The 115,343-nt window shown below is 44.6% G+C and carries 93 protein-coding genes and 1 riboswitch (2 of these 94 cut by a window edge); of the genes, 24 read left to right on the top strand and 69 right to left on the bottom strand.

Annotated features, from left to right (window positions below; translation table 11 throughout):
• The 21 genes from MKX60_RS24105 to MKX60_RS24005 all read right to left on the bottom strand — a co-directional run.
• A protein-coding gene (locus tag MKX60_RS24105) for a discoidin domain-containing protein (protein WP_341061229.1) crosses the window boundary here: on the bottom strand, window positions 1–160 show its 5' portion. Its footprint begins 2,546 nt before the window's first position; only the first 160 of its 2,706 coding nucleotides appear in the window; its start codon is at window positions 158–160; its stop codon lies off the left edge, out of view.
• Between the two features lie 51 nt (window positions 161–211).
• On the bottom strand, window positions 212–1,732 hold the full coding sequence (locus tag MKX60_RS24100) for a glycosyl hydrolase (protein ID WP_341061228.1): 1,521 nt from the start codon (window positions 1,730–1,732) through the stop codon (window positions 212–214).
• 153 nt (window positions 1,733–1,885) lie between these two features.
• Window positions 1,886–3,436: a glycosyl hydrolase gene (locus MKX60_RS24095; protein WP_341061226.1), complete on the bottom strand. Its 1,551-nt coding sequence runs from the start codon at window positions 3,434–3,436 to the stop codon at window positions 1,886–1,888.
• A 12-nt stretch (window positions 3,437–3,448) separates the two neighbouring features.
• Window positions 3,449–3,528, bottom strand: a riboswitch (cyclic di-GMP riboswitch).
• 136 nt (window positions 3,529–3,664) lie between these two features.
• Window positions 3,665–5,038 carry a sugar phosphate nucleotidyltransferase gene (locus MKX60_RS24090; RefSeq protein WP_036676586.1) on the bottom strand — a complete coding sequence of 458 codons (1,374 nt, stop codon included), beginning with the start codon at window positions 5,036–5,038 and terminating at the stop codon, window positions 3,665–3,667.
• A 703-nt stretch (window positions 5,039–5,741) separates the two neighbouring features.
• The gene (locus tag MKX60_RS24085) at window positions 5,742–7,082 is read right to left on the bottom strand and encodes a UDP-glucose dehydrogenase family protein (RefSeq protein WP_341061224.1); all 1,341 of its coding nucleotides are present in this window, start codon (window positions 7,080–7,082) and stop codon (window positions 5,742–5,744) included.
• A gap of 4 nt (window positions 7,083–7,086) precedes the next feature.
• Window positions 7,087–8,187 carry a glycosyltransferase gene (locus MKX60_RS24080; RefSeq protein WP_036676592.1) on the bottom strand — a complete coding sequence of 367 codons (1,101 nt, stop codon included), beginning with the start codon at window positions 8,185–8,187 and terminating at the stop codon, window positions 7,087–7,089.
• Window positions 8,188–8,248: 61 nt separating this feature from the next.
• A complete protein-coding gene (locus MKX60_RS24075; RefSeq protein ID WP_076283901.1) occupies window positions 8,249–9,388 on the bottom strand; it encodes a glycosyltransferase family 4 protein in 1,140 nt (379 codons plus the stop codon).
• Entirely contained in the window at window positions 9,388–10,575 is a 1,188-nt protein-coding gene (locus tag MKX60_RS24070; protein WP_042185181.1) for a glycosyltransferase family 4 protein, read from the bottom strand. The genes MKX60_RS24075 and MKX60_RS24070 overlap by 1 nt, the downstream gene beginning before the upstream one ends.
• Entirely contained in the window at window positions 10,562–11,419 is an 858-nt protein-coding gene (locus MKX60_RS24065; protein WP_076283899.1) for a glycosyltransferase family 2 protein, read from the bottom strand. Before MKX60_RS24065 ends, MKX60_RS24070 begins: the two co-directional genes overlap by 14 nt.
• 26 nt (window positions 11,420–11,445) lie before the next feature.
• Entirely contained in the window at window positions 11,446–12,831 is a 1,386-nt protein-coding gene (locus tag MKX60_RS24060; RefSeq protein WP_076129264.1) for an oligosaccharide flippase family protein, read from the bottom strand.
• Window positions 12,797–14,275 carry an O-antigen ligase family protein gene (locus tag MKX60_RS24055; RefSeq protein WP_076283898.1) on the bottom strand — a complete coding sequence of 493 codons (1,479 nt, stop codon included), beginning with the start codon at window positions 14,273–14,275 and terminating at the stop codon, window positions 12,797–12,799. Before MKX60_RS24055 ends, MKX60_RS24060 begins: the two co-directional genes overlap by 35 nt.
• Window positions 14,272–15,045 (bottom strand): WecB/TagA/CpsF family glycosyltransferase, encoded by a 774-nt coding sequence (locus MKX60_RS24050; RefSeq protein WP_042124436.1) that lies wholly within the window; start codon window positions 15,043–15,045, stop codon window positions 14,272–14,274. The genes MKX60_RS24055 and MKX60_RS24050 overlap by 4 nt, the downstream gene beginning before the upstream one ends.
• Window positions 15,042–16,388 (bottom strand): O-antigen ligase family protein, encoded by a 1,347-nt coding sequence (locus tag MKX60_RS24045; protein ID WP_076283897.1) that lies wholly within the window; start codon window positions 16,386–16,388, stop codon window positions 15,042–15,044. The genes MKX60_RS24050 and MKX60_RS24045 overlap by 4 nt, the downstream gene beginning before the upstream one ends.
• A gap of 9 nt (window positions 16,389–16,397) precedes the next feature.
• Window positions 16,398–17,333, bottom strand: coding sequence for a glycosyltransferase (locus MKX60_RS24040; protein ID WP_076283896.1), 936 nt, complete (start codon window positions 17,331–17,333; stop codon window positions 16,398–16,400).
• A 25-nt stretch (window positions 17,334–17,358) separates the two neighbouring features.
• Window positions 17,359–18,051, bottom strand: coding sequence for a sugar transferase (locus MKX60_RS24035; RefSeq protein WP_042124430.1), 693 nt, complete (start codon window positions 18,049–18,051; stop codon window positions 17,359–17,361).
• Between the two features lie 30 nt (window positions 18,052–18,081).
• On the bottom strand, window positions 18,082–18,972 hold the full coding sequence (gene galU / locus MKX60_RS24030; protein WP_042185171.1) for a UTP--glucose-1-phosphate uridylyltransferase GalU: 891 nt from the start codon (window positions 18,970–18,972) through the stop codon (window positions 18,082–18,084).
• Between the two features lie 149 nt (window positions 18,973–19,121).
• Window positions 19,122–19,763 carry a CpsD/CapB family tyrosine-protein kinase gene (locus MKX60_RS24025; protein ID WP_042185169.1) on the bottom strand — a complete coding sequence of 214 codons (642 nt, stop codon included), beginning with the start codon at window positions 19,761–19,763 and terminating at the stop codon, window positions 19,122–19,124.
• On the bottom strand, window positions 19,747–20,487 hold the full coding sequence (locus MKX60_RS24020; RefSeq protein WP_076283895.1) for a YveK family protein: 741 nt from the start codon (window positions 20,485–20,487) through the stop codon (window positions 19,747–19,749). The genes MKX60_RS24025 and MKX60_RS24020 overlap by 17 nt, the downstream gene beginning before the upstream one ends.
• 265 nt (window positions 20,488–20,752) lie before the next feature.
• Window positions 20,753–21,388, bottom strand: coding sequence for a response regulator (locus tag MKX60_RS24015; RefSeq protein ID WP_042185164.1), 636 nt, complete (start codon window positions 21,386–21,388; stop codon window positions 20,753–20,755).
• A 25-nt stretch (window positions 21,389–21,413) separates the two neighbouring features.
• The gene (locus MKX60_RS24010) at window positions 21,414–23,060 is read right to left on the bottom strand and encodes a sensor histidine kinase (RefSeq protein ID WP_042185158.1); all 1,647 of its coding nucleotides are present in this window, start codon (window positions 23,058–23,060) and stop codon (window positions 21,414–21,416) included.
• 316 nt (window positions 23,061–23,376) lie between these two features.
• Window positions 23,377–24,231 (bottom strand): AraC family transcriptional regulator, encoded by an 855-nt coding sequence (locus tag MKX60_RS24005; protein ID WP_076283894.1) that lies wholly within the window; start codon window positions 24,229–24,231, stop codon window positions 23,377–23,379.
• Between the two features lie 84 nt (window positions 24,232–24,315).
• On the opposite strand from MKX60_RS24005, the gene MKX60_RS24000 reads away from it, so the two are divergent.
• On the top strand, window positions 24,316–26,226 hold the full coding sequence (locus MKX60_RS24000; protein ID WP_341061221.1) for a family 20 glycosylhydrolase: 1,911 nt from the start codon (window positions 24,316–24,318) through the stop codon (window positions 26,224–26,226).
• Between the two features lie 41 nt (window positions 26,227–26,267).
• Here the strand turns inward: MKX60_RS24000 and MKX60_RS23995 are convergent, their stop codons facing one another.
• Entirely contained in the window at window positions 26,268–26,561 is a 294-nt protein-coding gene (locus MKX60_RS23995; RefSeq protein WP_341061220.1) for a hypothetical protein, read from the bottom strand.
• A gap of 104 nt (window positions 26,562–26,665) precedes the next feature.
• Here MKX60_RS23995 and MKX60_RS23990 point away from each other — a divergent pair, with 104 nt between their 5' ends.
• Window positions 26,666–27,601: a hypothetical protein gene (locus MKX60_RS23990; RefSeq protein WP_076299134.1), complete on the top strand. Its 936-nt coding sequence runs from the start codon at window positions 26,666–26,668 to the stop codon at window positions 27,599–27,601.
• Between the two features lie 94 nt (window positions 27,602–27,695).
• Window positions 27,696–27,935, top strand: a complete 240-nt coding sequence (locus MKX60_RS23985; RefSeq protein ID WP_170880314.1) for an NHLP leader peptide family RiPP precursor — start codon at window positions 27,696–27,698, stop codon at window positions 27,933–27,935.
• A gap of 16 nt (window positions 27,936–27,951) precedes the next feature.
• Here MKX60_RS23985 and MKX60_RS23980 read toward each other — a convergent pair whose 3' ends face one another.
• Both MKX60_RS23980 and MKX60_RS23975 read right to left on the bottom strand, forming a co-directional pair.
• Window positions 27,952–29,862, bottom strand: a complete 1,911-nt coding sequence (locus tag MKX60_RS23980; protein ID WP_256716275.1) for a sensor histidine kinase — start codon at window positions 29,860–29,862, stop codon at window positions 27,952–27,954.
• A 114-nt stretch (window positions 29,863–29,976) separates the two neighbouring features.
• Window positions 29,977–31,875 carry an ATP-binding protein gene (locus MKX60_RS23975; RefSeq protein WP_341061219.1) on the bottom strand — a complete coding sequence of 633 codons (1,899 nt, stop codon included), beginning with the start codon at window positions 31,873–31,875 and terminating at the stop codon, window positions 29,977–29,979.
• Between the two features lie 224 nt (window positions 31,876–32,099).
• Here MKX60_RS23975 and MKX60_RS23970 point away from each other — a divergent pair, with 224 nt between their 5' ends.
• Entirely contained in the window at window positions 32,100–32,498 is a 399-nt protein-coding gene (locus tag MKX60_RS23970) for a hypothetical protein (protein ID WP_076283888.1), read from the top strand.
• A gap of 92 nt (window positions 32,499–32,590) precedes the next feature.
• Here the strand turns inward: MKX60_RS23970 and MKX60_RS23965 are convergent, their stop codons facing one another.
• On the bottom strand, window positions 32,591–33,796 hold the full coding sequence (locus MKX60_RS23965) for an MFS transporter (protein WP_341061218.1): 1,206 nt from the start codon (window positions 33,794–33,796) through the stop codon (window positions 32,591–32,593).
• A 204-nt stretch (window positions 33,797–34,000) separates the two neighbouring features.
• Between MKX60_RS23965 and MKX60_RS23960 the strand changes: the two genes are divergently transcribed.
• Entirely contained in the window at window positions 34,001–34,684 is a 684-nt protein-coding gene (locus tag MKX60_RS23960) for a peptidylprolyl isomerase (protein ID WP_076299216.1), read from the top strand.
• 82 nt (window positions 34,685–34,766) lie between these two features.
• On the opposite strand, the gene MKX60_RS23955 is transcribed toward MKX60_RS23960, so the two are convergent.
• The 3 genes from MKX60_RS23955 to MKX60_RS23945 form a co-directional block, all read right to left on the bottom strand.
• Window positions 34,767–35,873, bottom strand: coding sequence for a Glu/Leu/Phe/Val family dehydrogenase (locus MKX60_RS23955; protein ID WP_042185141.1), 1,107 nt, complete (start codon window positions 35,871–35,873; stop codon window positions 34,767–34,769).
• A 183-nt stretch (window positions 35,874–36,056) separates the two neighbouring features.
• Window positions 36,057–36,989: a manganese-dependent inorganic pyrophosphatase gene (locus MKX60_RS23950; protein ID WP_076283885.1), complete on the bottom strand. Its 933-nt coding sequence runs from the start codon at window positions 36,987–36,989 to the stop codon at window positions 36,057–36,059.
• A 118-nt stretch (window positions 36,990–37,107) separates the two neighbouring features.
• A complete protein-coding gene (locus MKX60_RS23945; RefSeq protein WP_341061217.1) occupies window positions 37,108–37,905 on the bottom strand; it encodes an AAC(3) family N-acetyltransferase in 798 nt (265 codons plus the stop codon).
• A 167-nt stretch (window positions 37,906–38,072) separates the two neighbouring features.
• Here MKX60_RS23945 and MKX60_RS23940 point away from each other — a divergent pair, with 167 nt between their 5' ends.
• On the top strand, window positions 38,073–39,050 hold the full coding sequence (locus MKX60_RS23940; protein ID WP_341061215.1) for a ring-cleaving dioxygenase: 978 nt from the start codon (window positions 38,073–38,075) through the stop codon (window positions 39,048–39,050).
• 58 nt (window positions 39,051–39,108) lie between these two features.
• Here MKX60_RS23940 and MKX60_RS23935 read toward each other — a convergent pair whose 3' ends face one another.
• Complete coding sequence (locus MKX60_RS23935) at window positions 39,109–39,810, bottom strand: YjjG family noncanonical pyrimidine nucleotidase (protein WP_341061214.1); 702 nt, start codon at window positions 39,808–39,810, stop codon at window positions 39,109–39,111.
• A 168-nt stretch (window positions 39,811–39,978) separates the two neighbouring features.
• Between MKX60_RS23935 and MKX60_RS23930 the strand changes: the two genes are divergently transcribed.
• Window positions 39,979–40,914 carry an MraY family glycosyltransferase gene (locus tag MKX60_RS23930; protein WP_042124401.1) on the top strand — a complete coding sequence of 312 codons (936 nt, stop codon included), beginning with the start codon at window positions 39,979–39,981 and terminating at the stop codon, window positions 40,912–40,914.
• A gap of 164 nt (window positions 40,915–41,078) precedes the next feature.
• Here MKX60_RS23930 and MKX60_RS23925 read toward each other — a convergent pair whose 3' ends face one another.
• From MKX60_RS23925 to MKX60_RS23870, 12 genes are all read right to left on the bottom strand, one after another.
• Window positions 41,079–41,600 carry a mismatch-specific DNA-glycosylase gene (locus MKX60_RS23925; protein ID WP_341061213.1) on the bottom strand — a complete coding sequence of 174 codons (522 nt, stop codon included), beginning with the start codon at window positions 41,598–41,600 and terminating at the stop codon, window positions 41,079–41,081.
• Window positions 41,601–41,635: 35 nt separating this feature from the next.
• Window positions 41,636–42,193: an RNA 2'-phosphotransferase gene (locus tag MKX60_RS23920; RefSeq protein WP_341061212.1), complete on the bottom strand. Its 558-nt coding sequence runs from the start codon at window positions 42,191–42,193 to the stop codon at window positions 41,636–41,638.
• Between the two features lie 42 nt (window positions 42,194–42,235).
• The gene (locus tag MKX60_RS23915; RefSeq protein ID WP_341061211.1) at window positions 42,236–44,857 is read right to left on the bottom strand and encodes a polynucleotide kinase-phosphatase; all 2,622 of its coding nucleotides are present in this window, start codon (window positions 44,855–44,857) and stop codon (window positions 42,236–42,238) included.
• Entirely contained in the window at window positions 44,857–46,239 is a 1,383-nt protein-coding gene (locus MKX60_RS23910) for a 3' terminal RNA ribose 2'-O-methyltransferase Hen1 (protein ID WP_341061209.1), read from the bottom strand. The genes MKX60_RS23915 and MKX60_RS23910 overlap by 1 nt, the downstream gene beginning before the upstream one ends.
• Window positions 46,240–46,281: 42 nt before the next feature.
• Entirely contained in the window at window positions 46,282–47,085 is an 804-nt protein-coding gene (locus MKX60_RS23905; RefSeq protein WP_341061208.1) for a nucleotidyltransferase domain-containing protein, read from the bottom strand.
• Between the two features lie 367 nt (window positions 47,086–47,452).
• Window positions 47,453–49,477 (bottom strand): hypothetical protein, encoded by a 2,025-nt coding sequence (locus tag MKX60_RS23900; protein ID WP_341061206.1) that lies wholly within the window; start codon window positions 49,475–49,477, stop codon window positions 47,453–47,455.
• Entirely contained in the window at window positions 49,452–50,354 is a 903-nt protein-coding gene (locus MKX60_RS23895; RefSeq protein ID WP_076299122.1) for an ABC transporter ATP-binding protein, read from the bottom strand. The genes MKX60_RS23900 and MKX60_RS23895 overlap by 26 nt, the downstream gene beginning before the upstream one ends.
• Window positions 50,347–50,736 (bottom strand): GntR family transcriptional regulator, encoded by a 390-nt coding sequence (locus tag MKX60_RS23890; RefSeq protein WP_076283874.1) that lies wholly within the window; start codon window positions 50,734–50,736, stop codon window positions 50,347–50,349. Before MKX60_RS23890 ends, MKX60_RS23895 begins: the two co-directional genes overlap by 8 nt.
• Before the next feature lie 169 nt (window positions 50,737–50,905).
• Window positions 50,906–51,658, bottom strand: coding sequence for an amino acid ABC transporter ATP-binding protein (locus tag MKX60_RS23885; protein ID WP_371916547.1), 753 nt, complete (start codon window positions 51,656–51,658; stop codon window positions 50,906–50,908).
• A 15-nt stretch (window positions 51,659–51,673) separates the two neighbouring features.
• Window positions 51,674–52,333, bottom strand: coding sequence for an amino acid ABC transporter permease (locus MKX60_RS23880; protein ID WP_042185116.1), 660 nt, complete (start codon window positions 52,331–52,333; stop codon window positions 51,674–51,676).
• Between the two features lie 29 nt (window positions 52,334–52,362).
• Window positions 52,363–53,133 (bottom strand): amino acid ABC transporter substrate-binding protein, encoded by a 771-nt coding sequence (locus MKX60_RS23875; protein ID WP_076283872.1) that lies wholly within the window; start codon window positions 53,131–53,133, stop codon window positions 52,363–52,365.
• 211 nt (window positions 53,134–53,344) lie between these two features.
• Entirely contained in the window at window positions 53,345–54,466 is a 1,122-nt protein-coding gene (locus tag MKX60_RS23870) for a polysaccharide deacetylase (RefSeq protein ID WP_076283871.1), read from the bottom strand.
• A 484-nt stretch (window positions 54,467–54,950) separates the two neighbouring features.
• On the opposite strand from MKX60_RS23870, the gene qoxA reads away from it, so the two are divergent.
• The 4 genes from qoxA to qoxD are packed head-to-tail and all read left to right on the top strand — an operon-like array spanning window position 54,951 to window position 58,816.
• Entirely contained in the window at window positions 54,951–55,946 is a 996-nt protein-coding gene (qoxA, locus tag MKX60_RS23865) for a cytochrome aa3 quinol oxidase subunit II (protein ID WP_076283870.1), read from the top strand.
• 38 nt (window positions 55,947–55,984) lie between these two features.
• Window positions 55,985–57,928, top strand: a complete 1,944-nt coding sequence (qoxB, locus tag MKX60_RS23860) for a cytochrome aa3 quinol oxidase subunit I (protein ID WP_042185110.1) — start codon at window positions 55,985–55,987, stop codon at window positions 57,926–57,928.
• Complete coding sequence (gene qoxC, locus MKX60_RS23855) at window positions 57,925–58,521, top strand: cytochrome aa3 quinol oxidase subunit III (RefSeq protein WP_076283869.1); 597 nt, start codon at window positions 57,925–57,927, stop codon at window positions 58,519–58,521. The genes qoxB and qoxC overlap by 4 nt, the downstream gene beginning before the upstream one ends.
• 1 nt (window position 58,522) lies before the next feature.
• On the top strand, window positions 58,523–58,816 hold the full coding sequence (gene qoxD, locus MKX60_RS23850; RefSeq protein WP_179085737.1) for a cytochrome aa3 quinol oxidase subunit IV: 294 nt from the start codon (window positions 58,523–58,525) through the stop codon (window positions 58,814–58,816).
• Between the two features lie 74 nt (window positions 58,817–58,890).
• Here the strand turns inward: qoxD and MKX60_RS23845 are convergent, their stop codons facing one another.
• From MKX60_RS23845 to MKX60_RS23805, 9 genes are all read right to left on the bottom strand, one after another.
• Window positions 58,891–60,597 (bottom strand): methyl-accepting chemotaxis protein, encoded by a 1,707-nt coding sequence (locus MKX60_RS23845; RefSeq protein ID WP_341061205.1) that lies wholly within the window; start codon window positions 60,595–60,597, stop codon window positions 58,891–58,893.
• Between the two features lie 211 nt (window positions 60,598–60,808).
• A complete protein-coding gene (locus MKX60_RS23840; protein WP_341061203.1) occupies window positions 60,809–63,388 on the bottom strand; it encodes a DUF4430 domain-containing protein in 2,580 nt (859 codons plus the stop codon).
• 208 nt (window positions 63,389–63,596) lie between these two features.
• The gene (locus MKX60_RS23835; RefSeq protein ID WP_341061201.1) at window positions 63,597–66,557 is read right to left on the bottom strand and encodes a GAP1-N2 domain-containing protein; all 2,961 of its coding nucleotides are present in this window, start codon (window positions 66,555–66,557) and stop codon (window positions 63,597–63,599) included.
• A complete protein-coding gene (locus tag MKX60_RS23830) occupies window positions 66,554–67,816 on the bottom strand; it encodes a TRAFAC clade GTPase domain-containing protein (protein WP_042124368.1) in 1,263 nt (420 codons plus the stop codon). Before MKX60_RS23830 ends, MKX60_RS23835 begins: the two co-directional genes overlap by 4 nt.
• An 84-nt stretch (window positions 67,817–67,900) precedes the next feature.
• Window positions 67,901–68,542: a hypothetical protein gene (locus MKX60_RS23825; RefSeq protein WP_042185104.1), complete on the bottom strand. Its 642-nt coding sequence runs from the start codon at window positions 68,540–68,542 to the stop codon at window positions 67,901–67,903.
• A gap of 22 nt (window positions 68,543–68,564) precedes the next feature.
• Complete coding sequence (locus MKX60_RS23820; RefSeq protein ID WP_042185102.1) at window positions 68,565–69,836, bottom strand: vWA domain-containing protein; 1,272 nt, start codon at window positions 69,834–69,836, stop codon at window positions 68,565–68,567.
• A gap of 331 nt (window positions 69,837–70,167) precedes the next feature.
• A complete protein-coding gene (locus MKX60_RS23815) occupies window positions 70,168–72,570 on the bottom strand; it encodes a transcription initiation factor TFIID (RefSeq protein ID WP_341061199.1) in 2,403 nt (800 codons plus the stop codon).
• A 4-nt stretch (window positions 72,571–72,574) separates the two neighbouring features.
• Window positions 72,575–75,964: a tubulin-like doman-containing protein gene (locus MKX60_RS23810; protein WP_341061197.1), complete on the bottom strand. Its 3,390-nt coding sequence runs from the start codon at window positions 75,962–75,964 to the stop codon at window positions 72,575–72,577.
• A 61-nt stretch (window positions 75,965–76,025) separates the two neighbouring features.
• Complete coding sequence (locus MKX60_RS23805; RefSeq protein ID WP_341061195.1) at window positions 76,026–77,843, bottom strand: vWA domain-containing protein; 1,818 nt, start codon at window positions 77,841–77,843, stop codon at window positions 76,026–76,028.
• Between the two features lie 187 nt (window positions 77,844–78,030).
• Between MKX60_RS23805 and MKX60_RS23800 the strand changes: the two genes are divergently transcribed.
• From MKX60_RS23800 to MKX60_RS23790, 3 genes are all read left to right on the top strand, one after another.
• A complete protein-coding gene (locus MKX60_RS23800; protein WP_156113055.1) occupies window positions 78,031–78,201 on the top strand; it encodes a hypothetical protein in 171 nt (56 codons plus the stop codon).
• On the top strand, window positions 78,194–79,120 hold the full coding sequence (locus MKX60_RS23795; RefSeq protein WP_341061194.1) for a hypothetical protein: 927 nt from the start codon (window positions 78,194–78,196) through the stop codon (window positions 79,118–79,120). Before MKX60_RS23800 ends, MKX60_RS23795 begins: the two co-directional genes overlap by 8 nt.
• Before the next feature lie 112 nt (window positions 79,121–79,232).
• Complete coding sequence (locus tag MKX60_RS23790; RefSeq protein WP_341061193.1) at window positions 79,233–81,011, top strand: hypothetical protein; 1,779 nt, start codon at window positions 79,233–79,235, stop codon at window positions 81,009–81,011.
• A gap of 83 nt (window positions 81,012–81,094) precedes the next feature.
• Here MKX60_RS23790 and MKX60_RS23785 read toward each other — a convergent pair whose 3' ends face one another.
• Together MKX60_RS23785 and MKX60_RS23780 are read right to left on the bottom strand one after the other, a co-directional pair.
• Complete coding sequence (locus MKX60_RS23785; RefSeq protein ID WP_341061192.1) at window positions 81,095–81,661, bottom strand: pyridoxamine 5'-phosphate oxidase family protein; 567 nt, start codon at window positions 81,659–81,661, stop codon at window positions 81,095–81,097.
• 940 nt (window positions 81,662–82,601) lie between these two features.
• The gene (locus tag MKX60_RS23780) at window positions 82,602–83,084 is read right to left on the bottom strand and encodes a GyrI-like domain-containing protein (RefSeq protein WP_076299113.1); all 483 of its coding nucleotides are present in this window, start codon (window positions 83,082–83,084) and stop codon (window positions 82,602–82,604) included.
• Between the two features lie 153 nt (window positions 83,085–83,237).
• Between MKX60_RS23780 and wrbA the strand changes: the two genes are divergently transcribed.
• Window positions 83,238–83,879 carry an NAD(P)H:quinone oxidoreductase type IV gene (gene wrbA, locus MKX60_RS23775; protein WP_341061191.1) on the top strand — a complete coding sequence of 214 codons (642 nt, stop codon included), beginning with the start codon at window positions 83,238–83,240 and terminating at the stop codon, window positions 83,877–83,879.
• 84 nt (window positions 83,880–83,963) lie between these two features.
• On the opposite strand, the gene MKX60_RS23770 is transcribed toward wrbA, so the two are convergent.
• From MKX60_RS23770 to MKX60_RS23750, 5 genes are all read right to left on the bottom strand, one after another.
• Window positions 83,964–84,962 carry a Gfo/Idh/MocA family protein gene (locus MKX60_RS23770; protein WP_371916545.1) on the bottom strand — a complete coding sequence of 333 codons (999 nt, stop codon included), beginning with the start codon at window positions 84,960–84,962 and terminating at the stop codon, window positions 83,964–83,966.
• Window positions 84,963–85,007: 45 nt separating this feature from the next.
• On the bottom strand, window positions 85,008–85,361 hold the full coding sequence (locus tag MKX60_RS23765) for a DUF1648 domain-containing protein (RefSeq protein WP_076283856.1): 354 nt from the start codon (window positions 85,359–85,361) through the stop codon (window positions 85,008–85,010).
• Between the two features lie 34 nt (window positions 85,362–85,395).
• A complete protein-coding gene (locus MKX60_RS23760) occupies window positions 85,396–85,722 on the bottom strand; it encodes a nucleoside triphosphate pyrophosphohydrolase (RefSeq protein ID WP_076299111.1) in 327 nt (108 codons plus the stop codon).
• 37 nt (window positions 85,723–85,759) lie between these two features.
• Window positions 85,760–86,155 carry an 8-oxo-dGTP diphosphatase MutT gene (gene mutT, locus MKX60_RS23755; RefSeq protein WP_076283854.1) on the bottom strand — a complete coding sequence of 132 codons (396 nt, stop codon included), beginning with the start codon at window positions 86,153–86,155 and terminating at the stop codon, window positions 85,760–85,762.
• Window positions 86,156–86,320: 165 nt separating this feature from the next.
• The gene (locus MKX60_RS23750) at window positions 86,321–87,034 is read right to left on the bottom strand and encodes a YceI family protein (RefSeq protein WP_341061190.1); all 714 of its coding nucleotides are present in this window, start codon (window positions 87,032–87,034) and stop codon (window positions 86,321–86,323) included.
• Between the two features lie 149 nt (window positions 87,035–87,183).
• Between MKX60_RS23750 and MKX60_RS23745 the strand changes: the two genes are divergently transcribed.
• The 4 genes from MKX60_RS23745 to MKX60_RS23730 all read left to right on the top strand — a co-directional run bounded on the left by MKX60_RS23745 (window position 87,184) and on the right by MKX60_RS23730 (window position 91,553).
• The gene (locus MKX60_RS23745; protein ID WP_042193322.1) at window positions 87,184–87,864 is read left to right on the top strand and encodes a response regulator transcription factor; all 681 of its coding nucleotides are present in this window, start codon (window positions 87,184–87,186) and stop codon (window positions 87,862–87,864) included.
• Complete coding sequence (locus tag MKX60_RS23740; protein WP_341061189.1) at window positions 87,852–89,267, top strand: ATP-binding protein; 1,416 nt, start codon at window positions 87,852–87,854, stop codon at window positions 89,265–89,267. Before MKX60_RS23745 ends, MKX60_RS23740 begins: the two co-directional genes overlap by 13 nt.
• Before the next feature lie 69 nt (window positions 89,268–89,336).
• Window positions 89,337–89,828, top strand: coding sequence for a hypothetical protein (locus MKX60_RS23735; protein ID WP_076283851.1), 492 nt, complete (start codon window positions 89,337–89,339; stop codon window positions 89,826–89,828).
• 267 nt (window positions 89,829–90,095) lie between these two features.
• The gene (locus MKX60_RS23730; protein ID WP_341061188.1) at window positions 90,096–91,553 is read left to right on the top strand and encodes an amidase family protein; all 1,458 of its coding nucleotides are present in this window, start codon (window positions 90,096–90,098) and stop codon (window positions 91,551–91,553) included.
• An 85-nt stretch (window positions 91,554–91,638) separates the two neighbouring features.
• Here the strand turns inward: MKX60_RS23730 and MKX60_RS23725 are convergent, their stop codons facing one another.
• Complete coding sequence (locus MKX60_RS23725) at window positions 91,639–92,196, bottom strand: DUF1273 domain-containing protein (protein ID WP_341061187.1); 558 nt, start codon at window positions 92,194–92,196, stop codon at window positions 91,639–91,641.
• 176 nt (window positions 92,197–92,372) lie between these two features.
• Between MKX60_RS23725 and MKX60_RS23720 the strand changes: the two genes are divergently transcribed.
• On the top strand, window positions 92,373–93,041 hold the full coding sequence (locus tag MKX60_RS23720) for a hypothetical protein (protein WP_341061186.1): 669 nt from the start codon (window positions 92,373–92,375) through the stop codon (window positions 93,039–93,041).
• 75 nt (window positions 93,042–93,116) lie between these two features.
• Here the strand turns inward: MKX60_RS23720 and MKX60_RS23715 are convergent, their stop codons facing one another.
• The gene (locus MKX60_RS23715) at window positions 93,117–95,147 is read right to left on the bottom strand and encodes a beta-galactosidase (RefSeq protein ID WP_076283847.1); all 2,031 of its coding nucleotides are present in this window, start codon (window positions 95,145–95,147) and stop codon (window positions 93,117–93,119) included.
• 119 nt (window positions 95,148–95,266) lie between these two features.
• Here MKX60_RS23715 and MKX60_RS23710 point away from each other — a divergent pair, with 119 nt between their 5' ends.
• Complete coding sequence (locus MKX60_RS23710) at window positions 95,267–96,100, top strand: AraC family transcriptional regulator (protein ID WP_341061185.1); 834 nt, start codon at window positions 95,267–95,269, stop codon at window positions 96,098–96,100.
• A gap of 508 nt (window positions 96,101–96,608) precedes the next feature.
• Here MKX60_RS23710 and MKX60_RS23705 read toward each other — a convergent pair.
• The 4 genes from MKX60_RS23705 to MKX60_RS23690 form a co-directional block, all read right to left on the bottom strand.
• The gene (locus MKX60_RS23705; protein WP_341061184.1) at window positions 96,609–98,600 is read right to left on the bottom strand and encodes a beta-galactosidase; all 1,992 of its coding nucleotides are present in this window, start codon (window positions 98,598–98,600) and stop codon (window positions 96,609–96,611) included.
• 129 nt (window positions 98,601–98,729) lie between these two features.
• Window positions 98,730–100,031, bottom strand: coding sequence for an ABC transporter substrate-binding protein (locus tag MKX60_RS23700; RefSeq protein ID WP_042185065.1), 1,302 nt, complete (start codon window positions 100,029–100,031; stop codon window positions 98,730–98,732).
• Between the two features lie 61 nt (window positions 100,032–100,092).
• Window positions 100,093–100,926, bottom strand: coding sequence for a carbohydrate ABC transporter permease (locus tag MKX60_RS23695; protein ID WP_042185063.1), 834 nt, complete (start codon window positions 100,924–100,926; stop codon window positions 100,093–100,095).
• The gene (locus MKX60_RS23690) at window positions 100,926–101,807 is read right to left on the bottom strand and encodes a carbohydrate ABC transporter permease (protein WP_076283845.1); all 882 of its coding nucleotides are present in this window, start codon (window positions 101,805–101,807) and stop codon (window positions 100,926–100,928) included. Before MKX60_RS23690 ends, MKX60_RS23695 begins: the two co-directional genes overlap by 1 nt.
• Window positions 101,808–101,943: 136 nt before the next feature.
• Between MKX60_RS23690 and MKX60_RS23685 the strand changes: the two genes are divergently transcribed.
• Window positions 101,944–103,764 carry a cache domain-containing sensor histidine kinase gene (locus tag MKX60_RS23685; protein ID WP_341061183.1) on the top strand — a complete coding sequence of 607 codons (1,821 nt, stop codon included), beginning with the start codon at window positions 101,944–101,946 and terminating at the stop codon, window positions 103,762–103,764.
• The gene (locus MKX60_RS23680) at window positions 103,761–105,422 is read left to right on the top strand and encodes a helix-turn-helix domain-containing protein (RefSeq protein WP_341061182.1); all 1,662 of its coding nucleotides are present in this window, start codon (window positions 103,761–103,763) and stop codon (window positions 105,420–105,422) included. The genes MKX60_RS23685 and MKX60_RS23680 overlap by 4 nt, the downstream gene beginning before the upstream one ends.
• A 100-nt stretch (window positions 105,423–105,522) precedes the next feature.
• Here MKX60_RS23680 and MKX60_RS23675 read toward each other — a convergent pair whose 3' ends face one another.
• Window positions 105,523–106,689: an SGNH/GDSL hydrolase family protein gene (locus tag MKX60_RS23675; protein ID WP_076299103.1), complete on the bottom strand. Its 1,167-nt coding sequence runs from the start codon at window positions 106,687–106,689 to the stop codon at window positions 105,523–105,525.
• Window positions 106,690–106,813: 124 nt separating this feature from the next.
• Window positions 106,814–109,135, bottom strand: a complete 2,322-nt coding sequence (gene yicI, locus MKX60_RS23670; RefSeq protein WP_341061181.1) for an alpha-xylosidase — start codon at window positions 109,133–109,135, stop codon at window positions 106,814–106,816.
• Window positions 109,136–109,262: 127 nt separating this feature from the next.
• On the opposite strand from yicI, the gene MKX60_RS23665 reads away from it, so the two are divergent.
• Window positions 109,263–110,153, top strand: coding sequence for an AraC family transcriptional regulator (locus MKX60_RS23665; protein WP_076299101.1), 891 nt, complete (start codon window positions 109,263–109,265; stop codon window positions 110,151–110,153).
• Between the two features lie 18 nt (window positions 110,154–110,171).
• Here the strand turns inward: MKX60_RS23665 and MKX60_RS23660 are convergent, their stop codons facing one another.
• From MKX60_RS23660 to MKX60_RS23645, 4 genes are all read right to left on the bottom strand, one after another.
• Window positions 110,172–112,136: a glycoside hydrolase family 127 protein gene (locus tag MKX60_RS23660; protein ID WP_341061180.1), complete on the bottom strand. Its 1,965-nt coding sequence runs from the start codon at window positions 112,134–112,136 to the stop codon at window positions 110,172–110,174.
• 51 nt (window positions 112,137–112,187) lie between these two features.
• Complete coding sequence (locus tag MKX60_RS23655; protein ID WP_149646412.1) at window positions 112,188–113,048, bottom strand: carbohydrate ABC transporter permease; 861 nt, start codon at window positions 113,046–113,048, stop codon at window positions 112,188–112,190.
• 1 nt (window position 113,049) lies between these two features.
• Window positions 113,050–113,973 carry a carbohydrate ABC transporter permease gene (locus tag MKX60_RS23650; RefSeq protein ID WP_081382818.1) on the bottom strand — a complete coding sequence of 308 codons (924 nt, stop codon included), beginning with the start codon at window positions 113,971–113,973 and terminating at the stop codon, window positions 113,050–113,052.
• A 158-nt stretch (window positions 113,974–114,131) separates the two neighbouring features.
• Window positions 114,132–115,343, bottom strand: the 3' portion of a protein-coding gene (locus MKX60_RS23645) for an ABC transporter substrate-binding protein (protein WP_341061179.1). Its footprint extends 132 nt past the window's final position; the window shows 1,212 of its 1,344 coding nt (coding positions 133–1,344); its start codon lies off the right edge, out of view — the gene reads right to left on this strand; its stop codon occupies window positions 114,132–114,134.

Raw genomic sequence — 115,343 nt, 5'->3', positions numbered from 1 at the left:
TATTGGCACCTGCCTTATAATCGTTCGTCTTATTCGTTCCGAAAACAGAGACAGACAACAGAAACAAGACGGTTAATGCGGTGAATTTCAGTAATAACAGTAATGGTTTGTTTGCAGTTATCCTATTTTTTCTATTAGATATTCTCCTCGTTATTCCCATCCATAGGTCCTCTCTTTCTTCCGGAATGTCTAACCCTATCATTTCATTAGATTAAGGAAGGAACAATGCCCCTTGTGGAATCACCTGCTGCTTCTGGCTGGAACTCTCCCACAGCAAGCGAAGATTAGCATCTCCTTCATTCTCATAATATTCAATTTGGATATCATAAAGTGTTCCGGCTGTGAGCGGGATACTTCCTTTATGAAGGGTTGCACTTTGATTTTTCCAATTATCGATGATCAGCTTTCCGTCAATCCAGACACGGACTCCATCATCAGAGGATGCCGAAATCGTATATTTTTCACTGAATTTGGGTTTGAGCTTCCCTTTCCAGCGAACAGAAAAATGATCTTCATCTATCTCCTGTGCAGGTGACCCGCCATGCCAATTAAAATCAATCTTACGATCATCGCGGATAAGTACCGCTTCTCCCTCTAAATCAGTATTGTTATAGTATTCTCCAGTCAAACCCATTGGAGTTACCGAGATTACCGGTGCTATCGAAGGTCCTCCTGTTGTGAGAACGTAATCCTCTCTCGATACTATAAACGAGTCATTCATAAAGCTTTTAATTGACTGTAGCGTATTATTTTCTGTCAGTAATTTTCCCCAGGTCATCATATAGACCCATTTATTTTGTTTCTCGGTTAATACTTCCGGGTTCGGCAGCTGTCCACTCTCCCCGATTCCGATAGGTTTACCATCAGCAAGTGCGAGCAGATCCTCATAGTAGGACTGCTTATAATCGTTATTGTAGATATCCACAGCCAGAACATCGAGTTTATCCGCACCGGGATAATATGCAGCATAAGGATCTGCCCATTCATTCGGCGCATTCGGATTCCACACCCACAGTAGATTATTCAGTTGATGTGTATTTACAAAACGATCATAGACAATATTCCAAAGCGCTGAAAAATTGTCCTTTTTCCCCCACCAAAACCAACCGCCGTTCATTTCATGGTAAGGTCGCCATAAAACTGGAACTCCGGCATCACGCAGCTGTCCCAAATAGCCAGCGATCTCGTCTAGATCAGAGATTAGACTCTTATACTGAGCCGTCCCAGGCGTAACATAAGTATTAAACTTCTCTTGACTGAGACTTCTGTTTACATTGGACCACTCCGGAGAAGTCCCCGGCAAACTCTGATGGAATGTCATGGCTACAATGCCACCCTCTTGATGCCACTCCATTGCACTGTCTATAACAGCTTGTCGCTGTTCTGCGATCGTCCCTTCGGGTTGATTATTAATTGCCCCCAATTCATAACCATGTAGAACGGCATTTTGTCCCGATGTATTCTTCAGCTTATGAACCAGTTCATCTGGACTTTCTAGATAATCATGCTGGCCAGACAGGATTCCTTTGCCACGTAGATTCACCAAATTACTCAGCAGTTGCTTGGCTTCTTCAGAAGCTGATGGATTGCTTGGTATAGCCGGAGGAAGAGCGGAAGAAACACTCATAGCCTTCGGAAGACCCTTAACCTCTCCCCAAGGCAGCAAGGAAAAAATAATAAACACCGGTAATATAGTAAACAACAATCTGTTTTGCTTATAATATTTACGCAAATAAATCCTCCTTTCGGTAGCTGTACTGCCTCCACAGGTGCTAAATAAACATACCTGTTATCGGACAATCGTCTTCTGACCTAATGAGGACTATAGCTTAGTAGCTCTGCAATAACGCAGAGCCACTAAGGATCGACCTGTAATTTTCATCAATCAGGAGACATCCGGAAGATAAAGTGCACTTGCTGGAACTGTCTCTTTAGCTTGACTAGCACTTTCCCACATCAAGCGGACTCTCGCATCGCCTTCATTTTCGTAATACTCCACCTTGACATCATATAGCTGGCCAGCCTTCAGCGTTATATTACCCTTACGTTCAGTACCACTTTGCTTAGTCCAACTATCAATCACGGATTGCCCATTCACCCACACACGGATGCCATCATCTGAGGTAGTGTAAAATGTATATTGCTCATCATATAATGGCTTAATTTTACCACTCCAACGTATGGAGAAACGATCAATCCCAAGGGCGGCATCCGGCGATCCTTGCCGCCAATTGAAGTCGATAATTGCATCAGTTCTAGTAAGAGCTGCTGTTCCCGATAGCTGTATGTTGTTGTAATATTCTCCTGCAAGCCCCTTCGCAAGAGGAATGGCTGCCTCACCATCTTCTTCGGGAGGTGCCGGCGCTGGTGCAGCACTAGGTGTCGGTGCCAGACCAGTATTTAATTTATCTCTGGTCAGGGTATAGTTGCTATTCATAAATGTTCTAATTGTATCTGCACTGTTATTCTCGTAAAGCATTTTTCCCCAGCTCATCATATACGTCCATTTACTTTGTGATTGCTGAAGCTTCTCCAGATTAGGCATTTCACCATTCTCCCCGATCGCAATCGGTTTGCCTGCGGCTAGACTCAACAAGCTGTCATAGTATTTTTGCTGGTAATCATTTTCGTATATATCTGCTGCCAGAATATCTACTTTATCAGCACCTGGATAAGTTAGCGCATAAGGATCTGACCAAACATTGGGAGCATTCGGACTCCATACCCATAACAAATTATTTAATTTATGAACGTTAACAAAACGGTCATACATAATATTCCAAAGTTTAGAAAAGTTATTTTTCTTCCCCCACCAGAACCAGTTCCCGTTCATTTCATGATAGGGTCTCCAAAGCACCGGAACATTGGCATCGCGCAAGCTTTTTAGGGAGACTGCCACCTTATCAAGTTCAGCGATCAGACTGTTATATTGCTTGGTACCTGGTGTAACGTAACTATCGAACTCATTCTGACTAAGTGTTTTTTTCACATTATCCCAGTCATAAGAGGTGCCCGGCAGGTTAGCATGAAAAGTCATAGCTACGATCCCGCCCGCTTTATTCCAGTTGATCGCGCTGTTCACCACATTTTGACGCTGCCAGGCCATCGTTCCTTCTGACTGACCGCTGATCGCGCCCAGTTCATAACCGTGAAGAGCGGCATATTGTCCGCTGGTTCCCTTCAGCATATTGTTAATTTCATCTGGACTTTCTAAATAGTCATGTTGACCAGCAATAATACCTTTTCCTGAGATCGAGTAAAAATAGTTAAGCAGCTTTACGGCTTCAGGTGAGGCTCCTGGGGTAACTGGCGTTCCAGAATTTGAAGCAGCTATGACAACAGACGGCGAAATTCCAACAGTAAGCGGAAGTGCAGTCAGAAACAAGACGAGTGACAGAAATGCGCCAAATAATCGATACGTACGGTAAGCTTTCAAAATAATCTCCCTTTCGGTAGCCAGGCTGCCACTCTTTCGAAGGCCCTATAGCTTTGCGTCCCTACCTTTCGATAGGTTTGCCTTTTCAATTTAAGAGAAATAATCTCTCTTACCGTAAGTATCGACGACAATTAATGATATATTTAGTGTTTTTATGACTTTTTTTGATAATTGAGTCAATTTACCTGTTTCAAGAAATTTTGGATTGGTTAAATAGATAGGTTAGACCTATGAAATGAATTGTTGTAGTTCTATATCATTCCAGTCTAAAGTAATACGAATGTTATCTTCTTCTACTAATTCAGAACCCGTCTGTACCTCTATAAACTCGACATCCGTCAAAGCAAGGATCGCGTGCTTCGTTCCTTCCGGTATACGTACCACGTCCCCAGCCTTCACATTATGTTTTTTCTCATTCAGCACAATACTTGCTTCGCCGCTGACGATTGTCCAAATTTCACTACGCTTGCGATGTAATTGATAGCTGATATTATTCCCCTCGGATATAAAAATCCGTTTGGTCAGCACTTCATTGCCTTCATCATATTTCACATAATCAATAACTTTGTAATGGCCCCAGCGGCGTTCCTCGTACATCGGTCTTTGTTCAAAGGTCTTCAGCACTTCTTTAATCCGTGGGCTCTCAGCTTTATGGGTAACTAGAATCCCATCCGGGCTAGCCGCAATGATCAGATCCTTCGCACCAATTACCGTAATCGGAATATCCAGCTCATTAATCAAGCAAGTCCCCTCAGAATCCGCCGTTACAAAACCTTTTCCTACATGCTTGCTGCTCATTTCCTCTGTCAGCGTATTCCACGTTCCAAGATCCTTCCAGAATCCATCATACGGCTGTACTACAATATGTTCTTCTTTCTCTACCACTTCATAATCAAAGCTGATGGAAGACAATAGCTTATATTGCTTCTGCAATTCTTCATATCCTAAAGGCAACCCTTTACGCTGCAAAATATCTAACAAGTACCCTAAGCGGAAGGCAAACACTCCACAATTCCACAATGCATTTTGCTCGATGAGCTGTTCTGCTTGTATACGGTCTGGTTTCTCTTGAAAGTGACTCACCTTCATAAAACCATTTCCCCCCGCCTCTTCGGTGGTAGGAATAATATATCCGTATTTCTCTGAGGCATGTTCAGGAACAACACCCATTAGTGCCAGATTTGCTCCACTTTCCAGCATGGTCCCCTCAAGCATAGCTATGGTATCGAAAAAGGATGCTTCTACATAAGGGTCAACAGGCAATATTGCTACCGTCTCTGCTGGAGAAACACCTGCCACTGAATAAAGATAGGTAGCTGTTAAGGCGATAGCCGGAAAAGTATCCCGACGCTCCGGTTCAACGATAATCGGCACATGACTTCCCAGTTGGCTTTGTATCATTTCTACTTGGCCGCGGCCGGTGGCCAGATAAGATGATTCTGCCATCCCTGCTTCCTCCAGCTGTCTCCAGACACGTTGTACCATGGATTCTGGTTCACCTTGAGGGCTTTCAAGTACCTTTAGAAATTGCTTTGAACGTGAGTCGTTGGACAACGGCCATAACCGTTTACCTGAACCGCCTGATAGAAGTACCATTTTCATAGAATGAACCCTCCTTAATATATGGAAATGAGCATAATTGAATTGTTATCAAAACGTATAGCTTCCGCTTAGCCTTAGTTCGAGCGGATGCATTTTTTAAAAAATTTATTAGGTATGAACCACTCCAAGGGATTTTGGACTTCCGATCGCTGTTATCCTCAGATTTCCTGATTTGAACCGCCGCCAGCGGTAGAAATCCGAGGATAGCATATGCTTTCGAAGCTAGCTTTCCTACGGAAATCTTTCGGGCGAACACTCCGTTTCTACAGTTCCAAATTCCCTTTCCGTTCTTTACCTAACCAACTTCCTCTAAATGCTTGAACCGTACTGCACCGGGCTGTACCAGCCGGAAGGCAGCACGTTTTTCTAAAGATTTGCTTCTGCTCCTATGGAGGCAGCAGCCAACGCAAGTACTACTACAACAACAAGGTTATCTGCTACTGCGATAAACAATCAGAGTACTCTAACTTTATAAATTGCTTAAAACTTATGATAAGGGAACGGAGTGACGGGGGGGGAATTTTGGAACTGTAAGAGCGATAGCGTCCGCCTAAAAGCTTTCCGTAGGAAAGCTCACTTCGTAAGCATAAGCTTTTCCGGATTTCATCCGCTATTAAGCGGTATAAATCAAGAAATCTGGAAACAACAGCGGCTGGAAGTCCAAACATTCACCGCAGTTGCGACTGACACTTAACACAAATGATTAAACCGCTCCAGCCACACTAGCAGAATAACCGCTCAATCCACCCATCTGCGGGCGGCCGACAGAATGATAAACGAGGCCGGTACCCTCGATTTGCTCCTTGGAATACACGTTGCGTCCATCGATCAGCACCCCATTGCGCATGCTTTTCGCCAGCTGATGCAGATCAATGTCCTTCAGTAGGCTCCAATCGGTCAAGAGGCATACGGCATCGCTGCCCTCAGCCGCCTCCTCTGGCAGATTGCACCAGCGAAGCTGCGGATGATCGTATTGCTGTCTGAAATTTGTAGCTGCGATTGGATCATATAGCTTGACTGTTGCCCCTTCAGCCACCAGTGCCTCAACAATCTCTCTGGCTGGAGCTTCGCGGACATCATCAGTATTAGGCTTAAAAGCAAGCCCCCAAATCCCAATCGTCGAACCGCGCAGGCTGCCAAGTGATTCATGCAGCTTGGAGATGATCATAAACCGTTGTCCCTTGTTCACTTCGACTACAGATTTCAATAATTTGAATTCGTAATCGACGTTGCCCGCAATTTGAATGAGCGCATTAGTGTCTTTCGGGAAACAGGAGCCTCCATAACCGATACCAGCCTGCAGAAAGGATGACCCGATTCTTTGGTCCATACCCATTCCTTGTGCTACCTCGGTTACATCAGCTCCCACTTTTTCACAAATATTGGCGATCTCGTTAATAAAGGAAATCTTCGTGGCCAAAAATGCATTTGAAGCATATTTGATCATTTCAGCACTGCGTATATCTGTTACAAATACATTTTCAGTGAAACCCTTATGAAGCTCGCGCATGGTTGGTTCCAGCTCTGGATTATCAAGACCAATGACAATTCTGTCGGGATGGAGGGTATCGCGAATCGCTGACCCTTCACGTAAAAACTCGGGAGCAGACACGATATCAAAAGAATGATGGGTAAACTTAGAGAGCATTTTGGAGATTTTCTCATTTGTCCCTACGGGAACTGTAGATTTAGTCATTATAATTTTGTGCCCTTCCATCGCTTTGGCGATTTCAGCGGCTGCACCCTCAATGTAGGTTAAGTCTGCTTCACCGTTAGGCAATGATGGCGTACCTACAGCAAGAATGATAATATCTGAACGGCGCACCGACTCTTGAAGATCTGCAGAAAAAGATAACCGTTCCTCACGAAGATTCAGTTCAATCAGTTCCTCGATTCCCGGCTCATAGATAGGCGATTCCATCTGTTTCAGCTTCTTAATCTTTTCCTCGTCCTTATCCACACAGATGACATGATGTCCGCCCAGTGCAAAGCACACGCCAGATACAAGACCCACATACCCAGTACCGATTACTGTCAGCTTCATACAATCATCCTCCTTTTAGAAAATTGACGTAGGCCTGCTCAACATACTGCTTGAACTTAACCATAAACGCCTGCTCATCGAATTTACGTGCATGCTCCATGATTTGATCGATATCCCAAGCGTAGGACTCTACCTCATAAATAGCCTTAAGTAGATCCTCCACTTCTTGATGCTGAAAGAACACACCATTTACATAAGGAATAATAGTATCTAGTGCCCCACCTGCTTGATAAGCAATTACCGGTCTTCCTGCAGCGTTCGCTTCCAGCGGTGTAATTCCAAAGTCCTCTTCTCCTGGAAAAATGAACGCTCTACACTGTGCCATCATTCCAGTCACTTGCTCATCTTCTAGCCGGCCCAGAAACGATACATTATCCTTAGCCATGCCTTCGAGACGCTTGCGATCTGGTCCATCCCCTACGATATAAAGCTTAAGTCCGTTACGGTTAAAAGCCTCTACTGCCAGATCAATCCGCTTGTAGGAAACAAGCCGGGAGACAATTAAATAATAGTCACCAATGGTTGAAGAGCTTGTAAACCGGGCTGTATTAATCGGTGGAAATATGACATCTGCATCCCGGTGATAATAATTCTGAATCCTCGTCTTCACTACTGATGAATTGGCTACGAACTGATTCACATTTTTGGAAGTTCGCTGGTCCCACGTTTTGAGCTGCTGCATGTATACCTTAAGCATTTTCTTGAACAACCCGGAATTCGACTGACGTTCCATGTAGGTGTCATAATCCCATGCGAAACGCATAGGCGTATGGCAGTAACAAAGATGAAACGTATGTTTAGGAACTTGAATACTTTTCATAAAAGCACTGCTGGAACTCAGGACGATATCGAAACCGCGAAAGTCCAAATCACGGATGGCCATTGGATAAAGTGGCAGCACCCCTTTAAAATTGGTCTTTACCCCCGGAATCTTTTGCAGCCAGGAGGCACGGATATCCGCATCTTTGAGATTGTCAGTAAGGCGGCTTCCGTTAAAAACAGTTGTGTAGATTGGAGCCTCGGGATACATGTGATGAAAGACTTCCACCACTCTTTCCGCGCCGCCCATTTGGATTAAGTAATCGTGCGCTATCGCAATTTTCATGTGAATCATCCTCAAAGTTTTATGGAGCATCATCTTCAGAATTACCGCGTCATATCATCTGTCAGGTGCCCGCCAACAAACCTTTATAGTAGTCAACGATGTCCTTGACCGTATTCTCGATAACAAAATGCTCTTTCACTCGTTTCATCCCATTGTCCGCCATCCGCCGTCTTTCCTCTGGGTGATCCAGCATCCATTTAATGGAGTCTGCCAGTATCGCCGCGTCACCAGGCTCTATCAGTAGTCCTGTCTCACCTTGAACTACAATTTCTACCGGCCCGCCTTCATTGGAGGCGATCACCGGTAATCCCGCTGCCATTCCTTCAACGATAACTTGGCCAAAAGGCTCAGGAGTTACCGAAGTGTGAATCAGTAAATCAGCAGTATTCATAAGGCCTTGAATATCATCCACATGCCCTAGCATGCTTACATTAGTAAGCTCGTCGTTTGTTATCTTTTGAAGCAATTCCTGCTTATAAGCCTCTTCTCCAAACAGAGCGTCTCCGGCCAGCCAGAACTTCACACGAGGTTCGTTCTTAAAGCTTTTTGCGGCTTCCAGCACAATATGCTGACCCTTCCAATGCGCCAATCGACCAACTAGCAATACGTTGAAATCCTTCTGGTCCCGCATGCCGATCCCATTACCAATCGCTTTAGCGAATGCGGAGTATACGACCAGCGTTTTTTTCGATCGCGGCAGCTCCAAAGCATTCAGTGTAGAATGTGAATTCGCGATGACTCCATTGGGGAGCAGGCGCGACAGCAAACGAATGCCTTTGGCAACGATAGGCTTTAAATAAGGGGCCCCAATATGATCCCGGATGTGCCAAATCAATGGAACGCCCGCTATTTTTGCAGCGATGGCTCCGTATAATGCAGATTTCAGGGAATTGGTGTGCACGCAATCTACCTTCTCCGCTTTTAAAAGCGGCGCAAGCTTGCGGCCATAAGCCAACAGCTTGAAGGCTGCAGCAGGTGCTCCCAAGTTGACTGCATTTCTACCACGACTTCTGATGCTCTCATCCAGCGGAATAATACGGACATCCATCCCTTTTTCACGTAGCCGTTCAGCCAGCGCACCATCCTCAGCCAGAATTACCAGTGGATCGATCTGTTCTCCAATATGGGTAAGGATGTTAAACAGGGCAACTTCTCCACCACTCCATTTAGCAGTGTGATCTATATAGGCCACTCTAAGCATTACGTGGTCACCTCCTCTCCTAAGGCTTGCAGGAACACGGATTCTACTTGATCCGTAACATGCTCCCAGGTATATCTCTCCAGTACATGCTCTCTACATTCATCCCGGCTCGGAAGCAGCTTTCGATTGCTGAGCATATGGATCATGCCTTCGGCCATGTGGTCGCTACTTGAACTCTTAAATAGCAACTCCGGCCGGAAGCCTTGCAAAATTTCCTTATTGCCGCCAATCGGTGTAGCCATCACTGGCAATCCTGAAGATAAAGCTTCAACGGTAATTAAACCAAAGCCCTCCAATGCCTGTGAGGGAACCACGAACATATCCGCTGCCTGATAATAAGAGGCTAGCTCATGATCGGGAATGTAGCCTAGCAGTCTTACCTTATTGCTTAAGCCATAGTCGGCGATCTTTTCTTCCAGTTCTCCCCGCAACGGCCCTTTACCACCAATCAGCAGAATTGCATTCGGGAAACGCTCCGCAACTTGCTTCCAGGCTTCAAGCAGCTGTAGTAGTCCCATCCGGTTGACCAACCGTCGGACAGTCAGCACGGTTGTTGCTCCCTCAGGTAAATTTAAGCTTCGGCGAATCGCCAATCGATTCGTAGCGGGGATAAAACGTTCCACATTAGCTGCTCCTGGAATCACTATAATTTTGTGTAGAGGCACTCCGTGCAGCTTATGGAGAATATCCCGGAACGTCTCACTAAGCACGATGAACTTATCCGCTAGTTTATAGGCTCTATGTTCAATGGATTTGGCGATGGTTGTTTTGACCCGGTGCTTAATGCCTTGACCTTCGATTTTCATTTCTTCATTCCATGGGCCATGAAAAGTCATCACTACAGGAATCCCGCGTTTCTTTGCTTCCAGTGCTGGACCAATACCATAAGGAGCAAAGTGAGTGTATAAAATATCTATACGGCCACTGCCCTCTCCCATCAGATCGGCCGCCTTACGCTGGAAAGCATCCTTACGTTTCCAGATCCCATCTTTTGGATCTCCGGCATTGTGAATAATCAATTCCTCAGGGGTAGCAGGCGTTTCTTGACTGCAAATCAGCGCATGCACCCGATTACGTGAGGAGAGTTGCTCGCAAACGGATTTGAAATACGTGTTAAGCCCACCCGGCTGTAGCGACGGCCAGCTAAGGCCTGTCGTCATAATGTTCAATCCGTCACTGTACGGCATAGCTTCTCTCTCCTTTATTCTCCTTCTCGGTCTGACTCGTCTTCGCATTGTGCTGAGTCAGCTTTCCCGATCTAATTAATTCGTAATGCTTGAAGCCGACCATGAATTCATACATGACCCAGAATACGGATACACCGAAACCTGACATTCCCTTCTTGAACAAACCGTGTAAGAAATACTTTTGCAGGAAACGGGCTGGTGGTCTTAACAGCAGATGACTGACCCGAAATCGTTTGCCCTTGGCATACGCACTTTCAGCTTCCAAGTCAGTATACTTATTGAAACGTGCCACATGATCGTTAATACTGCGGTAACCATAATGCCAGAGGGTTCCTGTCAAACGTATGGTTCGCTCTTCAGAGACCTCGGGCATCTCGTGCACCAAGCTGTTTCGAATTCCATACGCTTTGCGGTTGTAAAGGCGCACTAGATATTCGCCACGATCCAGCCATCTGCCCATAAAATCACCGATCCGGTAGATAGAATAGGCAACCGATTGATCCATAAGCCCCGGTTTCAGTTCAAGAATACTTGCGGCCAACTCGTCGCTGACCACTTCGTCAGTATCAATAAGGAAGACCCAATCATGAACCGCGCGTTCTACTCCGAACTCCCTCTGTTTCGCATATCCGGGCCATGGGTTGACGTATACACGACAATTCAAGCTTTCGGAAAGCTGAACTGTCCCGTCTTTGCTGCCTCCGTCAATCACAATCACCTCGTCGGCGAATAACCTGCAGGATTGTATGGCCTTAGATATTCGAACTTCGTCATCCTGAGCGATGATGACAGCCGATATTGGATAATTGTTTTGGCCGCCTACCACGCTTTTTACTGAATCCATGAAGGTTTCCTCCTTTGTCTTTCGCATTATCCATTCATATCCATCGGTTTCTTGCGAATGTAAGAATTCATCGTCGTCTTCATCCACTGGATGTCCTCCCGGGTAATGAGCAGCCGGGGTAGTTTAACTTTTAAGGTGTACTTTATATTGAGAACAATGAAGAAGAATCGCAGGATTGCTGATGACAGCATCGCTATCCCTGCTCCGAGTAAGCCAAATTTAGGAATGAGCAGGAACAACATTGGGATAACCAAAAGTAAGCCGAAACCTTGAAGCATCGAAACCACTTTTGGCTTGCCTAACGCCATAAAGGCCTGCGCCAGAATGATCGTCCCTCCGCTAATGGTCACTTCAAGGAGCAATAAGCGAAACACGGTTAATGCCGCATTGAAGTCTTTGCCGTACATCAACGGAATTACTAAAGGGGCTAAGAGCATCAGGAATACTCCGCCAAGCATGGTGAAGGTCGTACTTATTCGAAAGGCTTTGAATGTTAACTCAACTGCCTGTTCTTTGGACAGCTCAGAAGCCTTAGGAAACAAGACGATCGTAATCGAGCTTGAGAAAAAATTAACCATCCGCGATAGACTCACAGCCACTACATACAGCCCCAAATCAGCAGGTCTTAACAAACCGGCAATTACGATCTGATCGATATAGGTAGAGAAATTGCCAAGCAAGTCATTGCCGTAGGAACCCAGCCCGTAAGTGAACAATCTTTTTAAATTCTGATAGGCCCCTCTCATCTTCACCTTATAGGTGCGAAGCAAGGAAATCGTCATTCCGATAAACAGCGGCGCTCCAGGAAGAAGATAGGCAACTGCAGTTGTAAATGGATTCATCTGATCCAGCGCGATCAATATCCCGATCATCGTCAGTGTAAGCAACGGCACTAGATAGCGAATCCAATTAAACCTCTTGTATTCACCTCTGAATTGAAAAGCTGCATTGTTAATTTGGGAGATCACTATAATCGGACACAGAATCATAGACCACTGAGCAAAGGTCACGACCTCCGGACTGAAGGATTTCAGCCAATAAGGCAAGACCACGATACCTATAATCATCGCTATGACCCCAAAAATGGTACCGAGCAGCAATGCCATACGATAAAGCACTCCGGCATCCTCTGGGTTTTTCTTAGCGTTATAGATGAGAGCTGATGGAATCCCAAAGCTCATGCTAAAGGCCAGAAACTGTGACCAGTTAATCATTGCCGTCTGTTCCCCACGTCCTGTCGGTCCAAGATAACGGGCGGTTAGTACACCCGTTAACATGTTAATCAGTAGGATCATGACACTGACAAACATTGTCTTCACGGCTGCCGAGCTGTTGTCCTTACTCTTCGCGAACAATCTAAAAGATGACCAGATTGTTCTAGCGGGGAGAGATTTTGCATTCAACTGCTGCATACGGTGTTCCCTTCCTTCTACTTTGTGTGATCTCCCTTGCGCTGAGGCCAAGACCGATCAGCATCCAGATTAAGTATCCCTTGAGTCCGGGAAACCCATTATCTGATACCAAACTGACTATCGCACCGGTCCAAGTAGCAAGAGCAAGTCGGGCGTATGGCTGCAATTGGTCCCTGCTGATTACTCTAGCGAATATCTGTTTGACAACTGCGCCTAAAGCTCCGAAGAAGAAAACAGCACCCAGAATACCAAAGGTAAGCAGTAAGGCGATAACTCCGTTATCCATAATTCCGTACTCTCCAAGCTCGCCGTCATTACCAAGCTTAGTCCCTTGGCCTACACTACCAATTCCCTGACCTACTGGATTGGCGGCGACCATCGGCAGCATGTTTTGCCATAAGCTTAGCCGTTCATTATAAGAGTGATCTTCTTGAACAGAAGAAAGTGTCTCTACCCGAGCAACCAGTCCTTCGGCACCAGGCAATTTCGGCACAACCCAGAACAACGCAGCAGCCACAAAAACTAATTGGATCAAGGTTTTCCATTTTCCCTTAGAGGGAGAGGTTCCAATGTACATGAGCAACATCACCAGAAGAATCAGCCATGCCGCGCGTACTAAAGTAGTCAGCAGGCAGATTACAACCAGCAGCACGCCGATCCAGCGCAATGTTCCCCGCCATTTTTTCTCCAGTATCATCGGAACTAAAGCAAACGCTAAGAAGGTTGCAGCCGGTCCGGGCGAATTCAACGTAGAGAACACTCGAATTTCCAATGGATATGGATTTCCGATGGACATCATGTCCGCATGTTTCATCCAGAACACATCCCAAGGTGGCACCGTCAAATACTGAATAATCCCGTAAATGGCAACTATTACTGCAATATTGGCAAAAGCGGTAAGCAATCGATCGATATCCTTCGGCTTGAACTTCGTAACGGCAAAGTACGGTAATAACAGCAGTGGCACAATATAATTCGCTAAGTCATAAACTGAGCCCATGCCATTCTTAGCCAAACCGATTAAAGCACCATAACCCAGCGCAACTGCGAACATTAACATGATCCGCGTGGAGGCTTTTTGAATATTATGAATCTCCTTCAGCAGCGGAATGATCAAGGTTACACCGGTTAACAAGGGAGCTAAACTCAGCAAGGATACAGAGTGATACACTCCTTCTGACCAGTCAGCAATGCGGCGCAGCTCTGGAGCTACGGCCCAGATTAGCAAGGTATAAGCAACCAGCATTTTCGGTCTAAGTACGGCTAACAAGAAAGCTGGGAATAGGATGGCTGAGAGAATGGCTCCCTGCAGACTGTTCGATGAACTCAGCATCGCACTGGAGAAGCCGATGATCAGCGGAAGAGAGACACCTACAGCAGCAGTCCCCCCTATTAATCCAACTGTCTTGATGAACCTAAGTGATGGGGGCGTAAATACACTCATTCCAAGCCTCCTTCCTTCACCTTATCCCGCTTACGCAGTTCCTTAAGTAATAAAAGTAGAAATTGTGCATCGTCCACAAGATATCTTTTCCAGAGCCGGCCCGGCTCCTGGCTAAGCCGCCAGAACCATTCGAACCCTGTTTTTTGCATGAAGCTAGGTGCTCGTTTCACTGAGCCTGACAGAAAATCAAAGGTCGCTCCCACTCCGATCGATATCGGAGCTTGATAAGAGGTATAGTGGCGATAAATCCACTTTTCCTGCTTAGGCGCTCCTACACCAACAAACACGATATCTGGCTGGCACTCTGTCAGCATTTCTATAATGCGTTCATTCTCCTCCTCATTGTGCTCGAATCCATAGGATGGAGAATAACAGCCAACCACATTTATTCCGGGATGCGCTGTTTTTAGATTCATTGCTGCCCGTTCCGCCACGCCTTCAGCTGAGCCTAAGAAGAACAGCCGGTACTTCCTTTGCTCAAAGGCGTTGCCCAATCGATTAAATAGATCCGCGCCGGATACCTTCTGCTTAAGCGGCTTGCCTAGCATTTTGGATGCCCAGATCAGTGGCATTCCGTCAGCAACAACTGCGCCTGCCTTCGAATATACCGTTTGAAATTCTTTATCCTTACGAAGCTTGATCACATGATCTACATTGCAAGTGAGGATATAAGACTGATTCCTCTCCTGAATGGTTTTATCAATGTAATCAAGCAAATCCATGAAATCATAGTTATCAAAATTGACATCGAACATATTCACTTGATTCATCGTATCACTTCTTTTTGTGGGGAATCGGTTGGCTGTGAAGATCGATACAGGCAGTTCAGGTACCAACAGAACGGAATAATAAATTGGACCGTCGACAGCGTGTTATCGGAGAATGAGTAGATTAAAAACGCTGCAATAAATAACAGATAATAAGGTTTGATCGGTGAAGCCAATGCTCTGTACACCAGAATAAACACAGCCAATAAAGAGAACATCAACAGAATAGCGCCAATATATCCCCCATCGAAGTAAAAGCGGATATACTCGTTGTGCGGAACCACAAAACCTTTGTACAATGTTCCATCATTTGCTACCGTCACTGCACCAAGCCCTCTACCAGACCAAGGAGAGTCCGCAGCCTTGTTTAAGAAATACTCCCATGCCTCCGACCTTCCTGATAAATCAACAGCCGTATCTGTCTGTCTCTCAAAGGAACGTTTCTCAAAATTATCGAGCTGCCAAAAGACAGCGACTACAATTAGGAAAAATGCACCCAACAACGGAATTAGCAGATAGGTTCTGCCCTTCAAATATTGACGAAGAATATCATAGAAGTAATAGAGAACGGTAAGTCCAAGTGCCAATATAGGCCCTCTTGTTCCTGTTCCAATCAAGATAAAAAAATTTAGAATTAACATGATATAGAAAAAGCGTGCTTGCTGCGGATTCCGCTTCACCTCAATAAATGGAATCGCTACTCCCATAAAGGCCAGCATTGCTAGATGCGCAGGAATATTAGCCCCCTGAATCCGTACAGCGCCTGTATACTCGATGTTGAGAAAATTATGAACATGCGCAAGCTGCAGCAATAAACCAACCACTACACTAACAAGGGGAAGCATACAGATAATTTTGATTTGCAGCTCGGCTACATTCTTTTTCCAGTTGATTAATAAAAATACGAATGGAATGGATAGACCGATAAAAGCTTTAACTGCAATGGATGAGGTCATTTCCGGCAGCCAGATCGAAGATCCAAAGGTAATCACCAGCAGCGCTACCATTGCCCACAAGGGGTGACTCAGACGAAACCGCAAACCATTGACCAGAATACAAGGAACAAGCAGCATCACGATAACCAATTTATAAAGTGACAGTATCTCCATTCCGAACATGCTGCCATCATATAAAAAATTAATCGATATTGCCGTCGTAATTAGAACGAAATAACTGATCAGTTCAGGCCGTGAAATCGAGATTCCCAGCAAAATAATCAGAAGCACGGCAGCTATCGCAATCATCGGCTGGTAGATGACCGCCGTTCCAAAGAACAGGGCCGACATGAGATAGAGCATCCCGTATGGCAAAACATTTAATTTGGAGCCCCACTCAAAATTTGTCATGTTAATCCCTCACCCCGCTGCGGAATGCCTCTCCCGATTGAGAATCATATGAAGCGTTCCACGAATACTCTCCAGCCTGCATTTGTTCAAAAGCCTTCTTCCTTTACTTCTTGAGAGGATAGAATCAGCCAGGATATACACGAGCTTAGCGGCTGTCTTTCCCACTAGAATTAGCTTGCCTTTTAACCCTTCGCTTTTCATAGCGTTAGAAATACCTTGGCTATAATAGCGCCTCATAATCCAGTCTTCCGTCAAACGGGCCGCCGGAACGAAATGGTCAACTGCCATTTCCGGATGATAGAGGATGGAATGCCCTTCTTTTTGAATCTGTCCGAATAACCAGGTCTCTTCACCGGAGAGTAGAGAATCACCCTTTCTTCCGAGATCCAGGGGAAAAAGACTGATGTCGAATACGAGCTTCCGCATCGCCATATTGGCCCCACAAGGATGAAGTTGCTTGGGATATTCCTTAATCCGGCTACCTAAATCAACAATCGTATACGGAAGCTCAAAGGGTTTAATCAACCAGTCCGGACGTTTACTTTCGAATATCGGAGCGATTTTGCCTCCCATAGCCATGACCTCCGGTTTACTCTCGAAAGTACTGACAATCGTTGTTATCCAACGCTGGCAAGGTATCGCATCATCATCGAGAAAGGCAATCAGCGGCGATTTGGAAGCCAGAATTCCTGTATTTCTAGCCGCTGAAAGCCCCTGCATCGGCTCCATCATGTAGCGGATATCCACATCAGCTCCATGCTTTCCTATAAACTTTTTGACGCAAGCTTCAGTATCATCCTTGGAACAGTTATCCACAACAATGATCTCCGCCTGCTCTAAGTGATCCAGCTTTAAAAGTGACTGAAGCGTCTTGATCAATAAAGGTGCTCTGTTGTAGGTACAGATGATAATGGAAAGCTTAGGAACGTCTCCGTATTCACGCATCGGCATTCACCTAATTTCCACATTATTAATAAGCATCTTTTGAACCGAGTAACATCAGTCCGGTTTTAGCAATGATTTTTAGATCCAGCATGGTGCTCCGAATATGGATGTAGGTTAAGTCCAGCTGTACCATTTCGTCGAAGCCGACACTGTTTCGGGCATTTACTTGCCAATATCCGGTACAGCCTGGTGTAACCGTCAAACGCTGTTTGTCATATTCCGTATACTGAGCCACCTCTTCAGGCAGCGGAGGACGAGGACCGACCAGACTCATTTGACCTATCAGCACATTCCACAGCTGAGGCAGCTCATCGATGCTCGTCTTGCGCAGGAATCTCCCTATCTGTGTGATCCGCGGATCGTTCTTAATCTTGAACATGGCACCGCTCACTTCGTTATAGGCCATCAGGTTTTCTTTTAACTCCTCAGCGTTACTAACCATGGATCTGAACTTATACATCGGGAATTGCTTTTCATTCTTCCCAACCCGGTTTTGCCGAAAGAACACCTTTCCTTTCGGATCCTCCAGCTTGATCAGAATCGCCACGACAACAAATAATGGCATTAACACGAGAAGACCAAGAGCGGAAAAAAAGATATCGATCATCCGTTTCATTATCAAATAGGACTCCGCTTCTTTCCTTCTCTCATCGGTATGCAGCATGTAAAGTTTCGGCAGGACCGCCTCGTAGTCTTCCGGCAGTTTTTGCATGCTCATCCTCCTCATCTAAAATTTTGCGAACTCAACTTAACTACTCAAGCTGGTTTGTCCCATTTTATTCAGCCATTCCGCCATTGCATCCATCACCGGATAGCGCAAATCTTCGCTCTGCAGTGCAAATTCAAGTGTTGTCAAAATATATCCAAGTCGCTCGCCGACATCATATCTTGTTCCGTCAAAATTATAGGCATATACCCGTTCGCTCTGATTCAGCTTTTGAATGGCATCTGTCAACTGGATCTCTCCGCCAGCGCCTTCTTCCATCAAATCGAGATACTTAAAGATCTTCGGAGTAAACACATAACGACCCATGATTGCCAGATTGGAAGGCGCAGTACCTAGTGGCGGCTTCTCTACAAAATTGTTAACCCGATACAATTTACCGTCCTGCAAATCCGGTTCAATAATACCGTAGCGATTCGTGAATTCATCAGGAATCTCTTGAACTCCGATAACCGAGTTTTGTGTTTCTTCATATTGATCGATCAGCTGCTTAAGGCAAGGTACAGCTCCTGTGACGATATCATCGCCTAACATGACACCGAATGGCTCATCTCCGATAAACCGTCTAGCACACCATACGGCATGCCCCAGACCCTTCGGTTCTTTCTGGCGGATATAGTGAATTTCTACCTTGGCTGAACGCTGAACCTCTTTAAGCAGATCCAGCTTTCCATCTTCCAGAAGCCTAGACTCGAGCTCAAACGCATTGTCAAAATGATCCTCAATGGCTCTTTTACCTTTACCAGTAACAATGATGATATCTTCAATACCGGAAGCAATAGCCTCCTCAACAATGTATTGAATGGTTGGTTTATTGATAATCGGAAGCATTTCTTTAGGCATGGCTTTCGTTGCAGGAAGAAAGCGCGTACCTAGTCCTGCCGCGGGTATGATTACTTTTTTTACCTTTTTCATCGCACTTTACCTCCTAAAAGTTTTGTGAGCATTAGCTTCAATGATTTGACTTCGTACAAAACTCACTTCGAAAGCATAAACTTAAGTTTTGTGAGCATTAGCTTCAATGATTTGACTTCGAGCAAAACTTACTTCGAAAGCATAAACATTTACTTCGCCTGGTTCATGGCAATTCCGATTAGATTGGAGCCGGTTTGTTCAAGCAGCGTCTTAGCTTTGCGAATCGATTCCCGTTTGGACTTTCCGTATCTGGCCACCAGGATCACACCATCCGCTTGAGGTGCCAATATCCGAGCATCACTGAAGTCGACTGCCGAAGGAGAATCCAGCAGGATCAGATCGTAGTTTTCTTTTAGTTCCTCGAGCAAAGCGGTCATTTTAGGGTTACCTAGCAAATCCGGCGGACTAACATGCGTTTTACCCGCAGGGATGACCGAAAGATTGGCCAAATTTCCGAGGACAGCGATGTTATCCGCTTCCTCTTGCCCACTTAAATAAGCCGCAAGCCCGTCACTACCCTCTACTTCAAACACTGTATGAAGACCGGGATGTCGCAGATTGCAGTCCACCACCGCTACCTTCTTGCCATCCTGGACGAAAGACACCGCTAGATTTGACAAAATCGTCGTCTTGCCTGCTCCAGCTTCTGCTGACGTAAAGAGTAGCACTTTTCCTCCGCTACCCTGCGCTATTCCAAGCTGGCGTATATATGTGCGTAGCGATCGGAACGATTCCGAGATATGCGAGGATGGATTAACATCCGTAACCAGACTCTTATTTAGCCGCAACATAAGCACCCTCCTTCACTCTTGTGTTGCCGCCTGCTGCCTTACCCAAATCGCGTTTACGAATGGTTGCGATCGAAGCAATTACCGGAAGACCAAGGTCATATTCCGCTTCCTTTTCAGACCTTAATGTGCCGTTAAGAGTTTCCATCAGCAAAATAATTCCTAGGGCTGCCATAAGCGATACAACAAAGCTGATGATGAGATTCATCGCAAACCCGCCGTTCGAGGGCCCTGGAACATCAGTCGGATCGGCCGGTGTCAGCAAGGTCACATTGTCTACCCTCATCAGCGATGGCAATTCACGAATGAATGTCTGCGAAACCGCATTTACGATCCCGGCAGCTTTGGTGTAGTTTTCATCCTGAACATTGAGGTTGATCACCTGGCTCTTCTCTGAAGTTTTAATCTCAAGCTTCTGACTTAGTTCATCAGCCGTCAGACCAAACTCCGGGTGATTTTCTATTACGCTTTTCATGATGGTCGGTGATTTCATAATTTCCTTGTAACTCTCAATTAAATTCAGGCTAAAGCTCAAATCGTTAAGATTGTTGCTCTCGGGAGCCTTGGCAATATTGTTGACAAGCAGCTGTCCGGAAGCGGAATAGACGGGTTCAACGAAGTTTTTACTAACGTAGTAAGTCGTAGCACAGGAGATCAAAACGAACACCATGATGAGCCAAAACCTTTTTTTAATCAGGTTAATGTAATCCAGAATCGTCTTTTCCACAGTAACCCTCCTTCCGCTAAAATTACATTCTGAAAGCATTCATGAAAGTTTCAGTTGTTGCTTTAATTCTATCAATCCACACCATTCGCCACATGGCTCATATCATCACTTTCCTCTTCACTTTGGAGTAAGACGTTGTACTCCTTAAGAGGGGGGTGAGGTATACTTTAGCGCCATATTTAGGGCTAATTTAAGTTTTGACGCACAAAAAAACACGGACATCGAGTCCGTGTTTATGTACAATGCTTATAAATTAGTTCAACTTTCACTCATAAGACATTTCATATTTGGTCAATCCGACAGCATTTGCGTAAAGCGCTGCCTGTGTACGATCTGCCACCTGTAATTTCGCTAAAATCTGACTGACATGCTTTTTCACTGTAAATTCACTAATAAAAAGACGTGAGGCAATTTCTCTGTTGCAAGCGCCCTGTCCTAGTTCGATTAAGACTTCCTTCTCTTTCGGGGTCAATTCATCTGTCGGACTGCTTTCACTCATTCGCATCTTATCTTCCATCAGACCAGGATCATAATACTTTCTTCCTTTATGGACCAACTGGATAGCAAATAGTAACTCTTCTGGCAATGCCTCTTTCAGTACATATCCGTCTACCAGCACTTCCTCAGCTTTCAGAAAATCCTCTCTGCTTGCAGATGATGTCAGCAGAATAAACTTACTAACGATTCCACGAGCACGCGCTTTCTTGATGACATCAAGTCCTGATTCATCCGCTAGCTTAAGATCAATGAGTACAAGGTCAGGCTGCGTCTCCTCAATCACAAGAAGTGCTTCTTGGCCGTTCGTCGCCTCTCCAGCAAACTTCACATTCGGTTGCATCGAAATAACGGATGCCAGCCCTCTTCTAACTAGAGGATGATCATCTACAATGACGATTTTCATTAGAAACGACCTCCCGCCCTAAAGTTTATGCATTCTTTAATTCAGCTACACCCACAGGAATGGAAATCAAGATTCTCGTTCCCATATTTTCATTACTGGACAGCTGGAAGTCGCCACCTAGCGACTGCGTCAAATATTGCATATTCTTCATGCCAAGCCCACTCGCACTATCTTCGGATTCAATCCATAACAAATCAGTATCAAAACCAACACCATTATCACAAATCAATAATCGAATCCAAGTCGGCTTCAGAGACAGTTCTACATCCACTCGACTGGCAGCACCATGCCTGATGGCATTACCAGTGGCTTCGGAGATAATTCGAAAAAGCGCCTTGTGGTAAGGATAAGGGAGACTGAAATCATCTCCCGTTATTTTTAATTCAATATCAACATCATTTAATCTGGATAAGCTCTTCAAATGTGATCTTACCATACCGAGCCATGTAGGCCCGCCACTCTTCTTGGAGCTAAGACTGTAGATCGTGATCCGCAGTTCTTTAGCAACCTTTGTAGCAGAGTCATGAATAAGCTCAATTTGTTCTTCTAGCTCATGATCTGACATTCTCTTCCACGATTCCTTCAGCGAATGCGTCGCATACACAATACCAAAAAGGCTCTGGGATACACTGTCGTGCATTTCATCCGCAATCCGGTTCTGTTCGTTCGTGATGATCAACCGGTTCTCAATCACACCAAGCTCATGCCTTTCAAGAATATTCGCACTTAGCTCAGATAAGAATATCAATTGTTGAATATACCATCTGCGGCCTTCCAGCCCCTCTGTAGACTCCAGCTTGAGTCCAATCATCCCTACAAATCGGGTGCTCATCCGTACAGGCATCAGCAGGAAATCTCCTAATCCCGGAAGATTTCTAAAAATAGGCTCTCGCTGCAATCTCCATTCATGTTCATGTTTTCCCAGTTCTGAGAATAAGAACTGTTCCTCTTCCTGCTGCCAGCCGGTCTGCCTGCTCTGCGGTGCTGGTTCTCCGCTTTTCTTGGCGAACCAAAACAAAGCCTTATCTAGCTTCGTTAGCTTAACAACATAATCGGTGATCACTTGACCGATATTCATGAAATCATGTTGGCTTGAGGTTTCCACGATATGGTACAGCGATTTGATATGCTCCATCGTCTCTTTCGTGCGAGCATTCGATTCTTCACGTTGCCGCTTCATCCGATTAACGATCTGCATTATTATAACCGTAAGTACCAGTGTTAGAAACAGATTCCCATTTACAAATACAATTTCCAAAAAAGTTTTGTTCGCAGAATTGATAAAAAAATAACAGAGCACCGCAAAAATACTGATGTAACTTAAAAGCAGCGACCATCCAAAATAAATGGACAATGAGCCTGCAGCAATCAATACAGGGTTTAGCACATAGAGCCTAAAGGAACTCTCGTACCCACCGGTAAACAAAGTCAATGCAATAATTCCCACCATCTCAATACTAACAGCCAGGACGAGAGTCTTTGGCCTGCTTCGTAACCTCCGATAAAAAAATGAGAACGTTTGTGCAAACAGAAAGAGTATGGCAATAACAAGGGATTTATAAATTACGGAAGGTCCCGTTTTATCTAGAAGATACATGAGCGATGTGAGGGACAAAGAGAAGTACCTGTAATACTCAATCAGTTTGTCTTCTGCAGTTGGTTTGATTTTCATCCCACCACCCTATTCTCCAGTTTTTTGGAAAATGCGAGATTGTACTGTGCTCGATAAAAGCATCATACATGAGAAAAATCACAATAACAAGCTGACATTTCCCATGTTTGCGCTTCCATTTGAAAAATAGTTACAAAAAATTTATTATTTTTTTAGAAGATTTTATACCTAAAATTTGTAATTTTATCCACTATAGTTATAAAGAACTAACGTATTTATGTAATATTAATCCATAATTTTTAACATATCTCATAAAACGACAACAATTATATAATTATAACAATTCACATTGGGACTCTAGTAGTATGATGTCGATTTAAATGTTACTACGACAAAGCTGTGGCGCAATCCCCATATATTTTTTAAATAAACGTGAAAAATAGAATGGATCATTATAATGAAGCATGCCCGATATTTCTTTTACTTGTAATGGGGTATTTAGAAGCAGCTTTTTGGCCTCAGCCATTTTAAGACGGTGAATATATTCATGAAGCGGATACCCGCTACTACGCCGAACAAGACGACGAAGGGTAGACATCGAGATATGATGTTTTGCCGCAATTTGCTCTAGGTCCATTTCACCATAAATGCATAAATTCAGGTCCTCCCGAATCTGACGCATATAATCTGCCTGAGCATTCCAACTTTTTTCTTCTATTATAAAAGAACACTCCAATAGCATCCTTTCAACGAGTAGTGCGGCCCGATCCGCATCTGCAGGTTCTCCACTCTCCATTCGTTGTAGTACCTCTTCAAATAAGGTCGAAAGACCCATGATCGAATTCGCTTGGAACACATTCCCGCCAGCGATTAGACCCGACTCTAGCCATTCCGATACACGTGTCCCATTAAAATTAATATAATATTCATCCCAGCTCCCTCCAGGTGGTGGACCGAAATTGTAACTGTATCCTGGGCGAAAAAAGAATAAGCTGCCTTCACGCACCTGCTGTTCTTTCCCCGAAGTCTCCATATAGGTGCCACCACCAGATACTATGTAAACAATAGCCCAGTGTTCAAAAACTACGCCTGAACGGAATAACGTTCTTCCAGGCAAATGGCCGGCTTGTCCTACTCTAATATTTTTAAGCTTCAGCTTAGAGGACTCAACCTTCGGATCAATAATTCGTATTGGATATGGACTGATCATATAATCCATGCGCTTGGACATTATAGACATTCCCCCCTCTGTTTAGTAGTGATAAGGTTATTGTGAAGTTGATCATATTCTACATGAATAAGAGGTGTCCACGCTATGCTTAATCATTCTACACTACTGCTTCTGCCTAATCCGCGTGAAATCACATTGTCACAGGACTCATACCGTTTCCCAATAAGCGGAAGCATTGTGCTTCCTAGTACGGGAGAGGAAAGTTCAATGCCTGCTGCACAAAAGCTGCAAGCTGTGATTAAACAAGCCTTAAATCTTCATTTGACCTTATCTATTGGCACACGTCCAACGGTCGTATCCGCTTGTATCTTTAGCTATGTGCCGTCATTATCTGAGCAGGCATACGAAATAGTTGTTGATCAGAACGGTATCGTTGTCTCCTATAGCTCACCTGCCGGTGCCTTCTACGCAGTAGCCACTCTGAAACAAATCATTGAACAAAGCGGCAGATCTATTCCTCATCTGCATATTCGCGATGAACCTGATTTTGGAGCTAGAGGGATAACCGTTGATATCAGCCGCAATAAAATTCCAAAGCAAGAAACCTTGTACCGAATCATTGACCTTATGGCCGATCTGAAGATGAACCAGCTTCAGCTATATATAGAAGGTACGCCGTTCGCGTACGAATCTTTCCCTCAAGTGTGGGAGCTTGAGACTCCAATCACAGGAGAGGAAATCTTGCTTCTAGATGCCTACTGTAAGGCGCGTTATATTGAGCTTGTTCCAAACCAGAACAGCTTTGGACATATGGAAGGCTGGCTTTCCCGTCCTGAATTCAATGCTTTAGCCGAAATTCCAGAGGGATTTATGCTTCCCAAGGAATTGTACATGGGAGATGTATATCCAGAAGGACTATTCATGCATCCCGGTACGTTTGATACCGAAGATCCTGCCGTGCTCCCTCTGCTAGAAAAAATGTTCGATGATCTGCTTCCTTACTTCTCCTCTAATCAATTTAATGTAGGCTGTGATGAGACGTATGAGCTTGGTCTTGGCAAAAGCAAAGCGCTGGCTGAATCACAAGGCAAAGGTCAGATCTATTTATCTTTTCTTCAGAAGATTTATGAGCTTGTTACGAAACGCGGCAAGACGATGCAATTCTGGGGCGATATTATTATCCAACATCCCGAACTGATCCCTCACCTGCCTAAAGATATTATTGCTATGGAATGGGGTTACAGTGCGGAACATCCTTTTGAGTCGGATACCCTAAAATTCCGTGAAGCAGGCATTCCTTTCTATGTCTGCCCAGGTACCAGCTCATGGAACTCCATTACAGGGCGCAGCGACAATATGTTTGCCAATCTGCGTAGTGCAGCTATTCATGGCAAAAATAATGGTTCTATCGGCTATCTCATTACCGATTGGGGTGATCACGGGCATTGGCAGCATCTCCCAATCAGCTACACTGGATATGTTTATGGTGCTGCGCTTTCCTGGAATGTAGATAACAATCTAGATGTAGACACTGCAAAATATTTAAATACATTCATCTTCGCGGATCGTTCCGAGGGTATTGGTCAACTACTCCTTGATCTCGGCAATTACTATCAGCTTGAATCCGAGATTATTCGTTCAAATGATACGGAAATGTCCCTGCTTCTTCGTACTAATCTCGACAATTTGTTAATTGTAGAGAAACTTACCGAAGAGCATTTCAACAATCTCGAAGAATACATGCTCTCTATCGAGGCACGTCTCTCGGGGCTTGATCTTCAATGTGATGATGCTGATCTTGTTCTTAAGGAACTGAGTAACGGAATCCATTTTGTGAAGCACGCTGTGCAGCTTGGAAGAATTAAACTGCAGCTGGCATCCGCGCCAGATTCGATTGACCCTAATCTGATTACGGAGCAAATCAATGATTTGAATGTTCTACTTCATCAATATCGTCTATTGTGGACCGAGCGCAACCGACTCGGTGGCTTAGATCAAAGTATTTGGAGACTTCTACGTCTTAGAGGTCAATACGAAGCATTGAAATCGAAGTAATTTCCTCATCCTAGCTGCAATTGGCGAGTCGAACGTTGAATTTAATGTTTCCGACTCGCTATGCGCAGCTCTTCATATTGATTTTCAAGCATTTCCCGCTCCCGCTTTTCATGCTTTTCTCTGCCGATTCCCTCTTTCATGCTTTCCTCATCCTCATAGATTTGCCACAGATCAGAGAACAAATAATCTTTGATTTCTACTGTTTTTTCATTCAATATCCCATTGGTCCAAATAAGTCCCGCAGAGGTACGCATCACAATGCGGCCGTCTGGCGTTTCAGCCTTTTGCCCCATTCGAATAGTCATAAGCATTTGTCCAAAAGTATAACACTCCATTCGTCCTTAAACCTCCTAAATTTTAGTTGTAATGGAATAAAGAGAAGGATATAATCAGGGCGAAAGAACCAGTTTTTTTGCAATTTTATTGTAGGAGGGATGCAATGGATTGGCTAAATGATTACGAAAAAGAACTCAGCTTAGTATTTCAAGAAAGTAGAAAGATTATCTCCGAATTTCCTGAGCCTCTAAATTCACAAGGCATGTCCTATCTTGAACATTTTAACGTATTCAATGCGGAAAGCCACAAAAATTACATATGTTATCTATTGCCCTTTTGGCTTCAGAAAAGCTGTGGGCTCTCAGCAGAAATTACCCGTCAAATGTCGATGGGCAATGTCTTCTTCATGCTATATTTTTTCATACAGGATGACCTGATGGACAGCAAAGAATCCTCTACATACGAAAGATTACCTTTAGCGAACCTACTCTATGTTGAATTTTTGAATATCTACAGACTTTTATTTCCGAATGACTCCTCTTTCTGGACATCGTTCAATCGTTATATCGCTCAATGGGCAGACAGTGTTAGTAATGAAACCACCAGTGATTATTTTCTTAATGATCGGATCAAGATCCCTTATAAAGCCAGTCCGCTCAAACTATCCAGTACTGCTGCCCTTCTGCTATCTGGTAAGGATTCTCTTGTACCGCAGTCTGAGGAAATGATCGACTCTGTTCTACTTACACTGCAAATGCTTGACGACTATGAAGACTGGAACGAAGATTTATCAGAAGGCAGCTATAATTGTCTCCTCTCACTCACACGAAGCTATCTATCCACTGATAAAGCAACCACACTCACATCAAAAGAGGTCGAATTCTTTCTGTTTACAGCAAACGGACTACGTACCTATGCTGAGCTAGCGCAGGATACGCATCGCAAAGTAATGGCTTCCAGCTTAGATATACCTCATCTCCTAGCATTCCACTCCATGTTGGTGACGAACTTACAACAGATCTCAGATTCTATCGAAGCAGAAAAGCAGCTTTTACAAGGTGGAGGCTTGTTTTATTTTTTGTCAAAAAATATACAATAAATCTATTATTTTGTAATAAAAAGAATAGATTTAGCACAATTGCTATGTTATATTATTAAAGGTAAATATATACATTTTGGAAAGGGTGATTATTTTGTCAGAAGCAGTTCTTAGAAATCAAGTCATTCAAAAGGCATGGGAAGATCCAAGTTTTAAGCAAAGACTACTCGCAGATCCAAAAGCAGCTCTCCAAGAAGCGCTAGGCGTAATCATTCCCGACAGCGTTACCTTGAAAGCCGTTGAAGAAGGTTCAAATGAATTCTATCTTGTAATCCCACCAAGTCCATCATCAGATGTATTGAAAGCAACCGCAGCACCACGCGGTTCTTGGTAAGACAGCAGGATTAACCTCATAGGGAGTAGGAATCATCCGGAGCTTCTGCCAATGGCAGTATGGTAATGGATTCGGTTCCTACTCCTTTTTTGCTTGTAAATCTCACTTCACCTTGCATAGCTTCAATGATGCGGAAGGTGACCATCAATCCTAAACCTGTTCCTTTATTTTTCTTGGTGAAATATGGTTCTCCGAGTCGGTGCAGAACATCAGGGTCCATTCCTTCTCCGTTATCTTTGATGTGAATAATCACTTTATTATCTTCACCGTACACCGACATATAAATGAACCCTTCTTCACTGAATGATTCAATGCTGTTCTTGATAATGTTAATGAACGCCTGCTTAAATTTCGAGGAATTTCCTTTTACCCATAATTGGCCGGATACATCCAGAATCATTTTTCCTCCATTGATGTGACACAAGGGCTGCATAATACTCTCAATATGCTTGAATTCATCATATAAATTCAGACTAGAGATTGTCTCAAATTCTGGTTTAGCAAAGGTTAAGAAATCTGTAATAATATTGGATGCACGATCTAGTTCACTTAGGGCCATTGACATATAAATTTGCTCTTCGTTAACGGACTTCTCGCTAAGCAGCTGAAGAAATCCCCGGGTGACTTGTAGTGGGTTTCTTACTTCATGAGCTACGGATGCAGCAAGCTCGCTAATGATCTCCATTTTTTCCGAACGCTCCAATTCATTGTTGAAACGCTCTAGTTCTCTAGAGTAATTAACAACCTGTTGATGGTTATAGGCTAATCTTCGTTCCAGAATTACGATCAAGGAAATAATGAAAGCAACCAGCCCCCACTTCCACAAGAACAAATCATAATTCCCTTTTTGGATGTAATACCATAATAGCTCTGCAACTACAGTAAACGCAGCGGTTCCAAATCCAATGGCAAACACAATAGCATCTTTATTTCCTTTAAGAGAGAACATAACCACACATGCGATCAGCAGGATGAATTGGAGGATAAGGATAACCCCTATAATGGTGGTAGAAATAAAATAATAGAACTCAATATAGCGATTATTTGAAAGGAGATTGATTAAAAGACATAACAAACAAAAAGAAGAGTAAAGCACTTGAAATTGACGAAATTTTCGAATGATACTGAATTTACCACTACCGAATAATTTCTCAAATAAAAAGGTAAGCGCTGGGAGAAGTGAAAAAAGGGCTAAGTCTAGGCAAACGTTACTAATTGGCCCCAATTTATTGTAAAAGGTATAGATGAAGGGGGAGTAGGTTATAGAAAGGATTCCGGTAGCCGCTATAACCACTGCTAGTGAAGCAACACTGGAGAAATAATCTCTGTTTATGTATAGAGCACTTATAAATAGAACGATAGCCACCAGAAAAAAAGCGCAGCCCAAAATCACATCACTTAGTCCATTCTCAATATATTCATTAATTAATTGACTATGTTCACCGATCATTACACTTTTTTTAATTCCAATTCTGTCTTGCATGGTTTCTGTCCAGATATATAGTGTTTTCCCGTTATCTTCTTTACTTAAAGGCAACAGCAAAGAATAGTTATCCTTGATATATTTACGATTTTCCTCGAAGATCAAACGATCCTCCACATACACTCTCACATGAAGAGCATATAAAGTATCGATATACACCGAAGGAGACACATAACTTAAATCGGGTAAGGAAATGCGGGTCCAAGAAGAGGATACTCCTGAAGGTAACTCTGGGAGTTCCTTCTTAGAATCTACGTTCATCCAGCTTTGCTGGCCTTCACTCCACGGAATCTCTTGTCCTGCATTTCCTGTTTCATCCCCCCATTTCATTTGCCACTTTGTAATTTCTTGGGATGGATTTGGGTTCGCTGCCGATACAATAATAGAGCCACAACCTATCAGGAGGAGTGAAAGGGTGATTGTAATGTGGAGTATTCTAACCATCAAGCGCATATAGGCACCTCAGAAGGAAGTTTCAGAAACAATATTCTGTGTGTTACTACTTCGCTCACTATGCTACCCTTTCCTTCTAAAAAACGGAATAATCATTAAATTCTCCTAATTTTTTCTAGCCGTTGGCAATTTAATGATAATCTCCGTTCCTTCCCCCTTCTCACTATGAAACTCAGTTGTCCCTTCCATCGCCTCAATTATTCGGAAGGTTACCATAAGTCCAAGTCCTGTTCCTTTTGTTTTATTAGAGTAATAGGGCTCACCCAATCGGGCCAGTTCACTACCATTCATCCCTTCTCCATTATCACGTACACTAATCATTACATGGGCTTCGGATTTCCAGGCAGTAACTCTAATAAGTCCATTATCCTGCAAAGCTTCGATGCTATTTTTTATAATATTAATAAACGCTTGTTTAAATTTGGCAGATGATCCAATTACGCAGAGTTCCGACTGCAGGTTGAGTTCAATGACTCCCCCTTGCAAATTCGCAAGCGGAGCGAGAATACCCGACACATGCCGTAACTCCTCGGATACATTAAGCCTCTCAATGGTCTCTAACCCTGGCTTAGCAAAGGTAAGGAAGTCTGAGATAATAACCGTAGCTCTATCCAGTTCTGCGATAGCCATCTGCATATACTCCCTCTCCTTATAATCTGAGCGTTCTCCTAGGATCTGAAGGAAACCACGGGTTACCTGTAAAGGATTCCGTACCTCATGCGCTACAGAAGCTGCCAATTCACTTATAATCTCCATTTTCTCGGAACGCTGTAAATCATTATTAAACGTCTCAAGCTTACGAGAATATTCAACGAGTTGTTCATGGTTTCTCGTAAACCTTCTCCCCAGAATGACGATTAAGGATAATACGAAAACCATCATCCCCCACTTCCACCAATATAATTGATAGGATTCTCTGGATATGTAGTATACGATCAATTCGACAAGAGATATAAATGCAAAGATTGTAAATCCTGTAGTAAAAACAATAGCATCCCCATTGCCGCGATAAGTATGAATAAACGCTAAGCTTACCAATAATATAAATTGCACAATCATAATGATGCCTAGAACGTTAGCAGTCATCAATCTATAAAAGTCTTCCAGCTGATACGACAGAAGGATATTAATAACCATTAGTGAAAGACAGAAAATAGAATAAACCAATTGAAACTTACGGAATCGGGTGACGATTTGTTTTTTCCCTGAACCGAATATTTTCTCAAAATAAAAGGTTACTGATGGCAACAAGGTGTACAATGCTAAATCAAAGAATACAAGCACGATTTTCCCATAATCTCCGAGGATGATCGGCAAAAACGAAGAATACGTAACCACTATGACTCCAATGGATAAGAGAATTAACACCAACAAAAATCCGGCCGTAAAAAATCCTTTTCTCAAGAATAATGAACAAATAAACAGGACAATAGCTATAAAGATAAACGTCATCCCAATGATGATATCCATTAAGCCCTGCTTCACATAAATGGACAACAGCTCACTGTAGCGATCTACTCTTATTTCGCCTTCTATTCCTAAATCTTTGCTTCCTCCGTGTGTCCATATGTATAGTTCCTTTCCTCCATCTTCTGTGGATAAAGGAATTAGAATTTTGCTGCCGTTGAAATTGTATTTATTCTCAGAATCATATACTAACGCGTTATTCACATAAGCTTTGACGCTATTTCCATATACCTTATTAATGAATAACGCGGATTTCTCGCTCATTTGCGGCAAAGAAAACCGGAGCCACGCTGAGGATGTACCTTTTGGCATCTCTGGTTTGTGATTATGAGGCGTTACGCGAATCCATTCATCATCTGAAGCTGCTACAGCTTCTTCGACAGTCTCTGCTTCTGTATTTCCAAATCTAATCTCCCAACTTGGCAGCGCAGAGTCTGATGATCCAGCACTCACTATCGCCGCACCGTAAGGCACTATTGCTGTTAGCAATAGAAATAATAGCAAAGTAGCCGCTATCTTTGGTTTTGGCAACTTCATCGTAGCACCTCAGTAATTCATTAGTTGTTTAAATGATCATATATGATTCTTAATTTCGACAACCTTCGCACTATTCCTGCCTATTCTTGTAAATTTTCTCGAAAAAAGACGTTATTTATCGGCGTTATTTCCCTGATTATTTATAAAACGATTCGATCATAGGCAATCGGGTAAAGATACATATGAGAAGTCCAAATCTTAACCTACCGAGGGAGTGAACGGCTATGGAAGATACACCTAATAAAACTGAAGCCGATTTTGCATATGAACGTTATATACAAGCTGATATTGATGTAGAGGATGTTGTCAATGAAGATGCCGACCCCGTGTTGGTTGGCGATAAATATTTGGCGGCGGATATTGGTTTAAACCAACCTGAGGAAACACTCGAAAGAAATGACTTACTGGAATCCGATGCATTCCTCGCCGCTGAAACGGCAGGACTAACAAGTAGCGATAATGCTGAGGACGAGGAGCTGCTAGAAATGGAAGAGGAGGATCCGCCATTGGAAGATATTCCTGATGCAGATGAGGTGTATCCTGGATCCATCATCGACCCTGCTTCACCACCAGTAGATGGCATGCCTGGAACGGACGTCTTAAATGGATCACAGGGAGATTAGACTATATAAAGCCGCCGGGCTAGGATCCGGCGGCTTTATTTGTTTTTCAATATGAGCACTTTCCTCCGTAAGGGTTACTCTTGAGCTGCCGGTTATTCTGCTGAACGCGCTGCTGCAATTTGGGAATCCAGCTTACGGGTCTTAACCAATACCGCTGCTACAAGCAGCATCACCCCATTGATCACAAACACCCAGCGGATCTGGATAAAAGCCCCAAGTAAACCGCCTATAATAGGCCCGGCCATTGTCGCGAGTTGAGATGCCGCTTGGTTGAGACCAAAAGCACGTCCGCGAAACCCGGGCTCAATCACTTGTACAATCATTGCATTTACAGATGGAAGCACACCTGCATAGAACAAGCCGTAGGCAAAACGAAGAACGGCGAATTCCACATACCCTGTAACAAAGAATTGCAGAATATTACCGATACCTCCACCGATTAATCCAATGAACAAGATCATCCCGAAGCCCTTCCGGCTTCCGATTCTCCCCCACTGCGGAGCCATTAGCACAGTAGCAATACCCACAGCGGAGAATACAATTCCTGAGCTTAGCGAGGCGCTGCTTTTGGCGATTCCCATGTCTAGCAGATGTATCGGAATAAGCGGCTCCAGAATCATAACAGAAAAGGTGCTTATCCCCGCCAGCGATAGCAAAGTCATAAATGCGCGATTCCTTCGCGCTTCCTTGATATCATCACTTACATGAGACCTCGGAGCAGATCGGTCAAAATTCTCTTCTTTAGCAAAAAAAGTAGCAATAAGTGCCGAAACGAGTACAATACCTGCTGAGAATAAAAAAGCAACCCGATTGCTTGTGTAAAAGCTCACTACACCGCCGATCAATGGACCAATGATACTGCCCGTTGCTCCGGCTGTAGACATAATACTCAGCGCATAACCGGTCTTATCCTCAGGTGTGTTCGTAGCCACCATGGCTATCGCAGCCGGAACAAATCCAGCAAGCAATCCTTGTAGTACGCGCACGATCAGAAAGACGTAAGGATCATACACGAAGTAATTAATCAGATATAAGGCTGCCAAACTGAAGCCCGAGCGAATAAGCATCGGCTTCCGACCATATTTGTCGGCGAGGGAACCCCAGTAGGGAGAAATTAAAGCGCTGGCTAGAAAGGTTATGCCAAAGCTAACCCCAGACCAAATTTCCAAATGATTCGTAACCCCAAGCTCGTCACTCAAAAAAATAGAGAGGAACGGAATAGAGATCGAATACGCCGTACTACAAAAAAAGACACCCACCCAAAGCACGATCAAGTTCCGTTTCCATGAAAAGCGCATGATCTACACATCCTTTCTTGATGTTCTCGCGGAAACATTCCTATTATTGTAAACCTCTTTTGAGAATGTGCCAATCCCACATGTCACAACTGACCTTTGCATGTTAAGGGACAAAGAGGTTATTATGAGAAGTACCTACGAGATTATTCAAGAAAAAGGAGAGATTGATTAGTGAAGTCTACACGAGCAAGATCTGCTATCCTAATGGTCATGTTATGCCTGGTGATGGTTATTGCAGCAGGTTGCGGTAATAAGCCTACCAATAACAATGCCAGCAGTAATAATGGAAGCAGCAGTGGAGCAGCAGGAAATAACGCAAGCAGCGAGACAAATGCTGGCGCTAACGAAGGACTCCCTTCAGCTACAGCAAGCCACCCCATTGTGACCATTGAGATGGATAACGGAGGCATCATCAAAGCCGAGCTTTATCCTGAAGTTGCCCCTAACACTGTGAACAACTTCATCTCACTGATTCAAAAAGGATTTTATGATGGCACCATATTCCATAGAGTGATCCCTGACTTCATGATTCAGGGCGGTGACCCTGATGGTACCGGTATGGGTGGCCCAGGATATAGCATCGCTGGAGAATTCTCTGGAAACGGGTTTACTAATAACCTGTTGCATACGGAAGGTGTTCTGTCCATGGCAAGATCGCAGGCTCCAGATTCTGCCGGTTCCCAGTTCTTTATTATGGATGCAGCTTATCCTAGTCTAGATGGAAGCTATGCCGCTTTTGGTAAAGTTACCGAAGGCATGGACGTGGTTAAATCCATTGTTGGCTTGAAAACAGACAGTTCAGATCGTCCAGAAGAGCCACCAGTGATGAAGAAAGTAACCGTCGACACACTGGGCGTCACTTACCCAGAACCACAAAAGGTACAATAACAAGCAAAAACGCCGTTGGCGTCCTTAAAGGACGCCAACGGCGTTTTTGCTTGTGAAAGACTAATTTAAGTACCTATGCAACTTATCCCCGTAGTGATCTTCTGCTAAGAGCATGTTGACCGTTACGCAAGAAAGTACTACGAGTATTTCTTAATAAGGAAATCCGCTCCTCTGCAAGCTGATTTGCCGCAACAGAAGTAGGAATTCCATTTAGACGTGAGATTTCCAGCACGCGGGTGATGTTATCGTAAATTTTTGAAACCTGCTTAAATGCACGTTCCTTATTATAACCATTCAGTTCATCCGCAATATTAATAACGCCACCAGCATTAATCACATAATCAGGAGCATACACAATGCCCATTTCGTGCAGAGTATCGCCATGATAGGCCTCTTTTAACTGATTGTTGGCTGCGCCAGCGATCACCTTCGCCTTAATTACCCGGAGGGACTCATCATTGATCGTTGCTCCGAGTGCGCATGGAGCATAGATATCACAGTCTGTACTGATAATATCTGCGGGATCGACTGCTTTGGCGCCGTAAGCCTCTACTGCACGCCCCACAGCTTCTTTATGAATATCGGTTACGATAAGCTGAGCGCCCTCTTCATGAAGATGCTTACACAGCGAAAAAGCCACATTCCCAACGCCTTGAACGGCTACAGTCTTTCCTTCGAGCGAATCACTGCCAAACGCTGCTTTGGCCGCTGCCTTCATCCCTTGGTATACGCCGTAAGCCGTCGCTGGTGACGGATTGCCCGATGAACCATAAGTAGGAGATGTACCTGTAACATAATCTGTCTCCTGATAAATAATGTTCATATCTTCTTCTGTAGTGCCAACATCCTCGGCTGTTATGTAACGTCCATTCAAGCCCTGTATGTATCTTCCAAAAGCACGGAACATCGCTTCATTCTTATCCTTCTTGGGATCCCCTATAATTACCGTTTTCCCACCGCCTAAATTTAGGCCGGATACTGCATTTTTGTACGTCATCCCTTTCGCTAATCGAAGCGCGTCAACAATCGCTTCCTCTTCTGTAGCATAGGTCCACATCCGTGTTCCACCCAGTGCGGGCCCTAATGTCGTGTCATGAATGGCGATGATTGCCTTTAATCCTGATGCTTTATCCTGACAAAATAACAGTTCCTCGTAATCGTCCTGCTCGAGTGTTGCAAACAATTCCATTCTAAATATCCCCTATCTCTTTGTTATATTCCAGATGTTGGTTGTTACTCTTACCTCTCAAAGTATTGTAGCAGAATGTGTCGTAAAACAAAAAGAACCACGTCACCCTTATAACTTTCAATGGATGACGTGGCTCTTATATGAATGCTACTGCACCGAATAGAGTGCAATTGTCAAAATGTGTTACAGCTTAGCAATTGTTTCTGTAAGAACAGGAACGATTTGCGATTTACGGGATACTACACCTCTGAGAAGTGCTTTATTGTCATCAAGCTTAACATTGTACGCCGTTTCTACTGCACCTGCAACTCGACCCAGAGCCAGACCTACGGAATCATTATTAAGGATATCTGTAACTACAAACAAAAACAGATCCAATTCTTTTTCAGCAATAATGGAAGTAAGTGCAGTTTCCAGTTCAGCTTGTTTGGAGAGAACATCATTAACATCTACCGCGTTCACTTGAGCGATTTCAACTTTGTATTCACCCATTTTGAATTCCTTTGCATCCAAGGAAATCAGTTGAGCGATACTCTTGTCGCTAAGATCAGCTCCAGCCTTCAGCATGTCGAGACCGTAGCTTTCTGCATCTACACCAGCGATTTCAGCAAGCTCACGTGCTGCAGCTACATCTTCCGCAGTGCAAGTTGGTGATTTAAACAGCAAGGAATCAGAAATGATCGCAGACAGCATCAATCCGGCGATTTCTTTAGGAATAGCAACTCCGTTTTCTTTATACAGCTTGTTAAGAATAGTAGCTGTACAGCCTACTGGCTCAGCACGATAGTATAACGGATGTGCAGTCTCAAAGTTTGCGATCCGGTGATGGTCGATAACTTCAACCACGCGCACTTGATCAATGTCATTCGCACTTTGTTGGCGTTCGTTATGGTCAACAAGAATAACCTGATTTGCTTCACCAGCTACGTTCTCTACCAGACGAGGAGCAGCGACTCCGAAATGATCAAGCGCAAATTGCGTTTCACCACTAACCTCGCCCAGACGAACGGCCTCAGCATCCCAGCCCAATTCCTTTTTGAGTGCAGCATAAGCAATTGCAGAACAAATGGTATCCGTATCCGGATTTTTGTGTCCAAAAACCAAAGTTTTTTCCATTTCCAATCTCCTTACTATGTTTTAGTGAGATTAATATACCATACATTGATAGCGGCTTCCAGATTGTGTGGTTTGAAAAATGCTTTATCGGCATTCAATTAGCCTCTTCTAAGGTTGCTCACGCCCTAGTCTTTGGAAGTGGTACCGGCTTGTCCTCCCCATGCAGTGGCTCATTATCCGAGAAAAGGTCCGGATTCTCTGTCAGCATCTGGCTTAGGATATCCGTCGTTTCTACCGTCCCACATACCCTGACTAACGCGTCTCCAAAGTTACCCTTGCGCATGGCACCGCCCTCTTCAAGCTCACGCTCCACCTTCCAAAAATGCTCCGACCAAGAGAGGCCACAATGTCTGCGAGAAGGCACCATGATTTCATCTCCACCCGGCGTCACCGTATATAGCTCCTCATGGGTATCCGTCATTCTGCCTGGAATATCGACCCACTCTTCAATGCCATGGATGAACGTATTCCGCCGAAGATCGACTCCCAGCAGTAAAATTTCCGCCTTTCGATCAAGTAGCTTGCCCCATGCTGAACCACGGGCGCACGGCGTATCCCAGCGTTCATCCCCCGTAGTGAACTCCTCAGCATCTGCACCTAAAGCCGCTACAGAATGTGTCGGATGCCAAGAGCGAATAACACCTGGACGTTTACGGAATAACTCCGGTAATATCCCTACACAAGATGGGGAATCTTGAACAGAGAACCTTGGATTGTCTGCATTAATATAAGCCCATGTATGAGTTGGCAATACGAGCAGTCCATCTTTCATATATTCACTGAGTACATCCAGTACTGTGTTCGCGCCTCCATCTACTTCCCCAATGCTTTTTAATGACGAATGGACCAGAATAGTCCCGTGTGGATCAAGCTTTAGCTCCTGCAATTGTTTCATCAAACTAGTTGTTGTGTGCATTGTACACTCTCCTTATGTATGAACTGGATTTTATGATGCATAAACATCTACTTGCAAAAATCGGATTTTACTATTAAAATTATAGTAACTTAATAATACTCACTAAATCTTTTAAAGATCAAAATATAACTTACTCACATTTAGCATTTACATGGAGGTAATTACACATGACATTAACATTAAAAGGACTACACCACGTATCCGCAATTACAGGTAAAGCGCAAGAAAACTTTAGGTTCTATACCGAAGTACTTGGACTGCGTCTCATTAAAAAGACAGTAAACCAGGATGATATTTCAGTGTATCATTTATTCTATGGTGATGAGAAGGGTAACCCCGGAACCGAATTAACTTTCTTCGAACTCCCGATGACGGGCCGCAACCGTGCAGGCAATAACAGCATCTCCGCGCTCTCCCTTCGAGTGCCAAATGATGCTGCACTTACCTATTGGGAGCAGCGTTTCACCGAGCTTAACGTAGAGCATGAAACGATTCAAACAATCGGTGGCCGCCAGGCTTTAGCCTTCCGTGATCACGAAGGGCAACGTTTCATTCTAGTATCCGACGAAAATGATAATGGTGTTGCCGGCGGCATCCCTTGGGCTAAAAGCCCGGTACCTGCTGAATATGGGATTGTTGGCCTAGGTCCTGCACATCTTACAGTAGAAAGTGCAGAGCATACGGCGGTTGTACTGGAGCAATTGCTTGGCTTCCGCCGCAAAGGCACTTATCTTTCAACAATTGCGGGCCAGCCAGATGTGATTGTATTTGAGACTGGAGAAGGCGGATCAGGTGCAGAGGTTCACCTAGAGGAACGTAATGATCTAGAGCAGGAACATCTGGGACGAGGTGGTGTGCACCATGTCGCATTCCGCGTGGATAACGAGGAGGAATTGAAGCAATGGGTCGAGCATATACGCACAGCTCAGCTTCCTAACTCCGGATTCGTGGATCGTTTCTACTTCCGATCCCTTTATTTCCGTGAGCCTAACGGCATTCTTTTTGAGCTAGCTACAGACGGGCCAGGCTTTGCAACAGATGAGCCAATGGAAAGCTTGGGCGAATCTCTTGCACTGCCACCATTTCTGGAATCGAAACGCCAGCAAATCGAAGCTTATCTGAAGCCGCTGGATACTCAGCAATAAGATTCTTCAGCTCACTTAATAAAAGGTGTGAGTCGCTGATGCGCTCACACCTTATTTTTTATTGAAGATCCGTTGTCTTGCATACAATGTCTAAGAGCTCCGACAGAACTCGAATTTCGTATTTCGGTTGAACACCCGACGTATTCTCTTTACCGAGCGGGTTAAACCAGCAAGTATCGATCCCATAATTGATTCCGCCTTGAATATCAGAGGTTAAGGAGTCCCCTACAATCAGTACTTTTTCCTTATCCGAAATTCCCAATTTAGCAAAAGCATAATCAAAAATCCCTGTCTCCGGCTTCTGACAACCAGCCTCCTCTGAAATAATGATCTGCTCAAATGTTTCACTAAGCGGTGATCCTTGAATTCTGGAAGTTTGCACTTCTTTAATTCCGTTCGTAATGATTGCTAATCGACAGCCGGCAAGCTCCTCGCACAGCTCGATCGCTCCCTGGATCAGAAAGGTTCCCTCGCCTAAGAAACGTAGATACGCTTCACTAAACGCCTCAGGATCTAGCTCCAGCGCATTCGCAGCGAATAACCGATTAAACCGTTCCACGCGTAATGCCGCAGAACTAATCTTCCCCTGCTCCAAATCACGCCACAGCGCATGATTAATCTCCTGATAACTGGCAGCATAATCCTCAGCACCTGTGGGCATCCCAACATGTAGAAATGCGTTAGATAACGCGTGACTTTCTGCCATTCCGTAATCAAACAGTGTATCGTCAGCATCGAATAAAATAACGTCGTATTTCATAAATATCCCCCAAAACTCTTTTCTCAAAAAGGTACTACAGTGATACAATCAAGTCAACTTATCAGTCAGACGACAAAAATTTACTTTTTTAAGGTAGTTTTAAGCGAATTGTGTTATTTTAAAAAGAAAACGGTGGTGAGCGTCATATTATACGTTTTATCGTTTCTAATGTCTTTTTCTATCGTCTACTTTCTAATTCCGCCGCTCGGCAGACTAGCTTTCCGACTCGATTTTGTGGACAAGCCTCGTCAGGACGTTGAGCGTAAAATTCATAGAGAGCCTATACCGCTTACGGCCAGTTACGCCATATTCATTGGATTCTTCATTACCTATCTGGTATTTGCCCGTGAATTCTCCATGGAAACCGTCGCGCTGTTTGCAGGGGGCGTACTACTGCTGACCATAGGTACCATAGATGATTGGTACAAAACAAAAGGTAAGGATTTCCCGGCACTGCCCAAAATGATTGTGCAGGTTAGTGCGGCTGTTCTTGTTTATCTTTCCGGCAACGCATTTACAGGCTTCTACAACCCATTCTCAGGGGATTATATCGTTCTACCCGTTGTATTACAGTTTCTATTGACGATTATCTGGATCTTCGGCGTAACCACTGTCATTAATTTCTCGGATGGTATGGATGGTTTGGCTGGCGCCTTAACTGCTATTTCGGCCATAACACTATTTATTGTCGCATTAACTAAGGGGCAATCCTCTTCTGCGATTATGGCGATTGCACTCGTCGGTGTCACCATTGCTTATCTACGCTATAACAAACCGCCTGCCAAAATCTTTATGGGCGACGCCGGGGCTACCTTTCTAGGTTTCATCCTTGCGGTAATCGCACTCGACGGTGCGTTTAAGCAAGCTACGGCCCTGTCGCTGTTCATCCCGATTCTGGCGCTGGGCGTTCCGATCTTCGACAATATTTTTGTCGTCGTCAAACGCTTTATCCAAGGCAAGTCCATTTATCAGGCCGACGCTACCCAGGCTCATTACCGCCTGCTTCGTGCAGGTTTGAGCCAGAAGCAAGTCGTTGCCGTGTTATGCTTGATCAGCGTTTGTCTATCCTTATCCTCTATCATTCTGTTGTTGATCGAGACTTGATGTATTATTTGCGGATTAGTATCGTACAAGAACAATCGCATCGGCTAGTCCATTGAAGTAATAAAAACGAGCAAGTTTCCAATCTGGAAACTTGCTCGTTTATTGTTTGAAGTTCATACTTCTTCAAGCCCATAACTCTGCAGCCAAACACATCATCCAACAACTCACCCATTACTCTCTTGCGTAAACTCGGCTAACCTACGGTAAATCCCTATGATCTCCTCCATAGGCATCCTCACTAATCCACTGGAAGAGGGAGCTACAAATTCACGTACACCGTCTACCTTCGGAGGTACATCCCCTTGAAATCCCCAGTTTGCTTTAGTCCTACGACTAAACTCTGTATATACACCTTTTCCTACAAAACAGGCGACCTGTGGGCGATACAATTCCAGCTTGGAGCGAAGCAATTCGCGGCCCTCATTATATTCCTCACGGGTAATATCGTCGATTCCGCGTGTAGGCCTGGAAACAATATTCGTAAACCCATAACCCAGCTTAAGTAGGTCCCCGTCCTCAGACGCGTCGTATAGCCGAGGAGTAAGTCCTGAATTGTGCAAGATTCTCCAGAAATTATTTCGTGGATTCGCGTAATGGTGCCCCACTTCACCTGAACGAATACTCGGGTTAAAACCAATAAATACAATCTGTAATCCGTGATCTAGGTGATCTGAAATTCCATCCATGTGAGTATGCCTCCTAACCAAAAGATGTTCTAATTCTACAATGGGGTATACACATTAAGACAGGAAGCCGGAATTGGGTCCGCCAGCCATACCTCATTACCCGCACAATAAAAAGTTACACCCATTTGACCAGCACTAATCGTATCAACAGTCAGCAGTATCAATTTTCCTCTGCGGCTTCCGGCCAGACTGGCAAAATGTGTCCCTTCGGATAAATGAACATATTGGCGTCCCATTGATTGGAGTCCCTCTTCCAAAATAACTGAAAGAACGCCAGTATGAGTTCCGTGATAAAGCGTAGATGGCGGAGTTCCCGGATCATAGGTTATTTTGGTATGACTATGCCCGTACCGAGCTTTGATTCGATCTCCATTGATTTCAAATCGTTGCTTCTCGCAGCTGGCAACCACTTGCTGAATATCTCCCACAGTCACCTCAGACCATCTAGGAGCTTTCACAAGCACGGACAACAAATCGTCCAACGTACAGGAACCATCCTCCGGGTCCAAAATAAGGCCATACTGCTCTGGAGTATGCCGGAGCAATTTAGTCATAGATTTGCTTAACGACACTTTTGTAGCATTGCTTAACATTATATTTCTACCTCAATTCATAACTCATTTCTATTTTATTCTCTACAGCCGTGGATCTACAGGATCAGACTCCAAAGACAGCGCAGCAAGCACACATTCATGTACGCGTTCTATCGGCTCTTTACGAATAAAACGTTCCACCGATTCCCGGCTAAGCGCACATTCCATTAAGGCATTTCGCTCTTTTTTGCTTGTTTTACGCTGCTTGAGGCGTACAAGATTGTCCGGCTGTAAATAATCTATTCCATAGATAATATGCAGATATTTACGCCCTCTCACCTTGAGTGCAGGCTGAACCAGTTTATCTCCATTACGTGTTATAAATGTTTCCGGTTTGATAACAATCCCTTCATGCCCATCCTCCGTCATCTCTTCCCACCAACGGATTATCTGTTCCTCGTCCGCTTCATTACAAACCGTGCGGTATTCAGTCTCCATAAATAAAGGTGACAACTCCGCTAGTTCACGATTATGCTCCATATGCCAAAGATGGCTGTGCTCAGAGAAAGTTTGTCCGCTATGCGCAAGCGTGTGGAAGGGAGCAATCTTAATCCCCTCTAATCCACTTACGTCCCAGCAATACTTTTGGAAAGCTTCCTTAAAAAGATGAGCATTCTGGAGCTTCTCCTCCATTTCCTGTATCCACGAGGTAACATCTCGCCCTGATCTTTCAGCCTCACGCAGCTTCTCCAAAAGATGCTCCCGATCTAACAGTGCTGCTTCAGCCACATGTGCATATTGGGAGGAAATCAGCTCACGCGCTTTCAAGTTCCACGGTACGATCTCCGCATCTAGGAGCAGCAAATCCGTGTTATTTTTCGCAAAATAATTCGACTGCACGAGATCCGCGTTCAGCCTACGTAACACTTCAGATTCAGTATCCCTGTCAAAAAAAGCTCTGCCAGTACGTGTATAAATCGTGCCTAACGACGGCCTGCCCACATACGGTAATGCTGCCTCTTCATCCCGGAATAACAATAGGATGGCCCGGCTGCCCATATGCTTTTTCTCCGCGATCATTGTCTTCACACCTTGTGCGCGGAAATAAGCAAAAGCTTCACGCGGATGCTCCAGATAGTTCTCATCTATAGACACTGAAGGCGGCGGACTCATGGTCGGTGGGATATATACCAGTTTCTCAAGTGGAACCGTAAAGTGGGAGACCGTGTCTATGGCCGCTTTAACGAATTCTCCGCGCACAGTTATTTCACCATAAAGGTCAGTCTGGACTGAGTAGCCTTCCACGAATTTACGCAGGTTAGGCGGTGAGAATCTCCCCCGCTCCCAACGTATTAACGGACTGTCCGGATCACCTGCATAATCGTGTTTCGCTTTAACACTAACAAATTTCCCTTCAGGGTAACGGTACGCAGTTAAAGATCCGCCAAATACAGCACCCTGGTCGATGTTCACTGTATTTTTTACCACGGTTGGGAAAGGTCTAGGATCATGCCCCCAGACGATGATCTCCCCAGATTCGTGTTCGACATACCATTCTTTCCTTACAGGAGCACCCTTGCCATCCATTCCATCAGTGACCCCATACCGGCAGAAGTCCTGAATCCGTTTGGACTGCTTGCCGATAAATTCATCTCGAATTCCGGCATGGGTAACTACGACCCGCCGCACGCCATTGCGGCCAAACAACAAGTGGCTAGGCGCGGACAAAAGAAACTGTTTAAGTTCATCCCTAAGCCTTTTTGCTTCCTCATCGCCTGCTTCTAGCGCAAACGCCTCCAGCTCAGCGACGATATTCTCGTCTCCGTGACTTAATGTAACTTTGCGACCATCCAGGTAGCGGGCGATTTTCCAGCCATGGTTGCTGTCGATCATGCGGGCGATTCCAGCATCTACATGCTTTTTCCAAAACCTCATCGTCTTCAGCGATTCCGGGCCCCGGCTCATCACATCCCCCACAGAAATTAACTGCCTACCCTCGGGGTGTTTGTACAACCCTTTCTCGTCTTCCTTATATTCCAATCTTTCGAGTAGCTCGATCATCTCTTCATAACAACCATGAATGTCGCCGATTATATCAAGTCCTTTATCGATTTCAACCCAAAGCGGGTTCTGCTTACGTCCAAAAAGTACTGACTCCGTATTTTTCAAAAAATAAGTCGAGGCAAAGCCCTCGTCCTTAACACTCCGTAGCGAACGCTTGAACTGTCCATATTGTTGCTTGACCCGCTGGCGTCCTCGTGGATGCTCACGCTGTACATCCCGCTCCAGCAGCGTTTCCTCTGGAACATCGAGCACCCAAGCCATACATGGAACATTATACTTATCTGCTAAATCTAAATATTGCTTACGGTATTCCTCTTGCAGATGTGTAGCATCCACCACCGTCAGTTTTCCAAGTCGGCAGCGCATGGCAATGACTGAATTCATTGCTTCAAAGGCTAGACTTGAGAGCAGCTGATAATCATTAAAAATAATATCTGCTTCTTCGCGGGGACGATTCTTCCAATCCATAAAATCAGTGTCGCCAAGCATGCTACGGAAATCATCCGATGAGACGATTTCTGTCTGCAACAACGTGCCTTCATCTACTAATCTACGCAGTAAAGTGGTTTTGCCGCTATTGGAGGGACCCACCAATACAATAATTCCTGCATGCGGAAAAGGAATGGTTCGCTGCTTTTCTTTTTGCTCTTCTGTAGTCATTACACTGCTCCCTCCTTCCTAAATATCGCCATCTGCGTCGGGTATCCAAAAGCGTCAGAACCCTCGCCAATTCCTTTAAAATCAACCGAATAATCAAAGGAGCTCGTCCAGCGCATACACCACTCGGAGAACTCTGCTCGTCCCCATTCAAAACGGTGATCACTATGCCTCATTTCTTCCGATTCCATCTCATACACCTCGTTATACTCCTTGTTCGGTGTAGTCAGGATCAATACCTTAGGACTATATTCCGCCAGAATAGTCTCCATCACTCGAGCCAGCCTATATTCGTCGATATGCTCAATAACCTCACATAGAATCATAATATCCTTGTTCCGCAGCGATTCATCGAAGTAGAACAAAGAACCTGTAACAGGCGTCGGCACGGTAACTCCTTCTCGGTCTTCAAGCTTCGAGAAGCGGTCTATTGCGCGTAGCTGTGCGTTTGCGGAAGGCTCAACCGCCCAGATCTGCTTAACGCCCGGCACACTTCCGAGCCTTGCCGAAAGTTTTCCTTCGCCGGAACCAAAGTCAACAATACTACTCTTGAAAGCCAACCCTTCTACTATTTCTGCAATCGCCGCATAACGCAGATCATTTAATCTAATTTTAGGCTCAGCTGAAACCTCAGCAGGAGTAACAGCCACCTTTTCAGAAGAAGGGGTGGATTCCTCACCATCAAATCGCTTAATAAGATTAGCAAATCGTAGTGACCGCTTGAGAATTAACGCACGCAACGGATGACTATCCAACCAACCTTCGCCATAACGCCTGATTTTTTCAATCTCATCATCACTGATAAAATAATGCTTATCATCATCTAATGCCGGAATCAGAATGAACAGTTGACGAAGGGCCGTTTGCAGCGTCTGTTCTCCCCGCAGCCTAATGTATCGTGCAGAACTGCGGCTTTTTAAATCAAAAGAATACACTGCATCTCCTCTTTCAAGCTCAAGCTCGTAGCCAAGTACATGAAACAGTTCCTCAATCGTGTGATCAGGCAGGTTCGATGCTACTGGGCCAAAGGACAGCTCCAATTGAAATTTGTGATCTACCCAAGGCAAAAATACTTCCTTAGGCTTTCCATTAAGAGCTGTACCTAGCGCTGGACGGATATAAGAGCAGAACCGGCTGCTCGTAACAAACTCCCGATCGTTAATATATTGTGTGATGTCATTATGAGCTGTATTTCCTTTAACTAGAGCTATTGGATCTGGTGTGACATAGATAACGGCCTCTGTCTCTTCGTCGGAAGCTGCAGTGAATACTATACGCACTCTAGCTTCTTTATCGCTCCTGTCATATAAATTATGCGGGTTTTTAGCCAGCAGATGGGACAACATCCCTGCTCCTGACCCCGTCGCCTTGATAATCAAATGCATAAGCTTCATCTCTCCTTAATTAACAATTATTGAATTGTGAACTTACCAGTTCCATTGCCCCGTTTCTCCCCAGACCTCTATCAGTGCTGATCGGAACAAGACATCTAACGCTTCATCCATAACACCAACACTCTGTTCAAAAGCAGAAGCAACCGCCTCGTAATGAGCAATTCTCTCCTCCAAATATGTATTGATAACATCCAAGCGCGGCTCCAGATTTAGTTCATCACCGGACATTTTACGAAATAACAGGCTCTGCACAGCTTCCTGTAATTCTGAACCTTGTGGAATCAAATCCTGTAAAAGCACATTAAAATCGAGCGGCGGCACTTCGTTGTATTTTTCAATCCAAGCGCATGCTAAGAGTGGTCTTAATACGTAAAAATATTTCTTGATTTTAACCTCACTGCCTTGCAGATAATCCCGGTAATTTCCTCGCGCCATGTTCAAATAGTGGTAAATGCATGATTTTGGCGAAAAGCTTTGTGGCGAGAGTTCACGGATACTTTCGGCTACAGCGTATTTTTCTTCATAGCGAATCGGTGATTCTAACCATTCCAGCAGAGGCGGATTAGATTTCCGAAATAGATTAAGCCCCTTCTTCAAGTCCCAACCGTTAATATCAAGCATGTCACTGATCGGCCGTTCTATTACATCCCTGTGCTCAAAAATAGATAAATACGCCTCAGGTCTCCGTATGTATAGGAATCTAACATCATAATCACTATCTTTGGATGGAAATCCCCAAGCCCGGCTCCCCGATTCACACGCATACAAAATGCGGACTTGTTCTTCAGATTCAATGGTCCGAAGCTGCTGAATAATCGATTGATGTATTTCCGACATATTAACCCCTCCCTTAAACCTTCTAAATATGCAAAAAAGACCATGGACTCCATCGTCCATGGCCGGGCTTCACCTAAATACAGAACTCCTTACCGGTTAATATAGCGTTGTTGATTCACCGGAAATGAATACACTGATTCTAAGGCTGACCTGTAAGCCAAGGTAACAGATGGACGCAAATATGGATAAGCATTATACGATGGCTGATTATTCATATTGTTATTCATCTGTCCTTACCCCCAAGTCAAATTATATTTTATTCAGTACCATTTCATCCTTAACATATCTCCAAAAGCATAATCCAACTATCCAGTTTCTGTCAACCAGTAGTCTTTTTCTGTAATCTTTTACTAACCTTATTCTTAGCTTATTTCAGCAATACTTTCAATTCAGGCGTCATATCGGACGCTTTTAACATAACGAAATCACTATAACCCTCCTTATACAGCAACTTCACAATGTAGTTGCTATTCTCAACTCCATAATTAAAACGATGATCTATAATATCCGTTAATAGTGCCTTATCCTTCGTAACAACTGTACGATTCTTTTCACGTGCAAGCACTAATCTTTGTTCAGGACTCGTAGGATTCTTAGGTGTTTGCTTATCCATAAAGTCATCTTTTACAATCTCTGCCGATTGGATATCTTCAGCTGTTATTCGTATTTTATCGGCATAGCCTTTTTCGTTCATCCACTTTTCAAGCTCATGGAAAGAAGACTTCCACGGATAATAATAACCATAACTTGAAGAAACTTGGTTGCTGTCATCTTTTGCCTTTACCTCTACTTGGATATTAGCCACATCAGGTTTTCCGTCCTTATCTATCTGTACTTCGTAGGACATATTCGAAATTTCGCGTTTGATAATCTCTTTTAGCTCTGAAATTTCCTGAGGATCAGAGATGGCTACTTTTTTATTCCTGTTAGTAACCCACATATAATCCAGGTCTTTGTCTAAGAGAGCTAAATTATACTTTTCATACTTGTAAGCTTCGGTATCCTTAACCGCCTTGAGCTCTGATTCAAACCCCTTATTAGGGATCCAGTATTCCCTCACTAGCTTGTGACCGTTCTCCAATTGATAGGCGATGGTAAAATATTCATAAGCGTATTGTTGTGAAGTATGTTCTGGACGTACCGCAATTACCGCTTGATGAAGTTTACGGACAGCTTCTATATAATCTTTATCATCGGAAAAAGGGTCCTGCCCCATATAGGGTGTAGTAGTGTACAAATCATCCGTGGGGGTATACCAACGGTAGTTAGATCCCATATACACACCACTAATCTTATCACCGGAAGGTACTCTAGCTTCATACCCGGTAACACTTGATATCGGGATATACAGAAGTAACCCCAGCATTACTGCATAGACCGCAAACTCTGCTAACACTTTACGCGTCATAATCTGCCATGTTTTCCGAATAATCATTTCCGCAGCAACATAGCCGATAATGGCTCCAATGGCATATCCACTAATTACCCAGCCCATTTGCTGTTGCTTCATTTGTGCAAAATAATTCCCGGAAATAAGCATAGTACATAACATAACCCCTGCTTTAAACAGCGGGTTGAAATATCCAAAAGCAATAGCTTGACCCGCTTTTTCCGTATTACGTTTACGGTATAACAGGTAGGATAATCCAATAAATAAAAGGGACAATACTCCATAAATCCACAATTCTGTATTGGTAAATGGTTTGCCGGTAAAATAATACACGATATGAACAAACGGAGACCACATCTGCAAACTAGAATCACGGAAGTTTACATTTGCATTTGCATAACCATAAAGATACATGACTAAGTGGCTATTGATTAATGAGATCAGTACAACAGGAAGAATAAGCAAAATATAAATGATAATTCCCTGAAGAATAGATTGGCCCGTGCATATTCCCACAAAAACACTAAAGCAGAAGAGGAACAAAGTCAGAATACTAACTGTGATACACCATTGCCAAATATCTGCGCCCTGAAAAATATAAAAATTACCACTCCATCGCTTAACAACCGCAACCACCCCTGCAGTTAACCAAACCGGCACCAACAGTAAGGTAAGTCCACTTGTCAGATGAGCCGTAAATAAATGCTCTCTGCGTAAAGGCAGGCTATGCCATAGATCTGATGGAGATTTTGCCTGAAGGTATCGGAATAAAAAGAGTCCAGCAGCAACAGGGATCGTAATAATGAACAATGCTTGCACATTACCAGAGATGCGGAATAAATGATCGATTTCCTGCGGTTTTGCATTTGGATCGATACTCATAAACAGCTGCAATGGAAGTGCGAACATTAGGCCAAGTGCATATATAATCCCTATCCAGCCATGCTGGCGGAAATTCTGGCGAATAATACTGCTATTAAAGTAGTATCGGCTGCGCGTCATATCCGACATCCCCCATTTCATAAATAAAGATCTCTTCTAACGTTAATGGAAGCAAATCGAATACGTATGGCTCGTACACTTGAAAAGTCGCTTTAATTCGCTCACGATCCCCTTTTACTATGTACAGGTTCACGCTCCCCCGGCGTTCTTGATGTAATATTTGCAGCTTCGCTGCTAACGGAATTTCATGCCGTTCATCCCGGAAGGCCACTTGAATCTTATGTGTATCCGCCTTAAGATCATCCAGATCCTTCTCAATCAGCATCTTCCCACCATGCATAATCCCAACATGATCACACAGATCTTCGATCTCACGAAGATTATGTGAAGAAATGATTACCGTCAGCTCGCGTTCAGCAACCTCCTGAAATAGCAGGTTTTTGATCTGGCGTCGCATTACCGGATCTAACCCGTCAATCGGCTCATCCATAATAAGCACATCCGGCATACAGCTTAAACATAACCAGAATGACGCTTGCCGCTGCATCCCTTTGGAGAAACGACTAAGCTTGCGCTTCTTATCGAGCTGAAAGACGGTCCCCAAATCATCAAAACGCTTCTGATTCCAGCTCGGATAGATCGAGCGATAGAAGGCTGCCATTTGCAGCATGGTGGATTGCGGAAAAAAGTAAGGAGAATCCGGCATAAAAATAACCCGTTGCTTAGTCGTCGGATGTTCGAATACCGCTTCACCCTCCACCTTCACGGTCCCTTTATCTGGAGAGAAAATGCCCGCCAAGGTCTTCAGCAGCGTAGTTTTACCCGCGCCATTAGAGCCGAGTAGCCCATAAATCGTCCCTTTACGTACCGTTAAAGAGATATCGTCTACTGCCTTCTCCCCTTGAAATAACTTACTGACGCCTCGAATCTCAATCATCACTTTTCCCTCCTTCTCTCTGCTTCTCCACTTGCTCATACAATGAACTAATCTCAGCTGCGGTGAACCCAAGGTATACCGCTTCCGCCATCAGTCTAAGCAACTCAGCACGTACTTCGGCTTTTTTAATCTCATTCTGTTCTTTTTTCATTGGGGCTACAAAACTCCCTTTCCCCTGCAGTGAATAGATATACCCCTCACGTTCCAATTCACGGTAAGCCTTCTGAATCGTATTGGGATTCACGGTTAGCTGCTGGGATAATGTCCTTACCGAAGGCAGTTGTTCATCAGTCTGCAAAATACCATGTAAAATCATCTCCTTGACCTTATCGGTCAGCTGCTCATAAATCGGCTTGCGACTGCGAACGTCCAATTCGAACATAACCATCCTCCTTTCACTGTCTTCCCTTAGTTCATGATGATGTGTATTAACTGTACTACTATTATTAATACAGTTTAATCTTTATGTCAACGCAAAAACCCCCACAGTTATAAAAACACTGTGGGGACTTTTTCTCATGAATAGACACTTTATTAGCCTGAGGCGGTATTCATACTCTCGTCTCTTGATTCAGAAAAATTCGAGTGCGCTCCTGCTGTGGATGATCAAAAATCTGCTCTGGTGTTCCAGACTCCGTAATCTCACCGTTGTCCATGAAAATCACACGATCAGCCACATCACGAGCAAAGTTCATCTCATGAGTGACAACAATCATCGTCATATTCTCCTCAGCAAGTTGACGGATGACGCGTAGTACCTCGCCCGTGAGTTCAGGATCAAGTGCGGAAGTAGGTTCATCGAACAATAGAATATCAGGGTTGAGCATTAATGCTCTCGCAATAGCAACCCGTTGCTTTTGTCCACCCGACAGCTTTGCAGGATACACATCCGCTTTTTCAGCAAGTCCTACCTTAGAAAGTAAGTTCTCACTTCTAGCCGTAATCTCCTTCACGCTCTCCCGTTTCAACATCCTTGGAGCTAGCTCTAGATTGCCCCGCACCGTTAAATGTGGAAATAGGTTAAAGTGTTGAAACACCATTCCCATGGACGCCGTGATCTCACGAATACTTGCTCCACTAGCGTATTTTCCATTCTCCACGAGCGGCTTGCCTTGGATGAAGATGCTTCCACCCGTAATTTCCTCTAGATGTACTAGACTACGCAGCATCGTACTCTTACCTGAACCTGAAGGTCCGATAACAGCGACGGCTTCTCCCGCCTGGATATTGAAACTAACCTTCTTCAACACATCCAATTTGCCGAAGGATTTCTGTAAATCACTTACTTCTATCATGTTACTCATATTCAGACAGTCCCTCTACTCGAATTTAAAACGTTTCTCCAGTGCTTTGAAGAATAAAGTGAGCACCAGCGTCATCAGTAAGTAAATCACTCCCGCCACTACAAAGGGGGTTACAGTAAAGTCTCGATTTACTGCTGTTTTGGCATAGTTCAGTAGCTCAGGTACAGCAACGGCATACAGCAGAGCCGTATCTTTGACCAAGGAAATCGATTCATTGGCCACGGCTGGCAAAGCTACCCTAAACATTTGAGCTAGAATTACCTTGCGCAGCGTTTGCCATTTACTCAGTCCGAGTACTTTGGCTGCTTCATGCTGCCCTTTATCAATGGAGAGCATACCCCCACGGAAGATCTCCGCGAAATAGGCTCCATAGTTAAGAATAAATCCAAGACTCGCTGCAACGAAGCGGTCCATGACCAGATATTCCCCGATCACCGGAATCTGTGGTAAACCAAAGCAAAAAAATAACAATTGTAGTAAAAGTGGTGTTCCCCGCATGACATAGATATAGGTATGTGCAATCCAAGCCACGGGCTTGATCACACTCTTCGCCATCAAAGTGACTAGGAACCCGAGCGGAATCGACACCAAAATAACAATAAGAAACAATAAAATAGTTGTACGCGCGCCTTCTAACATCGGCCCGGAAATTTGTATTATATAATCCATTTTCATTTCTCCAATAAACTCTGTATATTGACCTTCTATTTTAATACCTTATTCTCACCAAACCACTTCGTGGAGATCTTCTCAGCCGTTCCGTCGTTGTTCATTTCATCCAAAGCCTTTTGAAGTTCTTCCAGTAGTGCCTCATTGCCTTTCTTAATTCCAATACCGTACTGCTCAGGAGCAAGCGATTCATCTAGTAGCTTAAAGGTATTAGGCTCTTTTGACATATAATATCTGGCTACCACTTCATCAATGACTACACCGTCCAGGCGCTTAGTCTTCAAATCTGTGAGCGCTAGCACATTATCCGGAAATTCCGACAGATTAGCAATTTGGTCTTTAATCGGATTAGCATTTAATGCATCGGCAGCGGAAGACAGACTTTGAAGTCCTACCTCTTTACCAGCCAAATCCTCAAGCTTTGAAATAGAGGAATCCGCTAATACGACTACAACCTGACTATTCTCAAGATAGGGCTTAGTGAATAACACCTTTTCCTTACGTTCATCTGTGATGGTATAACCATTCCAAATCATATCAATGCGCCCGCTATTCAGTTCTGACTCCTTAGCTGACCAGTCAATAGGCTGAAAAGTTATTTCTTTGCCCATTTTCTCAGCTGCAGCTCCGGCATAGTCGATATCAAACCCAACAATTTCATTGTTCTCATCTCTAAAGCCCATCGGAGCGAACTTATCATCAATCCCGATCACCAGCTTTCCATCCTTACTCCCAGAAGACGAACAGCCTGATAAAGCTGCAATAACCATGATCATAAATAAAACTAAAAGTGCATTTTTCTTCATCTCTTTTATCCCCCATCGTTGACACAGTGCTGTGTGCTTTAGTTCGCTAATACGTTATCAGAGTATCATGATAACATGACAAATTAACTACGTCGATAGATTAGAGAAGCCCACATGTGTCAAATCTACAAAGATTTCAGACAACAAAAAAAAGACGACAGATCAAATCTGCCGTCTCAACAATATGAATGATTTAATTTCACTATCAGATTTAGCGTTTATCGTTCCAAAAATTGTTAGGCTCCATATCTGAAGTAATAATATGAAACGCATAGCCTTCTTTCTTCAGCGCCGCTAGGATGCGTGGAAGAACTTTAAGTGTAGCCTTTTGATCATGCATTAGAATCACCGGGCTGCTCTTCTTCAGACTATGAACTTCTCTCATAACCGTATTATAGATGGAATTACTATCGTTCTTATATCTCCAATCCTCAGAGTCAACGTTCCAATCCCACAGATGGTACCCTTGAGTTAGTATCTTATCTCTATAAGCTTTTGTTAAATAAGGTTTACTACCATAAGGTGTACGAATCAGTGTTGTACTTTGACCTGTAATCTTCTTCAGAATTGCATTATCGTCATTCATCTCTTTCAACGCAGAAGCTGGAGAAGCATAAAATTTATCTTTCACATGTGTCATGCCGTGCAAAGCAGGCGCATGTCCATCTTTCACTAAGCGTTTCACTTGAGACGCGTGTGCGTTCATGTTATTTCCTAACATGAAGAAGGTTGCCTTCGCATCATACTTCGCCAAGATATCAAGTAGTTGAGAGGTTGTAGCGGATGGGCCATCATCAAAGCTAAGATATACAACTTTACCCTTTGTGCCTGTCGTCCCTGTAGGTACATTTTGTTGCAAAGCCTTTTTATGTTGATTCACGAATGCAGCATCGTCTAATTTAGCCCCGGAATTATACACTCTTAATAAAGATTGAGCTGGCTTAAACGAAATTGAAAATCCAAGATGAGAGGTCATCTTCACAGGAACCATCGTTCTACCATTTTCCACAAATGTTTTCAGCGGAATAGTCTTTCCATTAGGGAGAAGAGCTGTTGCATGATCATTCAGCAGTTCGATGGAACCGTTGTTCCCTTGAACATGAATGCCAACACCCTGAAGGGTAAGATTCAGATTCAGTTCTAGGGACAAATCACGCAGTGAAACATAATATGTATCCTTTATCGACACTGCATCAATTTTAGTTAATTTATCGTTCACCCCTAATTTCAGGGATCCTGCTGCACCCGCTGCATTCACTGTATCTATCTCTCGTACCAAACCCGTACATACGAATAATACTACAAATAATAGCCACACTTTCTTTTTAAACATCTCAAAAAATCTCCCATCTCGTATATTTACCTATAACATTATCATAGATTAATAGGTAGAAATTTGAGAGATTGTAACTTAATACAGAATAATTTGTTACCCTTTTTAAGACTTGCAGATATTTCGACAAAATTCGTCAAATACGGATTTCGGCCAAATCCTGTCACACCAACAAAAAATGGTTAAATTCCAATCCTTTTGCACAAAATAGATGTGTCCAAATTAGCAACTTTAGTAAATTATTGAACAAAGTTTGAACAGAAATAAATAACCATTAAACAGCGTGGCTACAGTGATCTTTATCATATCATTAGGAACTTGTAACAAATTGATCACACATATTTAACTTGATCGCCATTATTAAGGTCTATTATGGATTATATGGAAAAATAAGTCTTTTGCTTTCTTTCTCATTAGTTCTTACTATATATGAAGGTAATGATGAGGGTTAATTAATAGAAGTATTGAAGGAAGGAGCTTAAGCATGAACAAAAAGGGACCGTTATACGCTTTATTTCTCAGCCTAATTTTACTCTTGCCAGGATGCAGTTCAATCGCTGTTCTGAATCCGAAGGGGCCGGCTGCGAGAACTCTGTCTGACACGATCATCCTCTCCATTGTTATGATGCTCGGTGTTCTAGCAGTTGTCTACATCTTATATGTCTTTGTACTTTTGAAGTACCGCGCTAAGAAAAGTAATGAAGATTATATTCCTCCTCACGAGGAAGGAAACAAATGGTTGGAGGCCATCTGGATTACAATCCCGATTATTATCGTGGCATTCCTCTCCGTGGTCACTGTCAAAACGACAGTAGATGTAGAAAACGTTGCAGCGGATTATAAAGATCAGAAACCGCTTGTAATCTACGCTTCCTCCTCCAACTGGAAATGGCATTTCAGCTATCCTGAGGAAGGTATTGAAACCGTAAACTACGTGAACATTCCAGTTCACCGCGCTGTCGAGTTCAGATTGTACTCTTTCGGTACGATCTCAAGTCTCTGGATCCCTCAATTGGGAGGACAGAAATATGCGATGAGTGACATGCTTACCACTCTGCATCTTTCAGCGGATACTGTAGGTTCTTATACCGGAAGAAATGCGAACTTTAATGGTAAGGGTTTTGCCCACATGGAGTTCGAAGCCCTTGCGATGACTGATAAGGACTATCAAGAATGGGTAAAAGATGTTAAAGAAACAGCAGGTCCATTAACTGAAGACGAATTCAAAAATCTTTTGAAAATGGAATATGTCGGACGCAAAACATACACCAACACTCACTTATCCTTTAGCCCTCCTCCGGGAGAACATGGCGACCATATGAGTAATAATGGTAAAGAAATGGATATGGATAATGGAACTATGGAACATCAGGATAATAAAGAAATTCATCCGTCTCCTGCACCATCTAGCGAGACAGAATTTAACAGCGAACCTAATCCAGAACTGGATGAACAGAGCACTACACATGAAGGACATTAGTCCATGTTAATTGAGCAACTTGAAAGGAGCGTTTCCTAATGGATTGGGATAAATTTAAGGTCCATGGCGAACCCCTGATTTACGGGGCTATGGCAAGTATTGTTTTAGCTACAATCGGGATTATCGTCGGCCTAACCTATTTTAAAAAATGGGGATATTTATGGCGCGAATGGTTAACTACCGTTGACCACAAACGTATCGGGGTTATGTATATCCTTGCTGCGCTACTAATGCTTTTCCGCGGCGGCGTTGACGCTATTATGATGAAGCTGCAAACCGCAGCCCCAGACATGAAATTTCTTGACGCACAGCATTACAACGAGGTATTTACAACACACGGCTTGATCATGATCCTCTTTATGGCCATGCCGTTTATTATCGGTCTGATGAACGTTATCGTACCGCTACAAATCGGTGCCAGAGACGTTGCCTTCCCACGTCTTAACGCTGTCAGCTTCTGGCTCTTCTTCTTCGGAGCAATGCTGCTTAACATTTCGTTTGTTATCGGGGGATCACCAGATGCTGGTTGGTCTGCATACTTCCCACTAGCAAGTATAGAGTTCAGCCCAACGGTGGGTAACAACTACTACTCGCTCGCGCTACAAATATCGGGTATCGGTACACTCCTCACAGGCGTTAACTTTATTGTAACGATTCTGAAGATGCGTGCTCCTGGTATGAAGCTGATGAAAATGCCAATGTTTACATGGTCCGTTCTAATCACGAACGTAATTATCGTATTCGCTTTCCCAGTGCTTACGGTTGCGCTCGCTTTGATGATGTTCGACCGGTTATTCGGCTCTCAATTCTTCACGATGGCCAACGGCGGTATGGATATGCTATGGGCCAACCTTTTCTGGGTATGGGGACATCCAGAAGTATATATCGTTGTACTACCCGCCTTCGGTATTTATAGTGAAATTATCGCCACCTTCTCCAAAAAGAACCTGTATGGATATACATCCATGGTCTTTAGTATGTTGATCATCTCCCTCTTGTCCTTCTTAGTATGGGCTCACCATTTCTATACAATGGGTCAAGGCGCTATGGTTAACAGTTTCTTCTCGATTACTACAATGGCCATTGCCGTTCCAACAGGTGTGAAAATATTCAACTGGCTATTCACCTTACGAAAAGGGCGAATATCATTTACGACGCCGATGCTATATTCGCTCGCGTTTATCCCGATCTTTACGATTGGTGGGGTAACAGGTGTCATGCTGGCCATGGCCAGCGCCGATTATCAGTACCATAATACAATGTTCCTGGTAGCACATTTCCACTACGTTCTCATTCCAGGTGCTGTATTCGCCGTTATCGCAGGTTTCCACTACTGGTTCCCTAAAGTATTCGGCTTCCGTTTGAACGAACGTCTTGGTAAACATGCCTTCTGGTGGATTATTATTTCCTTTAACGTATCGTTCTTCCCACTGTTCCTTCTCGGACTTAAGGGAATGACACGTCGACAATACACTTATTCTGCGGATACCGGATTTGGTCCGCTCAGTATGGTCTCGTTCATAGGGGCGATAGGTCTTACAGTCGGATTTGTAATTCTGGTGTATAACATCTACTGGAGTACACGTTATGAACCAAGAGATACAAATGGAGATCCATGGGATGCACGTACACTGGAGTGGGCAACGAAAAGTCCGATTCCAGCTTACAACTTCGCAGTGGTTCCAACCGTAAAAACACGCGATGCCTACTGGTTCTCTAAACAAGACAACGTACCTCTATACGAAGACAAGATTACTAAGATTCATATGCCTAGCAATTCAGGCAAACCATTTATTCTGGGTGTTATCTTCTTCATTGCAGGATTCTCTCTGGTATTCAGTCTCTGGATTCCAGCCATTCTCTCTGGAGTAGGTATCCTCATCGTTCTAGCTGCTATGTCCTTCGATCGGGATCATGGATTCTACATCCCTGCAGAAGAAGTTATTGCTACTGAAAAGAAATTGCGGGGTGAGACAATATGAAAATAGATGCGTCTAAGCCGCTTGAATACTCAACAGAAGAGAATAGTAATAAAATCTTTGGCTTCTGGGTCTTTCTAGGAGCAGAGATTGCACTGTTCGCTACGTTGTTCACTGTTTACTTTGTAATGGTTGACCGTTTTGCCAGCGGCCCTAGCGGGCCGGACCTTTTTGAAATTGGTCCCGTGATGATCGAAACATTACTGCTGTTGACAAGCTCATTTACGATCGGTCTTGCAGTTCATGCTATGCGGCATGGTTACCAGAAAGCTATGATGGTCTTTTTCGGACTAACCCTACTCATGGGTCTCGGCTTCCTTGGTATTGAAATCATGGAGTTTGTCACTTATGTTCACGAAGGGGCTACACTTCAAACCAGCGGATTCCTATCCAGTCTCTTTGTACTGCTGGGAACACACGGAGCTCACGTATCGTTCGGGTTCCTGTGGGGTGCGGCTATCTTAATCCAGTTGAAGCGTCAAGGTATTACTCCGGCTACGGCCAATAAATCCTTTATCTTCTCGCTGTACTGGCATTTCTTGGACGTTGTCTGGATCTTTATTTTCAGCTTCGTCTATCTGAAAGGACTGATGTAGCATGATGAAGCAACTGTTTCCAATTCGCCATGTGATGGGTTTCTTAGCCTCTCTTGTCCTTTCTGTGGCTGCACTTGCTGTAATCTACCTTGATCTATCTAATAGTGCGAACATGGCTATCCTGCTTATTACAGCGCTCATTCAGGCTTCCCTGCAGCTCTTCCTGTTCATGCATATTGGAGAATCAGCTGATACCAAGAAAGAACTCTACCTCAATATCGCCTATGCCTTATTCGTTGGCTTAGTTACGATCTTTGGTACGCTCTTCATCTTCGTATGGGGCTGGTATGCTTAACTCCATTCAATAACACACAAAAGGACGTCTCCAAAGCCTAAATGGCTCTGGGACGTCCTTTTTTTCATTTCGCGTTATAATTTAAATCGCGCTAAAGTCTTCTGCAGATCTTCCGCCAGCACCGCTAAATACTGAGCTGATGCGGACATTTCCTCCATAGCAGACAGTTGCTGCTGACTAGCTGCGCTGGTGTCCTGAACACCCACTGCCCCTTTATTGGATATTGCATTGACCTGTTCCATTGCTGCCGCTACACCTTGTGACTCTAAGGAGACATGCGCAACCGCCTCTCTAATCTCTTCCGTCTGCAGCGTAGCTTCTTTAATAGAACTTTGAATCTCATGAAACGCTTGAGATACGAGCTGACTTTGAGCTACGCCGTGAGAGACTAGCTCGGAGCCGAAAGCCATTGATTCTACTGCTCTTTCAGTTTGCTTTTGAATATGCGTAATAATATCCGTTACTTTCAGTGAACTGTTTCGCGTCGCTTCTGCAAGACCCCGAATTTCTCCAGCAACTACAGCAAAGCCACGTCCATGTTCTCCAGCTCTCGCTGCTTCGATAGAAGCATTAAGCGCCAGCAGGTTCGTCTGTGTTGCAATTCCGTTAATCGTAGTAATAATTGTATTTATATCCTGAGACAGCTGCCCAAGGTTACTAATAATCTCTTGGCTCTGAGTTACGCCGGAGTCGATTTCCTTCATCTGTTCAATGATGTTATCTACGGCGATTACCCCTTGATCTGTTGAACCAGAAGCGACTCCCATAAGGTCGGACATTTCAAAACTGCTACTTTCTACGGCCGAAATATTATTGGTCATAGCTTGTATAGACTGAGATGTACGATTAATGCTTTCCGTCTGTTCATCAAACCCCGCTGCAATCTCTCCAGAAGCTTCGGCGATCATTTGCGAAGCCAACGAGGTCTGCTCAGCACTAGCGCTCATCTCTTGCGATGAGGCTGATAACAATTCTGCACTCTCCGCAATGCCTTGCATCATCTTCCGTAAGCTCTCCAGCATATTGTTAAATGAGCTATTAATTTGGCCGATTTCATCCTTTGCGGTATACGTTGCTGTGACGGTTAAATCTCCATTTTCCGCCCGCTTCATTAAACCTTGCAGTTCCTTAAGAGGTTTCGTAATCAGTCGAATGATTGCAACACTAAGTACGATACAAATGATCCAAGAGAACGATATCAACACTATACTTTTAGTCTTCATGCTCTTAGCGGTAGCCGTAGACTCTGAATTATGATCTCCAGCTCCCTTTAGCAGCGAATCGCTTATTCCTTTAAGCATATTGATCATTTTCTCACGAGAATTACTAAACTCACCTGTGAATACTTGAAAGGCCTCTTTGCTACCTTTGCTATCCGCAACCTGAATAATATTATCTCTTTGTGCACGATAGTCTGTTAAGGAGGACTCATATTCCTTTATTTTACTCACTACCGCACTATCATTGTACTGGACGGTCTTCAACTTGTTCAAAAGATTATTATTTTCCTGAACTTTCTCCGTAATACTCTCTTTCAGTTGTTTGTTCTTGTTTACATCGACGCTAATCATGCGCTCCAAGAGAAAAGCTTCAATGGCCCGATTGTTTGTACGCATTTGTCCCACGTAAGAAACAGGCAATAAGTTTTCATTATACGTTTCTGTTGTTTTTTGGGCCATTTTGTCCATGGTGATAAAGCCAGTTACCCCCACAATGTTCAACATGACTACAGAAAATACCAATAGAATCCCAATTTTGAATTTCACTTTCATATTCTTCATCTGCATTCCGCCTTCACATGATCTTACTAACTATCTATTTTTATCGGTAAGAAAGGCGAATAGTGTGATGATTTTTAAATAAAATCATGAATAAAATGTCGAAAAAAAGTTTCTGTTGTCAAATAATGCAACGAACGAAAACAAAAAAACGGACACTCGATCCGCTAATACTCCGAATCGTAGTGTCCGCCTAACGAATAATCAATCGTACTTATTCACCCGATGAATAGTACCAATATAATATATCACCGTTCTCTAAAATGTAGCTGTCCGCGCTGATACTTGGATCAGCATCTCTATTCGTCTTATACTTCCATCCACTGCTAGGTCCGCCATCAAATTCGGACAAACCATCTATAGATTTCACGTATTTACTTCCAGCGTTTCCGGATGATACTACCTTATCGCCCAATTGACTAATCAATAAGCTATAAGCCGTTTCACCTTCTTTTAGCGATACTGTTGTACTGTTCAGAATCGTACCCTTCTTGTTATCCCCTACGACTGAAATGGTAGCCGTAGCTTTAACAGGAGCAATAACATCTGAAGCAATGTTTAGTGACTGAGTATAACGCGCCACACTAGGCACTCTATCTTTAGCATATCCGGTAACAATGATCGTATAGGTATTCGCTGGTAGACCTTGGTCAAATGCAGCTACACCCTTAGCATTTGTGATCGCCTTCTGATCACCGATCAAGACCTGCACGCCAGCGGCTGGAGAAGTCACTGGATCGGAAGTAAAGGTATCCTTATTCCACACCCATTTTTTCTGAGAAACTGTTACTGTGAAAGCTTCACCCGGCTTCGGTTGTGCAGAGGATACAACCGCAGTATCAACAACCTGTGTGGTTTCTCCGGCATAATATACAAGAACACGGTCGGATTCCTGTAATTCAAAAGCGTCCATACCCACACTTGGATAGATCCATTCACCGCTACGCCATACTACGAAGCTCCACCAACCATCATAAAGGCCTTGAGTAACTCCATGAATGCCCGATACAAAATTACCATACGACGATTTCGTGATATCTACTTTAAAATCATTGGATAACCCCAATTGCTTCAAAGCTTCAAGCGCATTGGAAGCCTTTAAAGTCCCCTCACCGATCAGTCCTTGCGGACCCTCAACGGTAAGTGAAGCCGTTACATTCTTAGGAATTACCTTTAGATCTTGAGTATATTTAGCTATCGATGGCGCTTTTCCTTCACGATAGCCCGTTACAGTCAGCTTGTAATCACCTGCTGGAACATTCCCTGAGAATAGCGCCTCGCCTTTAGCATTTGTTGTTACGATGCGATTTCCAATTTGGACCTGAACGCCAGATGCTTTGGCAGTTACCGGGGAGGATGTATTCGTTACAGCGTCCCATTTCCATGTCTTACTAGTCACTACTACAGTAAAAGAATCGCCCTCTTTAAGGCTTGCTTTGGACACCGTTACCGAATCTACAAGTTTAGTATCATCTCCAGCATAATAAACCAAGACCTGATCTGAATCTTTAAGCGCAAAATCACTCATTCCAACATCAGGGTTGATCCATTGAGAGTTACGGGACACGGCATACATCCATCCGTCATAGCCGCCGTAGCTTCCGGCGGGAATGTTTCCAATTCCTGTGACATATGCACCGGAAGGATTCGTGATCGGCAAGTTCGTCTGAAGAGCCAATTTCTCTAATGCACCAAGCACGTTGCTAGCATATCCATATCCCTGTGCTAAAGTACTCTTAGGACCCTCTACAGTAACAGGTGCATAGATTAAGGCATTCTGAACGGATGACTTAGAAAAATCGTATAACTTACTGTTACTGCCTTTATAGAGTAGATTGTAGGCTACAAGCGCCTGAAGGCCCTGCTCAGTAGCTAGAATATTACTGCTTCCGCCACGGCTATGAGCGAAGCTTCCGTCAGCTAGACGGTAGCTCAGCAGGTTACCGATCAGATTCACTTTATTCTTGGTATATTCTAATCCACTTGGATCTATACCGAAGGATGTGAGACCTAGAATAGCTTGTGCAGCACTCTCAGCACTATCTCCGTAACCTCCATGACTATCCTGAGCATTAGAGAGCCAAGATACGGCTTGTAGCCCTGCTGTGTAAGCTTCTGGATTACGCTTATGTGCCGCTAGAGCGGTCAAAGCTATCGCTGTCATATCTGGCTCACTAGCGCCTGTCGTTAAGGCAAAGCCGCCGTCTTGATTTTGCTTGGAGAGAATCTCAGCAATGAGCTTATCCGCTGTCCATTTCGCGTTATATGGAATGTTATATTTACCAGAGTCCAGTGCGAGCAAAGCATATACTGGATTATTAAGTGTCTGTCCACTGATTTTGTCATGATTATAGATCTTCTCTATTAAGTTATAGCCAGGTGTTGTTCCGCTTCCAGCAAAGTTGGTAGGATCAGCACCTACCGCTCTTACTGCGAGTACAATTCTCGCATAATCCGTTACGTTCGCGAAATTCCCCTCTGCATCTTTCACCTTTTTCTCAAGAGCTAGACGGTAACCTGCTGGCAGTTTGTATCCCGCTTGAGCCAGCCCAATCGCCTGCCAATCCGACTGCACGCCACCCTTTAGAATAAATTCTGCAGCTGTATAGGTCGCATCCGCAACATTAATTCGCTCCGCCTGAGCAGCTGCATCGCTAGATTCATCTAGTCCGGTGCTAACACCTGCCTCTGCGAAGATGGTTCCTGCCGGAGCAAGTGATGTTCCTAAAATTGAAATGACCATGAATATGGCCAGTCCAAGTACAAAAAACTTGGAGGTGACTATTTTCTTCATTGTTCAACCTCTTTCTATAAAGGAATGGTTACTACATAAAATAAGAGCACACAACATAAAGACCGCCCCTAGAAAGGGCGGTATAACCTTATTTTCATAATCATATCTATTAATACATAGCATGTCTATAGAAAAGCTTTGTATGAGTAACAAAAAAAGAACAGCAGAATCAAACCTTTCGGCATCGTCCTGCTGATCAGAAATTCCTTTATTTAGCTGTTCCTTCCGGACTTGCAGTTGGAGAAGGTTCAGCACTTGAGTTAACACCCAGTGTATCCTTTGGAGCGGGATCTACAATCAATGTAAATCTTCCCGCCTTGATCATACTTTTCTCTACAATGGTCGCTCCCGGTTCTAAGGTAACCTCCACCTGATAGGATGGCTGTACCCCTTCTGTGACAGCTGTCGCGGATGGATCAACTGTGTTATTCTCCGCATCAGATGAAGGCGTTGGAGACGGTGTGGCATCGGCTCCTGCGTTAGCAGCGTCCTCACCTTCAGCCGTTTCAGAAGTAGTGCCTGTGGCATCCGCTGACGGAACTGGACAAGTTCCATGGCTAGCAGCGACTTTAAAGCTCTTATCCACCACATTGGATGAAGTCATCAGACTAATCTCCGGCGGATTAAATTGCACACAATCATCAGCTTTGGCAAACGTGAACACCAATATGCTGCTCCCCTTATCTCCTTCGACGCTCTGATCCTTCAAGTATACTGAAGCCGGAGGCAGCTCATTGCCTGCACTCTGAACGGGTGTCGGCTCAGGGCTTGTCCCCGGCAGAGCCGTCTTTGGATCATCCGGACGCAGCATACTGAATACGATAATTGCGATAATCACCAGAATGCCCGTAATGGAACCGGAGATCAGGAGTCGAAATCGACTGCGGCTGATCCAGCGCGCCAGCGGGGAAGCGAGCTGGGAGCGAGCTTCATTGTACACATTTTGAAGAGCAGGCCGTGCTGTAGCAACATAGCTTTTACGGAACTCACGATTCTTGAAGGCTTCGCGGTCACTGCTCTGGAAATACTTCAGAATCGCCCGGCGGTAACCCGGATAAAGCTTTTTATTCGATATCGTAAATAAAGAATTTCCTTGAGACCATGCAAAGAATCGATAGATAACATCCTTATCGGTACCGGCTTTATGCTTTACTAATTCCAAGAGTGCGTCATAATCCAGTGGACCACCCTCGCGCTGACTGGTGTAGTAGAAAGCTAGAGGCAGACGTTCAAAAGGCTCTAGCACTCGAGCTTCCTTCAGTAAACGGCGACCGAGCAACTGTACATCGTCCAGCTCCTTTGGAGATAAGCCTGCAAAAATCTCTTCATTCGGCTTCTCTTCACCAAACCAGCGATAAGCAGCGCGGAGTGCATTTTCTTTCTGCTTGCTAATTCTATCTAGTGGCGGCTGCCAATCCACGACATTGCCATAACGTAAGAAAACAACCTCCAGTAAGTCCTCCTGCGTCATTTCAGTAAGGGATAGCCGGTTCAGCAAGAATCTGTCTGCAGATGCTGCCAGATCCTGCATGAGCGAGATTACTTTAGGAGATACGCCTGTCCCTCTACGTCGATCTTTCTCCGCTTTATCTACAGTGCCATGAACTTCCGCCACCGCAGCAACCGGATCAGTCTCCAGTTGTAGCTTTTCTAGCAAATAATCCCTTACTGCATCCTGAGCAAAAGGTTGCTCTAACGCAGCCGGTAGAAAACGGCCCCAATGGAGTACAAAATTCAGAATGTCCACAGATTTAGATGCAGCAACTAGTCTTGATCCCATATAAGGCTCTAATAGCTGCTTACGGAAATACGATTCAGACATTACCCGTTGAAAAAAAGTAGCACTTAGCTCATCATTACTCTCAATGATACCGTAAGCTGCATTGAGAACATCTTTGCGTCCCGCTTCCACGCTATGAAGCATACCATTAATGAAATAATCAACAATTCTGACTTTGTAATTATGATCCTTCAGCACAAAATAATCCTTAAAGCACTCCATAATTGCAGGATCCGGGACATTCCTTTGCCGGACTAAATCAAATTCTCTATCGAACCGCTCCAAGAAAATATCATTCAGTCGGATTCTGGAATGAATCGCACCCTCCGCTTTAAGATAAGAAAGCAAACCACTCAGCACCGCGCTCTTGTTCTCTGTATATAAGTGCTCATTCCCCTGCTCAATCTCATAAAATACGGCTAACTCATTATAGAGAGCGAGCGATAGCTTATGCTCAGAGCTTTCTCCACGCAGGATCTGATCGGCAAAACTTACAAAATCGTCAAGATCCCCTGGATTCAGAAGTAAAAGCTTCCAAACCAGATCAGCATACGGCTGACGGGACTCGCCAAAATCTACATTCCCCATCCGACCTGAAACCAAATCGAATGTGAAGTCCTTCTCGATGCTGCGATCACCGGGACGGAGCGAGCCTTTTTCCACAAAGCTAAGATGAATATATTTACGGCTTTGCGGTTCATTCGCATACGTAATCACGCCTAATCTACGGCGGAATTCATACGGCAGCACGCTATATAAAATCTCTGTAAGCTCCACCGCACGTGCGGACAGCTCCGTGATAGGTACATTTAGAGCGATATAGATTTTTTTCTTACCTGCCACAGAGAGCATCACTGCTTGCAGCAATGCCTTAAATATCCCTTCATCAATCCCTAGCAAGCGTAATCCCGCTATAGAATCAGGTCGGCGATCCGTACGTATAACTGGAATAGCAGACAGCTCCGGCAAGGTTCCGCCCAGCTCTCCTTCATAACTTTTTGCGAAATCAGCATGCAGAAAGTCCCCGTAGCTCTGAATAATCTCCTCTGAACGTGAGGCCGGAACTACAAAGTTATGTGCAAAAAAGGCACTCCGCTGGCCCGTAAAATCCGTCGCTTGATAACGACTCGTCCCAAGAACCGTGTCGCCATTCTCTGCATGGAACAGGTGCAGCGCACTAGGATATAGAGTCTCATCCTTCTCCCCACGCGCGGCCAGCTCTGCTGGAGCATCGTAAAGACAGAAGGGATGCAGTGTTTTTTTGATAAAATTATTGTCCAGACTATCCGATTTCGCTACTGTATCAAAACCTTCAGTGGAACGAAATAATCCGCGGCGTTCGCGGGTATACATTTGTTGGGCGATCTTAGACCCTGAGAAAACATTCACGGGCCGTCGCTCCCCTCAATATACTTCAGCTTATGCAGCAGCCAAATAAACGGCTCGTCTACACGAATCGGGCTTACTACACCCTCAATCTTCTGATTCACAGGATTACTGCCCAACGCAGATACCGCAAAATAGCCCGTATTCGAGAAGTACACATCCATCGTATCTTTAAAAGGTCTGTCCACCTTACCAATAAATCTGCGGATTTCTCCGTCGATGTTATGGAATTCATCCATATTCAATGTTTTGCGATGGACATAGTTATTGAACACATTACTGTTGGACTTGATGTAATCGCCATCCTCATCCTTCAGCGAATGCAGCATATCACTTTTCGCAAGAACGACTGCTGTTGGAATGTCAGTTTTGCTCTTTTCCTGATAGGCAATAAAATCACCGAACATCGTCAGCACAACATCACGCGGCTCGTCATATTGCGAGACCCATTCGCCCGGGCGATCACCGATATTAATATGAATCTTCTCACGGATCGAACGGATTTGCAGCGGATCGACCATAAACAGAATACCGGCAGAGTTCTTAATATGTTGACCGTGTAGTCCGAGATAATCCTGATCCACCATGCCCTCACCCGCTACATCAAAGAACACAAGTGTCAGCGGCGGCTTTTCTTCATCCTTAAAAACAAATTGAAAGATAAACGGCTCCTGCATTTTCTCCTTCTGTGTGGAAGCTAGCAGATCCCCGCGTTCAAACAGCGGTTCTTCATAGAGCGTACGAAACTTACGGCTAATCTCCGCGTTGAGCGGCATACAAGCGGCATCAAAATGACCTGCTGTCGTATGCTGCAAGGTATGAATCAGCGCGGTCATGTATACCGACTTCCCGACTTGGGAGGCTCCGATAATCGAGATAATGTTACTTGGAACCTTACCTGCAGTCACAGGCAGCTCGTTATGGCAGGATGGACATAGCCGTCTGCGTGTAAGCACTCCATAACGATCCGTAAGCCCTGTTAACACATGATCGGTATAATGATGGTATTCTTCCGGAATATCCGCCGGATTAATGATTGCTTCTATGTCATCCACCGTATCGAGCCCAAAGCGCTCACGGTATTTATTCAAGGCATCATCCTCGCCCAGCGCGTAATTCTCATCGTCCTCTCGGCTATGCATAGCCCGAAAGACTACATCCTCCGGAGAGAACTTAGTGAAGCAATACGGACACACAATATCATAAAAAAGCGGCCTTGGCTCCGGCTGATTCTTTTTCATAAAACGGCTAAAAAAAGACATCTACTCATCCTCCCAAAAGTTGTATCTGCGTATCTTGCTATGGACAGGCATTGTCCAACACTCGCTTGTACGCATAGACTGATCTTACTCCGGCACCAGCTCGTAATAAAGCCCATACTTAGGACCGTCGGTGAAAAAGATGCGTACAAAATCATCCTTACCGATCTCAATCGGCGGGAGTACATTGCGTCCAGGGGCGAAATCCTGTACAAAGGGAAAGAGAATACCATCCTCTTTCCCTGCCGGATGTCCTCCCCGTTTCTTAACATAACAGAGGACATCTCGAGCCACTGGAACTTCTGCCGTAATCGCCATATGTACGGTCTTTTGTTTTCCGAATAATCCTCTTTTTTGTTGAACGGAATAATAGATTCTGGCTTTGCCTGCACTGACCACCACACGGTTCGCACCGTCACTTTGCCTCACCAGCAGTGTCTCTCCGTTCTCAGCAAGGCGAGCGTATATGGTATAGGAGACTAGGCCGATCTCATCCAATCGATCACGGTATCCATTGTTAGATTTGTATTCCTCACGAGTGTAGAGCTTCATTCCGACCGGAGGAATATCCCCGGTGCCAATAGAAGCCTCTTCTGCGGAGGTCTTATGGATGTACACCGCCTGCACGCCGTCCGGCCAGCGCCATCTCAGCGTACAGAACCGTTCATCCACTTGAGATGTCACATCCGTTATTACCAAAGCGGAAGCATTATCCTCGGCGTACCTCATTACTGTAAACCCCTTTCAACTACTAGAATCCTTTGCTATTCCGATTTCTCCGTCGATCAGGAAAGCTTTCTGACGGTGGATTAGGAGCTGCATTATTTCTTCTATTACGGTAAATACGTCCTTCACCTACTGGAATGACGCCTGTAAATAATGAGATGATTGCAGCCAATATAAGAACAGCAAGGAGGCGAATTAGGCCGTCAGTGAAATTGTGCCCGCTAAGTCCAAATTCCAGAATAAGCCCTGCGAACAACCCTGAGATAACGCCGCCAATCCCGAAGCTTTTTGCTAAATGACGGTTATCAAACATAATACCAAGACCGAGTCCAAGTGCAGCACCGATTAGCATCAGCGACAAAATACGAACTGCAGCATAGTATGGACTATCTGCCGTAGCATCACTACGCACCGTAAGCAATGTCCGATCTCCCAAACGATCATAGATTTGCTGGAATACATCACCCAAAAGAGCCGTATCTGTCACATCATAATAGTGACCGCCCGTTATTTTCGCAATATCCTGCAGCAACTGGGTACCGGCAGGATCCTGCATCCCCAGACCAATGGTATTTACGGCAATTCCACGATCTATATAGGTCTGTAGTTCTCGTGAGGTGTCGAAATTACTGACTCCGTCCGACAGCAAGATGACCATAGCGCCTTGATTTTTTCTGCCGTCACTGTCTATCTCCTTAAGTGCTTCCGAGATCGCACCACTAATGTTCGTGCCACCCTCAGTTGGTTTCAGATTATCTATGGCAGTCAACACCTTCTCACGATTCTGCGAATCCGAGAGTGGTGTTAACGGCTGGACGACTACAGCTTCGTGGTTAAATGTCACCACCGCTACCTGATTGTCATTGTCCATTCTCGCAATTAACGCCTTAGCGGCTGAATAACGGCTGTTATCAGGATCACTCTGCGCCATACTGCCAGAATCATCGATAGCCATTACAACATTTTTAACCGGTTTAGCACCGCCAAAATTCAGCTCATAAACGAATTCTGTTAATGCTCCAACTCCAAGTGCAAGGACAATCATCAGAGGCAGGAGCTTCCAGGATAAACCTAGGTAGCGCTGCTTCCACGAGGCTCCGTTCAGCCGTGGCGAGATCATTTCTGCAAGCAGACAACCGATGCCGATACCGAGTGCTACTATGGCAAAATAAATGCCAACGAGCAAGATGGAAGGCAGATCGTTGTACCAGCTTAGCAGCCACTCGCCAAAAAGAAAGGCGACCCCGCCGCCGATCAGACTGAAGAAGAGCAGGAGCAGATTGATTTTTCTCTGCATCGTTATACTTCCTTTCCGGGAGAAACCTGAATTGTACTCTTATGGCCTTAACATTGTTCGGGGGTTATGTAGCCCGATTAACGGGCTGCCCGGATGTGTAATCATCCCCCAGATTGCACTTTGTGCAATAGAATGGAATTAAAGAAACAGCTATTTCTATTCTATTGCATAATGTGCATTGGAAATAAGGAGAAATGTCCCTATTCCAGAAATCTACTTAAATCTATTGTATCAAATACAACAGAACTCTAATTAAAGGTTATATCCGATGAATCTATTGCACAAAGTGCAATAAAGAGACTCAAAGTGAGGGTACCCATCTATTACGCCATCAGCGCATCTCGGGAAGCTGCTCTTCACTCACCCCATGAAGCTGATAGCCATTCTGAGCATAGGTTTCATAATAAACCTTACCATTACGGTAATAGAGCAGGTCTTCTAAATGGAAACCACCCATCAGATTTAACTTCTCTACTCCGCTCCTGCGCTGTTCATGCACAAAGCCTAAGCGATAAATGCGGGTCGTCTCATCCACACCAAATGCATAGCGCAGGAATTCAGATGTGCTGTCTCCGAAGAAATATTTTTCCTCATGACGATGCTCTTGCGTGTATTCGAACAGACGAACATTGATCGTCGCGCTATCCTCCAGATTATGGTACAGACGCTTGAACAACTCTTCCTTGGATAGAACCTGACGGTTCTCATAAGCAGCCGCAACATTTGCACGCCGCAGCAATTCTTCTTCGAAAGAAAGAGCAAACGGATCAGCCGTTAATATTTCCCGCTGACAAATGCCAATCAAACGCTCCGCTACTGCTTCTTTGCCTTGCTCTAAAAGCTTAGAAATGCTACCCATGTACTTGTCACTAAAGAATATTCCTGGCCCACGCCGGGTCTCGATCTCTTTCATTTCTTCTTCTGTGACAACTCGATAGTATTCCATCACGTTCTGGCCAGTGGTTTCGTTCGTTCGCCCAATGCTGTCCATCACAGTAATACGTAACTCTTCTTCGAGCGTCTCCATAGCTTTCACACGGGCCACACATTCCACGTGAAGCTGCTCAAGCGCAGATTCCAAACGACTGCACAGCGCAAGCTCACTTTCCATACATAATAGCTCATATTTTTTGCCATATACCGCAGAGAATAAGTAATGAATGAAGTTGCGTACCGTTCGTTTGTCAAAAAGCGGCACACGCTGGAACGGTTGGCGCTCCACACTTTCCGCATAAAGATCCTCAAGCTCATCCTGCGCGGAGACAAGTGCTGAACGCAATCCTGTCATATGCTGACGCAAAGCATGCAGCACACTGCCACCCTCATCACGATCAGCTGTCCACTCCGCAAGCTGATAGAATGTTACTGCTGGCGTAGCTGTTTCCTGTGCCGTCAATAGGGTGCGCCATCCACGAAGAGGATGAATACCTTCTACTCTCCGGTTAGACTCTGCGACAAAATTATTACGGAAATAAGCTTCGCCCCCATCACCGAACAGCTGCTGTTCAGCTTCACGAAGTGACAACTGCTTCAGCTCATTGTAGGACGGACGTCCATGGCTCATTAGCCCCGTCATTTCACTGAGGCCGTCTTTCTCCGGGACTAGCTGCGCCCTATGCTCCCGCAAACGATCAGGATCCAGCCCTAATAGAGATTGACGCTCGCGCATAGTCCATGGACTACCCTCACGCATATCCGCTGCAAGACGCCGGAAGGCGTGATACAGCACGGCCAAGGCAATTTGGACATTAGGTCTTCTCACGCCAGAAAAGCCTGCGGAGGCGTAGCCCTGTCTTCCTGTGCTACCTCTGATACCGCTTTTGAAGGTCATATTGTTATAGCCACCGTGTCCGGTTGCCTGATCAGAGGTCGGGCGGACACGGTTCTTAAGTAGACTAATATGGGAGATGATCTCATAGTTATCATCCATACCGTGAGCCGACATCATGCCGCGCTCATTCTTATCGGAGAGCAGATACACAAGGTCAAATAAAGCGGAAGGACCATGGCTCACTGGAATCGACAGACCATCCTCGGTTACAAGCAGCGGTGCATTAAACGTATAGTCCGTAGCTTGCATTCTGTCCAATTCACGCAGAAAAGCCAGCCCTACTGAGCTGGAATATCCAAAATTATCCCCTTGCTCCCGCTCATTGATTAAAGCGTAGAGATCCGTCTGTACCGACTTGAAAGACTGGCTGAGTATTGCTCGAGCCAGCAGTGTAATTTCTGGCAACAATACATTAAGCGGGTCATCGACCCGCGTAATGATAGAGAGATGGATCACGTCAAAAGATGAATATAGGCGTCCATAATCCGCTATACTGTTGCTCAGCCGCCGAATAACTTTATTCATTTCAGCAAGATAAAGTGTATCCTCATGAAACTTGCGGTAAAGTTCATGACGCACAGTGCGTGGATCTGACCCTGCCATATCCGGCAAGGCCATGGCCAGCACCCGGTCTTTTCCTCCTGCATCAGAGCCCTTCTTACTTCTGTCTGTGTCCTCACTCTTCGTGCCTGACACAGCATGTAATGCCATAACACCGCCGGCGTTATCCCATTTTCGTTCGCAGCTATCCAGCACCGGACCGATGGCCGGAGCAACCTTGTCGCCTACGAACAGAAACAGGGCAGGGTAATGGATGCTGCTGCGTCCATCCCCTTTACTGCGCTGTGCCTCTTCCTGTACCGCATATTGTTCACCATAAGATAATGCCAGTGTTTTGATCATAGGCCTATTTCAACTTTCTGCGGATGCTGCCGAGTTTGCTAGTCATACTCTTGTAGAAACTATACATCTCATCGCCGCTCTCATACTCTACCCGTTCATACTCCAAGCTGTCACGTGCTTCAAGGAAGGATACATACAGCCCTTCCAGCTTATAGAGCAATGGGGTTACGTCTTCAGCGGCAGTCATTTCACTCGCACGACGAGCTGCCTTACGCAGCAGAACGCTGCGGCTCTTCTCATCCAGCTCTCGGAAATGACGGTACACGGCATATTCCACGTAGCTACGTTCTTTCATCAAGTTGGCAAACGGCTCCCAAGCGTCCTCTTCTTCATCACGATCATAAACGTAGAGTGCGCCTTTCTTGATAATGCTGTCCGTATACAACGCCTCGATGAATTGGTCCATCCACTTGTCTTCGTCCAGATATTGATGGAGCAGCCCTTCAAGCTCCGTTGCTTTTGCAGTCAGTTCAGCATATTTGGCTAGCTCAACACGAACACGAGAAATCAGTTGCGGTGAACGAATTAGATTCTCCTGTGCCATATCTTTGTTGATGCTGCCAAAAATATCTTTAATGCCTTCGCGTTCCAAGCCCTTCTCGCGCAGATTCTTAAGTTCATCAGCCGCCTTCTTCACTTCTCCGAGATTCGGACGTGAAGAATTTAACTGCATATCAAATCCACTCAATAGAGCATCCATATCAAATGGTTTTGTGAACACAACAGAGTATCTGTTGCTTGTGTTCTCGTCTACACCTTTTTCGATGATCACTCCGCTTGCCAACGCCTTTGCAAAGTCTGCACGCACACGTGCGTTATAATCACGTACACGAGAATTGACGTAGGTGTCACCCCATGATTTTTCCGGAATCGGAGAAGGCAGATACGTCCAGTTGTTCTTATCCGTCATCACCAGATGGCGGCCGATCCCTTCCTTATCGAGAATGGTCCGCTCATAGTTCTCTTCAAACACCCGCAGCGGCGTGTATACGAAGAGTGGCACACCGTTGCGGGTGTTAAGCCAGAAAATACGGTTTTTCACTTGGCTTTCTTTGATTGTAAATTGTGATTTTCCAAGCGCATTATTCTGATAATTACGAATCCCTTTCAGGATGCCAGGTGCTTTAACAGGTACGGAAACGAAGCCCCATGATGGGAAATGCAAGCTGCCCGAGCTGTTACTAAGGTGGAAGGTAGGCACAGCCTCTTCGTCCAATTTACCGGCAATAATCCGCTCTACGAACTTATCCAGCGGCTCTTCATGGCCGAATTTCATCACAAGGAAATCTTCCATCGAACGGGTGATCAGATCCCCGAACTTATCACTAAGGAACTCTGAAATCGAGCGAACGATATCAATCTCCTGTTCCTTAACCCAGCGTCCGGAATGCTTCAGCATTTCACGGGTGAAGTCGCGAATCAAGTCGTCGCCGTCCTTCTGATCCATGATTTTGGAGATCGTCGCCGAAATATCCGGCACATTAACAATGTTCCAATAATAAGTTTTGTTTCCTTTATAATCCGCTTGCTCTTCACCATTGATAAGAATGTCCCCATTCTTGGCAAAAATCGAGCTAAGCGCACTAAGAATCTCCGTAAACACACCATAAATCCGGCTGTTTTCATCGTTTAAGAGCTCGTATAAGTCCTCATAAAATTGAATCATTTGCTCAGTACGTTCTACATCGGCATGCAGCCAATACTCATTGATTTTAGCGTCAATATAGGCATTTTTCTTCTTCTCTTTGGATACAAAAGCACTGCGTGCATCGCTCAGCTTCTCATCCGCACTGTCCTGCGCCGTCTCAATATCGCGTGGCAGACGCAGCAAGCTTTCACGTAAAGCCTCAATATAAGACTGAATCAGCTTCAAAATACAGAAGCCCTTCTCGGTATACAGCAGGCGGGAAACGTAGAACGGCCCTTGCTCTGGGTGCAGGAAGATGCGCTCCAGCTCTTCACTGAAACGTCCTACAATTTCGCCAGGCAGCTGCTTTTTCGATTTAATATATTCCTCACGGGCACGAGCCAGGAAGTTCTGCTCCAGCTCTGTATCCATACTTACCACTTGATTCTTGACTACATTGGCATGACTCAGGCGTTCGCTGTTCTCGTAACCTGGCAATGGCTCAGGCACTCGGGATTCAAAGGTTTTAATCATACTGTCGAGATCAATCCCAAGCTTACGTGCGAATTTCTCTACATCCTCTTGACCAGGCGCCTGCTGGAACATTTTTTCCATTTTATCAAACAAACGGAAGGCCAGATAAGTCGTCATTTCCTCAATCGGAAGCACGGCAGACGAGGCACCGATAATGTTGTACTCATAGTTAGCTGGATAAGTCTTATTCATCTGCGCAATATTGGTGCGGATATTACTGATATAGTCATGGATGGCGAATTCTTCACCGGACGCTTTTTCTTCACTCGCCATAAAGTTCGTGATGTTCTCAGCTGTTACATTCATACAGTAATCATACGCATTCTCTAGCAGTTTACCTTCGGTATTCGTTGCAGAGATCAAATGGCATAGATTAAATGGAGCCAACGGTGAATTTACCGTCAAAATATTTCCGTATTGCTGTTGGAATCGCTCGCCACGGCTGTCCACATTCATCCAGTAATCCAGCTCTTTAAGCGCCGCATAACCGTTCTTGCGAATATATTCACGCGTGTGCTCGCTTAAACTTTTGTTAGACAAATTCACGTCCGGTGTAAATAGATAACCTAGTGTGTTCACACGGTCAATCCCGGCTGATCCATAATCACGTTCAATAATACCGCGTACGATATAGGCAATATCGAGGAAAGCTCCACTACCTGTACCGCCCGACAGACCTGTCAGTAGAAAGACCATCAGCTTTTTGTTAGTGCCTACGGATAAGGTCTTAATCTTCTTATCAATCGCGCCTACAACCTGATTAATCTTGGTGAACAAGAGCAGACGTCCAGCCTGCCGTACACCAGCAGCACCATTCATACCATCTGTGATACTCAGCTCGGGTGACAACCAGTCCGTAATGTACGAGTCAAGAATACTGCGGTTCTGCAGCAATCCGCCGATTTCAGCATTCGCCAGCAGAACAAATTCATTCTGAGGATCGAGTCCAATCCCTTTGTATTTCTTTCCTCGATCCTGTTCGTTCGTCTCAAAAGCTAGAAACTCTACATTATCCGGCTTGTCCCGTTTCTTCTTGGATATCGGATCCTCCGGCAGCTTAAAGCGGCGGTTAATCTGATATTTAAGACGCAGCAGGGCATCAATGCCCGTGCCGCCTAGTCCAATAATCAGGATCGGATTATCAATCGTATCCACCCTGATTTTATCGCTGACAATCCCGCCGCCTAGTGATACATCCAATTGCTGTATATGCTCTCTTACTACTGGTTTCATATGCTTTATCCTCCTAAAAGTTTTGCGGAAGCTGTACTTCAGATTTCTTGCAAAACCACTTCTATACTAAATATTCGAGATAAATCGTCTTATCTACCGTGTGCAGGGACACTGAAACGCGGTCACCACTCTTCAGCTCAAGACCACGCGTGGCATCCGCAGCACGTCCGGATCTCTCTACAGTAATACCTTCTCCACTGCGTAACAGCAATCGGTCATTCTTAGCTGGTGTGAAAATAATGCTCTCGCTTTCCTTGAGCTCAGGCGCTAATTGCAGCAGCTGATGAAGGGTGAACTTGCCTCTGAATCCAGCAAGTTTCTTATATTGTGGGTAGGTCTTCTCACCCGTATTGCCGTCTTTAACCTCAATTACCAGCTGTCCAACAAAACCACGTGCCGATTTCTTATTCAGCACATACCATGCGGCAGCGGCTGCCAACACCAGAAGAATACCACCAATAATGTAATACAAGGTATTGGATGAAGCTTCTTTCAGAGGTTCTTCTTTGCCCGTTCCTGTCGAAGGACTGGTAGTTGCAGCGCCACCTGCCTTCGCGCTGATTTTTACAGGAGCACTTTCACGATAGAAACTGCTTTCCTCTGCACGAACCTTCAGCTCATAGTCATGGCTTTCTTTTACCTCGAAGGTGCCCTTAAAAACATCCCCGGAGTTATCCAGTTCGATTTCCTGTACATCACCTGTATCGATATCTGTAGCAAGCAGTACCGCCTTCATATCTTGATACAAATTACTGAGCGTTACCTGAGTACCATTGCTGAACAGGTGAGAGGTAATATCAATTTTATCACCTTTTTTATAGGTTGCTGATGGCAACGCATCGATCTTAAGCTCCAAATCGTAGTTGAAAACTAGATTAATATCAATTTTATCCTTTGGCACACCTTTGACCTGAAGCTTCCAATCTCCTTCTTGCGGTGACAACAGCTTGATCAAGCTATAAGTAGAAGACTTCGACAGCACAACATCCTTGGACGGGATGGCGACAGCATTTCCTGAAGGATCAGTTAGCTTCGCGGTCACAGGCTGTGACGACATAATTGAGATATTGGCTTCCAAAACACTGCCGTTAGGCACGTTGACAGTCACATCCTGATAATCCCCATTTGCAGTGATCGACTGCACAGGTACTACCTTTAGCTTCAGATGACTAGCAAAAATTTCACTAAGTATTTGCGGAAGATCATCTGCGGAGTCCGTCGAAAATGCTTTACCACCTGTCTCAGTGGACAGATCAGCGAGTTTCTGTTTATTCAGCTTGCCGTCTGCATTAAGCCCAATCGTATAAATGGGATAGCCATTCTTCTTGGCAACCTCCACAGCGGCGTTCAGTTCTTTATCCGATTCGCTTTGCGTCCGGCCTGTTGATTTGTTGAAATCGTTATTGCCATCAGCTAGCATCACGATGATTGGCTCATGTTTCGGATCGCTACCATTCTGGAGCACCTTCACAGCTTCTTCCACACCGACAGCAATGTCGGTATAAGCTCCACGGTCCAGTCCATCAATAAAATCCTTCAAATCCTGTTTATCTGTCTCTGAATTAATTTCCAGCAGGGCCTTCTCCCGCTGCACTTTGTCGGTATAGGCAACAATACCTACTTTATCACCTTGGGTGGATAGCATATCTATGAACATTTTCATCGCTTCGTTCGCGACTTTGTTCTTGTCACTAGTCTTCATGGAGTTGCTGACATCGATAAGAAGCACCGCATCAATGTGAGATTGCGCCGACGTTGCCGCATAGGCCTGAACCGCTGCAAAAGGTGAGGCAGCAAGACATAGCGCCAGCAGTAATGCCGGGAAGATACGTTGAATAAGTGTCTTAGTTGTTCTGTTACTTTGATATTTACGAAGCATAAATAGGGCTCCTCTTGTGTTATATTAGGCACATATGACAGGTTCAGCACTGTCGCTAAAATCTGTAAATAGTATGCCATTATGATATAATTAAACCTTGTAAACTTCAACTTTAGGACCGCCGGACCAAAGTAGCAATGATGCATAGAGTGATCATTCTATGAGCCATCCAGACTGCGAGGCGTCTATGAGAAAGGACTGTTCCATGATTTCATACGTCATTCTTGGGATTACGTTCCTAATTGTCGTAATTCAGATTTCCATCTATGCTGCACGCCAACGTAAACCACTAACTCGAGATGATATTAATGACCGCCTACTGGCCGCTTTGAACGGAGGCGATAAAGGCCGTGAATAAGAAAAGACCTGTTACCTTTCGCCCTTTCAAGGCTCCTCGTTACGCTTATGACAAGCTTCGTATTTGTCGCCACTGCGGACAATACACTGCTCTCGGTGAAGATCGATGCACCAAATGCGGTAAAGACTCACTTATTACGGTAGAGAAGCAAGCTACATCCATTGCAGGAAGAAAAATGCATACGCGCCTCCTACTCATCTTACTGCTTACACTAGCCTCCGTCTATTTTGGGAATAGCATAGAGCAGATGATGTTATGCGGTGCCGGAGGGATTCTCCTCGCTGGACTATTGTACTATACGCAGCGAAAAGCACGGCAGAACGAGAATCTTCGTTCTCTTAACGAGCTGCTTGGCCGAGGGATTGGCATCATCAAAGAGGGACTGGAGATCAACCGTCAGGAGGCTGTCTCCGTACTCCGTGAGGATGATGTGCTTGCCTACGAGAAGCTGCGCGAACTCTCCATCCTGCTTCGTGGTGACCGGATCGCACGGCAGCGTATCGCCTTGCTGCATGGATTTTTGCTTCGCAAGGATATGGATTTAGAACTGGAGCAGCTTCTTCTTAAGGATTTCGAGCCGCTCCTAGCCGAATATATCGGCGAGATCGCTAAGGTCCGTCCTGATCTGATCAAAGATCGTACACTACGATACGTAAAGAACTATGAAGTAGAAATTCGTCATATGAATAATGGTATGACCATCCTTACGGGAGTTGCCGGAGCTGCAGTAAGAATGAAGCGTTATGCCCTGCTCTACTCCAGTATGATCGGCCGATACGTGCAAGATCTACCTAAAGACCGCTTTATGCGGTTATCCAAACTCATTGCTGCTAATCCCCATGAGCCGTGGAATGGCTTGGACCAAAGAGTAGCGGATATTCGTGAAGCCAAATACCGCTGGGACCCCGAAGTTCAATAGACATTCTTATATTTCAGGAAGAAACGGCATAATTGTTTCTCGGTGAAATATAAGAATAAAGAATGATGTGAAACTATGCTTTCTTATATTTTGAAAAAAGAGGCTACTCTATATGACGTTCAAACCATTAATAACCCTGCGAAACTTTATGATCATTTTGTGTATAAGTATGTTTGTGATGCTTGGACAGAAGGTTTTTCTCATCGCCGACAAAATACAAATAACCAAGGAAGCTGACCGTCTCTATGCTGCTGGCGATCTGATAAGTGCAGAGAATCAGTATCGCCTAGCGGCGGCAAACCATTCCATTCTTTATATGGAAGAAAAGGTTGCGAAGCGACTTGATGAGCTGTCACCAATCACGGCCATCCGCCAAGGTTTGAAGGCCTTGGTATCTTCCGCTAAAGCACAAGCTGCGACTAAAGATTTCACCGGATTTATGAAAAGTTATGATACTCTCCTCAGCTTAAAAGCTACATATATGAAGCCCGGTGGTCCTTATGAATCCTATTATCGCCAGTTATCGACCGATTCAGGCATTTCTGACCGGTTCACAACCTACTTCCGAGAATTTAAGGAGCAGTTTCTTACCGAACTTGCTCAGAGCCAAGATGGAAACACGAGTAAAGAAGACACTTTTAAATGGAATCTGTTGCAGATTCCCGATGCTTATTACGGAAGCCCTGCATCCAAGGAGGAGTTGCTAGCCTCCAAGTTCAAAAATCATGATACAGCTAAACTAAAAGCCTTAGCAGGCACAGGAAACTTTACAGGCATGCTGGAGAGCACCCTCTCCATGATGAATGCTTACAGCCAGCATAGTTACGAAGCGCCATGGGTACTTGGGCAGGCAGAAAGTAGCGGAAAGATCATCCTGAACAAAGATCTAGAGAGCGATAACATCACCGCCTTTGCTGGGCATGCTGTTGCTTATCGTAATTTTGCAGGATCGGCAGGGATTACTTCATCCAAAGTACTAACCTTAGTAGATACTAGTAAAGCTAAACTACTTAAAAATGCCAAGCGCATGACCAGTAAAGGTCAATATGCTGAAGCTATTCAGCTATACAGTGATCTTGCTCCGTTAGAGGATACTTCTTCAATCATTGCCGCTACAAGATTGGCTTGGAATATTGCCGAGCCTGTGCGCCTTCTCCCGGGCGGTGAAGAGCAAGGCAGATATGGGAACGTCATCTCCAGCAAGGGACTAGACGATAAGAAGGTTATTGTGGCTGGAACGGATAGCAATGGTGTCCTCTATTATGCAGCAATGAATAGCGACGAAAGTGTCATTACTTTAACTGGAAATAGTTTACTAAAATTCGAGAGTCTGCGCAGTCTAACTTTTAATGACCAGCTTGCTGCCTCTTCAGGTTCTGGTGCCCCCGTGGTTCTGGCTGAATCTGAGGTCGAAGGTGGACGTACCCTTTTTACAGCATATGAAATGAAATCAGATGGTATTTCGCAGTTGTTTTCAGTGTCTGGAGATAGCTACGAACTGCAGTCCGATGACTCCTTACTCGTATCTAACGCGGATCTCGGAGACGGTGTCGTTGGACAGACGGCACGTTATCGAAAAGTAGCTGGCAGCTATCAATTTGCTGAGATTGTTCAGGAGTATGCGGTAATTTCAGCTTCCGATGTAGCGCTTCATCCTTTTGAAAAGGTATCTTTTCACTGTGAAATCGTCGCAGATAACTTCGGTAATATGCTGGCTTACTCGAATGGGGTTTATATTTTGCTTCAAGGAGACTTGGGTTCCGTTACAGGTAACGCGTTAGTTAGTGGTCAATATCAGAACGGTTATCAGCTTGTTGGAACGGACATGGGAGAGCAATATGTGCCTGTGTTTGTGGTGGAATCCGTGGGTAGTATGAGTTTTGGACAGTAGAATATATGAGATAACTGCTTAGTCGAATTGTGAGAACGCTCATCGTGACGAATGAGAAACTTTATATATACATGAACCTAGGATCACCATGTCCGCTTAGTTTTTTGGCCAAGGGGTGTCGGTAGCCCGTCTATACTTGTGGTGTTCTTCTCTTGTCTATATTCTTTCAGACCTGCTTCGCCCTTTTGGATAGACCAACGTTGTAACGTATCTCGCTCACCATCATAACTCATGAATGGGACCGAAAATCCGCAGGAAGTCTGTACCTTATGAACATCAATTAAAATGATCTGTCTAGCTCCAGGCTGAGGTGTAAAAATAGGGTACAGTTCTTCCCATTCTGATGAACCAGGCAGGATTACTGTCCCTGTTCCATACATTCTCAGAATGTTCGGCGGTCCTTCAAACGCACAAAACATAACCGTCACTCTTCCATTTTCCAGCAGATGTGCGCTCGTCTCATTGCCACTACCGGTCATATCGAGATAAGCCACCTGATTAGGAGACAAAATCCGCAAGCAATCATGACCTTTAGGTGAAAGATTAACATGCCCCTCTTCAGAAAGCGGCGCTGACCCTACGAAAAAAAGATGCTGCCGAAGAATAAACTCCTGATGTGCAGGTAATATAGCCGTGAATTGTTTTCCCATTTGGTGTTCTCCGTTTCGTTTTGGTTTGTGTGTGATTTGTTGGGTGGGACTGTCATGCTCCATCGAACATATAAACTAAACCAGCTACTTCAGCTACACTTCCTTAGTTCAACTCCATCAAAGCTCATCCACTTAACCAACTCAAACAGCTACTTCACTCCATCAAAACTCATCCACTTTACTCACTCAACAAGTTATTTCATTTACACTCCACTTGCTCCATCTCCTCCCAAACGGTTTGGATCATCATTAGGGTAAATGTAGGGTATTTTTACCCCTCTTTCTCGCTATTTGAGCTCTTTAGGGTAAATGTAGGGTATTTTTACCCCTCTTTCTTGCTTTTTGAGCTCTTTGGGGCAAATGTAGGGTGTTTTTACTCTTCTTTCTCGCTATTTGGGCTCTTTGGGGCAAATGTAGGGTGTTTTTACCCTTCTTTCTCGCTAATTTGGCTCATTAGGGTAAATGAAGGGTGTTTTTACCCCTCTTTCTTGCTTTTTGGGCTCTTTGCGGCAAATGTAGGGTACTTTTACCCCTCTTTCTTGCTTTTTGGGCTCTTTGCGGCAAATGTAGGGTATTTTTACTCCTCTTTCTTGCTTTTTGGGCTCTTTAGGGTAAATGTAGGGCATTTCTGCCCTTGAAAATTGCTACTTCGGCTAGACGCAGCTAATGTGGGAGATTTTCAACGTTCTGTTGCACCACTTTGGCCTAACACAGCGAATGGTACGAAATTTTTACCGTTTACTGGTTAACGACACATCCGCATTTAAATATGAAGCGTATTTACTCATTCCTTCTATTGATATATATTCGTTTTAATCGTTGAGTAACCCTTCACCCTCACCCAAGGGATTCAGCTCAACCGCGAAAAAAGGAACTGCCTCTCGGCAGCCCCCATATCCCCACGAAACATTTCTTTTAGCTAAAATATCTTTCACCCGATCTACTCAATCGCAATATAAATCTCAACCTGCGTGTTAGCAGGATCAAAATTCCGCGAATCATAAATTTCAAAATCGCCCGTGTAAGTTCTTGCCTCTGTAGATGCCTTAAAATAAGCCCAAATCTCCCCCCACGCTTGCGAGACTACTTCAAATACCGGACCTTTTTTCGTCGTAAAAACCATATACTTGCTCTCCGGAACAGCCGCACTCACAATACCGCTATCCGCTAAATGTCTCTCCCCAGCCACTTCATGCCCAATCACAACGGTATAAGCTCCTGACGCATCACTCTCATAATCTGTATACAAGGCATAGATATACTCAGGCTTAACCGTATCCATCTGCCCCGCAATATTACTCTGAAAATACGTTTCCCACAGCCGCGATAAGCCCCCATCGGGACCCATTTCTACTTCATTTGTCGTACGTATGCTAACCCCAGCCAATGTCATCTTCGGTTTTTGTGCAAAATAAGTATTCATTATTCTCCCTCATTTCCTGTAATTGAGTTCAGTATACACAAAGGAAGTGGACATCTGTCTGTCCAGTTAGAGCAGAATTATCAATTTGGGTTATAAAAGCATCAATGGGGTAATTAATAGTATGGAACTATACTCGAAGGGAATGACTCCAGCATGTCAAAAATTAAATTAGCCGTCATCTACTACAGTGCCACAGGAACTAACTACCAGCTAGCACAATGGGCCGCGGAAAGCGCCGAAAAAGCGGGAGCTGAGGTAAAACTGCTGAAGGTGCAAGAGCTGGTTCCCGAGGATAAAATTGCGGCCAATCCGGCCATGAAGGCTCTGGCTGAGAAGACAAAAGATATCCCTGTTGCAACACCTGATGATATTGTGGAGGCCGATGCGATTATTTTCAGTTCTCCAACCCGTTACGGTAACATCGCTTCTCAAATGAAGCAGTTCATTGATACAACCGGAGGGATTTGGGGCAAAGGACTCACCGTAAACAAAGTCGTCAGCGCCATGAGCTCAGCACAGAATCCACATGGAGGACAGGAAGCAACGATCTTGGCACTCTACACATCGATGTATCACTGGGGAGCGATTGTCGCAGCACCAGGTTACACAGATCCCGTCACATTTGGAGCGGGAGGCAACCCGTACGGAACAAGCGTCAGTGTAGATGGAGACGGTAAAATGATCGAAGAGCAGGATCGGATCCGTGATGCTGTTTTTCATCAAACGAAGCGCACCGTTGAAGTGGCCGGCTGGGTCCAAGCAGGCAAAAGTAAAAACGCCAATAATCAGAACTAGACTTCCACCTATCGTTTTATATAGCAAACACCCCTCGGAGCTACCTAAGTAGCGTGTAAAACCGAGGGGTGTTGTTTATTTTATTTACTCTCCAGGATACTTAAGACCCCACTGCGCACGTATTTGATCCAGCAGTTTCAGAATCGCTAACGATTCATCCAGTGACATAACTGGGCTTTCTGTTAGCCCTGCTTGTAGACAACGTCCTACTTCCTCTGCTTCAAAACAATATCCAATAGAAGCTCGATCATCCACAAAGCTCTCTACCTTCTCATCCCCTATATAAAGCGAAGCAGATTTCGGGTTCACTAACGTCCCTTCAACAATTATACGGCCCTCTGTTCCAAACACATGCGCTTCCTCCAGCGTATTAAGACGAATACCACCGTTCAACGAAGCGGTTTTTCCATTGCCATAATTCAGCAGCATAGAGAAATGCTCGTCCACTCCAGTCTCACCAATATGCACCGTACTGGAGATAGATTCAGGATGAGGTCCAAACACCATCGAGGCAAAAGAAACCGGATAAATCCCAACATCCAGCAGCGCGCCTCCGCCCAGCTTCGGATTCAGCAATCTGCTTTCCGGATTCCAGTCGGTGCGAAATCCTAAGTCTGCCTTCACCAAGCGAACTTCACCGATTCTACCCTCGGCGATCCATTCTCTAACCTTCACAATCGCCGGGATGTAACGACTCCACATGGCCTCCATCAGGAACAGCTTATGATCTCTAGCGTAGGCCACCACTTCTTCTAGTTCTCCGCTATTCACGGTAAAAGGCTTCTCACATAGGACAGCTTTGCCTGCACGTAGCGCCAATAATGCATTTTCTTTGTGAAAAGGATGGGGCGTTCCAATATATACCGCGTCTACATTCGGGTCATTTACCAATTCCTCATAAGTAGCATAAGCATGTGGTACTCCATGATCCCTCGCGAATTTATCTGCACTTTCCTGTGAACGCGAACCCACGGCATATGCCACGCCATTGCTGGCGTGAGCTAAATCAGTAACAAACTGATGGGCAATCCAGCCTGTACTGAGAATTCCCCATCTTACCTTGTAAGCGTTATCCATTTTCATATGCATGTTCCTCCTAATCCTTCTGCTAAGTCTCTTTTAATTCTATCAGACCATTCTAATAAATGTATAGGAACTGATGCCAGCAAACACCACCGTCACCACCAAAATAGCAATATTCCAGATCCTGCTCAAAGCCGCTGAATGCTCGTTAGAACTCTGAATAAACGCTTTTTGCAAAAGGAACTGCAGGAATTTCATGATTATAAATCCCAAACATCCAAGCCCGCTTTGCAAAATAACCTCCAGACTAGACTTACTTACAAATCTATCAGCCATGTTCCCATCGTAATGGATCGGGACCCTATCAGGCATTTTGGAATATAGGAATAAATAAATAGCTACAGGAATTAAGGCTACCACACCGCTTAAGATCATCATCAGTTTGGTTTTGGACAACATTAATAACCTCCTTATACGGAACAATAATCTCTAGTTATTCTCCTTCCACTTCAATTAAAAATATCCGTTCCTTAAATCCACCACGACTTTCAGCTTTCTCCGCACGAAGCTCCTCCAGCTCTGCGCTATTACTTCCATGGGTCTCCGCCAGCGCTTGAATTACTTCCAGCATGTCGGCAAGCTCCTCTAGAGCTTCTTCATTACTCACTGCCCGAAAATACTCCTCCGACTCTTCTTTCAATTTTTTACGTAGTTCAGTTATGTATTCTTTGGACTCTAATATTCTTGTTTTAAAGTCTTTACCTTGAGAAGCTATCAGGTTGGGAATTCCGTCACGCACTAGCTTTTCATATACGGGCACTTAAGTTCTTCCCTTCTACTTGATGTTCAGACTGCCTTCACACTTGATCTGACCCCACCATTAGCCGTACTACAAAAGGAATATCTGCAGGAGCAAAAGTGAACTGACCGAGTGTAGTTGGAAACACCCACCTATATTCATCGTGATCGACAAGTTCAATTACACCTCCCAGATATCGGGCTTTCCAAGCAAACAGTCTGATCTCGACACTTCCATAGTTGTGCTCGTTCACGCCAAAGCTTTCATAGGGAAGGATTGTTATCCCCATCTCCTCCTGAAGCTCTCTTTGCAGACAATCTGCGATGCTTTCATCCTGCTCTATTTTGCCGCCAGGAAATTCCCACAGACCTGCCTGAGATTTACCTTGCCTGCGCCGAGCAATAAGAATCTGTCCTTCTTCATTATGTATAATCGCTGCCGCCACCTGGATCACAAGGAACACCTCCTTTATTGCTTTTTATTAGACAGATACTTCTATTAAAACATACATTTCATTCCAAACCAAAGAGACTCTCCCAAAAGCTATTAGGCCCGGGAAAGTCTCTTCCGTACAGTTTCTCTATAAATTCACAGCAAAGTCTTCTTTACGGAAAGACTGCTATTTCGTCAATACAAGCTCTAATCGAACCTCAAGATTGTTCTCCGTATCCAGCACAACGGTGTGTGGATTGCTTAAGCCAAAATCAGAAAAAGCCACTGTTGTTGTACCCGACAGCATCAGCTGTCCACCACTGTACGCTGCTTGAGACTGGAAGGTAACATCCTTTTCTACACCCTTCACTGTAAGCGCTCCTTGCATTTCAACCGGCACAGTGGCTCCTTCGGTCCATTCCGTTGGCAGCTCCGAGAATGATTTAACGACAAACGTAGATTGTGGAAATTCCGTAACGGCTAGAAAGTCTTCCCCTTTTACATGCTCATCTCTTTGACCATTACCAGAGTCCAGAGCGCTCATATCTACTGACCCTTCTCCAACCATCGAAGTAGAATCTTCTATATTAACTTTCCAGGTACCTTGAACTTTGTTATCCACGAAGTTTACTGTTTCTTTAGAGGTGGTTACTGACCAATATACTTTAGAAGCATCCGTAACCGTCCAATCACCGTTTAATTGGTCGGCTGTGACCGTCGCTCCTGCTGGTGCTCCAGTGTTAGTCGTGCTTTCTCCATTACCGGCTGTTGTGGCTTGCCCTGGAATCACGGACTCGATCTGTACATTATTGCCCAGCGATTTATCCAGCAATGTATAACCTGTGACTACTCCTACGATAATGACTCCGGCCGCGATCAAGGCTATTCTTTTTCTCTTCATCCTGTTCCCTCCAATATTCCAAATACTCTGTATATTTTCAAGCTCGTCCCTCATTCTAACAAAGCAATAAGTCGGGAAGAAGTCAGAGCAGAGCGAGCTATGATGTGTTAAACTTGTCGTAATTTTATAGATTGGAGGACCACCACATGATGAGATCCATTCTAATTGTTGAAGATGAGGAAGCTATCTCCAGGGTCCTCAGTGCCTATCTGAAAAAAGCAGGCTTCCATGTCACCCGTGTAGCCGACGGACGTGCTGCGCTGGAGTCTTTTGCTATAACACCTCCCTCATTAGTATTACTCGACATCATGCTGCCAAACATGGACGGCTTTGAACTGCTAAAGCTGATCCGTGAAAAAAGCAGCTGTCCCGTGATCATGCTCACCGCAAGGGACGGGATCAATGACCGACTAGCCGGTCTCGACGGTGGTGCGGATGATTATATGTCTAAGCCCTTTATTCCTGAGGAAGTGGTGGCACGGGTGAATGCTGTATTACGCCGTCCTTCGCAGTGGTCCGATGGCAGCCGCAAACGGCATTATGGCAGTTTGTTTATCGACTTTACTGCACGAGCTGTCTTTTTAAACGGGGTTGAGCTGAGTCTTAGTCCACGCGATATGTCGGTCATGTTATTTCTGGCTGAAAGACCTAATCAAATATGTACTCGCGAGCAATTAATAGAACATGTCTGGGAGATGGATTACGAAGGAAGTGACCGGGCCGTGGACTTGTCTATCAAAAGACTTCGCCAAGCGCTGTCGCATTGGCCAGTAGATGAGGGGGAAATCCGTACCCTGAGAGGGACAGGATATCAATTATGGACAACCTAAAGAAAAGCAGCCCCAAACGTACTTCGATTCTCTCCTATTGGACGATTCGTTACCTGCTCATCATTAGTGTTGGCCTCCTGCTAACTTCACTAACGACGTTCTGGTGGATCCAACAAGAAGCTATGAGTAACCGGATGCAGACTACTGGATTATTAGCACAGGAGATTGCCGACCGGAGCGTAAATCGTGAGGGTTCAATAGAGATCAGCCAAAATCTTGGAATGCTCATTGAAGACCGAAAACGATTCTTCAAGTTAACCGTAGAAATGTGTGTAATCATTACGGATCAGCAAGATCAGATGCTGTTCTCTATGCCACCACTAACTGAAGATGAGATGAGGCATAAACTTAATGATAGCCTTAACGACTCTCGCAGTCCGGAGTTCAAAGCTGCAGTAGCGTCCATACAATCGGATGGCAAAACGCTGGGACAGGTGATTGTCCTTCAATCCAAGAAATCGCTGCGGCATATTCCGCAGGAGGAGATCATTTTTTTCTCCGTTCTGTTGCTATTTCTAATCATATTAAGTTGGCTAACCATTTACCTCTTGTCCCGTAAACTGGCAAAACCGATCCAGAAAGTAGCCAAAGCAGCCGCTCAAATCAGCCATGGCCGTTATGATATCGTTCTGGATAAGGACGCCAAAGAACGAGAAATCCATGAACTGATGTTGTCTTTTGAAGAGATGGCAGGCAAGTTACAACAATTTGAGCAGTCCCGTGCGGTTATGTTAGCCGGTGTATCCCATGAACTAAAGACACCAGTAACCTCTATTAAAGGCCTAATCCATGCCGTTCGTGAAGGGGTTGTCGAAGACGATGAAGCTGTGGAATTTCTAGATATTGCTTTGCAGGAAGCTGGACGATTGCAACGGATGGTTGCCGATCTTCTGGATTACAACGCACTGACTGCAGGAATCGTCTCTGTCCGTCACGATCGACTGGATGCCGTGCCACTGTTATCTGAAATCGTGTATCAATGGAAGCTGACACAAGCGGATGAAGTTGCAGAGCCTATGCTCCATATGCCAAGAACTCCCTTATTTTTGTGTGGGGACCCGCTACGTATCCAACAAATCATCGTCAATTTACTTAATAACAGTGTACAAGCCAAGGCCCCAGACCGAATGGTGCAGCTTACAGTAGAGCTGCTTGAACAGCAAGGTCATGGCATGGCGGAGATTCGTGTTCAGGATAATGGGCTGGGCATCTCATCGAATCATAGTGAGCATGTCTTCGAGGCTTTTTTCCGAGGTAGCGACAAACAGAGCACACTACGTGGTCTGGGACTCGGTCTCACCTTCAGTCGTCTTTTAGCCGAATCTATGAACGGAAGCCTTGTGCTTGAGAAGCACTCCCAGGAAGGCTGTACCTTCGTGCTGTCTCTGCCGCTTGATCACTAAAAAATAGTCTGCGGGCCATCGTCATGGTATAATCATGTGCACAATCACACCGAAAACCGGAGGCTGTATATGCTTACTTTTGAACAAAAATTAGCGATTCTCGACTCTTACCCCCAACTGGAACGTAAAAACGTATCCCTTGGGCGCGTGAACTATCACTACGAGGAAAGCCAGCATGATAAGAAAACCGTTGCTTACCATCTGCACCCTAATGGGAATGGTTATGTGTTCGCAGGCTTATTGCGGGGCTATGAGGCAGATGATAAGGGCTTTGTGAACATTCGCGACTACTCGGAATCCGAGCTGCGGAGTCTGTTGGATGCCTCCATCACCTCACTGTCTATTTACATTCCAGACACCCCTGTAGCCAGCAAAAGAAAGAAAAAGGCTGCGGCAGCCGCCGACTCACTCTGGACTAATGATGAGGGCCATACACTGACTCTAAAACTTGAGGATGATTTATGGTATGTCTATGCCGACCTTAATCTAGAAATGGCCTTTGAGACCCTTGAGGAAGCTAAAGAATATTTAGCAGAAGAGGGATTTACAGCACAGGGATAAGCAGGGGTAATAACAACTCCTATCAAAAAAAAAATAAAAAGAGGTGTCCTAACAGCCATTTGTTTTGGCGATTTGGACACCTTTTTTCAGTTGCGCGCTTGCAAGCTCTACCCAAAACTTCGCTAATAAAAAACATTAATATCCCCCCTAACTGCCGAGACCATCATTCAATAATTTGTAGTATAAAAAGAATACTACCACTAAAACCCAAATTATGGTTAGATGAAGGGGAAGCTATATCCTAAAGGGAAAGAAGCGTGAACTCACATGAGTTTTGAAATCGTAGAAGTCACTATACCGGAGATCCAAGCTGCATTAGAAGCCGGAGAACTTACGTCAAAACAACTAGTTCTCATGTATTATGAACGCATAGCTGATCATGACAAAAATGGCCTGACGATTAACTCTGTGCTGGAGATCAATCCTGATGCATTATTTATCGCAGAATCTCTAGATGTTGAACGTACGATCAAAGGTTCCCGGGGCCCCCTGCACGGCATACCTGTGTTATTGAAGGATAACATCAATACAGGGGATAAAATGCATACTAGCGCAGGCTCGCTGGCTTTGGCGAATTCTTTTGCCGGAGAAGATGCGTTTATAGTTACAAAACTGCGTGAAGCCGGAGCAATCATTATGGGTAAAGCCAATATGACCGAATTCGCCAATTTTATGACAACCGGCATGCCCTCCGGCTACAGCTCCCGCGGCGGGCAAGTCCTTAACCCCTACAATATATCTACACCAACAGGTGGCTCCAGTGCTGGTTCTGCGGTAGCTGTCGCTTGTAACTTTTGTACAGTCTCTGTTGGCACAGAAACCTCGGGATCGATCCTTAACCCCGGTAACTTAGGCTCCATTATTGGCATTAAGCCAACCGTTGGACTGCTCAGCCGTTCGGGAATCCTTCCGCTATCCAATACACAAGATACTGCTGGCCCTATGGCCAGAACCGTTCGTGATGCCGTTCTGCTGCTAAACGCAATGCTCGGCAATGATACTCAAGATGCAGCAATGGGAACGAATATAGGTAGAATCCACGAAGATTACACTGTATTCCTAGACGAGAATGGCTTGCAAGGCGCGCGTATAGGTATCCCGCGTGATTATTATTTCGAGGAGCTAACAGATGAACAACTTGCACTGTTCAATGCTTCCGTAGATAGAATGAGAGAGCTTGGAGCTACTATTATTGATCCTGCGGATATTAAGACCGCCCGGGAAATTAGTTATTCTTCTGTGGTATTGAATGAATTCAAAACAGCTTTGAACGCTTATTTATCTCGTTTGGGCCCTGGGGCACCGATGCGAACCTTAAAGGATATTATAGATTTTAACCATGCACATCCTGTGGAGACTTTAAGATATGGTCAAGCTACGTTAATAGATGCGGAATATACCTCTTCCGGCACACAAACCGAACCAAAATATTTGCTGCACCGTGCGACTGACCTAAAACTATGTAAGGAAGAAGGCATCGACGCCACCATGAAGGAGCACAATCTGGATGCCCTGCTGTTCCCCGCCGATTTCGGCGCCAGAATTACCTCCAGAGCAGGATATCCGTCCATCGTTGTACCTTCCGGTTATACATCAGCCGGCGCCCCTTTCGGTGTAACTTTCTCAGCGAAAGCTTATCAGGAGCCTACACTCATCAAGCTCGCCTATGCATATGAACAAAACTACAAGGTGCGAAAAGCACCATCGCTAAAGAGTTTTATCTGATCACTTCTTATATCAAAAAGCCCGTAAACGGTGATGGTCTCATTCACTGTTTACGGGCCATTACTTTTCCAAAATCTACATATACTTACTCATGGTCACGTTGATTCTCTTCATCGGCAATATTCTGAATTTCATCAGAGTGAATTAGAAACAACTCATACTCTCCTTCAGCATGTAGCTTCAGCGCCCGCTCTTTAAAAAACTTCGGACTCCCCTCCGCCGCATCCTCATCATAAAAGAGCAATATTCCGTCACTTTTGCGGAACAACAAATCGTCTCTAGCCCGAAACTGCCAGCTACCGTCATAAGGAGCATTACTGACCGCCCCGAAGAAATCCGCACCCGCAATAATACGCCGATACTCGTTCTGCTTTTCTTCTTTCCATTTCTCTTCCTGACCAGTATGCGCTGTAATGATCCCAAGCTTCAAGTCCGGATATTGCAGCTTAAGTTCGCTCACCACTTCGCATGCCCACAGATCCACACCATACTGGCCGGGCGTAATCACCCATTCCACGCCTTCTTCAATCAAAGGTTTTAATCGGTTAGCTAGTGCCTTTTTGATATAAGGAATCCCTAGATGCTTATTGTCAAAAATACCGAGCTCGTGCGCACGATACCCTGTTACTAGTAAAGTCTTCATGTGCTGCCTCTTTCCTGGTCGTTGGCTTATCCTTTAAGTCTACATATTTGTTCATTATATAACATTTGCATATTTCATTTCTTTAGGCAAACTCTCAGCGGAAATTAAGCAAACTTTCAGAACTGTTTGTTATATTTCTCCTAATCTATCTTTAACCTACTAAGGAGGAATAAAAAATGAGAAAGTTCGTCCCTATTCTAATATCTGGAGGCCTACTCGCTTCTCTATTATTGGCTGGCTGCAGCGCGAATTCGGAGGCCGAAGGAACAACTGCTGCAAATAACCAAGCAGACAGGGGTTCAGCAGCCAAACAACCACAAGCAAACGGCGATCAACAGAATGGCGGACCTAATATGTCCATGAATTTCGGTAAGATTAAGAGTGTAAGCGATACTACCCTTACCATTTATAAATCGGACATGTCTATGCCCCGACAAGGTGCTGGAGAAGGTGACGGGCAGAACAGTCAAGGCAGTACCCCACCGGAAAGACCTGATGGCGATCAAAGTACAGGAAATGGCGCTGCGCCCGAGGGTGGGATGCCACAAGGGGAAATGCCGGAAGGTGGCGGAGGACAAGGCGGTGGGCCACAGGGAGGTAGAATGCAGCAAAGCTTCTCCGATGAAACCACAGACATTACCATTGATGCGGATACTAAAATCGTAGCGGTTACCTTCGACAATGGCACGCGTCAAGAAAATGCGATCACCTTAGCAGAACTGAGGGCTGATGATATTATCCAATACACACTTAAATCAGATTCCACCGTGGCGGAGAGCATTACATTAAGTAATGGCAATCCGGGTGGAGCTACTCCAGATGACAGCGCGAGCAGCAGCAGCTAATGAAATGCTGCACCACAAAAAAAGATCTCCGGGGACAAGCTGGTTCCCCGGAGATCTTTTTATATATACTACGAATTAGTTCTTATCTGACAAAATCAATACTCCACGGGCTGGCACAACAGCAGAACCGCTAACCTTATTGCCAGTCAGAAGATCCGTACGCTCAGTAGCACCAATATCCGCACTCAAATCACCAGTGGTGTGGTTCAGCAAGAATAGGTAGGATACACCTTCCTTCACACGTTGCACAGATTCGATACCTTCCGGTGCAGTTACTAACGGCTGAATGTTCTTGTCGGCACACAGATTGGCTAAGAATCCTTTCAAGAATCCCGCTTCTGGGCTGGTAGCCACGTAATACGCTTTACCTTCACCAAAGTTATTCACCGTCAAGGCTGGCATTCCTTTATAGAAATCAGATCCGTACTCTGCCAAAACCTCAGCACCTTCGGCATGAATCAGATCGCAGAGCAGATCACATTTGTAAGAACCACTCAAATTGCCCCACGCTTTGTCCATCACAATCTCATTGCTCATCCCTGGCAGCAGTGCATCAATTTCCTCTGCCCAAATCCCGAGTACGTTGCGCAGTTCCCCAGGGTAGCCACCTACGGTTACGAGGTCGTTCTCATTAACAATTCCACTGAAATAAGTCGTAATGAATGTACCGCCTGCTTTTACAAAAGCTTCAACCTTCTCAGCAAAACCCGGCTTAACCATATACATCACAGGTGCGATTACAATCTCATATTTGAACAGATTCTCTTCTACACCGATCATATCGGCTTCAATATTTTGTTGGTAGAGTGCATCATAATATTTATGAATCTCATTCACATAATCCAAAGCTACGGATGGTCCGCTTGAAAGGTTGATGGCCCAGCGATTTTCCCAGTCATAAATAATCCCTACTTTAGCTGCACTCCGCGCATCCAATAGCTGATCTCCAAGCTGTCCCAGCTCTTTACCTAGCTCAGCGCATTCACGGAATACACGCGTATGCTCATGTCCGACATGCTCAATAACAGCTCCATGATACTTCTCACATGCACCAATTGAACGACGCAGCTGGAAGAACAGAACAGTGTCTGCACCACGCGCAACAGCCTGATAACTCCACAAGCGCATAACCCCTGGACGTTTCAAAGAGTTATATGGCTGCCAGTTCTGCTGGCTTGGCGTTTGCTCCATCAGCATGAAAGGTTGTCCATTCTTCAATCCACGCATGAGATCATGCGCCATGGCTGTAAAGCTGACCGGAGTATCGAGTGAAGGATAGTTGTCCCAAGAAATGACGTCCATATGTTTAGCCCACTCAAAATAGTCCAATTCATCATAAAAGCCCATCAAGTTAGTGGTAACAGGTACGTTAGGACTGTGCTCCTTAATCGCATCGCTCTCAATTTTGTAGCATTCCAGCAAGCTATGAGACATAAATCTACGGAAGTCTAATGAAATGCCTTGGAAGTTGGTGCGGTTGCCATCCCATTCTTCACTCAGCTCACTAGGCAGTACAATTTCTTCCCAATCATAAAACGTATGTCCCCAAAAACGTGTATTCCACGCTTTGTTTAATGCATCCAGAGAACCGTAACGATCCTTCAACCAGACACGGAACGCCGCTTCAGATAAATCAGAATAATCATAGTTACTGAACTCATTCGAAACGTGCCAAGCTACAAGCGCCGGATGATCTTTATAACGTTCAGCCAGCTTTCCTGCCAGCTTCGCTGCAAACTTGCGGTAAACCGGACTGTTTGGATTCGAGTTATGACGTCCACCGAACTTGCGTTTTCTACCCTTCACATCAACACGAGTAACTTCAGGATAACGATGAGCCATCCAAGCTGGGTGCGCTCCTGTACCTGTTGCCAGACATACGTAAGTACCATTTTTATATAGTCTATCCATTAATTCATCTAGTGATGAGAAATCATAAGTGTCTTCGGAAGGTTGGATCAGCGCCCAGGAAAACACATTAATTGTGGCAACATCAATTCCTGCCAGTTTAAACATACGCTCATCCTCTGCCCATACAGGCGCATCCCATTGCTCTGGATTGTAATCTCCACCGTACCAAATCTTAGGTAATTTATCGTTAATCACACATCGCACATCCTTTATAGTATAATTATATATATATTGTAATCGGTTAACCTGACGCTATAAATATAAAATAATCTTCCCATCATATAAGAATATGGAACTAAGAGGAGATGGAGTCATTGAAGGGAATCGTGCATCGTAGAATTGTGTTCCCCCATGAGGGTGGACAGGATCTACCTATCACATTAGACAGTATCGGTCACAATCATCAACAGGAAAAAGTATCCCGCTTAGATGGCTACGAAACCTATCATTGGCTCCAAACGGCGTCTGGTGAAGGGGTGATTCATTTTGAGAATAAAAGCTTCTCCCTTCCCGCAGGCAGTGGTGTATTACTTCTCCCCTATACTCCACATCGCTATGAAGCTTCGGCTGCTAACTGGAGCACCTCTTATTTAACGTTCGGAGGCAGCTCTGCAGGGTCTATTTTGGAGACGCTGGGGATGAATATGAATTCTTTTTACCGCTGGGAAAAAGAGGCGCCTCTCTCCAAGCTGCTAAGAGAAATACTTGATCAGTATGATGCCTCACAGGACATGTTTGGTCTGACTGCCTCCACTGATGCTTATCGCTTTCTGCTTACTTTAAGCAAATATGGGCAACTGCATAACAACACAACGATATCCCGCAATGTGGATAAGCTGCAGCCGCTTCTGAAATGGATGGACAGCTATTATGGTGATCCTGATCTCGGACTTAACGATCTAGCCGATCAGCTCGGCGTCTCAGGGCGATATCTCAACAATCTATTCATACAAACCTTTGGGCTATCTCCTTATGCCTATTTCGTACGGCTACGTATCCGTAAAAGCAAAGAAATGCTCGTAAGCCAGCCGGATCTTACTGTAAAAATCATCTCGCAGAGAGTAGGCTTCCGTGATGTTAGCCATTATGTTGCCACCTTTCGCAAGCAGTCGGGGACTACACCGGAGCAGTTTAGACGACTTCACTAATACTCTAAGGTGTACAGCTTAATCGCCTCCTGCGTAGTGAAATGTTACATAAGGTTTCGTATGATAGAGCTCATCGCTGTGTAGATCTCATTAGTATGGGCATGTACGAAAGAGTAACTGCATTTTGTACACTTAAATCAGCCTGTTCAGCACAAAATATCCATATAAGTGTATTCTGTGCAGTTATATTCTCAGCATTTGGCTGTGAACCGCGATACTTCGCATTATAGCTGCATTAAATACAACTAAATCCATTTCATAGCCCGAGAGCATAAAATAAGTGTAGAAAGTGCAGCTATTCCGCACCACACAAACTCACCCTCCACTCCAAACGCAGCATTCTTCACTGCACTAACTGGCTTGTCTCGACAGCTCTCCCGACCCAAGGAGTACATTTAATTGCACATCATGCAATCACATATCACAAATCTCAATCTCAATCTCAATCACAAGGGTTAACCCCCAAGGAGATAAAGCCCTCTCCCCATCAGCAATTACTTAAAATCTTTTACATCTCCAGAATATCCACACCATACGGCTCAAGCTGCAGTTCTCCTGAACAAATCGATTGATTCAGCAGACTGTTATACTCCTGTGGTAACGGGATCGTCACAGACTCCCGGCTCAAATTAAGCAAGAATAAGAAGCTTCCTTGATCTCCCGAACGTACAGAGGCCTGTACTCCATCCGGCAAACCCTCAAATCTAAACAGCCCCTGCTGTTTGGAAAGGCGCTCCAATAAAACTGACCAGAATCTCTCTTCCATATGAGTCCCAAAGTAATAAACCTGACCTTTTCCAAAAGCATTGACGGTTACAGCCGGAGTTCCACTATAGAAATCATCGCCATACCACGCAATCGGCCATGCCACAACAGGTCTCAGGATGTCGCACCACTGCGTGCATTCATATTGGTTACCCTCAGCATCAACGACCTTATGGGTTTCAGCACCTATTGGATCATACTCCAGCACTTCAACCCCTGTGCAATAGCTCAGTAGCCCCGGTAGTGGTTGCATGACTGCGATGTTATTTGTAGTTTTCACGCCACTTCGATTGGTAATAAGCAAAGTTCCGCCAGCTAGTGCAAAATCCTCCAAACTACGTACGATCTCCTCATCCAGCAAATATAAATTCGGAGCAATCACTACTTTATATCCATCCAGCGATTGTCTAAGATCGATAACATCGCAACCCACACCGAGCTTCGTCACCGCACGGTGTATCTGTTTAATATTCTCATAATAATCGAATCCTTCAGCCTGAGGCTGAATATCCAGCGCTGCTTTCTCTTCATGAGAATGGAGTATAGCTACTTCATTCTTTAGCGTCGTTCCAGTTAGCTTCTCCCCGAGTGTATTAACCTCATGGCATAACTGAGTGAACTCCGCAAACCTTCGTCCTGGGACATTGCTGTGATCAATCAGTCCGTGCCAGAATTGCTCTGCTCCCGCGACTGCACTACGCCAGCGGAAATGAACGACGGTATCCGCACCTCTGGCTATCGTCTGCCACGCATAAGCACGAATCATCCCAGGATACGGCGTTCTCCACATCGGCATCCAACAACCTGGTGAACCACTTAGCTGCTCCATGATCCAGAAGTTTTGACGTTTAATACCACGGGTTACATCTAGTGAAAGTGCTCCGCTATATGGTGTTGTCGCTTGCTTGGTTGGAGAAGTATTCGGATAATAGTCAAATGCAGCGACATCCAGATCAGCACCGACTGCGTACATATCCAGACGCTGTGGATAGCTATGAAAGTTATGAGTGATAAAATGCTGCGGACAAACAGACCGCAAAATTTCAATCTGCGTCTTCTGGAATGCTACCACCGAATCCCACTGAAACCGCTGATAATCTAGCAGGAATGATGGATTCTGATGTGGTGATCCGCCCAGTGGAACAGTAAGCTCATTCCAATCGCTATATTCTCCACTCCACACAACCGTTCCCCACTCTGCATTCACCCGATCAAGGCTGCCATATTTGGCTTTCACCCAATTGCGAAACGCTATATTACAAGCATCACAATGACAATCTAACATCCCGAATTCATTATCAGTCTGCCAACCAATAACGGCCGGGTGTTTACTATAGTGCTCCGCAAGTCGCTGCGTGATACGACTTCCGTATTCGCGCAAAGATGTACTATTATAGCAGCGGTGTCCGCGTACCCCTGGATGAAAGGTCTCTCCCTTCGCAAATACTGGCAGCACGTCTGGAAATTTCGTAGTTAACCATCTAGGAGGTGTAGCTGTGGGCGTACCAATCACAATCTGTAATCCATACTTATGAAAAAGATCCAGTGCGCGGTCCAGCCACCCGAACTGGTAATTGCCCTCCGCTATCTCTAACCGGCTCCATGCAAACTCGGCGACTCGAACTACCTTGACACCTGTTTCCTTCATTAATCTGATATCCGGTTCCCACAAGGATTCTTCCCAATGCTCCGGGTAATAGTCCACACCTATCTGAATAAGATCATATCGCTTCACCGGCGTCCTCTCCCCCTATCTTGTTATCACCAAAATAAAAGGCGCTCCCCGTCTCATAATGATGAGGTATACGGAGAACGCTTTGTTAACCACTAGTCCATTTTAATCTTCTTTATGAACGAGCTTCACTTATTTCTTAAGCTTGTCCCAAGCTGCTTGCATGCCTGTCATCCAGCCATTCACATCAACCTTGCCAGCGATCATCTGTTGAATCACACTAGCAAATTCTTGAGTTACACCATCAGGGAATTTAGAGGATTGCAAACCATATACTTTGTCTTCTTTTACATAGTTCCATACGTCAGATCCAAGCTTACCAATATCTTCTGGAGTTGCTTCGATGGTGGACAAAGCAGGGATGAATTTCCATTTTTTAACGATGTACTCTTTACCCATATCTGAAGTTACCAACCAGTTCAAGAATGTTTTAGCTTCTTCTTTAGATCCGGAATCTTTGTTGATAACAAGGTTTGCAGGAATACCTACAGTCATTTTGTCATTCTTTGCAGCATCTTCATTGATTGGCATAGGGAACATACCGATGTTCATGTCAGGTGTAATGTTATCAACAAGGGTTTGTGCCCAGTTACCTTCTTGCATCATTGCAGTTTCACCTTTAGCAAACATAGCCAAGTGAGTGTTAGCATCTGTAGTCAACGGATTTTTTTGTCCGTATTTCAAAGTCAAGTTGAGCAAGTTGCTCCAATCTTCAAACACTTTGTTACCTACGATTGTACCCGTACCGTCATTCAAGCTCTTAATGAAGCCATTTACATCATCTTGTTGAGCGAATGCTACGCTGATCCCTTGGTTACCAAGGAGCCACCATTCTTGATACGCATTACCAAAAGGAGTTACGCCAATCGCTTGCAATTTCTTAGCTGCATCTTCTAGTTGTGACAATGTTTTAGGAGTTTCAGTGATGCCTGCTTTTTCGAACAGGTCTTTGTTATATACAAAACCAATTCCTTCAAGGTTCATTGGCATACCGTACACTTTACCGTCTTTAGTCATTGGCTCTGCTGCCATAGGAATCAGATCTTTCACCCAAGGTTGATCGGACAGATCTTCCATCTTATCTCCCCAAAGCTCCATTTCAGCATATCCGCCATTTGAGAAAATGTCAGGCGCGTCGCCGGAAGCAAACTTAGTCTTCAGTGCTGCAGCGTAATCGGCACCACCACCAACGGTTTGAATATCCAGCTTGATGTTAGGGTGTTCTTTTTCAAATTCAACCTTAAGCTCATTAAGACCTTCAACGATTTCAGTTTTGAATTGAAAGATCTTAACCGTCTTTACTTCACCTTTATCTGTGCCAGCGCTTCCATTTTGTGAGTTACTAGAAGCGTTATTGCCTCCACCGCATGCTGTTAATGCTAAACTCATAGCCATTACTGCCGAAAGTGCAACTGCTGAGCGTTTCTTATTCATTATATTTTCCCCCTTAAGATAGTGGACTACTTATGAAATATTTGGAACGGAGGGCTCGGTGTTAACCTTTCACCGAGCCAGCCGCTATTCCCTCAACAATGTAACGCTGCATGAACAGATAGAAAATGATAATTGGAGCAATCCCGATTACGAGAGCTGGAAGCGCCATATCCCATTGTTTGGTGTATTGACCAAAGAAGGAGAAGGTCGCCAGCGGAATGGTCCGAAGTTCTGGTGCCTGAAGAATCAAGGAAGGCAGCAGATAGTCATTCCATATCCCAAGTGCATTAAGCACGATCGTTGTCATTACCATTGGCTTCAGCAAAGGAAGTACTATGCGGAAGAATACAGTAATCGGATTACATCCATCAACTGTAGCCGCCTCTTCAATTTCAAGCGGAACGGACTTGATAAAGCCGTGGAACAGAAAGATTGCCATTGGAACACTGATCCCTAGATTCGTGATAATCAAACCCAGGAAGGAGTTGTTTACTCCCATTACATTTACAACTTTCAAGATTGGAATCATGATCGTTTGAAACGGAACAACCATTGCGGCTACGAACAACAGTAACAAAAACTGATTAAATTTCGTATTCGCCCGAACCATACGATAAGAAGCCATCGCACTAAACAGAGAGATTAGAATAACACTGATAACCGTTATGATAACCGAATTTCGGAAAGCTTCACCGAAACGTGCCAATTTCCAAGCACTTGTATAGTTCGACCACATAAATGTCTGTGGCCAGCTTGCAGCATCACTCAGAATTTCACCGAAGGATTTCACTGAGTTTGCTAGCAAGAAATAAAATGGAGACAGGAAGAGCAGGGCCAGAAGAATCATCAACACTTCCACGCCGATATTCCATCTGCTTTTTGTCTTGGCGTTCATTAAGCTTCTACCTCCTTGCTCTTCGTAATACGGACTTGAATCAGGGTGATAATCGCCACAATAACGAAGAACAGCAGCGCTTTAGCAGTACCCAGACCGTAACGATTGTTCAGGAAGGCTTCATTGTAAATATTCATAGCAACCGATTCAGTAGATTTGAACGGTCCACCTTTCGTTAAGGAAAGGTTAAGGTCGAACATTTTGAAGGACCAAGAAATGGCCAAGAACAAACCAATAGTTACAGCAGGCATTATTAATGGAACTACAATGTTGCGTAGTACCTGCCAACGAGAGGCACCATCAATATCAGCCGCTTCCAGGACTTCTTTCGATACGTTACTGAGAGAAGCGATGTAGATAACCATCAGATAACCGGAAGACTGCCAAACAAAAACCATTACAATCGCCCAGAAGCCGGTTGTTGCATCACCCAGCCAAGGAAGATTAAAGAACGACCAGCCCGTGAGTTCTCCCATTGTTGCGAACCCTTTGATGAAGATAAATTGCCAGATGAACCCGAGCAGCAATCCCCCAATAACGTTCGGCATAAAGAAGATCGTCCGAAGCATGTTACGTGTCTTTAATGGTTTCGTTAACAGATAAGCTAGGAAAAACCCTACCACATTAGTCAAAATTACACCTAACACAGTAAATCTTACGGTAAACCAAAAGGAAGACCAGAAGTCGGGGTCATTCGTAAATATAGTGGTGAAGTTTTGAAATCCGACCCAACTTACATTACCGGATACACCGTTCCAGTCTGTGAAGGAGTAATACATCCCCATGATAAATGGGATAATCGTTATTAAGGTAAAAAACAAAACTGCAGGACCAACGAAGAATACCTGTTGACCTAACTGGGACAACTTAGTGCCGCGCATTTATTGTCCCCCCCTTTCTTTTGCTCACTTACTTGTTTATGCTTTATACACATATTATCTGTTTTTTTGAGCGCACCTCACACCTACGGAAGTGATCTTTCAGGTGTAAAATATTGATCGGATGTGACAAATTTCGATGAAATGGAACACAATTCGCACAAAAATGATCGTTTTCATCCTACTTCCAACACTAATTTGTATTATGGCCACGATGTTTATAAGCTACCACTTTAGTACTCAATCCTTAAGAACAAGAGCAGTAGATGAGAATACGAACCTTCTCTTTCAAGGTACTAGAAACATTGAAAGTCTGATTCAGGAAATCAATCGACTCTCCCTTATCGTCTATTCAGATTCAGAATTCTACAGATCTCTCGAAGCTGGATACGAGGATATGCTAGCAAATGCAAGAATTTATTCTTCTCTGAATTACATTTCATCATCTATGCCTGACATATCTCAGGTCTATTTATACGGTGTCAAGGACAGCAAAGCCACTCTGCTCACCCAAAATACACCGAAACGTTGGCAGGGTGTTCCACCTTATCCTGACTCCAAGATCACTACCGATTCTGCGGTATCCTTACAGAGTACGCATTTAAGTCATAGCTACGGCCTAACGGCACCGATCCCGCAATTTATACCGGAGCCAGTGTTTACCTTACACAGAAGAATCGAAAGAGTCCCTACCACAAAAGCGCTTGGCTACCTGTCGATTGATGTCAAGCTAACGGCTCTAACCGACATCATCAGTCAGTTATCTGATCAGAAGCAGGAGAAAATCTGGCTGCTGGATGGCAACGGAAACATTGTCTACGGGGACAATAGTGAAGAATACGGCAAGAAACTGAATGCAGCTTGGTACGATACGAATATCAGGGACAAGCAAAGCTCACAAGGATACTTTGAAGAGGACAAAGCTATGTTTATCTACCAGAATATCGAAGGTCCAGGGTTAAATTGGACGCTGGTGAAGCAGATTCCCGTATCTTATCTTTTCCGAGAAGCCAATGAGGCGGCAACGATCAATATAGCACTGATGGTCCTGCTGCTGATTACAATTACAACGTTAACGATCCTAATCTCTTTTCGAATCACCGCCCCGATTAAGCAGTTGACCCGCTATATGAATCAGGTCCAGACCGGGAAGCTTGATATCGATATCCGTCCCATGGGCAAAGACGAGATCGGTGTCGTTACAGAACGGTTCCGCAGTATGATGGATACGATCAACAATCTGATCCTGAGAGAATACAAGCTGGAATTAACTAATAAAACGAATGAATTGCGGGCTTTGCAAGCGCAAATCAATCCGCATTTCCTTAACAACACCTTGCAGATCATCGGTACGCTTGCCTTGGAGCTTAAAGTACCCCAAATCTACTCTCTTCTTTCTGCACTAGCGAAAATGATGCGCTACAGCATGTACAATGAGGAGAAGATTGTCACGGTTAAGGATGAACTGGATCATGTCAAAGCTTACATCGAACTACAGAAGGAACGTTTTGAAAATAAATTCAGTTTCCGTTACGATATGGAGGAAGCTCTTTTAGAGACATTTATGCCTAAGATGATTCTGCAGCCTATTGTAGAAAACTATTTCAAACACGGTTTTAACCATTCCCGCTCAGACGGATTTGTTGAGATCACCGCGGCCAAATTGGGCGACAAGCGAATGGAAATCTGTATTCAAAACAACGGAAATGCTATCCCTTCAGCGAAACTGGATCTTTTGCGGCAGAAGCTTCAACATTCCACTAGAACAGATATAGATTTATTAAGAAATACAGAGCAAGACAAGGAAGCTACAGGATCTGGTATTGGTCTGCCGAACGTTCTGGCTCGGCTCAAGCTCGTATGCGGAGATAGCGCCATCTTGACGGTGGACAACCTCCGAGCAGGTGGAGTGGTTGTAAGACTGGAAATAGACATTATAGCGGAGCGTGAGACGATATGAAGGCGTTAATTGTTGATGACGAGGCGAGAGTTAGAAAAGCTGTTAGACTTCTTGTCGACTGGGACGCACATCAAATCAATGAAATTCTGGAAGCCGGAAACGGAAATGAAGCTATTGAGATCATTCGGCAAGCGAAACCAGCCTTGGTCATTATGGACATGATGATGGAATCCGGTAATGGCGTGGAATTAATGACATGGGTTAACGAATTTGCCGGCAACATCAAATTCATTGTGGTCAGCGGACATAATGATTTCGAGTTCGTGCGCCAGACTGTTCGTCATGGTGGAATTGATTATATCCTTAAGCCCATTGAAGCGGAGGCAATCAATGTAGCAATCGCTAAGGCAGTGGCTGCTTGGCGTTCAGAGGAAGCTGACCGTAGAGAACGACAGAAGCAGAACATTCAGCTTAATGAGTTCAAGCCCATCTACGGAGAAAAACTGCTATCCGCGCTAATCGATGATCCGATCAACTCGGAATTATCTCTTCGAAGGTTGCGAAGCGATGGCATTATCCCGGAAAACGTCCTCTCTTCGCGCCTAATACTTGTGCAGATAGATACAGGAAATAATCTCCTTCTTAACCGTTTTGGAGGAGACACCGGTCTCCTGAACTACGCTATCGTCAATATTTGTAATGAATTTTTGCAAGGTCAGCGTAAGGGTGTGGCTTTTCGTTACTGGGGAGGTCCTTCGGAGATTGCCATCATTCTATGGGATATCCAAACGTCTGTTGTCGAGCTTATAGGGAGAATTAATCAGGGGATCTACTCTACTTTGCAGGTCCGAATGCATTTCGGAATTAGCTGCATCGGCAGCCTGCCTAAGCAATTATCTTATCAGCGTGCAGAGGTGGCTGAGGCCTTACAGCGTAGAAATTTATTAATTCATGAGGATTACTGCCATTTTTCTACTTCCTCCGAAGAGTTTAAAGAGCGCAATGAAACCGCAAAGACAGAAATTCAAGGACATGCATCGCCGACGATCTTCGCACATGTGAAGGAAGATTGGAAAATGGCGGTCATCAGCGGAAGCACTGATGTATTGTCCGCGGCAGCACAGCACTGGGTGGACGAGCTTAGCCGATGCGGAATTGTTACACCAGAGATTCTAAACTCGTGGAAGAATGATGCACTCTTATTTCGTTCCCAGTTGGTACGGGAAACGTTAGGCCCTGATGCCGATAGCGCACTAGCCGAGTTAGAACAGGCCGATCAGCTTCACCCAGCTCCTTATACGAATGGTTACTCGTTCTCCTTATTTGCTTGGCGTGACTGGTCATTTGATCTGATGGAGCGAATATCAGAAGTGATAGCCGCTAAACAAGCTAAAGAAAGCAATCCTATGCATGATATCGTGAAATATATCGAACTTAATTATGCCTCTGATCTATCCTTGCAGGAGATTGCCGGAAAGTTCTTTGTTAGCCGCGAATATATTTCACGCCGATTCAAACAGGAATACGGCATTAATTTCTCCGATTTCATCGTTAACGTCCGGATAGATAAAGCTAAATTGCTTATGCAGAACCCTCGTCTAAAGCTGTCGCAAATTTCCGAAATGGTGGGGTTTCATGATGTGAAGTATTTTAGCAAGGTATTCAAGAAACAGGTTGGTGTATCACCCAAGGACTATCGAAACCAGTTTAAAATTTAATTAATACCACGCTACCAGAAAACGGTTGTCTCCTTTATGGAAGACAACCGTTTTCTCGCAGAAATATAAAGATAATGTATAGCGTGAAACTTATATTTTCTTATATTTTTAAAAAGGCGTCCGCGACCGTCTTACCGGCTATGCCGTTCGGATGCGGGTCGTCTGTTCCACTCATAAACTCTGGTCTGATCCGGTGATCGTCTGGTGCAGGCAATGACAATAGGCTTGCTATATCAAACACCCGGCTCACACCTATAGGCGGATTAGACAAAATCTCACGATTCACCTTGCGCCAAGTTTCTTCTCTTTCACCCTGAAAATTGAACGGTGGCACCGTACTTAGAATAATATTAGCTTCAGCATTTGCCCCCTTGATCTTAGAAATAATGGTCTGCAAGTCACCAAGAACCTCGTCCGCCGAACGGCAGCCAATATCAATATCATTTACTCCGAGTACGATCATCACTTCATCACTTTGCTTAGTTTTGTTTAGCCATGGACCATCCGCGGCGACATCATAAGCTCTAGCCCAGCCAGAGCCAAGATTCCATACACCAATATCCGTGCCAAGGCCATCCGCAATTCTCGCGACCCAATATTCGTACTCATCCTTTAATGTCCGCACACCTTGAGTAATCGAATCCCCCAAGAATATTAGTTTCTTGGTAACAGATTTCTTATACCCAATGAAGCTTGGCAGTACTAAAAGATTATCAGACGCTGTAAAACCATCCGCTGATTGCTGTGCGGCAAGATTTCCGGGCGCGTCATAAGCTGAAACTAGCATCCCTTCAACATTGAAAGGAATCGATTTACCTGCAGTGAGTGTCTTAATCGTCCACGTAAACGCCAAGTAATGACCCTCCGGCAGAACAATGCTTGTCTCATCACTCCAGAAACATTCGCTAGCCGCAACGGTTTTTGAGGCTTTGCCCTCAAAGGTAAGCGCATGCTGTGTATTTTCAGTTATCGTTCCGTCTGGTTCTGTTCCTCCGTCAGCGATATAAGCTGTCTCGATAACCCAGTCGCCTCCAGGTTCACTGCCTACAGCTTCTTGCCCTTGATCCCATGTAGAATCCACCGCGTTGCTATGCCAGAACTTTAACTTCAACGTACCATTTTCCCTTAAACGAATATAAGTCCGGAAGGTATGCGTAAACGCTTCTTGCCTATTCATTATAAAATTCGCTGCAGTTGAAAGAACCGTTGCTGAGGTATATTCCGTCTGGTTCAATACTCCACTTCCCTTTGTTAAATTAGTATCCATAACGTTCCCCCGTTATTCAGTAAGATTGTAACACTAAAACCTCTCCAATAAACCAAGGGAACAGATCATCCACCCAGTTTACAAGAGAGGTTATGGCTATATCAATATGCTTTAAGAAACAATCTTATTTCAATGTAATCGTAAACGATACGGTTTTTGCACCTGCGTTTACTTTTACTGTAGTTTCATCTACTTGCTCTGCACCTTCTACAGAAGCGATAGCTCCCAGATCTTTAAGTGAAAGCGAGAATTCTTTACCGCTACCTTCCGCAGTAACTGTTACCGTACTGCCTTTACGGTCAGCCTTCACAGTCAATTCAGGAGCACCTTTGAGATCACGAACGGTTGCAGAAGTCGTAGTGCCATCTTCAAGTGAATATAAGCCGAATTTAACGCCATTCGCATAGTCGTAATCCGGTTTGTTATCCACACTGCCGATTGCCAGCAAGGAATTCTGGCGAACGAATAGTGGCAGGCTAAAGAAATCATATTTCTCTTTGCGCCATGATCCACCTTGTACGGTTTCACCAGTAAGCAAGTGAGTCCAGCGACCAGCCGGCAAGTAGTACTTCGCCTCGCCGTTTTCTTGGAAGATTGGGGCTACAAGCAAGGATTCACCTAGCATGTATTGACGATCCAACACTTCGCAAGTAGGATCTTCCGGGAATTCCATAACCATAGCCCGCATAGAAGCCCAGCCATGTTCATGAGCCTGTCCTGCTACATCATACAGATAAGGCATCAAGCTACATTTGAGTTTGGTGAAGAAACGGGTAACATCACAAGCTTCGTCATCATAAGCCCAAGGCACACGGTACGAAGTGCTACCATGCAGACGGCTGTGACTGGACAATAGTCCAAACGCCAACCAGCGTTTAAATACATGTGCCGGAGCCGTGTTCTCAAAGCCACCGATATCATGACTCCAGAAACCGAAACCAGACAATCCTAGAGACAATCCACCGCGAAGGCTCTCTGCCATGGATTCATAATCTGCGTAGCAGTCACCGCCCCAGTGAACTGGGAACTGTTGGCCACCGGCAGTTGCAGAACGTGCGAACAATGCCGCTTCATTTTTACCAAGCTTCTCTTCTAGCACTTCAAATACAACCTTGTTATACAATTGAGTGTAGTAGTTGTGCATTTTCATCGGATCAGATCCGTCGAAGTAAACTACATCTGTAGGAATACGCTCGCCGAAGTCTGTCTTGAAGCTATCTACGCCCATATCTACCAAATCACGCAGGTAGCCGGCATACCATTCACAAGCCGCAGGGTTGGTGAAGTCCACCAGTGCCATACCTGCTTGCCACAAATCACATTGATAAACGTCACCGTTAGGTTTTTTGAGCAGATAACCATTTTTCTTGCCTTCTTCAAACAAGCGGGAACGTTGCCCGATATAAGAGTTGATCCATACGCAGATCTTCAGCCCTTTATCTTTCAGGCGTTTCAGCATGCCTACTGGGTCAGGGAATACACGCTCATCCCACTGGAAATCGGTCCATTGATATTCACGCATCCAGAAACAATCGAAGTGGAATACGCTCAGTGGCAGATCGCGCTCTGCCATACCATCTACGAAGGAGTTTACGGTTGCTTCATCGTAGTCGGTAGTGAAAGAAGTCGTCAGCCATAGGCCGAATGTCCAAGCCGGAGGAAGTGCAGGTTTGCCAGTAAGTGATGTGTAGTTGCTGATAACTTCTTTGACGGTAGGGCCATCAATCACGAAGTATTCTAAGCTTTCTCCAGCAACGCTGAATTGCGCTTTTTTCACTTTTTCCGAAGCGATCTCATAAGAAACCAACTCAGGGTGGTTAACAAATACGCCATAGCCTTTGCTGCTTACATAGAAAGGAACATTCTTATAAGCTTGCTCGGAGCTAGTACCACCGTCTTTGTTCCAAAGATCTACGGTCTGTCCATTCTTTACAAAAGCGGTAAAACGCTCGCCCAAACCGTAAACGAATTCACCTACACCAAGATCCAGCTCTTCACGCATATACGTGTTGCCGTCTTGATCCGTGATATAAGCCATGGACTTGAAACCGCTGCCTGTAATTCTCTCGTCTCCACGATAGAAATCCACAGCCCATTGTTGGCCTTTGCGAATCACTACACGCAGTCCGCCGCTGATCAGCACAGTCTCGGAATCGTTTTCTTCAATCTTAACGTGATCTCCAGTACCTTTCGTGAGTTCGAAGACTGGACCGCGTTCTTGTACGCCATCATGATGAATAATCTTAACCCCTACCACACCTGGAAGCGGGGAATGAAATTTTACAGTAAGCAGGGTTGAATTCAGCGTCGCTGAACGCCCTGTGATTGGAGTTGTTTGAGTAATTGCTGTTAATCCATCTGGAGTCTTTTCTACAACATAATTTTGAACTGCACCGTTAATCGTGATACCATCACGCACCAGCCAGAGACCATCAGTAAATTTCATTGTGTACTTGCCACCTTTCAATTTGGTGTTTATAGTTGCATTATACCGATAAAAAATAAACAAAACTAATACTATATAGCTCATTTATAACACTATTTTGATGTTTTATCCGAAAGGAGTGGCATTTATGGACCGTACAACCCAGAGTTTGCTAAAAGAAGACAGAGTGCATGGCGATAGCATGTTTCCGCTTGCAGCTTATTGGATAGAATTACCGGCTGGAACACATGTCCTCGATACCCATTGGCATGAAGAAGCGGAGTTTTTTATGCTGCTCGAAGGAGAAATTCTGTTTCAGGTGGATACCGAATATTTCCCACTTAAAGCCGGTGAGGCTGTATTTATCGAGTCTGGTGATATTCACGCTGCCTATGTACTGAACGAAGATACGCCCTGCAAATTTTGTGCGCTCGTGTTTCTTCCTGATCTTCTCGCTAGTGCCCAATATGATACGATCCAGCAGAACACCATCTTACCCCTTCAGGAGAAAAGACAAAGCTTTCCTCGCCACCTAACACCGGCTGTGAAATGGCAGCATGAACTTCTGCGACACTTAGAACGCATGATGGACGCCTACGCTGCGCAATCTCCCGGGTTTGAAGCTTTTATTAAAGGCACGTTACTCATCATGCTCTCGTTGATTGCTCCAGAGGATCGTTTTGTAAACCGCAGCCAGCTGGATGACGCTGATACTACTAAGATCAATCGACTTAAGAAGATTATTCTCTATATTCAGGATAACTATCAGGAGCCGATTAGAACTCGGGACCTCTCCGACCTTATCCCCATGAGTGAAGGACAGTTCTGCCGTTTTTTCAAAGAAATGACCCGTAAGACTCCAGTAGATTACATTAACTCTTACCGAATTCGCCAAGCTGCCGATCTACTTCAACAAAGTAACAGAAAAATATCCGACATCGCATTCGAGGTCGGATTTGATAATGTGAGCTATTTTATTAAAGTGTTTCGCAGAGCGATGAAATGCTCGCCTTCGGAGTTTAGGAAGGGGTCCCGTTGACATCTTGTTGTTCGACTTCTATTCATCGGTCGCTTCTTGAATCCAAACTGTCATCTCACCAATCCCGCGGTTTGCCCAGGTAAAGTATGGGATGAATTTCAACTCCGCAGGTTCCATGCTCCAGAGAGAATCACTGCGGTATAGTTCATCCGCCCATTCCTCCGTGGGTTTCATACGCTGTCCGGTTGCCCGAATCACTTTCACGCCTCCTGGGGAGCCCATCTGTTCTGAGATCGTAAACTCCGTCTTCCGTGGAAGCTGAAGCTGATACAAACCTTTACCGTTATCCACCTGCTCCATGCAATATACGAACGGCCCGCGCTGCAGTGCGACTTTGCTAAACGTCTGTCTGACTTGCGGATGACTCTTCATAATCTGAACCGGCATAGAGAATGAGATTTCAACCTCTTCTCCGGGTTTCCATTCACGAGTCAGCTCGATATAACCATTCTTATCTCCTGCAAAATAAGTCTTGTTCCCTCCATCCACTGTAACCTCAGCTTGGTCGCACCATTCCGGCATACGAAGTGCGAGCGTGAACTCACTAGTCTGTTCAGGAGTGATAATAAATCTGGATTTTCCTTCAGAGATGTATAGAGACTGTTGCTCAATCCTAACCGATGCCCCGTTTATTACGGCTTCCAGCTGCCCGCCAATGTAAAGCTGCACATAGATAGAAGCATCTTGAACGGTATAGACATACTGTCCGAGCGAAGCGAGTAGGCGAGAGACGTTCGGAGGGCAACAAGCACAGCTGAACCACCCCTGACGTTCGGCCTTCACATGGTTATAATTTTTATTTTTACCAAGTACCTCCGGATAGACCTCCAGCGGATTCACGTAGAAGAATTTCGTCCCGTCCAGTGACATCCCGCTAATTACGGTATTGTATAACGCCCTCTCCATCACATCTGCATATTTGGAGTCTTGGTGCAGACGCAGCATACGCTTGGCGAAAAATATCAGTCCAACTGATGCACAAGTCTCAGCGTAAGCTAAGTCACCTGGTAAGTCATAATCGGCAGTAAAAGATTCTCCTTGCTCCATTGAGCCAATGCCGCCGGTGATATACATTCGTTTATTGACGATGTTATCCCATAATTCGCAGCAAGCTGCCAGCATTCCAGCATCCCCGGTTTCAGCAGCGATATCTGCCATCGCTGTACACATATAAACCAAGCGTACCGCATGTCCTTCAGCCTTGCCCTGTTCTCTCACAGGCAGATGAGACTGACTGTACTGATGATCGTGAACCATCGACAATTGAGGAAAATGTAATCCTCTTCCCCTCTTCTCCCACTCCTGCTCAAAATAATGAGGTTTCTCCCCCCGCTGATCCAAGAAATAGCGACTCAGGTTCAAATACTTCTCATTACCTGTGGCATGGTACAGTTTGACGAGAGCCAGTTCAATTTCCTGATGCCCATCATAACCCTTCAGCTTCCCTGGCTCCTGTCCAAATACCGTATCTATGTAATCCGCAAACCGCGAAACGGCATCCAGCAGCTTTCTTTTACCCGTTGCCTTATAATAGGCTGTCCCAGCTTCAATCATATGCCCTGCACAGTATAGCTCATGGCATTCCGCCAAATTACTCCACTCACGACCTGGTTCCTTAAGCGTGAAATAAGTATTAAGATACCCATCCTCCCGCTGAGCCTTGACGATAATATCAATAACACCGTCTACGACCTTCTCCAGCACAGGATCACGTTTTTCCTCTATTAAATAGGCTGCTGCTTCTAACCACTTGGCCACATCGCTGTCCTGAAACACCATGCCGTAGAATTCGCCCTGCTCAAGTCCAGCGGCGATTTTAAAATTGTGAATGGCATGACTTGGCTCTGCACCTGGTATACGATCGTTCAGCGCCTCCCATTGATAGGGAACCATAACCTCACGCACTAGACGAATATATTCTGACCAGAACGGGTCCTGAATTTGATTTTTTCTTACCTCGTGTGTTGCAACTGACTGACTCATGTTAGAATCTCCTCTCTTCTCTGTAGGGTGTAAATTCACACTACATCTGGTCTATCCCTTGACTCCGCCAACCGTCAATCCTTCAATAAAGAAACGCTGGAAGAACAGAAACAGAAGTAAAATAGGCAGGATGGCTAACACCGCACCCGCAATCAGCGCATCATAATTGTTACCTAGTGGGGACACAAAAGAAGCGAGCCCAATGGGCAGAGTGAATTGTTCGGTTGTCCGTAGCACAATAAGTGGCCACAAGAAGTTATTCCAGCTGTTCATCGCTTGCAGAATCGTAATTGCACCAAAGGCCGGAGCCATCAGCGGCACCATGATTCTGAAGAAGATCCCGTATTCTGTGCATCCGTCTATTCGACCAGCATCCATGAAGTCTCGCGGTAGACCCAGTGCAAACTGGCGAAAGAAGAATATCGGCAGCGGCGCCACCACAAACGGCAAGATAACGCCCCAAATGGTGTTAATCAGCTTCAGTGAGATGGTCAATTTATAAAGTGGAAGAATAATAATCTCCACCGGAATCATCATTACAACAAGAACGAGCGTAAAGATCAGGCTCCGGCCTTTGAATCGGTACATTCCTAGCCCGTAACCTACCATGGAGGAGAGCAGCAAGCTCAACAATGTAAAGAGTGTTGTAATCACTGCACTATTCTTATACCATGCAAAATAATTACCTGCCGCACCCACACCTGAAAAAATACTCTTATAGTTATCCAAACTCATCAGATTGAAATCTAGCCTGACATTCAATCCATAGCGGAATAATTCTGTAGCCGGTTTAAGGGATGCTAGAAATAATGCATACAATGGAAACAGCATGAACACTGCAAGAATAAGGAACAAGAGTAATAGTAGTATGGAGGCCGCAGAAAATTTATTTTTTTTGTTATCCTGCATCATCTTATTCCTCCTTCTTAAACAAGCCGGTAAGTGTTAATTGCACCAAGCTGACCACCAGTGTAATCGCCAGCAGTGTAATGCCAATTGCCGCCCCAAAACCGAGATCGAAATACTGGAAACCTTGTTGATAGATGTAACCTACCATTGTAAGCCCGATATTTTGCGGCGATGGCTTACCCGCCCACAGCATATAGCTTTCTGTAAACATGGCGTAACCGCCATATATAGTAATCGTCACGACATACACCGTGATCGGTTTCAAAAGTGGAACCGTAATCCTCATGAATTTACGCATTTTACCTGCACCATCGATTTCAGCTGCCTCATAGAGTTCACCGGGAATACTCTGCAGTGCAGATAAGAAGTACAGTACATTAATGCCGATCCATCGCCAGCCCGCCAGCACAAGCAGTGCAAACATTGCTAGATTCGAACTATACAACCACTGCTTGCTCTCGAGCCCAAACAAATGAAGAATCGTGTTCATCAAAGCCCCATCCAATTCACCGAAAATGAGACGGAAGATCACCCCAGCAACAACTACGGAAGTCAAAGCAGGAATAAATATAGTCGATCTAAAAAAATTACTTGCTACCATTTTCTTCGAATTCAAAAATACAGCCAGCACCATCGGAACTGGTATCAGAAGAAGCAACGTCCAGAGTGTATACCTCGTGCTGTTAAACAACGCTGCCCCGAAATTTTCATTCCATAGCTTTTCATAATTATCTAAACCCACGAAGGATGTTTCTCCAGGTAATACTTCCTGAAAGCTCATGATGACAGCGTTAACCAGTGGATAAGCAAAGAAAATAAGAAAAGACAAAATAAAGGGTAACACGAATACATAAGGCGCTATTTTTTGCGAATTGCCCAGTTGATATCTTCGCTTTGTAGTGTGAACGATCTCCCTTTCTATTTGCATAACGTTACCTCCAGTCGGGTTAAATCCCCCCACATCCGCGGGTTCTTTCGTCTACTTATTGTCTGTCACCCCGGGTCTCGTACTCGCTCACTTATAACGGTACTCTTTATCGTGCAGGGGATGACAGACAACCAATAGAACATGATGCTTTATGATTCCTACTTCAGACTGGCCTGCACGTCTTTAAGTACTTGGGCCGGATCTTTCAGATCTTTAAAAATTTCTGGCATCGCCTTATTGCGAACGGCATCAAATACTTCAGGTGATTTCTCACGGATATTGACTGGAGCGATCTCATCTTTAACGCTAATGAGCGTATCAAAAATATCATTCCCAAAATAATCAGTGAATTTATTCGCTTCTTTCATCGCCGGATCTGTCCATACATCCGTACGAATCGGGTCAAACCCGAGCTGCTTCCAAATTTGAATGTTGCCTTCTTTAGACAATTTGGCATAAGACAAGAATTTCTTTAGTAAAGCCTCTTCTTTGGTTTGGTTCGTAATAGAAGTTGCTGTACCGCCCATCCCTGCTGAACGATTACCGCCTTCTTCCCATGCTGGCATTGGACGAATAATCACTTTTCCCTTCAGATCAGGAATATGGTCTGTAAAGCGATTCATAAACCAGAAAGGCATAAATACTGAAGCTGCACTGCCGGAATCCATGTATCCAAAATACTCCTCAGTATCGTGACCCGCGCCCGGAGCTACAGCAGCAACACCCTCCTTCACTAGCTTTTGAAAGAACTCCATCGTCTTCACATTAATCGGATTGTCAACGGTTACATTTCCGTCCGCATCCACTTGGTCTGAACCCTGTTGACTAATCGCTGGCCACCAAGACCAGTTTCCGTTCCCTTCAAAGGTAATCATCGGCTTGCCTGTTTTCTCAAGCACCTGTTTACCTGCAGTTTCCATATCACTCCACAGCTTAATATCATCTGCGTTCACACCGGCTTGATCCAGGATTTCCTTGTTGTAGTACATTACAGTTGCGCCTACATGATAATCAATCCCGTAATAAGTGCCGTCTTTACTGTATATGTCTACTCTCGATTTGACGATATTTCCGAGCTCAGGCTCCAGTATGTCGTTCAGAGATACAAGCTGCGGTTTCCCTTTCATGAAATTCGGAAATTTACTTTGCTCAATATCAACTAAATCCGGTGCACCCACGCCTGATTGCAGTGCCAACAGTAGCTTGGTATGCATGTCATCATAAGGAATGGTTGTAGCTTCTAGAGCAATCTGTTCATCCGGATGACTTTCATTCCAACTGTCCGCCATACTCTCATAGAATTTTTGGTGCGCATCCACAAAGGTCCAGAAGATGACTTTTTTCGGTTCCGTCTTAGTGGCGGTATCTTT

It is taken from the genome of Paenibacillus sp. FSL R5-0914, from assembly GCF_038004525.1.
Taxonomy (GTDB): Bacteria; Bacillota; Bacilli; order Paenibacillales; family Paenibacillaceae; genus Paenibacillus_AQ.
Note: the sequence above shows the minus strand (reverse complement) of the source record. Positions and strands in the feature narration are given on the sequence as shown.

Excerpts from the sequence above, each read along its gene's own strand:
- MKX60_RS24090 (WP_036676586.1), bottom strand. The coding sequence starts at position 5,038 with ATGAAAATGGTACTTCTATCAGGCGGTTCAGGTAAACGGTTATGGCCG.
- MKX60_RS24085 (WP_341061224.1), bottom strand. The coding sequence starts at position 7,082 with ATGAAGCTGACAGTAATCGGTACTGGGTATGTGGGTCTTGTATCTGGC.
- MKX60_RS24080 (WP_036676592.1), bottom strand. The coding sequence starts at position 8,187 with ATGAAAATTGCGATAGCGCACGATTACTTAATCCAAATGGGCGGCGCG.
- MKX60_RS24075 (WP_076283901.1), bottom strand. The coding sequence starts at position 9,388 with ATGCTTAGAGTGGCCTATATAGATCACACTGCTAAATGGAGTGGTGGA.
- MKX60_RS24070 (WP_042185181.1), bottom strand. The coding sequence starts at position 10,575 with ATGCCGTACAGTGACGGATTGAACATTATGACGACAGGCCTTAGCTGG.
- MKX60_RS24065 (WP_076283899.1), bottom strand. The coding sequence starts at position 11,419 with ATGGATTCAGTAAAAAGCGTGGTAGGCGGCCAAAACAATTATCCAATA.
- MKX60_RS24060 (WP_076129264.1), bottom strand. The coding sequence starts at position 12,831 with ATGCAGCAGTTGAATGCAAAATCTCTCCCCGCTAGAACAATCTGGTCA.
- MKX60_RS24055 (WP_076283898.1), bottom strand. The coding sequence starts at position 14,275 with ATGAGTGTATTTACGCCCCCATCACTTAGGTTCATCAAGACAGTTGGA.
- MKX60_RS24050 (WP_042124436.1), bottom strand. The coding sequence starts at position 15,045 with ATGAATCAAGTGAATATGTTCGATGTCAATTTTGATAACTATGATTTC.
- MKX60_RS24045 (WP_076283897.1), bottom strand. The coding sequence starts at position 16,388 with ATGACAAATTTTGAGTGGGGCTCCAAATTAAATGTTTTGCCATACGGG.
- MKX60_RS24040 (WP_076283896.1), bottom strand. The coding sequence starts at position 17,333 with ATGCGTGAATACGGAGACGTTCCTAAGCTTTCCATTATCATCTGTACC.
- MKX60_RS24035 (WP_042124430.1), bottom strand. The coding sequence starts at position 18,051 with ATGAGCATGCAAAAACTGCCGGAAGACTACGAGGCGGTCCTGCCGAAA.
- galU (WP_042185171.1), bottom strand. The coding sequence starts at position 18,972 with ATGAAAAAGGTAAAAAAAGTAATCATACCCGCGGCAGGACTAGGTACG.
- MKX60_RS24025 (WP_042185169.1), bottom strand. The coding sequence starts at position 19,763 with ATGTTGCGGCTAAATAAGAGTCTGGTTACGGATGTTAATCCATCCTCG.
- MKX60_RS24015 (WP_042185164.1), bottom strand. The coding sequence starts at position 21,388 with ATGAAAATCGTCATTGTAGATGATCATCCTCTAGTTAGAAGAGGGCTG.
- MKX60_RS24010 (WP_042185158.1), bottom strand. The coding sequence starts at position 23,060 with ATGAAAATCAAACCAACTGCAGAAGACAAACTGATTGAGTATTACAGG.
- MKX60_RS24005 (WP_076283894.1), bottom strand. The coding sequence starts at position 24,231 with ATGTCCAAGCGCATGGATTATATGATCAGTCCATATCCAATACGAATT.
- MKX60_RS24000 (WP_341061221.1), top strand. The coding sequence starts at position 24,316 with ATGCTTAATCATTCTACACTACTGCTTCTGCCTAATCCGCGTGAAATC.
- MKX60_RS23995 (WP_341061220.1), bottom strand. The coding sequence starts at position 26,561 with ATGGAGTGTTATACTTTTGGACAAATGCTTATGACTATTCGAATGGGG.
- MKX60_RS23990 (WP_076299134.1), top strand. The coding sequence starts at position 26,666 with ATGGATTGGCTAAATGATTACGAAAAAGAACTCAGCTTAGTATTTCAA.
- MKX60_RS23980 (WP_256716275.1), bottom strand. The coding sequence starts at position 29,862 with ATGGTTAGAATACTCCACATTACAATCACCCTTTCACTCCTCCTGATA.
- MKX60_RS23975 (WP_341061219.1), bottom strand. The coding sequence starts at position 31,875 with ATGAAGTTGCCAAAACCAAAGATAGCGGCTACTTTGCTATTATTTCTA.
- MKX60_RS23970 (WP_076283888.1), top strand. The coding sequence starts at position 32,100 with ATGGAAGATACACCTAATAAAACTGAAGCCGATTTTGCATATGAACGT.
- MKX60_RS23965 (WP_341061218.1), bottom strand. The coding sequence starts at position 33,796 with ATGCGCTTTTCATGGAAACGGAACTTGATCGTGCTTTGGGTGGGTGTC.
- MKX60_RS23960 (WP_076299216.1), top strand. The coding sequence starts at position 34,001 with ATGGTCATGTTATGCCTGGTGATGGTTATTGCAGCAGGTTGCGGTAAT.
- MKX60_RS23955 (WP_042185141.1), bottom strand. The coding sequence starts at position 35,873 with ATGGAATTGTTTGCAACACTCGAGCAGGACGATTACGAGGAACTGTTA.
- MKX60_RS23950 (WP_076283885.1), bottom strand. The coding sequence starts at position 36,989 with ATGGAAAAAACTTTGGTTTTTGGACACAAAAATCCGGATACGGATACC.
- MKX60_RS23945 (WP_341061217.1), bottom strand. The coding sequence starts at position 37,905 with ATGCACACAACAACTAGTTTGATGAAACAATTGCAGGAGCTAAAGCTT.
- MKX60_RS23940 (WP_341061215.1), top strand. The coding sequence starts at position 38,073 with ATGACATTAACATTAAAAGGACTACACCACGTATCCGCAATTACAGGT.
- MKX60_RS23935 (WP_341061214.1), bottom strand. The coding sequence starts at position 39,810 with ATGAAATACGACGTTATTTTATTCGATGCTGACGATACACTGTTTGAT.
- MKX60_RS23930 (WP_042124401.1), top strand. The coding sequence starts at position 39,979 with ATGTCTTTTTCTATCGTCTACTTTCTAATTCCGCCGCTCGGCAGACTA.
- MKX60_RS23925 (WP_341061213.1), bottom strand. The coding sequence starts at position 41,600 with ATGGATGGAATTTCAGATCACCTAGATCACGGATTACAGATTGTATTT.
- MKX60_RS23920 (WP_341061212.1), bottom strand. The coding sequence starts at position 42,193 with ATGTTAAGCAATGCTACAAAAGTGTCGTTAAGCAAATCTATGACTAAA.
- MKX60_RS23915 (WP_341061211.1), bottom strand. The coding sequence starts at position 44,857 with ATGACTACAGAAGAGCAAAAAGAAAAGCAGCGAACCATTCCTTTTCCG.
- MKX60_RS23910 (WP_341061209.1), bottom strand. The coding sequence starts at position 46,239 with ATGCATTTGATTATCAAGGCGACGGGGTCAGGAGCAGGGATGTTGTCC.
- MKX60_RS23905 (WP_341061208.1), bottom strand. The coding sequence starts at position 47,085 with ATGTCGGAAATACATCAATCGATTATTCAGCAGCTTCGGACCATTGAA.
- MKX60_RS23900 (WP_341061206.1), bottom strand. The coding sequence starts at position 49,477 with ATGACGCGCAGCCGATACTACTTTAATAGCAGTATTATTCGCCAGAAT.
- MKX60_RS23895 (WP_076299122.1), bottom strand. The coding sequence starts at position 50,354 with ATGATTGAGATTCGAGGCGTCAGTAAGTTATTTCAAGGGGAGAAGGCA.
- MKX60_RS23890 (WP_076283874.1), bottom strand. The coding sequence starts at position 50,736 with ATGTTCGAATTGGACGTTCGCAGTCGCAAGCCGATTTATGAGCAGCTG.
- MKX60_RS23885 (WP_371916547.1), bottom strand. The coding sequence starts at position 51,658 with ATGAGTAACATGATAGAAGTAAGTGATTTACAGAAATCCTTCGGCAAA.
- MKX60_RS23880 (WP_042185116.1), bottom strand. The coding sequence starts at position 52,333 with ATGAAAATGGATTATATAATACAAATTTCCGGGCCGATGTTAGAAGGC.
- MKX60_RS23875 (WP_076283872.1), bottom strand. The coding sequence starts at position 53,133 with ATGAAGAAAAATGCACTTTTAGTTTTATTTATGATCATGGTTATTGCA.
- MKX60_RS23870 (WP_076283871.1), bottom strand. The coding sequence starts at position 54,466 with ATGTTTAAAAAGAAAGTGTGGCTATTATTTGTAGTATTATTCGTATGT.
- qoxA (WP_076283870.1), top strand. The coding sequence starts at position 54,951 with ATGAACAAAAAGGGACCGTTATACGCTTTATTTCTCAGCCTAATTTTA.
- qoxB (WP_042185110.1), top strand. The coding sequence starts at position 55,985 with ATGGATTGGGATAAATTTAAGGTCCATGGCGAACCCCTGATTTACGGG.
- qoxC (WP_076283869.1), top strand. The coding sequence starts at position 57,925 with ATGAAAATAGATGCGTCTAAGCCGCTTGAATACTCAACAGAAGAGAAT.
- qoxD (WP_179085737.1), top strand. The coding sequence starts at position 58,523 with ATGATGAAGCAACTGTTTCCAATTCGCCATGTGATGGGTTTCTTAGCC.
- MKX60_RS23845 (WP_341061205.1), bottom strand. The coding sequence starts at position 60,597 with ATGAAGAATATGAAAGTGAAATTCAAAATTGGGATTCTATTGGTATTT.
- MKX60_RS23840 (WP_341061203.1), bottom strand. The coding sequence starts at position 63,388 with ATGAAGAAAATAGTCACCTCCAAGTTTTTTGTACTTGGACTGGCCATA.
- MKX60_RS23830 (WP_042124368.1), bottom strand. The coding sequence starts at position 67,816 with ATGTCTTTTTTTAGCCGTTTTATGAAAAAGAATCAGCCGGAGCCAAGG.
- MKX60_RS23825 (WP_042185104.1), bottom strand. The coding sequence starts at position 68,542 with ATGAGGTACGCCGAGGATAATGCTTCCGCTTTGGTAATAACGGATGTG.
- MKX60_RS23820 (WP_042185102.1), bottom strand. The coding sequence starts at position 69,836 with ATGCAGAGAAAAATCAATCTGCTCCTGCTCTTCTTCAGTCTGATCGGC.
- MKX60_RS23815 (WP_341061199.1), bottom strand. The coding sequence starts at position 72,570 with ATGATCAAAACACTGGCATTATCTTATGGTGAACAATATGCGGTACAG.
- MKX60_RS23810 (WP_341061197.1), bottom strand. The coding sequence starts at position 75,964 with ATGAAACCAGTAGTAAGAGAGCATATACAGCAATTGGATGTATCACTA.
- MKX60_RS23805 (WP_341061195.1), bottom strand. The coding sequence starts at position 77,843 with ATGCTTCGTAAATATCAAAGTAACAGAACAACTAAGACACTTATTCAA.
- MKX60_RS23800 (WP_156113055.1), top strand. The coding sequence starts at position 78,031 with ATGAGAAAGGACTGTTCCATGATTTCATACGTCATTCTTGGGATTACG.
- MKX60_RS23790 (WP_341061193.1), top strand. The coding sequence starts at position 79,233 with ATGACGTTCAAACCATTAATAACCCTGCGAAACTTTATGATCATTTTG.
- MKX60_RS23785 (WP_341061192.1), bottom strand. The coding sequence starts at position 81,661 with ATGGGAAAACAATTCACGGCTATATTACCTGCACATCAGGAGTTTATT.
- MKX60_RS23780 (WP_076299113.1), bottom strand. The coding sequence starts at position 83,084 with ATGAATACTTATTTTGCACAAAAACCGAAGATGACATTGGCTGGGGTT.
- wrbA (WP_341061191.1), top strand. The coding sequence starts at position 83,238 with ATGTCAAAAATTAAATTAGCCGTCATCTACTACAGTGCCACAGGAACT.
- MKX60_RS23770 (WP_371916545.1), bottom strand. The coding sequence starts at position 84,962 with ATGAAAATGGATAACGCTTACAAGGTAAGATGGGGAATTCTCAGTACA.
- MKX60_RS23765 (WP_076283856.1), bottom strand. The coding sequence starts at position 85,361 with ATGTTGTCCAAAACCAAACTGATGATGATCTTAAGCGGTGTGGTAGCC.
- MKX60_RS23750 (WP_341061190.1), bottom strand. The coding sequence starts at position 87,034 with ATGAAGAGAAAAAGAATAGCCTTGATCGCGGCCGGAGTCATTATCGTA.
- MKX60_RS23745 (WP_042193322.1), top strand. The coding sequence starts at position 87,184 with ATGAGATCCATTCTAATTGTTGAAGATGAGGAAGCTATCTCCAGGGTC.
- MKX60_RS23740 (WP_341061189.1), top strand. The coding sequence starts at position 87,852 with ATGGACAACCTAAAGAAAAGCAGCCCCAAACGTACTTCGATTCTCTCC.
- MKX60_RS23735 (WP_076283851.1), top strand. The coding sequence starts at position 89,337 with ATGCTTACTTTTGAACAAAAATTAGCGATTCTCGACTCTTACCCCCAA.
- MKX60_RS23730 (WP_341061188.1), top strand. The coding sequence starts at position 90,096 with ATGAGTTTTGAAATCGTAGAAGTCACTATACCGGAGATCCAAGCTGCA.
- MKX60_RS23725 (WP_341061187.1), bottom strand. The coding sequence starts at position 92,196 with ATGAAGACTTTACTAGTAACAGGGTATCGTGCGCACGAGCTCGGTATT.
- MKX60_RS23720 (WP_341061186.1), top strand. The coding sequence starts at position 92,373 with ATGAGAAAGTTCGTCCCTATTCTAATATCTGGAGGCCTACTCGCTTCT.
- MKX60_RS23700 (WP_042185065.1), bottom strand. The coding sequence starts at position 100,031 with ATGAATAAGAAACGCTCAGCAGTTGCACTTTCGGCAGTAATGGCTATG.
- MKX60_RS23695 (WP_042185063.1), bottom strand. The coding sequence starts at position 100,926 with ATGAACGCCAAGACAAAAAGCAGATGGAATATCGGCGTGGAAGTGTTG.
- MKX60_RS23690 (WP_076283845.1), bottom strand. The coding sequence starts at position 101,807 with ATGCGCGGCACTAAGTTGTCCCAGTTAGGTCAACAGGTATTCTTCGTT.
- MKX60_RS23685 (WP_341061183.1), top strand. The coding sequence starts at position 101,944 with ATGAAATGGAACACAATTCGCACAAAAATGATCGTTTTCATCCTACTT.
- MKX60_RS23680 (WP_341061182.1), top strand. The coding sequence starts at position 103,761 with ATGAAGGCGTTAATTGTTGATGACGAGGCGAGAGTTAGAAAAGCTGTT.
- MKX60_RS23675 (WP_076299103.1), bottom strand. The coding sequence starts at position 106,689 with ATGGATACTAATTTAACAAAGGGAAGTGGAGTATTGAACCAGACGGAA.
- yicI (WP_341061181.1), bottom strand. The coding sequence starts at position 109,135 with ATGAAATTTACTGATGGTCTCTGGCTGGTGCGTGATGGTATCACGATT.
- MKX60_RS23665 (WP_076299101.1), top strand. The coding sequence starts at position 109,263 with ATGGACCGTACAACCCAGAGTTTGCTAAAAGAAGACAGAGTGCATGGC.
- MKX60_RS23660 (WP_341061180.1), bottom strand. The coding sequence starts at position 112,136 with ATGAGTCAGTCAGTTGCAACACACGAGGTAAGAAAAAATCAAATTCAG.
- MKX60_RS23655 (WP_149646412.1), bottom strand. The coding sequence starts at position 113,048 with ATGATGCAGGATAACAAAAAAAATAAATTTTCTGCGGCCTCCATACTA.
- MKX60_RS23650 (WP_081382818.1), bottom strand. The coding sequence starts at position 113,973 with ATGCAAATAGAAAGGGAGATCGTTCACACTACAAAGCGAAGATATCAA.